Raw genomic sequence first — 92,734 nt, 5'->3', positions numbered from 1 at the left:
TCGGGGTTTTTCAGGCATTCCAATAATATCTGGTAATCGCTGTCGTCAAATCGCTTATAGACCTGGTAGTTGCCTGGAAAGTTTTCTTCATACTCGCGATTCAATATAGGACGAATCCACAGCATCGCCTCCAGCGTCTTGCCCTCAAATTGGTCCACAGACTGGCCATCCCAGCAAATTGGGTAATGGTTCATGGTTTGACCATGACACCCGCATAATAAAAGAAATGAAGCACAGGCTGCAACCATCATGTTTTTCATCATTATTCTCCTTATATACTTTCGCACTTTTTAGGCGCTCGCAATGGAATCCTCTTCTGCCCGTGCCAATCCTATGAAACAAAATAGAGAAACCGCCCAAAATATAACCAAAGAAAATACCCCTCGCCGCATATCCGACCCACCTTTCTAAATAAGACCTCCGCATTACTTATCAGAGTTTCCTTTGCGCTCCGCAAGACCGACCCGCTTAGCATATAAAAAAATAAGGAACACCCTGTATGTGACTCCACTGTATCGACAATATAGCAAATTACCCCTTTTTGTCAACAAGAATTGTCTTATATACAGATGGTCATCTCAAAACACTTTTTCAATCAATTCCTGTTTATCGAATATGCCGCGGAGTTTGGTGAGGGATTTTGTATTGGGATTGAGCAGGATGGTGACCGGCACGTTGCCTGCTTCGCCGAAGACGGCCTTTAAATCCACCGCCGCCGGGTAGTGGGCCTGCGTGGTATCGGCCTTGACAGCGAGGATTTTTTTGTCGGCGACTAGTTTGGCGACCTGTGGATCCATATAGACGGTCTTTTCGAGCACCTTGCAGTTGGTGCACCAATCGGCGGTGAATTTAATCAGGACCGTCTGCCTGTTTTCAATCGCCTTTTGAATTGCCGCCGCATCGTAGGCCTGCCACCGCATCACCGGCTCCTGCGGGACCGGCAGCAGCCAGACGCCGGCCGCAACGGCAATCGCCAGGGCTGCGGCCCGGGTTGCCCACTTGCGGCCTGTGGGCGTGGCGAAGTTCACCCAACTGCCCCACATCCACACGCAGAACGCAAACACCACGCCATACAGCAGCACGTTAATCAAGTGATCTTTGGTCAGTCCCGTCAGGGTAAACTTGACGGCAATCAGCAGCAGCAGGAATCCGCCGGCCTTTTTGAAATGTTCCATCCATGTCCCCGGTTTGGGCACAAACGACAGCAGCCTGGGCACCGAGACCAGCACCGCATAGGGCACGGCCATTCCGACCCCCATCAGAATCAGGGCCGTGACGCTGACCGCCGCCGGCTGGGTTTGTGCCCAGACCAGCACCGCGCCAATGATGGCCCCGCTGCAGGGCGTGCTCAGGATGCCGGCGAAAAAGCCCATCGCTACCGAGCCGGCATATCCGGCGCTGCCACCCTGCTTGCCTGCCAATGAAGACGGCAGCGACAGCGTCAGCACATCCATCAGGGCCAGAGCGAACAGGACAATCAGCAAAAATAACACAATCACCGCGGTCGGATTGCGATACAGGCTGTTTAAGTCCAGCGATGAACCGGTGATGATTTTGATGATGGCAGATAAGGCCGCAAAGGCGGCGAAAAATAAAACGATCCCGCCGCAAAACGACAGTCCAAGCCCAATGCGCCGGGATGGAGTCTCTTTGGTCTGGGAGACCAGACGCATGACAATCAGGGGGATCACCGGCAGGACGCACGGCATGATATTAATGGACAAGCCCGCCAAGAGCGCCAGCAGAAAATACCAGCCCCCCTGGCCGGATGCGGATTGTGTATTGGACGACTCCTGCCAGCCGGCCAGCAGCTGGCCCAGCGACTCGGAAGGCTGAGCACCGACGACTTCGGCTGCCGGGGCGGTGCCGGCGGCAGGTGCGGGTGTTGGGGCAACGCGCTGCCCTGCAAGGTCGCTGGTTACCGCGCGCCAGGTTCCGGCCTGGGCAAAGTCGATTTGGGCAGGTACGGTTTTTTCGAAGGGGGCCAGACAGACCTTGCTGGTACAGGCAATCCCGGCCACGAGGGCCTGGACCTGAACGGTCCCGTCTGCGGGGGGGTTAATCATGGGCAGATAGACCTCAAAGGCCCCAACATAGACTTCGACCTCTTTTTCCTGGCCCGGATCGTAAAAAATACCCGGCTTGGGGAAGATGGTACTGCCGAACGAAAGCCCATCCGCTTTCGCAGAGACCTTCAACTCCAGCCCTTCGGCCGGAGCAGTCTGGGCCGAGGCATAATAATGGAGGTCTTTGGTCCCTTCAAAAACAACCGCCAGGGCCGGGCTGCCGTTAAGCTGGACGGGTTCGACCCGGGCTGAGGACTTCTCCCGGCCTTCCCGGGCGATTTCTGTCAGCTCAGCCGCATAAGTGGGACTTGCAATAGCAACCACCACAACACAAAATAGTTTCAAAATCGATCGCATAGTCGCTCCGCTGTATCTACGAATGAATGCTTCATGTTGAATCAAACCATCTTCTATCATACGTATTGAAGAACAAAAAAACAGGCTTTTTCCATCCGTCTGGCTGTGTTTTATCCAATAAAATAAAATATATCCGTAAAAATACTTATTGACTCTCCGAACATTGTCCGATAAAATCCGTAATACGTTTGACGATTACGCATTTTTATAGAGCACCTTGTAAACAACCTGCCTTGCTCTCAAGGAAGATGAAATAGAGTTATTAATGGAGTATCGGGTGAGAAGGGGGTTATATGACCGATTTGCGTATGAGTTTGAACGGATTCAAAACCCGCAACAGCCTGCTATTTGTCTTTTCCCCCTCGGATCGCCATCATGTCTATCGGATTCAGAAGGAATTATTTGCCGATAGCGATGTCATTCTGCGGGAACAGGGATTGATCATTGCTGAAATCTTTGAGCAGGGTAACAGCCACATTGGGAATATGGAGTTGGGGCAAGATAGTTGCGATTATCTCCGCAGGCTGTTCAATGTGAATCTAGGGGATTTTAAGGTCCTGCTGCTAAGCAAAGAACAGCAAATCAAGCTAATGGCCGACAGTTTTGTATCTGAGCGAGAATTGCTGATGCGACTGGAATGTCCGGCCGATCGGCTTGAGGCCGCTGTCGATTAAAAAGACCTGGTATCTCCCCTCAAATCATCTCAGAAGTGTTCTCACGCGGCACGCTGCCGTGAAATCACCAGTGCCCCCAGGGACAATAAGATCAGCGAGGCAGGTTCAGGAATTACATCATACACCAGGTCATCCATACCATACCAGCCGTATATGCCGTATAGAGAGCCGTTTTCGCTCTGTGAGGCCGGTTTGGCTTCGATGACAATGCGATCCACATTTTTTAGATTGATTGCAAACCAGTCGGGTGTCTGGTCAATATCCATAAACCATTGTGTAACAGCAACTTCGATTCCATTACGAAACCCATGTACACGCACACCCTCGGCCCAGTTGTCGATAAAACCATGGCCGGAGAAATAAGCCCCTATCACTTCCACAGGCTTTAAAAACTGAATCCCCAGTTCGGTACAGCCCCAACTGTTAGTCAGATAATGGGTGCCGGATTTCGGGCAATAGTAATAATCGGTCGAATTTATCGGTTCCGGGCACATCCAGGAACCATTGATATTATAATACCCGGGGTTGCCATATTCCCAATAGAGATCCTTGTAATATGTTCCGCTAATCTCTTTTGTTATGATATCTTCAAAGTCCAAATATGTAGGCGAAAGCGTGGCGCAGGCAGAACCTGCCATGCATAGTAGTCCAATGCCCAGCAGGTGCAAGAGTCTGGTTCTCATCACAATACTCCCCAATTATGTTTTCTCTCCAACAATGGTCTAATTATAGACTTTGGAGCGTTTTCATTCAAGCAAATTCCCCCATTCTTTACAGGCAAAACGATAAAATAGGTAAATCTACTGAAATCTTCACCCCCAATGCAAAAGTTTCTCGATTAGGCATCTCCATTTTATTCCATTCATTCATCACCCAACCAGAACTTCAGCGGGTCAGGTGGTATTTGATTATCCTGCTGATATGTAAGGTTTTACAATTGACACCTTTTCCGGAGACTGATACAATTTTAAAACTCAGTATATGAATTTACAGGACTTATTCTTTTGAGGTTAGTTATGGATACACGGAATCTGAAACACATACTCAACGGGATGATTATCTTGGGTGTTGCGCTGGGCGTTGTTTTGATGAATGGCTGTGCGGCTCCGGCCCGAACCGCTCAAGAGGTGCATCGCAACCATATTAATGTGATTCAGACCAACTGGATTATGATCCAGGATGATATTGATGCGGCCCTGCTGCTGGATCGCCCGACCCGTCTGTCCGAAATGGTGGTTCGCTAACCAGTTCTATCCCGTTTGTTTTTGTTGGTAATCTCAAAATAAAGTCCTTAAAGCATGGAATGCAGCAGGTACTAAACCTTGAATGCAATCTTTGACTATATTGTCAACAGTTCCTCCCAGGGGCGCTGGATCATTCTTGCCGAATTGGTATTAATCGGTCTGTTTGTTTACATTGTTCTGAGTTTTTTGGAAGGCACACGCGGAGAGCGTCTGTTTCGCGGGATTATTTTCGTTCTGCTGGTCGGCTCCCTCGTTTTGAATCTGGTGGTTCGCCAGTTCGGCATGGAACGTATCGCCTATCTATACAGCGGATTTTTGATTGCGGTTTTAATCGTGGCGGTTACGGCGTTTCAGCCGGAGCTGCGTCGAGCCCTGATTCGCATCGGTCAGGCCGATTTTTTGGGGACCAGTTCACCTCAGCAGCTCAGCCGCTGCGTTGAGGAAATCGTCGAAGCCGTCAACCAGATGTCCGCGGAAAAAACCGGTGCCATTATCGTCATTCCGCAGCAGGTCGCACTGGGTGAGTTTGTCGAAACCGGGGTTCGAATCGATGCCAAAGTGACCAGCGAGCTGATCAAAACCATCTTTTATGAAGGTTCGCCGCTGCATGATATGGCCATGATTATTCAGGGCGACCGGATTATTGCCGCACGGGTTCAGCTTCCGCTGGCCGAGGCAGACAATTCGGTGTACGGACGACTTGGCTCACGGCACCGTGCCGCCGTCGGCGTCACCGGTTCCTCCGATGCCATTGTCATTGTGGTCAGCGAAGAAACCGGTATTGTGTCGCTGGCGATGAACGGGCAGTTAATCCGCAATATATCCGAAACGCAGCTTCGCCGGCATCTGAATACCGCCGTGGTCAAAGCCGCCCCCCTGTTGGAACGGCTGGGCCACACACGGCATAAGAATGACACGACACATTCATCCGAGGATAACAGTACCAGACTATAACCATGGGTGACTGGATAAAAAAAATACTGGCGGTGATTTTTCTGACCCTGCTGATCTGGGCATGGGCTTTTTTGTCATTGGAAACCAGTCAGCCCTGGGTGGCGGTGCTGCGGGTGGCGCCCGTGGCCGATACGGATTACCTGATCAGCTTCAACAAAGGCCAGGATCAGGTAGATAAACTGCAATTGACGTTTAAAGGGGCCCCGACCAAAATCTCCGAAATGGTCCGCCGATATCGCAACGAGCGGATGGAGTTCTTTTATGATCCCAAGGAATTCGGCCATGAACGCGGCGGCACCTTTACCCTGGATTTGGCGGATTTCATTCGCCGCAATCCCAAAGTGCGAGAATATGCTCTGACGCTGGAATCCTGCCTGCCGGAAAAAGTGGAGGTGGTGGTGGAACGGCTGGTCAAAAAGCCGCTGGTGATTCAATGCGTGGATGAAACCGGCGCCATTGTCAAGCATGAGACCATAGAGCCTTCACAGGTGGAAGTGCCGGTTCGCCAGGATTATAACGGCCCGGCCATCGTGATGCTGACCAAACCCCAGATGGAGCGGGCACGGAAGCTGCCGGTGGAAGAAAAGCCTTATGTCGAAATTCTGCCCGGCAAGCGTCGTTATGCCGAACAACTGGTGGAAATTACCCTGCCAGCCACCGAACAACTCAACAAGCAGCCCATCAACCCGATGGTCGGCTATATCATCAGCCCATCGATGCTGGGACAGTATAAAGTCGAACTGGTCAACGAATCCGATTTCAAGACCATCAGTGATATTCGCGGCACCGAAAAGGCCTTCGATGCCTATAAAAAACAGCGGTTTCAGATTCTGGTGGAAGTGCGTGAGGGCGATGCCGCTCTGCCTGAAATTCCGATGCGGCCTGTCATTTATAACTTTCCGCCGGAATTTGTCAAATCCGGCCAGATTGAAGCGCCCACACCCCCGCTGATGGCCCGCATTCGCCTGATTCCGCTGACCAGCACAACAACACCCGCAACGTCAACGACCACAACAACCCTGCCGGCCAAGTAATCCGAGCCGGACGCGGTTAGAGGCGATGAAACCGAATGACCGCCCGATACATCCCATTCAGACGAGTGCCATCGACAATTGTGGGAGCATAGGTTTCGTTTCTGGGCTGCAGACGCACCTTGCCATCCGGCTCAAAAAAGACCCGTTTGAAGGTGCTTTCATGGGGTTGTGCAAACCGCACAAAGCAGTCATCTCCATTCTGCACATCCGCCGCCGGCGAAAAGACTACAATATCCCCTTCGGAAAATTTCGGCTCCATGGAATCACCAATAATCCGGACGGCAAATGCATTCGGGTCATGCAAATCCGGGCATCGAACATAGTCTTCGGCGATACCAACCGGATAACCCATATCGTCAAATTCAGCCGGATAGCCTGCAACCACACGATTGATCACCGGCACCAGTTGGCCGGCAACCAGGTCTTTGCGCTCCGCTTCCGACTGCAAGTCGAATTCTTTCAATAAGTTGCCAATTTGGGCGGTATCCAGTTGGTGTTCGGCTATTCGCTTGAGCAATTGCTTGTACTTGCGGTTTTCGGCATCAATGGTTTCAAAATCCCTGCGGATATCGCTGGGCATGCGCTCCATATGCGCCAGGCGAAGCAGCTGCCCATCGGCAAATTTCAGACAGATTTCCAGTTTCCGCAACAGCTCATCACTGGGAGGATTCTTGACACGCCCGGTTTCAACGGTGGATAGATACGGCTTCGAAAAACCGGTGAACGCTGCCACCTCGTCGAGGGTCAGGTTTAGTTCTTCTCTGCGTTCTCGAACTATTTGGCCTATAGACATAATCGCGATTATAGTTTATTAAAAAACAAATTCAAGCAATGTTTTTTAATAATAATACGCGCAACCGGGTTTCCGTGTTCTGCCTGCAGACGGTGCATGCAGTATCGAGAACAGGGCTTAGCCGTTTTGAAATCACCTCTTTCAACACACCCCCACAGCCCGCGTACCCATTATTGCCGGGTTTGTCCGGCCGGCAGATACCGCGCAATCATCTCAGCCAGACGGTCTTTATCCACAGGCTTGGACAAGTAATCATCGCATCCGGCCTGGAGACACAGGTCCCGGTCCCCTTTGAGCGCATTGGCAGTAACCGCAATCACCGGCGTCTTGATCCCCTTTTGCCGCAGCAGACGGGTGGCTTCAAGACCATTCATCACCGGCATCTGAATATCCATCAAAATGATGTCAAATGCGGTTGCTTGAGCCGCCTCAACCGCCTGCTGGCCGTTTTCAGCCAGGGTCACGTCATGCCCCATCCGGCATAAAATCACCTTCATCAGCTGCTGATTGACCGGATTGTCTTCCACCAGAAGAACCGTGGTTTTGGTCGCCAGAGGAGCAGAGGGAGCTTCCGCCTGGGTATGGAGCTTTTCGGCACGTTCATATTTATTCCATTCCGGGGCAGCAGAGGCTTTGCCGAAGGCTTCGATAGTCAGGGTGAAAATAGACCCCACACCCGGCTGACTGAACACCGTCAAATCGCCGCCTAACAGACCGGCCAATTTTCGAGAAATGGCCAGCCCCAGCCCGGTACCGCCGTATTTTCGGGCCGTGGAACCCTCGGCCTGAACAAACGCCTCGAACACAGACTGCTGCTTGTCGGCTGAAATCCCGATACCGGTATCTTCAACGTCAAATTGAATATACGTCTTATTGTGTTTCTGCCGACGGGATACATTCACATAGACATGCCCCTGGTCCGTAAACTTGATGGCATTATTAATCAGGTTAATCAGACACTGACGCAGCCGCGTAGGATCTGTCTGAATCGTCTGCGGCAATTCCTCGCATTGAAGCACGGCCAATTCAAGCCCCTTCTTTGCCGCCATCGGTCGGAACATCGATTCCATCTCTTCCAGCATGACATCCAGACGCGTGTCGAGTATTTCAACGGACAATTTGCCGGCTTCAATCTTGGATAAATCCAGCACGTCGTTAATCAGTGCCAGCAGCGTCTTGCCGCTGTTGTGGATCATATCGACATACTCACGCTGTTGCGGAGGCAGGGTTTCTTCCATCAGCAGCTCACTGAAGCCGAGAATGGCGTTCATCGGAGTCCGGATTTCATGACTCATTGTGGCCAGGAAATCACTTTTGGCCTTGCTGGCATCCATGGCTTCCTGAGCCAGCGTATTGGCCTGTCGGGCAGCAGTCTCAAGACGGGCGTTGAGATGTTCCATTTCCCGGTTGGCCCGTTCAGCCTGTTCCTTGGCCAGTCGAAGCTGCTGTTCGGTATTTTTCCGGTCCGTGATATTGTTGACCACCACCAGAGCCAGTGTCTGCCCTTCCAGCGTGATGGGGACAGCACTGATTTCCAGACACAGGGGGGTCTGATGCTCGTTGATCAGCAGGGTCAGATTGGTTTCCTTTTTTTCAATGGTCTGGCCTTCCGCAAGAACCTGATTAAGGACCATGCGAAGCGGACACTGGGCGCAGGTATTGCCGGCACCGCAGCCGGCGACGCTTTCTACGGCCGAAAGACAGTTGATGGCATCGCCGGGCCGAAGATTGACCATCTTGCAGGCGTCTTTGCCGACCAGATGGGCAAGATTGCGATTGATCTGCCGAATACGCAGCTCCGAATCCAGCAGCAGCATTCCTGTCGGTGCAATATCAATGATCGCCTGCAGACTTTCCCGCTGGGTGCACAGCTCCTGTTCGAATCGCTTCTGGTCGGTGATGTCCTGAATATATTCAAGCACATGGGTCAGCTTGCCGGACTCGTCCCAAATCGGGTACCCGTAGACATGCAGATACCGGATATTGCCCTGCGCATCGGTTCTCTGTTTTTCAACGACCACCGGCAGACCTGTTTGCTGGACCCGATGTACGGCACAGTCGGTCTGATCCGGATCGCATCGCCAGGCGGTATTGTAATGATGTTCATAACAGTGACGACCCAGCGGATCGCCGTCCGTCGAGGCGGCTTTGTTGGCCATAACGATTTCGTAACTCTGGGCATCAATGACATAATACGGCTGGGTTAACGCATCAATGCTGTGCTGCAGAAACCGCTTGGAACTCAGGGTTTTTTTGAGCAGTTCGACAAAGACCATGCTGACGGCAATCACCAGAAAAACCAGTCCCACGGCCATCACAAGACCTTCTTCCACCCAGTTCCAGTACAGAGTCTGGTGAAATGCGTCGGTTTCAATGGTGTCTAACTGTCCGGCCTCAAGCTGGTCCTGCCAGCCGGCAACCTGCCGGGCAAATTCCTGATTTCGATGCCAGCTCCAGTACATTCCCAGAGCACAAAAGAGACAGACAAACAAAACCAGAGCCAGAATGCTGAAGACAACGGTTCTGCGATGCTCAAACCTGGAATCGGACTTTTTCATATTCAACCCTTGTTTGACTCAATTAGCCAGCTGTTCTGTGTCTGGGCCCAGCCACTGGAACTCGAACGTTTTCCTGACAGACATCCAGACAACGTTGTTTCGGCAATTTCAGGGCGATGATTAATCCGGACAGCGCCGTTTGTGCAGCGAAACCCTCATTTTTGCCAATCCCGTGCCGCAGCAACGGGCCAGGCAGGCAGAGGGATTGGATGTATGTCCGATAATCGCTGCGGCTTGACGATAACACAAATCGCAGCAGGATGTGAAGCGAGACTTACCGCCGCTTTTTGGTTTGTTTTTTGAGGAATTTTTCCGGACGGAATCGGCGTCCCCGCGGGTCTTCAATCAGCGGTTCGGCGGGGGCAACAAAAAGCTGACGACCGGCAACATTGACGGTCACAATACGCACGCGGATAGGCTGGCCCAGATGAATGCTTTTGCCGGAATGCCGTCCGATAACAGCCTGAGCCTTTTCGTTATAGCGCCACTCATCAAGGCCCAGATCACCCGGCTCGATCAGTCCTTCGATGCCAAATTTGATGCACTGGACAAAGACGCCAAAATTCGTCAGCCCCGAAACGACACAGTCCATTTCGTCCCCGATTTTCCCACTGAGCATCTGAAGAATCAATACCTTTTTCAGTTCCTGTTCCGCATCGGCTGCCTGGACTTCCGTGTACGAAATGTGCCTGCCGATCTCCAGCAGCTCAGCTTCGCTCAGCACGTCTTCAAGACCAATTTTGGCCAATTGCCCTTGAATATACAGATCCAGCAGGCGATGAATCATTAAATCCGCATAGCGGCGGATGGGGCTGGTGAAATGACAATAATGCCGGTCGGCCAGGGCGTAGTGACCGATGTTCAGCGGCGAATACTCCGCCCGCTGCATACTGCGCAGAACATACATATTCACCGCGTACGACAACGGCGTGTTCTTGACAGAGGCCAGCAGGTCCTGAATCGCACTGCGATCCAGATGCCGCGGAACCCGAATGCCGCACAGCTTGACAAACCGGCTGATGTTTTTGGTACTGACCGCATCGGGGTCCGGATGAATCCGCCGCATGAAGGGGATGCCAAACCGGTCCAGGGCCGAGGCGACTGCGACATTGGCCTCCACCATGAACATTTCGATAATCGTGTGGGGATAGCTGGTATCGGCGGGATGGGCATCGATCACCCGTCCGGCCTTGTCAAAGACCAGCTCCGTTTCCGGCAGATCCAGATGAATCATGCCGTTTTTGTCGCGGCGGGCTTCGATCGCACGGGCGAGGATTTCCATATCCTTCAGCAGGGCGGTCACTTCACCGGGAAAGCCCTCAGCCCGGCCTTTGAGAATACGGTCGGCCTGATCGTAGGTCAACCGGGCCCGCGAACAGATAATGCTGTTGGCAAATTCCGTCCCCAGGATTTTTCCCTGCGGGTCGTAATGGATATACACACTTTTGGCCAGACGTTTCTGCCCGGGCTGCAGGCTGCAAATCCCGTTGCTCAGCACTTCCGGCAGCATGGGGATCACCCGACCCGGCAGATAGACGCTGTTGCCACGCAGGCGGGCTTCCTGGTCCAGCGGAGACTGACGCGGGATAAAGGCGGACACATCCGCAATGTGCACCCCCAGCACCCAGTTGCCTTCGCTGTCTTTGCGAAGACTGATGGCGTCGTCAAAATCCTTCGCATCCGGAGGGTCAATGGTAATCACCACCTCACCGGTAATGTCATCCCGGCCGGAAACCGTGTCGGGATTGTAGTCCTGGGCAGCTCGATGGGCCTGCTGACGGCATTCCTCGGGAAATTCATAAGGCAGGCCGTACTGAGCGATGATGGCATTGATTTCGGTATCATAATGTCCCGCCCGCCCAAGCACCTGCACGATGGCACCCTGGGCATACATATCGTTGCGACGGGGATAACTGACGATTTCGACAATGACCTTGTCGTTTTCGCGGGCCTGGCTGGCCTCAACATCCTGGACGAGAACAGGCGGATAAAACCCCTTGCCTTCGGGAGTCACATACCAGCCGCCGCCGTTGGCTTTGCACAGCAGACCCACAAAACGCGTGTTGCCGCGTTCAATAATTTCGGTGATAATCCCGGCATAACGACTCTGGCCGCGGAAATTGCGCTTGACCACTTTCGCCGCGACAGTATCGCCATTCATCGCCCCGGCCGTTTCATCCGGCGGCACAAATAAATCGCCGTGAGCATTGGGTTCAAGGGGCACGATAAATCCGAATCCCCGCTCATTCGCACGGAAGGTACCAATGATTTTGTTGCTCATCGCCGGCAGGCTGACATTCCGCTGGGCGTCAATAATCAATTGGCCCTGCAGCCGCAGCTCGTTTAAGGCCGTTTGAAACAGCGAATAGTCCGACGGCCCATACCCCATCGCATCGGCCAGCCGGGCCGGGCTGATCGGCTTATAGTCCCGCCGGGACAGAACTCGCAGGATTTGTCGTTTGATTAATTCCAAAAAGACCGCTTCTGGTTGATATTAGGCTGCCACAACCCGGGCCAAACGAGGCAACACCGGTCGGACAGCGTGGGTACTCATCTTCACGGTAACGCCAATATAAAAGGCGTCCGGCCGAAATGGATATCGACCAGGACGCCTTTATCCGTTGCGCAAAAATCCTTCCTATGCGGCAGACGTGGTCCCGCTTGCCCTGGTCTTGAGGCTGTTGAGCCGTTGGGCCATGCGGGATTTGATCCGCGACGCCGTATTCTTATGCATGGTACTGGTGCTGGCAATCTGGTCCAGCTTCTTGGTCAGCAGCTTATATTCCTGCTGAGCCTTATCAAGATTGCCATCATCAATTGCCGTCAGAAAACGCTTGGTAAACGTCTTTATCATGCTCTTGCGAGCACGGTTAATCGCGCGATGTTTGGCGTTCTGACGAACACGTTTTTTGGCTGATAACGAATGAGCCACGTTCTTCTCCTGTTCACTGACCGTTATACAATCTCTTACACTGAGAGGTTGAGCCTTCTCGATAAACTATGTCGATTATAGTCTTCAGAATCAGCTATTATGCGCCGAAGACCGCAATTTGTCAATACGTTGGCTAACATCTTTGTAAGAAAAGTCCGTCTGAGCCAGCTTGCGGTAAAGCTCCAGAGCCATTTCTGTCTTGTTAGCTGCTTCGTAAGCCCTTGCCATATTGTATCTTATGTCTTTACCAATAGGACTGTCAGGAACACTGCATTCTTTTAACGCCTGCGAAAAAATATCGATCGCATCGTCGTGCCAGCCCTTCAACAAAAAGCAAATGCCCATTTTATCCATCGCCGCCACACGCAAACGCGGGTCATTACGCGCCTCCTGCAGCAGGGGAATGGCCTTGTCAAATTGCTGCGCCTTCAGCAGACAGCGACCATATTCATACTTGAACCGCAGGTCTGTCGGGTAATTGTCCACGCACTGCTGGTAATAAACATGTTCTTTGTGTTCCAATTGACGGTTCAACTGGGCAAGCTGATCCTGCGGATTCTCATTGGGCAGCGCAATCGTTCCATCCTGAACCTTGCGGATCAGGGTGCGGAGGGCCTTCATTTCAAGTTCCATTAATTTCTTGCGGAAAATGAAATCTTTGGTCTTTTCGTACGCCTCTTTGAGCAGATGTTCCGCTTCCGCCATCGCCGGCTTGGTTTCCAAATCCACCAGAGCCTCCGCCAATTGCAGGATGTTGGTGGTCGATGTGGGGGCCTGCTGATATTGGCGACGTGCTTCGATGGCTATCCGATGTTTGGCATTTTCACTTTTGACAACCGTTTCCTGGGACTGCAATTGTTCCTGATGTTCTCGGTCGTTAATAGACTCGCGAAACGTGGTTGCCTTGCCGTATTTGCCCTTTTCCATCGTCATGCTGGCCGATAAATCCCGCAATTCATCCTTCAGAGCATCGTCCTCGGGCTTTAACCCAATCGCTGCCTGACAGGCATTGACCGCCTCGGTAAAACGCCCCAGTTTTTTATAACTGTCTTTCAGGAGAATGTAGGTCTTAAATGAGGGCTTCGCACTAGCCCGATTGGCATCAAAAATCAGCTGGGCAATCCATTCGGCAGTCCGGGTAAATCCGCCTTCGACCGCCGCGGTCAGCATCTTTTCCGCATACCCGATGTTATCGGGGTCCTTGGCCAGGAGATATTCGGCATTCAAAAGCTGGTCGGTGGGCGTTTTGCCCCCAACCCGCTTGATTAAATCCATCATCGACGGTTTCTTGCCGCCTTTGCCCTGACGAACCAAAGCCAGTTTCCGGAGCCGGGCGTGCCCATCTTCCAGGGCATCCGGCGACAACTTCAAGCCTTCCATATATAAGTCGATGGCATAATCGAAGTTATCGGTGGACGCCACTTCTTCAGCACGGGCAAAAAATGCTCGGGCCTTTTCCAGACCCGCATCTAATGTGTCATCATAGTGTTCGATGCGTAACCTCTTTCCTATATGAATGTTAACGCTAATATCTTATCGGCTCAAACTCGGTTTTGTCAACAATAAATACTTGTTGATTGGGGCCTGATATGATATAACGCCCTTTTAATCATTATAGAAAGGAAAACCTACATGTTATCGGCAATCGCAAAAACAGACCCCACGGTCTATAAGCTGATTATCGGCGAAAAACAGCGACAGGAAAACTGTATTCGGCTGATTCCGTCAGAAAATTATGTCTCGCAGGCGGTCATGGACGCCACCGGTTCCTGCTTTACCAATAAATATGCCGAAGGCTACCCCGGCAAACGTTATTATGAAGGCCAGCAGTTCACTGACCAGGTGGAAACGCTGGCGATTCAACGGGCCAAACAGCTCTTTGGAGCCGAGGGAGCCAATGTGCAGCCCCATTCAGGCTCCTTTGCCAATATGGCGGCCTATTGTGCCCTGGCCGCCCCCGGCGACACGATTATGGGCCTGTCGTTGCCTCATGGGGGGCACCTGACCCACGGCTGGAAGGTCAGCTATACCGGCAAATTCTTCAATTCCGTCCAGTACGAACTGGACCCTGCCACCGGCCGGCTGGATTATAATAAGATTGCCGACCTGGCCAAACAGCACAAGCCCAAAATCATTATCTCCGGCTCCAGTGCCTATCCGCGAACCATTGACTTCAAGGCCTTTAACGACATCGCCAAATCCGTCGGAGCCTTCCACGTCTCCGACATCGCCCATATCGCAGGGCTGGTGGCCGGCGGGGCTCATCCCAGCCCGATGCCGTTTGCGGACGTGGTTACGACCACCACACATAAATCCCTTCGCGGTCCGCGCGGCGGGATGATTCTCTTTAAGGAACAGCACGCCGCCGCCGTCAACAAGGCCGTTTTCCCCGGTCTCCAGGGCGGCCCGCATATGCATACCATTTCAGCCCTGGCCGTCTGCCTGGGCGAGGCGTTGACTCCGGCGTTCAAGGCCTACGCCGCTCAAATCGTGGCCAACGCCAAAAAACTGGCCGAAAAACTGATGGAATACGGTTTTAACTTAGTCAGCGGAGGAACCGATAACCATCTGATTCTAATCGACTTACGCAATAAAAACCTCGCAGGCAAACCCCTCGCTAAGGCCCTGGACCGGGCACATCTGGAATGCAACTACAATTCCGTACCGGGCGATACAGCTCCGCCCTTTAATCCCAGCGGTCTGCGTCTGGGAACCCCTGCCACCACAACCCGCGGTATGAAAGAGCCTCAAATGGAACTGATCGCCAGCTGGATTAAAACCGTGGCCGAAAATATCGACAACGAAACCGTACTCAACAAAGTCGCCGCCGAAGTCGATGCCCTATGCAAACAGTTTCCGGTCAGGGAATCATTTGTCTAAGCCACAACAACCGGACTCACAAACCAAAAAGGCAACTCCCTGGAGTTGCCTTTTTTGATAATCTCAAGCCAATTCGCTCTCAAAAAAACCGCTAATGCTATCCAGGCCGACCAGTGATGCAGCTGGTCGGCCTTCTTATTTCTATGCTGAAAATCAACCGCTCTCCCACCAAAGCCGTCAAGTAACTATTGTGAAATGTCGAACATCTGGTATAGTGTGGGCGTATTAAATACCTAAATAAATGCTCCATAATCCCCATAATTAAGGCCTTTATAACATGAAAATGATGAATAAGGTCGTGATGACACTGGCTGGGCTGATGTTGATTGGCGCATCCATTCTGAAAATCCAGGAAATGCTCAACCTGCCCATCCCCGGCTGGAAAGAAAAAGGCCTCTGGGAATCCTATGAATTCTTTCTGGTGCAAATCCCTCTGGAACTAAGCCTGGGCATCTGGTTAGTCAGCGGTCTGTTTCGCAAAGCCGCCTGGCTGGTCGGCACCCTGGCCTTTCTGGGATTCATCGGCGTAACAGCTTACAAAATGTATATCGGTGCCGAATCCTGCGGCTGCTTCGGCCAGGTCCATGTCAAACCCTGGATTACGCTAAGCTTCATCGACATTCCGTTCTTCCTTCTGCTGGCCCTCTGGCGGCCGGGCAAAGAGTACAAACTCCTGCCCCCCCCCTGGCCCAATGTGTATCATGCCATCGTCTTTGCTGTCCCGATTTTTGCGACGCTGATTTTCGCCGCCCCGGCCATGGTGGCCTTCAAACCCACCCAGATCACCCCGGATAAAATCGATACGCCAAGACCCCCAATCATTATCAAACAGCCGATCCCCTGCAGCCGGCCGCACGCCGATGACCCTGAATACATCAAGAAACTGACCGAAACCATCCGCAAAGAGGTCGAAAGCCAGTTGGCTCAAACGCAGGTAACTGGGCCCGAAAATGCCCCCCAAACAACACCTGCCAAAACAGAGCCGAATAATCCTGTTGAGGTTGTGATACCTGTCCCCCAACCCGACCCAAATACCACGCCTGTGGAGCCTGTAACGCAGGATGCGAACACCCCGCCGGCCCAGGAAGTCAAGCTGTCGGCCTGGCTGGACTATATCGACATTGCCGACCAGCTCAAGCAGGGCATTGTCGTAGTCCTGATGTATCATCACGACTGCCCGACCTGTGCGACGATGGTCCCCAAATACGACCAGTATTATCGCAAAATGAAAGAACTCGGCGACGAAAGCATGACCCTGGCGTATGTCGCCATCCCTCCATACAGCGACAAAGGCCCCATCCCCGCCGACACCCCCTGTCTCAAAGGCAAGCTCAAAGAAAAAGAGAAAAAGGATGAGATTTGGGCCATCACCAGCCCCTATGTCATCGCTCTGCTGGACGGCCAATTAATCAAGGAATGGAAACAAGGCACCGCCCCGGAGCCGGAAACCCTGATGGATGACATAGATAAAGTCTTTTCCCAGCAATAATCGCCCGTTTTCGTAAGTTCACTTTTTTCAAGGAAGGTTTGACCTGCCGCGAGTGTGAAGATATACTTTATCGGATGCAGCAATGTGAATCGGCGGCTGTATTGCTTTTGTGTCGCCCCGCCGGGGCTTGATCACAAGAGAGGCCTGTTTCCGGGGGTTGCCACCCCCGGCTATTTTATCCGACCCCTCCGGGGTCAACATGACAGGCCGGTTTATACCGCGAGCTATCTACGGAGTAACGTTATTCTACATAGCCGCGATGATGCTGGGAGCTGGCGGCTGGAAGCTGAATCTTTTGGCCGCGATAAAATGAACATGTAAAAGTGGGATTACGATAAAGTAACACAATGAAACTGCCTGCACGGATGCAAAAGAAGGTTTGGTCGGTTCGGCCGGCCAGCCCGAAAGCCAGAGTTCTGGCTGAAAAGCTCAACATCTCGCCGATTCTGGGGCAACTGTTGATCAATCGTCAGATCGAGACCGAATCGGCGGCGCGGGCGTTTCTGTCCCCCAAATTGACCGACCTGATCGACCCGGCCCGCATGCCGGGCATCGAACAGGCCGCCCGCCGCATCCATCAGGCCGTCAGTCAGGGCGAAAAGATCGCCATCTATGGCGACTATGATGTGGATGGCATCACCAGCGTCGCCATCCTGTGGCACCTGCTCAAGATGCTCAATGCCCAGGTGCAATATTATATCCCGCACCGCATCGATGAAGGCTACGGCCTCAACAGCGAAGCGATTACCCAACTGGCCGAGGCGGGTGTGCGCCTGCTGATTACCGTGGATTGCGGCATCACCGCGTTTGCGGAAATCGAGCTGGCCGGGTCGCTGGGGATGGATGTAATTGTAACCGACCACCACAAAATTGCCGACAGCCTGCCGAAGGCCTGCGCGGTGGTTCACCCCAACCTCGACAGCTCCTATGGCAATCAGAATGCCTCAGGCGCACTGGTGGCCTTCAAGCTGGCCTGGGCAATTTCCAACCAGTTCCGAGCCAATGGGCCAATCAGTCAGCCGCTGCGGGATTACCTGCTCAGCGCCACGACCCTGGCGGGCATGGGAACCATCGCCGATGTGGTGGACCTGCGGGGAGAAAACCGGATTATTGCCGGCTTTGGCTTGCGGGCCTTGGGAGAATCCAGGCTGCACGGCATCAAGGCCCTGATCGAATCGGCCTCCCTGGAGGCGGCCGGGGCCAGCAGCTATGATGTGGCCTTCAAGCTGGCCCCAACGCTCAATGCCGCCGGACGCATGGGCCATGCGCGGCTGGCAGTGGAGCTGTTGACCACAGACAACCCTTTGCAGGCTTACCAGATTGCACAATACCTCAAGGACCAGAACCGCCAGCGGCAGAAATGCCAGCGGGATATCTTTCAGCAGGCCAAGCAGCGCATCGTCGCCGACAACCTGCACCACCCCGACCGCAAGACGATTGTGCTGTCCGACGCCGGCTGGCACAGCGGGGTCATCGGCATCGTCGCCTCGCGGATTATCGATGAATTCTACCGGCCCACCGTGATGATCAATATTCAAAACGGCAAGGGCCACGGCTCGGCACGGTCGATTGCGGGATTCAACCTCTACGAAGGACTGTGTGCGTGTTCGGAATATCTGATCAGCTTCGGCGGACACGAGATGGCCGCGGGACTGCGGATCGAAACAGCACGAATTCCGGATTTTGCAATCGCCTTTGAGAATTACGCCCGAAACCGCATGGCCGAGGGGCTGACCGAAAGCATACTGCATATCGAGGCCCAGACGCCGTTACGCGATTTTACCGAACGGGTCATGCGGGAGCTGCAGATGCTCGAACCGTTCGGACAGGGCAATCCCCGCCCGGTCTTTGCCGCCTGCGGGGTCAAACGCATCGCTCCGCCCCGACGGGTGGGGGCCAAAAGCGAACACCTGCAGGTCGCCATCTCCGACGGCACCGCATCCGTCCGCTGCATCGGATTTGATATGGGACATCTGGAAAAGAAAGTCCTCGAGGCCGACACCTTTGACGTGGCCTTCGAGCCGCAATACAACACCTATAACGGCAACACGTCACTGCAGCTGGTCTTGTCGGATATACGGTTTGAGTAGACGCACGTCCCTCTGGCCATGAACAAAATGCGTATAGACCGCTGAAATCAACCCCCGTTAATTCTTCTGCACAACCGCCTCAGCCGTCGCCTTGACCGCCGGGAACTCCTTCACCCCCGTCAGGGCCGCAATCTTCTGCGGAATCTCCGTGTTGTCCTGCACCCCGGCAAACACCCTTGACCCCGGACCAAAAGCATACAGCGGCACATCCGCCCCGCTGTGGTCCTTGGTGTGCCAGGCCGCCTTCAATCGTGTCGACTGCGTACTGCTGGCCCGCAGCCGCAGACCGCCGGTCTCATGGTCGGCGGTAACGATGACCAGCGTATGTTGATCCCGGATCGCAAATTCAATGACCTCTTTGACTGCCATATCAAACAGCAGGGTCTGACGAATACTGTTGTCGGTATCGTTATCGTGTCCGGCCCAGTCAATCTGGCTGCCTTCGACCATCATAAAAAATTTCGGCTTTGGAACAAACCATTCCCTGCCGGGCTGGTTCAACAGCGAAATCGCCTTGGCCGCCATCTCCGACAGCATCGGCTCCGGCTTGAGCGTCTTTAATCCGTCATCGGCAAATAATCCCAGCACCGGCCCCTCGGCCACTTGGTCCATCTGTTCCTTCGAATAAGCCACCTCGTAACCATACGCTCTGGCCCGCTCAACCAGATTCTGCTTGTCTTTACGCACGCCGCCGTTGAGGCCGTCCGGCAGCCAGTATTTCCGCCCGCCGCCAAACATCACCCCGATGCGGTTTTCCAGCAATTGCAACGCAATGTCAGCTTCACTGCCGCGCGAAGCCACATGCGACCCGAAGGATGCCGGCGTCGCATGGCTGATCGTCGAGGTTGCCACCAGCCCCGTCCTCCACCCCTTCAGAGCCAGGGCCTCCAAAATACTGTGGTAAGCAACACCGTCCTTATTCATCCCGATCGTCCCGTTACTGGTCTTGATGCCGCAGGCCAGTGCTGTCCCTGCCGCCGCAGAATCGGTCACAGCGTTATTGCCTGAAAATGTCCGAACAATCCCTGTAATGGGCAGTCGCTCCATCCAGAGTTTCTTTTTCAACCCCACCCCCGCCTGCCGTGCCAGACTTACTTCATTAAAGCCCATCCCGTCCCCGATGCACACAATCACTTTGTCAATCGCACCGGTTTCGATATTGTCCAGCGTCCTGGAATCCGCCGGCCCCTCATAAAACGAAATATCTGTCGGGTCCCCCTGAGCTTTCGGATACACAAACGTTTCCGCCCAGGACCAAACAGGTACGGTAACACAACCTGCCACAAAACAAAATACTGCGAACTTCCTCATTAGAATTCCTCACTGGTCGATAAACACGATTCTCTCATACCGCCAATCCGGCTTTTCCCAGGCTTTCCAAAACAGCCTGCGGCAACCGCACGCACTGGCAAAACAAAAAAGGGGCCTGTGTCACGAAATACCCATCAGGAAGGAGTCTTTCACAACGAACCCGGAGATTTGATGCAAAATCCCGGATACGCTCAGATCACCGTCCGGCAATGCATATGACGTGTCTGGTCCCGGCTTTGGGAATTTATAAACCCAATTCCTCATCCGTAATATTGTATCTGGAACGCTGATTTTCCGGGATTTGCCGCAAGAGCTGCCGTGCCTCTTCGGCGTATTTGGTGCCGGGATATTGTTTTATAATCTCTCTGCAATTTTTGACACAATTCTGATAACTGGTTACACGCCTTTGTGCTGCTCTCATAAACAGATCACGCGTTGTATTCAGTAGTTTTTCTGCTTGAATATCCTCTTCTTCCGACAATTCCCTGTATTGCGCTTGGGTTTGCTGAGCCACTGTCGGCGTGGTCGGGGCGGTGGTTGGTGCGGGCTTCACGGTCGGTTTTGCGTTGGGCAGCGAATTGCTGTCGGTCAGCGTTGATTTGTTCAATACATTGGGGTCCACTGCAATCGCAGGCAGTGCCGGCTGGCCTTCGATCGCGGTAAAAGTGCTGAATCCAGTGGAGGTGACTTTTCCCATCAGCATCGGGGCGATAATCCCGGTTGCCGGTCCGGCATAGCGAATGGTGCCTTCTTTGTCGGTCATAATCAGCACCGGCCTGCGAGCCTGCAAAACGCCCAGTTCAACAGGCATTTTTTGCTGCTGGTCGGATGCCATCGCCACGGCCCAGGGCCAGGGGTGTTTCACGACATCGTCGATCAGTTTGTGTTTATGAGCGGCCGCATCCAGATTGATCGCGGCGAATTTCACCTGCCCTGAAGCCAAACCCATCTGAAACAATCGGGAATACGCCATATTGGCCGCGGTAAAGGGGTCTCCGCCGAATCCGCCGCCAAACATATCCATCCCCCCAAATCCTCCGCCCATGCCAGGCTCCATCATCATCGGTTCCATCATCTGGGGCTGAGGCTGAGGCTGGGGTTGTGCAGATTGTGGACGTCTCCGCCCTGGAGTATTCGGTTCATTGGAAACGGTTCTGCTTTCGCGTTCCTGCCAGACGAGGGCGCACAACGATTCCTGCCCCGGCTCATATTGAAACGTGGTGCCATTCAGACATGTCAGATGCAATCCCTCAATTTTCAGACCAATTGCATCGATCAGCAACGCATTCAGGTCAAAGTTGAGTTTGCCCGGCTGCAAGGTCTGCTGGCCTGGGTCGGGGGTTTCCATTTCCATACCCATCATTGCGTTGGGATTATTGGGGTTGCCGGGACGGGTACGCTGGGGGCGGGGTTGTTTGGGCAACATGGGTTTTTTGTCGGCCAGGATGGACATCGTCACCTGAGTAATCCAGGCATCGCTATTGGCAGCGTCCAACTTGCAGGCCCTGGAGGCATTCATAAATGCCGTGTTGAGATCATTTTGATAGTAGCTGACCCAGGCCTGGAGCATGCAGTACTGGGCTTTGAGCTTGTCGTCCATCTGAGTGAAATACCGCTTGTATTCATCCAGAAATCCCTGGCCGGGCAGTATATCGGCGGCGGCAATCGGTTTAAATTCATTGATTTTGGTCAACAGCGGTTCCAGAATCTGCTGGATTTTGCCGACGGCTTCGGTGACTTTGGGGTCGGGAGAGCGGGTGCCGCCGGGTTCCATCTGTCCCAGGCTCGGCTGAACCAGAACTGCCAGCACAAGAAATACTGCAATCCACTTGAAACCCCTGTGAATAAACATAATACGTCCTCCACGATAATGATCAACGGATCAGGCCACAACTCACATGCGAATATGATATCAGTTCGGATGCTGTCTGAAAAGCAAAAGTTACGGAAACTAATGCTACATCAGCAGTTCGGTAAACGAATTTGAGATGTCTTCTGCATGGTGTTTCAGGGTGTATTCCTCCTTTTTAATGTTTCACTCCTTTACTCCCTCTTACGGGATTTCTCTCCCGCAAGCTCACAAGCTTTATTATATATGTCGGAAATGTACTATTTTTACTAAACATTTTCTATAGTTTTTGAAAATTAACAAGATAAACAAGAATTGCTTTGTATTTATACCTATTTTATGATTGTATTCATAGACCCATGTTAATCCAGATAAAACAGGAGAATGGATGGCTCTTGACAAAGTAAGTCTTTTTTTATAATATAAATAACACATACAAAGTGAAGGATTTTTATTTTGTCAAACGGATTGAAGAAGGTCGTGGTATACCAAGATACATTGCAGCGTGGCTGACGTATGCTCCGGACTCTCTGAATCTGCCGAATCCGTTGGGGCAAAAAAATGTCGTCGAATTAAAAACCCAAACACCATCATTTTGTCGGAAGGAGTCCAATGAAACGGTTTGCATTCTTGACATGGTTGGCTCTGTCGCTGCCGGTAATGGCCGGTTATACCTATGTGGTTACGGATGGTTTTTTGCCGGTAGGCACTCTAAGCAATCATGAATCTCTTCTAATGACAGGGGGGGGAGGGCATGTATTAGATTTAACGGACTGGAGTACGGCAGATATTTACGGTACCACACCCTATAATCCCGATTATTTGGGCGGCATCGGACGAATAGGGGTAGATATTTCTGCCCATCTTAATTTTTATGGTGGCGAAGTTCATGAAATCGGCTTGGGAACAGATGGTACTGCCGTATTAAGCGGAGGCCGTATCGACCGCCTGACCACGTCGCAATCGATCTGGAAATGGGTGGGCCAGCCGGCAGAATTAGTCTGGAATCCGCATGTGACCATAGTATGCAGCACACATACTTATAACACGGCAACCAAACTGCTGACAGGAACGTGGCTTGATGGAACCGCGTTCAGTATTCAGCTTATCGATTCGGCAGGCTATGCCGCAACGATTGATAACATTCGTTTCGTGCCCGAACCGGCCACGATGCTGCTGCTGGGATTGGGCGGGTTATTGCTGAGGCGTAAATCATTGTAATTGAGGGGTAACAGCAAAGGCCGGATGACCGTCGTCCGGCCTTGTATTGAGATATTCGCGTATTTATGCGATGTAGTGTGTCCATATTTACTAATTCTTCTTACGGGGGCATTTCACCGTAAAACCATAGAAATACTAAAGCCTATTTAGGGGACTATACGATATAAGACTGTGTGGTATCTGGCCCGAATGCACGAGCATAAGCATCGATGGGGTGCCGGAACTACGGAATGGGCACAACGACACTGCAAGCATCACATTTATTGCTGCAGTGCTGTGTTGCCTGAAACCGGCAAGCAGGACTATAGAGATTGCCGAGACTGACTGGAGCATTCATTTTGTACCGTACGAAAGGGGTCACGATGTCTGTACAAATGGATCCATTTACCACCGAACAACTCTTCTGCCTGATGTATGTCAGTTCCGAGGCAAAGTCATTTTCTGATGATGAACTTTTCGATCTGCTTTTGGCCACTCGTCCGCGGTACCGCTCAATGGAGATTACAGGAATTCTGCTTTACAACGAGCACACGTTTGTCGGGGTACTGGAAGGACCGCAAGCTCAGGTTCAAGAGGCGTATGACCAGATTTGCGGAGATTGTCGATTTAAAGACACAACTATTCTGCATTTAGAACCGATTTACCTCCGGCAATTTCATGACTGGACCATGGGTTTCCGACCCAACGACTGGATCGCGGCCGAGATGACGCCGGGTTTTAATCCGCTGATGCGGAGTCCCAAATGGTCGCATGAGGACATGGGGGTATGCTCAAAACGGATGTTCCAGTTTTTGCGGAAATTCCGTTCGGCCAGGTCACCCGTACCACCTGAGCATTTTAACACTTATCCCAGGAGCTTCTGAGCATACCGGTTTTACACAAATACCTCGCAGAGCTGGTGCCTTGAATAAAAAAAGCCCACAGACGCTATGCTGCGGGCTTTTGTTTTTGCGTAACGCAAGGAATTAATCGATGGTGATTTGCCAGGTCTTATAGGCGGTATTGCCCAAATCATCGGCGGCACAGACCGCCAGGACATGACTGCCTTTCTTGAGGTCGGACACAACTATAGCGATTTGCTCATCGGTGGTATCATAGACACCATCGTCGGGCAGGGAGGACTTCCATGCGGTGTCGCTGTCGATGGTGTATTGAACCTTGCCGATGACGGACAATTCATCCACGACCGACAGGGTCAGCTTGGCCGTGGTCCCTTCGATACTCAGATTGTCATGTTTGAATGTCGGGGCCGTGTTGTCGATGACAACAGGGTCACAGACGCGTGATGCGGTCAGGGCAGACACTTCATTGTTGCCCAGGCGGTCGGAGACCGTTACGCGGATTTCATAGCGGCCATCTTCCACGGTGCGGGTATCCCATTCATACTTGGGCTGGTCCAGTTTGTCCTTGATCAGAATCCAGTTGCTGCGGCCCAGTTTGCGCATCTCGATGGTATATTCGAGCGGGTCTTTGTTGTCATCTTCGGCACGGGTCTGGATGAGCAGGGCGAACGGTTTTTGTTTATCGGCTTTTTGTGCGGTCACCGCCTGAACGCGCGGGGCGAGATTGGGAATAACCTGAGCGACGGCCACTTCACGAACGACCGGTGTTGCAGCATCATCATTGGACTGGAAGGTCAGACGATACTGGCAGAACCGTCCGATCGGACAGGCCGCATCCACCGGTGCAGTCACGGCGGTCTCCTGTGACCAGGCGGAGAAGGTCGAATCGTTGGGGTCTTTGACATTGCCGGAGCGGACCGACAGCAGGACTTTGCAGCCGTCGGGAATGTCCGCGTCCAGCTGAATCTTACCCCAGCGGGCGGGCTGGCCGGCGTCGATCAGGTCGGAGATGTACGTGCCTTTGCGATTGAGGGCCTCTCTCAAACGGACGACGGAAGCCGGATTGGCCAGGGCCAGAATCACATCCCTGCCATCGACGGCGGCAGCTGTAATCTGCGAACTGGTTTTGTTTTCATAGACCACCAGACGCTGTTCGGACACCGGGTCAATCGAAAACAGCCTGGCTTTGGGACCCACGCCGAGCAGGAGCTTGTCGTTTTTATCCAGCAGGGTGTAAAAGACTGCCGGCTCGGTGAAAATGGCCGTCACAAAGCCTTCCGGTGAAATTTTATAGACAAAGCCCGCCGACTTGGGAGCGGGGGCCTTCGGGGCCGGTTGCGGGGGCTGTGCAGGCTGGTTTTTCTGTTCATCAGTGGCGGGGGTCTTAAGATTCAGGCCGCCGTCGGTGGGAGCAGGACTGCCGGAAGCAGGGACATCAGGCTTGCCGGGGGCTTTTTTGAGCGAGGCTCCAGCCTGAAGCTGCTGGTTGGCGACATTGGCACTGGTGGCGGCAGCATAAATGAAGCCGTCGGCGGCAACACGCAGGGCAGTAATTTCCTCCTGGTCGCTGTCGAACAGGACCGTATATTGACCTGTGGCGGGCTGAATGCGATACACGATACCGCGAGTGTCGGAACCTGCAATAAGAGACCCGTCAGTACCGAAGGCCATCGATAAGATATTTTTGTCTTTCAATTCACAGACCAGCCGGGGATTTTGAGCGAATGGATCGAGCTGCCAGATTTGGCCGTTGGGTCCGGTGGCCAGATAGATGTTGTTGTCCTTATCCAGTACGATGGCAAAGATGTACTGGACTTTTTCATTGTCGAACACGGTTTCGATTTCGCTTGCGATGCGAATGAGTTTGCTTTTTTCGCCGCTGATTCCGGCCAGAACTCGTCCGGCAACGTCCAGCGCCAGGGCATAGACATGCTCATTGGGCTGCGGGCTTTGCTGAACCGCAGCAGGATCGGGGGTTTCGGTCGAGCCATCTGGTTTGGCCGGTTTGGGATACAGCAGGTCGGCCTTGCCATCGCGGAAACGAATGATCTTGCCGGCAGGGCTGGTGCCGAAATACAGCGTGCCGGCTTTGTCGGATAAAACCGTATTGACGCTCCAGATATCCTCGAGCAGGCCGGCAAAGCCCAGCGTTTCGGTTTTGGGAGCCAGCCGGATTTGGCCTTCGGAGTCCACCACCACCGCATCCGTGGTGCCTTTTAGCAGATCCTCGCTGGTCTTGTGGCGGACGATGACGGAAGTGACAGCGAAAGCTGTACTGGAAGCAATGAGGATTGCGACAATGGCTGCGAGACGAATGTTTTTAATCGTGTACATGATGATTCCTTATTTATTTTTATCCACAGTGAGTTCGATGACCGCTGAGCCTGAAGCAATCAGGCCGGTTTGAATACTGGTTTCGACAAAATGGGTATAAGGGCTTATGGGCTGGATGCGTTTGGCATCTGCCAGGACCATCATTTTGGTGGCCGGCAGATTGGGCAATTCCGTGTTGCGTACGGCAAGGCCTGACTGTGAAATCGGCAGGCACACATACAAACGATCCTGCGGGATATTGAGCACGCGGTTGAATCCATCCAGAAGACTCTGTGCGTCCACGGCGGTGAACCGCTGCGGAGCGACTTTATTCAGGAAGGACTGATAGGCATCTGAGCCGAGAATCTGAAGCTGATATTTGCCATCAGGACAATCCTGCGGAACAGGTAATTCAAGGGTAAAGGGAATCGGTTCTGAGCGGAAGCCCTTGAGAGCAACCTGAATCGTCACTGTCTGGCCGGGTTTAACGACATTATCCGACAGCCTGGCATCCCACAGCGACACTACCAGATTCCTGGGGGTAATGTCGATATCGAGGGTGATTTTATCCGGGGGCATCTGCTGGAAAGGATTGTTCATCAGCGCCGCAGCCAATGACATCAGTTCTGTGGCGGGTGCAGCCACTGAATCCCCCGAAGACAGGCCTGTAAATTCAATGGTGCGGCCATTTTCCAGGAGCATATGGCACCGATATGAGACGGCATGTTCCGGGGGCAGGTCTCCCTGAAATAGTGCTGCGCCGGTAACCACCGATCGCAGGATACGAGGTGTCAGACTGCGATCTCTGGCGACCTGGCAGTGGAGGGTCCGCTGCTGGGGGTCATCAAACCGTTTGACTGAAACGGTGATATCGATGAGTTTGGGAATGGTTCCGGCATATCCGACCACACCACATTCCTGATCATACCGCAGCGTTCCAGCGACCTGGCCTGCTGAGCCTAACTTGAAGGAGTTGTCACGTGTGGCAATTACGGTATGGATTTTTCCGGCGGCCATCGGCAGCTCCACCGCACCAATCCCGTTAAACGGGTGCCCAAATCCATAGACTTTATCCCCAACGACCTCGGTTACCGTACCCGTTACAGACATACGAATATCCCCGGAACACAAAGGTAGTATCAGGACACCCCCTGGCTCGAAGACCGGCTTTGTCTGGGAGCTATCGCCGGTCAGAGCCATATCGCCAGCCTGCAAAGGTATCCAGCCGGCAGAGGCAAAGGTCTCTGAAAGCTGACTGCAGGCCTGGGGTGATAAGTTGGTTACCAGGGGCATTTTGGGGGTTTTTGACGCTGTGCGTGCCCAGTCGGCTATGGCTTTTTGGGCAATGGCCTCCAGATTAAGAGGTGCCGACAATTCAACATAACTCGTTGTATTTGACTGTGTTACGGGTTTATCTTTGCCTTCACCGATCGCCAGCATATATTCGATAGGGGTCACTAAGTAGAGGGGGTCAATGGAACCGTCCCAGCCTGCGGCCAAAGCTCCGGCCATACGGCCGTCGATATACACCGGCGAGCCGGAACAGCCGTGGACGGAGCCAACGTGTTTAAACCGCTCGTCGGTACCAACCACCAGAATCATATCTCTGGCCGGATTGGCTTGTTTAACAATGCTGAGAATTTTGAGCGGAAATCTCTCTACTTTATCACCTTCAAAGACAGTCAGACAGTACGCTTCCATCTCCGGCTTGACTTCATCGACCAGGATGTAGCGGGAAGAATCCCAGTTTGCAGGGGGGGTAGCTCCAGAAATCATTGGGATTCCCAACGAACCAACCAGTACCATCGCGGTGACAAAATGTCTCATACAACCTTCCATTCTCGTAAAAACATCATGAAAAATCTGTTTGCAAAACTGTACAGTCGTCAAAGTCCTGTTGCAAGATAAAACTAAAGTTTCTATAATGGTACCTCTTATTATATTGTGAACTATTTGTATCGAGAATAAAGCTGCCGAGACCCGGCCAAAACAAAGGACACGAATATGGACTCAAAAGAACGGCATGAGCTGATGACTAATGAACTTGCGGAGTGGATTAGTAAGCTGCCTGGGCTGATAAAAGAATACCGCAACCAGATTATTGGGGCTTGTCTGATTCTTGTCGGGCTTATCAGTTGGCCTATCCTGAACCGGTGGCGTGCCGAGTCCGATATGAAGATGCAGGCGGAGGTGTCCAGTGTGCTGGAACAACTGGACCTGAGTAAGTTATCGGTTTTACGACAGCAACAGGACGCAACGGCGGTCGATGCAGCCAGTACGCTGCTGGTGGCAGCCAACAATCTCGAAAAAGAGGCGGAGAAGGCACCGAATAATGATCTGGCAGCGATTGCCTGGATTAAACGAGGCCAGGCTCTTCGCGCGGACCTGCTTTACCGTAAAGAGTTTGTTGACGGCGATGTCCTTTCATCACAAATTAAACAGGCTCAGGACTCTTATCAGAAGGCTCTGAGCAAAGCCAAGATGCCTGTCGTCAAGGCCATGGCTTTGTTTGGCCAGGGATTATGTACCGAAGAACTCGGACAGCTTGACCAGGCCAAAGACCTCTATCAAAAGATCGTCAATGACGCCGCTTATGCGAGCACACCGGTTGCGGTACTGGCTCAGGAGCGAATCCAGAAGATGGCGGACAACAATGTCAAATACACGTTCGTAGATAAGCCCAAAGAGCAGCCGGCTATTATTCAGCCGCAGGTTCAGGTTCTCCCGGCTACACCGGAGTCAACCGCCCCCAGTATTCAGGCGGCACCTGACAGCACCGTAAAAGTGGACATTCCCGCGACTGGGGAGAATGCTCCTGCTGAACCGTCTCAAACAGAAACCAAATAATTTCCAGTATGTCGTCTAAAAAGCCGTCTAAAGACCCTATTGGGCCCCCGGAAGACAATCTGCCCATAGAGACACAGGAGGAGATTGCTCTGGACGAAGATGCCCTGCCTCAGGATTCAGAGACAGAGGAACTGGCCGGCCAGCAGTTGTGTTTTCGTGTGGGGCAGAATCTCAAATTCAGACGGTTGGACCAGTATTTGACAGGGCGGTTCAGCAATTTCAGCCGAACCCGGCTGCAGCAGCTTATCAAGGAGCAGGGGGTTAATGTTAACGGTCGTCCGGCCAAACCCAGCTACAAGCTTAATCCAGGTGATCAAATTGATTTGATTTTGCCGCCGCGGGAATTGCGGGAATTGATTCCAGAAGATATCCCGTTGCACATTCTCTATGAAGATGACGACATCATCGTGGTGAACAAACAAGCCGATTTGATTGTCCATCCGGCACGCGGGTATAAATGTGGTACGCTGGTTAATGCTTTGGTATATCATTTTAAGAACCATTTATCAGCAGGATTTGCTGATTATCGTCCGGGGATTGTGCATCGTTTGGATCGATATACGACGGGTGTCATTATTGTCGCCAAAAACGATACCGCTCATTGGAAATTATCACGGCAATTTGCTGAGCGCACAAACAAGAAAACCTATCTGGCAGTCGTCCATGGAGCACCGGAATTGGATGGGGATTGTATTGATGTCCCTCTGGGGGTTCACCCTGTGATCCGGGAGAAATATTCCATTCGTCCAGATATTGGCAAACAAGCCATTACTTTTTACCGTGTTCTGGAACGGTTTCGCGGTTATTCTCTGGTCGAGCTGGACTTAAAAACCGGCCGGACTCATCAGATTCGCGTTCATATGTCGTATATCAAACACCCCATCGTAGCAGATGATATGTATGGCGGCAAAGTGGTTTATCCCTGGCAAATTGAGAATCGGGAACCCGCTATTGAACAACCCCTACTGAACCGGGTCGCACTGCACGCCTGGAAACTGGAAATCAATCATCCCGCCACCGGCAAACGCATGGGATTTGAAGCACCAATACCAGAGGATATTCAACGTCTTTTAGACGCTTTACGAGTTTATCGTAAATTGACATCTAAGTAATTTTAGTTATTTTAGACCGTGAATTCATAATATTATTTTTATTTCTCGTCCGATAATAACCGATTTTTCAATTGTATTACGATTTATATTGCTGTGATATTTTTTGTGGAAAACTTGTGAGTTATCCTGTCAGAATTGTTTAATGTTTTGTGAGAAAAATCGCTTTATCAGTATTGATAACACGGTTTTGTGCAAATCCGACACCGTATCTAACAGGTTTTCCACTATCTTGCCATCAAGGCTTTTTGTTATAACTATCCATTATAGAGGGTTTTAGGGAAGGGCTTCGGGCAAAATCTCACAAACTCACGGGGTATATAACAAATACTGAGAAAAAGATTTTTATACTCTTATATTTGAAACAGATCCTAACCTGTTTCTCACAAAGCCCCAGACCGGTTTGTTGAAAATCTTCCTTAAAACGACTTTGCAAAATCCTTTAAAATCGAGTAGATTATGGGCTTATTAATTCATAGATGAAGTGAATGTGAATAAGGCAGAATAAATTTGCTGCAGATAAAACAACGGAGGTTGCTTTATGAAAGTACGCTTTAATCGGACTGCGTTGCAGGATGCGTTGTCGCTGGTGACTTCGATTATTCCCAGCCGGACCCCCAAGCCGATTTTGCAGTGTATGAGAATTGTGGCCGACAAGGATGTTGTGCGGTTCTCTGCCACCGATATGGAGGCTGGGATTACCTATACCGTAACCCAGGTGGAGGTGGATAAGGCCGGTGAAGCGGTTGTGCCGGCGGATAAGTTTTCATCGATTGTGCGTGAAAGTTTTGATGAGGTGATTGAACTGGAGACCGATGAGAATTCTGCTCACTTGAAGGGGTCCGACAGTTTTTTCACGATTTATACCCAGGACCCGACACAATATCCGACCGTGCCGGGATTTGATGGCAATGCGGATATTGAGGTGGGTCTGGATCGGCTGCAGGATGCGATTAGTCAGACGGTGTTTGCGGCAGCCAAGGAAAGCACACGCTATGCCCTGAATGGGATTTTATGGGAAGTGCATGGTAAAAAGCTGTCCCTGGTGGCCACTGATGGACGTCGGCTGGCAAAATCCACACTGCCTTTGGATAAGGCGTTGCGTGAGCCGGAAGGACGAATTATTGCTCCATGCAAGACGATGCAGCTGCTGGAAAAGATTCCCGCTCGTGATCAAGCCACCGTGTCCCTGCGGTTTGTGGATAATCATATTACGGTTGCCTGCGATCCTGTGGTGATTAGTTCGAATCTGGTGGAGGGGAATTTCCCCAAATACGAGGATATTATCCCCAAGGATTATGACAAGAAGCTGACGCTGCCCAAGGATGCGTTTTTGAGTGCGGTACGTCGAGCGGCCCTGCTGGCCAGCGATGACAGCAAGGGCATCAAGCTGTCACTGAAGAAAAACACCATGGTGATCACCAGCCGTGCTCCGGAAACAGGTGATGCTCAGATTGACATGTCGGTGGAGTATGAAAACGACCCCATTGAAATCGGGTTCAATCCGCAGTATCTGATTGATGTACTGCGGGTGCTTAAAACCAGTGATTTTGAGATGCATCTGGGCCAGTCGGATCGTCCGGGTTTATTTAAAAGCGGCAGCGGATTTTTGTATATTGTCATGCCGGTGAATTTATAACCGGCGGCGGGAGCGATTTGTTTGTGAGCAAACAGAGCGAATCGCAGCAAGAGCAGTATTTGCGGTCGGCGACGGCCTGGCAAAAAAAAACGCCCCCTGGTCCTCAACCGCTGGGTGAGGCCCTCAGTCACTATATGAATGTGTATGTGAAAGGTTTGCGCTGCGGCGGAACCATTGCAGCTGCATTTGAGCAGGTGATAGGGACTGAGCTGGCGCCGTATTATCGTGCGGATCGGTTCACGCGCGGCATTTTATATATTCAGTCACCACCCGGGCCGTATTTGCACCGGCTGAAGATGATGGAAACCGAGATTGTGGAAAAACTCCAGGCACATTGTCCTGGAACCAGGATAAAAGAGATACGAATTCAAGTGAAAGGTGTCGGGCGCAAAACGCGCTGAGACAGGATAATCAATACAATGACAGAACAGGAAAATACTGAAACAACACAGCAGGCTCAACCCGTAGTGTATGATGCCAGCAGTATCAAGATTTTAGAGGGTCTTGAAGCGGTCCGCAAACGGCCGGACATGTATATCGGCAATCGTCAGGAAAGCGGCCTGCATCATATGGTGTATGAAGTCCTGGATAATGCCATTGATGAAGCCCTGGCCGGACGCTGCGACCGGATTACCGTGCATGTCCATGTGGACGGCAGTTGTTCTGTGGAAGATAACGGTGTCGGCATTCCGACGGAAATGCATGCTGAGGCCAAAAAAAGTGCCCTGGAAGTGGTATTGACGACGCTGCATGCCGGCGGCAAGTTCGACAATAAGGCCTATAAAGTCTCCGGCGGTCTTCATGGAGTGGGGGTTAGTGCGGTCAATGCGTTGAGTGAGTGGCTTGAAGTGGAAGTCTGGCGTAATGGCAAACAGTATCATTTTGAATGCCGTCGTGGAGTGCCAACCGGACCGGTCCAGGAAGTCGGACCCACCACCAAGCGCGGGACCCGTGTGACATTTCTGCCGGATGATGAAATTTTTGAAACGACGGAGTTCAAATACGATGTGCTGGAGAAGCGCATTCGTGAACTGGCGTATCTCAATGCCGGCGTGCATATCACATTTATTGATGATCGCTGCCAGCGGAAGGAAGTGTATCATTATGAAAGCGGTATTAAGGCGTTTGTGCAGTATCTCAATGAGGGCAAGACACCGCTGTGCGATGTGATGTATTTCAGCAAGGAAGACAGTGAAAACGGTCTGGCGTGTGAAATTGCCATGCTGTACAACGACGGGTACAACGAAACGGCACTGGCGTTTGCCAATAACATTCGCAATATCGATGGCGGTACCCATTTGTCCGGATTCCGGACGGCGCTGACACGAACCATGAACGCCTATGCCAAGAGTGCCAATATGATTAAGGACATGGCACCCAGCGGCGAGGATTTGCGGGAAGGCTTGACGGCTGTTATCTCCGTGAAGGTTCGTGAGCCGCATTTTGAGGCCCAGACCAAAGTGCGGTTGTCCAACCCGGAGGTCGGGACATTTGTGGAGACGATGTTGAATGAGCAGCTTGCAATTTATCTGGAGGAAAATCCGGCAGTCGCCAAAAAGCTGCTGAGTAAGGCCATCCAGGCAGCGGCAGCCCGTGAGGCGGCTCGCAAGGCACGCGAACTGACACGTCGCAAAGGTGCTTTGAGCGGAGCCAATCTGCCGGGCAAACTCTGGGATTGTGCCAGTAAGGACACCGTGCACACGGAAATATTTATTGTTGAGGGCGACTCTGCCGGGGGGTCTGCCAAGGGGGGCCGTGACCGCAATTTGCAGGCGATTTTGCCGCTCAAAGGCAAGATTCTCAATGTGGAGAAAGCACGCATTGAAAAAATGCTGGGACATGAAGAAATCCGCACCATTATCAGTGCACTGGGGACCGGAATCGGCACCGATGAATTTAATCTGGAAAAATGTCGGTACGGCAAGGTGATTATGATGACGGATGCGGATGTGGATGGGGCGCATATTCGGACACTGCTGCTGACATTTTTCTTCCGTCAGATGCCGCAGTTGATCGAAAATGAGCGTGTGTTTATTGCACAGCCGCCGCTGTATGAGATTCAAATTAAGGGGCATAAACACTCGGAATATGTGCTCAATGAAAACCAGATGCGCAAGCGGATGGAAAATAACGGCCTTGAAGGAACGGTTCTGATTGTTCACCGTCCTAATCAGGCCCCGCAGCAGATTGAACAGGCCAAATTGGCTCTGCTGGTCAAGATATTGAATGATGCCGAACGCAGCATCGGTGTCCTGGAGCGGCGCGGCATTTTGTTCAAAAAGTTTGTGTCTGATTTTTATGATGGCAGCCGCTTGCCAGGCTATTTTGTTCGCATCGAAGGACAACATGAGTTTTTCTACGATCGGGACAGCTTTGACCGGCGTGTTGCGGAACTAAAGACCGCACGAAATGAGGACGTCCAGGAAGATGGATTTGCTGCCGAGGAACTGCATGAAGTGATGCGGCTCAATGAAATCAATACCCGTCTGATGCAGGATTACCAACTGGATATGCGAGATTATCTGGCATTGCCTTCGCAGACGATCATGGATGAAGATGCATTCAGCCGGTTTGAATTGAAAAATGGGACAGACCAGTATCGGCTTCATACTCTGGACCAGATTGGTCCGGGGATTCGGCAAATTGGGGCCCGGGATGTGGAAATTAAACGCTTTAAAGGTCTGGGCGAGATGAACAGTGAACAGCTCTGGAGCACGACGATGGATCCGGCCCGTCGGACACTGTTGAAGGTGACGATGGAGGATGCCGGGCAGGCCGACCGGATGTTCAGTATTTTGATGGGTGAAGATGTCGAAAAACGGCGGAATTTCATCCAGGAACATGCCTTGGAAGTGCAGAATCTGGATATCTAAAGATTTTGGGCCGATTGTGCCGACATAATACAGGGGAAAGTATGTCCATTTAAGGATATGATGTTTTTCCTGAAGTGAAATAGGCCCATAATTGACAAAGGGAGTCGAAAATGGATGCATTATTAAAAGTAACAATGATAGTTCTGGTGTTGATGGTCGTTGGTTGCGGACCTGAGAAAAAGCCGGTCGGGCCGGATACGGAAGAAAGTCTGCGGCTCGAAATCGACCAGAAGTTTGAAAATCCGGATGCGCATTACAAACTGGCCAAAATCTATCATTCGCAGGGACAATGGATTAAGGCGGAATACGAATATAATATTGCGATTGGTTTTGCTCCGGTGAACAAGTGGCCCGAGGCCGGATTGGTCAAGCTTTATGAAGATACAGGTAAACCCGACAAAGCGGCAGAAGCTCGGGATAAAGCTATGCGGACCTGTAACACCGATAAAGAGCTGATTATGCTGGCAAAAGCCCTGCAGCGTGAAAACCTCAACGAGCATGCCAAGTCGGTTTATGAGTATGCTTTGACAGTTGCGAAGAATAAAGGTGGTATTTATAAGGAAATGGGCTATTACTACCTGACAACCGGAGATAAAGTGCGGGCTGAAGATGCCTTCCGCAAGAGTCTGGAGATTCGTCCGTACCAGCCGGATGTGTCGGCGGAGCTGGGACGTATGGGTGTCAAAGTGGTGGCCCCGGAAATTGTCCATCAAAAACCTGCAGGGGCTAATCCCGCTAATTCCCAGTATGAAGAAGAAGTATTACAGAAGAAATAGTAATATTACAAGACCAAAAACATCTTTTTAAAAGCAGGGATCAAAAAAAGAAGACGCCTTTTAGCACGTTCATTGCGCACTGGTGATTCCTTAATCACCTGGAAAAATTGTCTGTTTGTAAAAAAAACCTTGCAAAAATCGGGGGAGTGAGTATTTTATAGTCTTTTATAGCCTATGTCGCACGGGGACATCCGGCGGTATTCGTACTGCCAAGCGGGGCTGACAGATTCGCAGCATGGTCAGCTCAAGCCTCCGACAAGGCCCGGTCAATCTGTTTCTGAAACGGATTCTGCGACCAGCAAAAACGTACAACTACGACGACTTTTAGCAGGCGAAAGTATTGTCTGCGCAAGTTCTATGATGAGACAACGATGCAGTCCTGATGGACTGTTCAATACCCGGTGGTGTAATCGGTAACACTGGAGGTTTTGGTTCTCCCATTCCTGGTTCGAGTCCAGGCCGGGTAGGTTGATTGTGAATGCTTACTGTGTGAAATGAAGGCGGGTGTCGAAAGACATCTGAACTATACCCAACGGGTATGATGATGCCGCGAGCAAAAGAAGCACGTGGTTGAAACTGCGGTACTTAGCCGCGACGAACTGGGAAATTTCAAGTAGGATCAATATATAAAAAAATGAATCATCATCCGACAACGATATTCAGCGGAACTGGAAATCCGCAACTGGCAGAGGCCATCAGCCGCTATCTGGGGCTGGAAATGGGGGTTTCCAAGATTTGGCGGTTTCCAGACGGCGAGAAGTGTATTCGCGTCGAATCCGACGTCCGCGGGCATGATTGTTTTGTGGTGCAGCCGACCTGTGCCCCGGTGGACGAGAATCTGGTGGAATTGCTGATATTTCTGGACTGTCTGGCCCGCGCCAGTGCAGCCCGAGTGACGGCGGTGGTGCCGTATTTTGGCTATGCCCGTCAGGACCGCAAGGATGCCGGGCGGGTGCCGATTACGGCCAAGATGGTGGCGAATCTGATTACCGCCGCGGGTGCGGATCGGGTGCTTGCCATCGATATGCATGCCAAGCAGCTTCAGGGATTTTTTGATATCCCGGTGGATCATCTGACGGCTGAGCCGGTGATGATCAAATATCTGCGGAAAAAGGCCATTCCGAATTTGACGGTTGTGGCGCCGGATGTGGGTAATATGAAGACCGCCAGCCGTTATGCGACGGCATTGGGAGCGGAGCTGGCGATTATCCACAAGCGGCGTATCAGCGGTAACGAGGTGACGTTTGACGAGATTATCGGCAACGTCGAAGGCCGCAATATTGTGATGTGTGACGATATGATTTCCACCGGCGGCACGATTACCGGAGCAGCCCATCTGGTTCGCCAGCGTGGTGCCCAAAAGATTTATGTGGGGGCTACGCATGGGGTATTCTGTGGGCAGGCGATTGAAAAACTCAAACAGGCGCCGATTGATGAGGTGATTGTGACTGACACGATGCAGCAGGAAGAAAACAGCAAAGCCCTGAATAATCTGACGGTTTTGAGTGTGGCCGAGCTGCTGGGAGAGGCGATTCGCCGTATCCATGAGAATGAATCCCTCAGCGAGATGTTCGAAAAGCTGAGCAAGAGTTGACAGAGGATGTTGTCGCAGTGCGGGCTGGTCCTGCGGTGTGATAACGAAGGTATAAAAAAACAGGTGTGATAAGTATAGAACAGGCCGGGACCGCCGGCCGAAACCAGAACAAGTAGAGAGGTTCAGCTATGTCCGAAGTAATGTCATTAAGTGTGGAATTAAGAGAGCAGGTTGGCTCCAAGACGGCCTCCCGTCTGCGGGAGCAGGGTAAGCTGCCGGCGGTAATTTACGGCCACAAGCAGCAGCCGGTATCCGTGGCGCTGGATCAGCACAGTTTTGTGGAAGGTCTGCATCACGGCCATCGTATCTTTTCAGTCACTCTGCCCGAAGGCAAGCAGACACTGCTGCTGAAGGATCTTCAGTATGATTACCTGGGCAAGAAAGTAATCCATGCGGACCTGGTTCGTGTGGACCTGAATGAACGGGTGACCGTGGAAATTCCGGTGGTCCTGCGCGGCACGGCCAAAGGGTCCCAGCACGGCGGCGTGGTGGATCAGCTGATGAGTACGCTGGAGGTCGAATGTCCGGTTCTGGAGATTCCTGAAAGCATTCCGGTGGTCATCAAGGAACTGGAAGTCGGGGATTCGATTACCGTGGCCCAGGTGACTCTGCCGCCCAATTGCGTGATGAAAAGCGACCCGAAGGCTCTGGTTGCGATTTGTCATGAGGTGGCCGAAGTCAAGACGACCGAAGAGCTGCTGGCCGAACAGCCTGCTGCTCCGGAAGTGATTACTGAACGGGCACCCAAAGAAGGCGAGGAAGAGGCCAAATAGGCCTTTTGGGCTGGATCGGATGGTACAGACGGGATGCCGTCGGTGCAGTCGGATGGAATTAGGATGGTGTAATGACCGGGATGAAACTAATCGTCGGGCTGGGAAATCCCGGAAAAGAATATGCCGGGACGCGGCATAATGTGGGTTTTGATGTGCTGGACGGATTTGCTCGCCGGCTGGGCACAAGCGTCGAACAGAAGAAATTTAGTTCGCTGTTTGGCGAGGCTGTGGTGGATGAATGCAAAGTACTGCTGCTGAAACCACAGACGTATATGAATCTGAGCGGCCAGGCGGTGGCTACCGCGGCAGGTTTTTACAAGCTGCCGCCGAGCGATTTGATGGTGGTGACTGATGATATGGCGCTGCGGCCGGGGCTGATTCGGATTCGTCCCGGCGGCTCCAGCGGCGGTCATAACGGCCTGCGGGATATCATCAGCCGGCTGGGGACCGAGCAGTTTGCCCGACTGCGGATCGGCATTGGTGCCAGCGATTATCCGGATACACGGGATTATGTGCTGGGTCGTCCGGGACCCAAAGATGGTGAGCTGATAGCCGCGGCCATGGTCCGGGCGCAAGAGGCGTTGATGTGTTGGATTCGCGAGGGCCTGGCGGCTGCGATGAATCGCTTCAATGAGCGGAATCAGGCATCCTCCGCAACGGAAGAAAAAGCAAGTTAAACCGGGTCGAAACCGCTCCGGTGGGATAATGAAAAAACGAAACAAGAATCGATCATTCTGTTAGTCTTTTGGAGGTATCAAGTTTGGAAACAAAACGAATTTATGAAGCGCTGTTCCTGGTGGATTCGGCGTTGGCCGCATCCCAGTGGGATCATGTGATGGAAGTCATTCAGAAGATCTTGGATCGCGCCGAAGCGCGTGTGATTTCCATCCGCAAATGGGACGAACGCAAGCTGGCGTATGAAATTGCCGGCAAGAGCCGCGGGACCTATATTCTGGCCTATTTTGAATGCAGTTCGTCCAAGATTCGTCCGCTGGAACGCGATGTGCAGCTGTCTGAAGAGATTTTGCGGGTGCTGGTGGTTCGGACCGACCGAATGACGCAGGAGGACATGGAAAAGCCCACGCCGGCGATGCTGGGACATGTGGACCGCGAAGTGTCTGTGCAGCCGGCAGAAGACGCGATGGAAGAGGCTCCTGCCCAGGACATCGCGGAGTAATCTCCAGCTGGCCTTGCCTGTCGGCGGTTTGCCGTTGCGCTCAGACAACAGCAGCGGCGACACCGAGTGAGGAATGCAGGGTGTGCAGCCGATAAAGACCCTTTTTTGGAATGGTGTAAATTATGGCAAGTTTGAATAAAGTGCTGCTGATGGGGAATTTGACACGGGATCCGCAGATGTCATATCTGCCCAGTCAGACTGCAGTAGTGGAATTTGGCCTGGCGATCGGACGCAAGTTTAAAAAGCAGGACGGCTCCTGGGCAGAAGAGACCTGTTTTGTGGATTGTCAGATGTTTGGCAAGCGTGCCGAGACAATTCAGAAGTATTTCAAAAAAGGCGATCCGATTTTTGTGGAAGGCCGCTTGAAGTTTGATTCCTGGCAAGGCCAGGATGGCGTTAAGCGTACCAAGCTGCGGGTTTTTGTGGAGAATTTTGAATTTGTCGGCGGTGGCAAACGTGCCAACGGTTCCGGCGGCGGACAGGAGATGGCCCCAGAGGTTCCGGCGGCGGAGTTTGAGCCTCCGTTTGGTCCCGCCGGCGACGACGAGATACCTTTTTAAGACACAGTGGATGGATAAACAAATCAAAAGCTAAGGTTTTGTGACTATACAGGATTGGATATGAAAAAAACAGTTCCAAACAAGAATTCGAACCGCAAGCGCAAAATGACCATGACCATTCGTGAGCAGACGCAGTGCCGGTTCTGTCGGGAGAAAAAGAAGTATATCGATTATAAGGACGTGGAGACGCTGTCCAAGCTGCTGACCAACCGGGGCAAGATTTTTTCCCGCAAGCGCAGCGGTAATTGTGCCGGCTGTCAGCGGAAAGTGAATCAGGCCATCAAGCGTGCCCGGTTTATGGGGCTGCTGCCGTTTACGGCCTAAAACCCCCGGCCCGAAGGGGTGCGGTCTGACCTGTGTGACAGGCGGATTCTGTGGGTTGCCCGGGACTGCGGGAACAGGGCAAGCCACAGGCAGAGCGATTTGCGATTCAAAATCAATTATTCATTTGAAGAGATGATGAAGCTGGAGAGAATATATGAAGGTATTGTTGTGTGAAGATGTGGAAAGTCTCGGCTGGTACGGCGACATTGTGACCGTCAAGGATGGATATGCCCGGAACTATCTGCTTCCGCAGGGATTGGCGGTGATTCCGTCCGAGTCGAAGATCAAGGCAATGGCCGAGGAAAAGGCCCGTCGCGCCGAACAGCGTCGCCTGGTGCGTGAACAGCTGGAAAAGGCCGCAGCCGCGGTCGATGGTGCTGTGGTCGAAATTGTTGCCAAGACCAACGAATTGGGGCATCTGTTTGGTTCCGTAACCGAGCACGATATCGCCGAGAAACTGCGTGCCCAGGGCTTTGAGGTTAAGGATGCCATGGTTCGCCTCAGCGGCGGACACATCAAGGAACTGGGAACCTATGATGTGACCTTAAAGGTTGCAGCCGATCTGAAGGCCCAGGTTCAGGTTCGTGTAATCTCCGAGCAACAGCAGGAACAGCCCGTTGAGTCCGTCGAGGAAAACAAGCAGGAAGCCTGATTCCGACGCTTCGCAGGCATTGCCGACCACGCTGGATGGCAAGGCCCTGCCGGCTTCGATCGAAGCCGAAGCGGCGGTATTGGGATCGATGATTCTGGATCGGGAATGTATCGGTCAGGTGGTGGAACAGCTTGACGCGGATGCGTTTTCGATGCCGGAGCATCGGCTGCTGTTTGAGTCCATCGTTGCGTTGTATGAAGCCAACAGCAAGATAGATTTGGTGCTGCTGCGGGCGGATCTGGTTAAGCGTGATCGTTTGAAGGCGGCCGGCGGTGTGGACTACCTGGTTCGCGTGGCGGAGTCCGTCCCCACGGCTGCCAATGTGGAGTATTATACGCGCATCGTCAAGGAAAAGGCGATGCTGCGACAGCTGGCCCGGGTCAGCCAGGATATTCTGCGGCAGGCCTGTGATGAGACGGGGGATGTGGGAGAAAAACTGGACCGGGCTGAACAGCAGATTTTTGCGGTTACTGAAAAGAAGATTTCCGGTTCGGCGTATCCCATCAAGCATCTGCTGACGGAAACGTTTGAAAGCATTGAGTCCCGCAAAGGCTCGCACGTAACGGGTTTATCGACCGGGTTTACAGAACTTAATAATTTATTGTGCGGTCTGCATGCGGGGGAAATGATTATTGTGGCCGGCCGGCCGAGTATGGGTAAAACCAGTTTTGCGCTGAATATGGCCGAGCATATCGGGGCTGACGAAAATATCCCGGTGGTGATTTTTTCTCTGGAAATGGGTCGTCAGCAGCTTGTTGAGCGTATTTTGTGCAGCCGGGCCAAAGTGGATTCGCAGGCGGTTCGCAAGGGGATGGTCAGTGCTGAACAGCACGCTGAACTGACGCGGGTCGGAGGCGAGTTGTATGAAAAACCGATTTTTATTGATGATACGCCTGGTTTGACCCCGCTGATGATGCGGGCCAAGTGTCGGCGTCTGAAAAGCCAGCACAATATACAGGCGGTTTTTGTGGATTATCTGCAGTTGATGAGTCTGGGCGGCCAGGTTGAATCTCGTCAACAGGAAATCAGCGGCATTTCCCGTTATCTCAAGGCATTGGCCCGGGAGCTGGAGGTGCCGGTTGTGGTGCTCAGCCAGCTTAACCGATCCCCGGAGGGGCGTGAAGACCATCGTCCCCGGATGAGTGATCTGCGTGAAAGCGGCAGCATCGAGCAGGATGCCGACGTGATTTTGCTGCTGCATCGTGAAGATTATTACAATCGCACCAAGGACGATTTTGAAGAGACCAACACTGCCGAAGTCATTGTCGCCAAGCAGCGTAACGGTCCGACGGATACGGTAAAATTGTATTTCGATGGCCGCTATACGCGGTTTGACAATCTAGCCCATGTAAGCGAACCCTTTTAGGAGCAGACGAAACGATGATTCATAAGGAGATGAACCGCGGGACGGGGTCTGTACGCCTGCTGGCGGCGGCTATGGTGGTGGCGTTGAGCGCTCTGTGTTTTGCCGAGGGTGAGGAATCCAGACTGATTCGTTCGGTTGAAATCACCGGCCAGACGACGGTGACGCGGGCTCAGATTTTTTCGGCGATACGGGCCCGGGCCGGACAATTGTTTTCCAAGCAGACGGCGGTCGAAGATGCGGCTCGCATTGCCAGGCTGGAGGGGGTGGAGTCGTCTTATTATACCACCGTGGAAAGCGAGGGGCAGATTATATTAACCTATGTGGTGGTGGAAAAACAGCTTGTTCGGGAGCTGATTTTTAAGGGCAATGAGAAGATCTCCGATGCCAAGCTGGCCAAGGAATTGTCCTTTAAGCTGGGGGACTACCTGGATGTGCTGGCGGCTCGGGCGGGTCTGGATGCCATCAAAAAGCTCTATCTTCAAAAAGGGTACGCGTGGGTTAACGTGAGCCTGGATGAGGCGGGCTTGATTATTGGCCGCGTGGAATATACGATCGAGGAAGGCAGCAGACCGAAAATCACATCGATTAAATTCAAACATAACCGGGTTTTGAGCGACCGGGAACTGGGCACAGCGATCAAAACCAAAACCAAGAAATTTCTCTTCTGGCCGGTTTATTACAATGAGGAACAGGTCCAGAAAGACGCCCTGAAGGTGCAGGAAGTGTACCAGAAGCGGTCTTATCTGGATGCTAAAGTCGAAACCACAGTCTCCTATAATGAGGACAAATCGGAGGCCTATCTTGAATTTCATGTGACTGAAGGCCCGGCTTATACGGTCGATTCCATTCTGATGTATGGAAACAAATTTTTTGATATGGTTCGTCTTCGTGAAGAGATGAAACTGATCGAAAACGGCCCTTATAGCGATGACCGGGCGGATTTTGATGCCAAAAAAATCCGCAGTAAATACCAGGAGCAAGGATTTGTGGATGCCCGGGTGGATATGCGGCGAACCTTTCTGGACGGGGCGAGGGTCCGGGTAGAGCATCATATTACCGAAGGCAGCCGCTTCCGGATTGGTCAGGTTACCGTGGCCGGCAATACGGTCACGCATGACAATGTGGTTCGCCGGGTTCTGGATGAAGAAAAATTCACGCCGGGCGCCTGGTACAATGCGGATGCGGCCCGAGGCAACGGCGAAGGGGAACTTGAAAAGACGGTCCGGGGCACAATTTATTCCGAATCCGCAACCATTGCTGCGGTGTCCACCGGCGATCCCAATCGCAAGGATGCGCTGGTGACCATTTCCGAAGGGCAAACCGGTTCGATTATTCTGGGAGCCGGGATTGGCAGTGACAGCGGCGTCATCGGCCAGATTGCCTACGACCAGCGGAATTTTGATATTGCAGACTGGCCGGAAAACTGGAATGAACTCATTACCGGCAAATCGTTTCGCGGAGCAGGTCAGCGGTTGCGGATCTCTCTGAATCCAGGAACCCAGCAGAGCAGCTATTTAGTCAGCTTTACGGAGCCGTATGTCTATGATAAGCCGGTTTCGATGGAAGTGGCCGGGACGGGGTTTGAGCGAGAGTGGGAATCCTATACCGAAGAACGCATGGGCGGCAGGCTGGGGTTTGAAAAACGCTATAGCGATGACTGGCGCCGCGGTATATCGTTCCGTCTGGACAACGTGGATGTGACGGATTTGGAATCGGATGCCCCCAGCGAAGTCCGCGACATCAAGGGTAATAATGCGTTGTTTGGAACGCGATTCTACATAGGCAAGGACACGACTGACAGCCGGTTCCGTCCCACAAAAGGGTATAATTTTGATTTGGGTTATGAGCAGGTCACGCTGGACCATAATTTCGGCATTCTGTCCGGGACGCAGCGATGGTATCATACGCTCTATGAAGACCTGTCGGAACTGAAGACGGTGCTGGAAACCAAGATTCGCGGCGGCACCATCGTGGGTGATGCACCGCTGTTCGAAAAATTCTATGCCGGCGGTACCAGTACCATTCGCGGTTTTGATTATCGCGGCGTCAGCCCCCGAGCCGCCAACGGCGACCCCATCGGCAGCGACTGGATTATTAACGGAAGTGCCGAAGTGGCGGTCCCACTGGGTACCGAGGTCTTCTCATGGCTGTTTTTCACCGATGCGGCACTGATTGAAGAAGGCTGCCCCCGGACCTCGATTGGTACCGGTATTCAAATCCAGATTCCTCAATGGTTCGGCCCGGTCCCGATGCGGTTTGAAGTCGCAGCGCCGATAACCAAGGAAAGCGAAGATGAAACCCAGATATTCAGTTTCTCGGTGGGCGCGCTGTTCTAACCCAATCGCATTGTATTCAACAGATTGAATTGCAACCGTATAAAATACAGGATTATCATATAAGAAAGGATTGCTGATATGAAGCTTAATCAAATGTTGCTGGCCGGAGTCATCGTTGTGGCGGTGTGTCTTTCATTTGGATATCGTCAGGGTGTAGCTGCCGGCGAAAAGCAAATTGCTCCAGCCAAGATTGCGGTGGTGGATGTGACCAAAGTGCTGCAAAACAGCAAAAAACATAAGGCCTGGCAGGAAAAAATGACCGCCGAAGAAACGACGATGAAGGCTGAGTTTCAAAAGGATAAAAAGGCCCTCGAAGCCATCCAGGCCAATATGGATCTGTTGAAAACCAACACCAAAGATTATGTCGATGCGATGAAAGAATTTCTTGATAAAAAGAGTCTCCTGGAGGCCAAAGACAAGTTTTATCAGGAAAAAGTCAATATGGAAATGCAGCAGTGGACGGAAAGCCTCTATACCCAGATGCTGGATATCATCAAAGAAGTCGCTCAGAAAAAAGAGCTGGATGTTGTTCTGGCCCAGGAACAGCTGGATTTGCCTGCTGCCAGCTTGCGCGATTTTATGCTGAGTATTCGTACCAAGAAAGTCCTTTATTGCGGCGACCAGGTGGATATTACAGAAGAGGTTTTGTCGGCGCTGGATGCGTCGAAATAGGCGGTCATCATGAGTGATGCCAAATTCAAATTGTTGTTATCGGATCTGGCTGCCCGTCTCGATGCACAGCTGATTGGTGAAGGTTCCGTCTGGATCACCGGAATCAACACGATCCAGGATGCCTCGCCGGAGGAAGTCTGTTTTCTCAGTTCAGCGAAACATCTGGGTAAATTATCCGCATCGCGAGCCGCGGCGGTGATGGTTGAAAAAGCGTTGCCGGATTGTACGATGCCGCAATTGGTGGTCGGCAATGTCTCTAAGTCGCTGATCGCTGTGTTGAAATGGTTTGCTCCCCAATTAACGCCTCAGCAGGGGATTCATCCGCGGGCGGTGATTGAGCCGACAGCAAAAATTGACCCCACGGCCTCGATTGGGCCTGGGGCTTATATCGGCCATTTCGTAACTATCGGACCGGGAACCACCATAGGTCCGAATTGCTCCATCGGCGAACATTCAACCATTGGAGCCCATTCGCGCCTGGACGCCAACGTTACGGTCTATCATCGTTGTAAAATAGGCAATTTTTGTGTGATACAATCCAATACAACGATTGGTTCGGTAGGTTTTGGATATTCATTTATTGATGGGCGACATCAATTAATTCCTCATAATGGCGGGGTCATTATTGAAGATGAAGTGGAAATCGGGGCCAATTCCTGTGTGGACCGTGCAAAATTCGGTAATACGATCATTGGTGCCGGGAGCAAGATTGATAATTTGGTCCAAATCGCGCATAATGTGATTCTTGGCCGGGCGTGTCTGATAACCGGACAGGTCGGCATTGCCGGCAGTGCCCACCTGGGTGACGGCGTGGTGATGGGGGGACGTTCCGGTGTGTCGGACAATGTGACTGTTGGCAGCGGAACGATTGCCGGAGTGCAGTCTGTGATTGTTCACGATACGGAGCCCGGACAAAAACTCTGGGGTACGCCGGCGATCAACTGGCATCAGCAGATGCGGTGTGTGAATGTCTTTCAAGATCTGCCCGAGATGGCCAGGGAACTAAAAAAACTGTCAAAGCGAGTGGAACAGCTTGAGTCAGCAAAAAACAATCAAGTCGGAATGTAAATTGTCCGGCAAAGGACTGTTTGGCGGCAAAGAGGCGAAGGTGGTTTTCAAGCCTGCCGAGGCCGACAAGGGGATTGTCTTTGTCCGTACAGATATGGATGTGCCGGTGGAAATTCCGGTGCTGCCGGAATATATTTCACATCGCGACCGACGCAGTGCCCTGCAAAACGGTGATGTGTATGTGGAAACTCCGGAGCATTGCCTGGCGGCCATCCATGCGCTGGGCATTGATAATATGGTTATTGAGATTGACGGTCCTGAGCTGCCCGGTCTGGACGGCAGTTCGGAGGATTATTTCGAGGCGATTTTCAAATGCGGAATTGTGGAACAGGCGGTTCCCCGTCGGGAGATAGTGATTACCGATTCGATTTGTATTACCGAAGGGGATAAATCGATTTATGCCTTGCCCAATGGCGGGCAGGGGCTGAGTATCACCTATGATCTCGATTATACCCAGTTCACCGGGATCGGGCGGCAGGTCTATTCCTGTGAGCTGTCGGAGATGCATTTCAAGCAGCATTTGGCTTCGGCCCGTACGTTTGTCCTGGAAGCGGAGGCCCGTCAAATGCAGGCGATGGGAATCGGCACACATCTGGGCCCTAAGGATATTCTGGTCATTAGTTCCGATGGTCCCATCAAAAACAGCTATCGATTTGACAATGAATGCGTCCGGCACAAGGTCGTGGATTTGATTGGCGATCTGAAGCTGGCCGGCCGGCCGATTCTGGGCCGTATCGTGGCTTATAAGACAGGCCATCATCTCAACCAGAAGCTGGTGCAGAAGATTGTCGAACAGGCCCGCAAACAGGAAAAAAAAATGGCCCAGGGGGACCGGCCCCTGCTGGACATCCGGCGCATTCAAAAAATTCTGCCTCATCGCTATCCTTTTTTGCTGGTGGACAAGGTCATTGAGATTGAGGGCGACCACCGCATTAAGGGCATCAAGAATGTCACGATTAACGAACAGTTTTTCCAGGGGCATTTTCCGGGAACGCCCGTCATGCCCGGCGTACTGATCGTAGAAGCGCTGGCGCAGGTCTCCGGGCTCCTGTTTTCGCAGAAACTGGAAAACACGGGTAAGCTGGCTGTGCTGCTGACGATTGATCAGGTCAAGATTCGTCGCTCCGTGATTCCGGGTGACCAGCTTGTCCTGATTGCCGAAGCGGATAAAGTACGCAGCCGGGCGGCTAAATGTAACTGTATGGCTATGGTTGGCGATGAAGTCGCTGCCGAGGCCCAATTGAAATTTATGCTCGTGGACGACGAAATGGTTTGACGTCCGCGACGGTATGACTTAAGGGAGGTTTATTGACGCGTATGGCTTCAGAAATACACCCGAGTGCAGTCGTAGATAAAACTGCAAAACTGGGGAATGATGTGGTAATTGGTCCGTTTACCATGGTCGATGCGGGTGCGGAAATTGGCGACGGAACCATATTGGATGCTCATGTGGTTGTTGGCAAAAACGTCAAGCTGGGCAAAAACAACCGGCTGTTTGCCAACTGTGTCATTGGTCGTCCGCCGCAGGTGCTGAATTTCAACCGCCCGATGGGTGGCTTGGAAATCGGCGACAACAACAATATCCGTGAATTTGTTACAATCCATCCGAGCATGTACCCCGACCAGAAAACGGTCGTCGGCAGCAATAATCTGCTGATGATTGGTGTGCACATCGGACATGACTGTGTGCTCGGTGATCATATTGTAATGAGCAACTATACCCAGATCAGCGGTCATTGTCATCTCCAGACCGGAGTATGGTTGTCGGGTATGGTTGCGGTGCATCAGTTCTGTACCATTGGCAAGTGGTGTTATGCTGCCGGCTACACCGGCATTGCCCACGATATTCCGCCGTATATGATTGTCAGCGGGCATTATCCTTCCGAGGTTCGCGGTATTAATAAGCGCGGCATCCGGCGTGCTGGTCTGAGTGAACAGCAGCAGGAACTGATTGAGCAGGCCTATCGGTTCATCTGGCGGTCTAAAAAGCCGGTCCTGGAGCAGGTTAAAATCCTGGCTGCTCAGGACGGCCTGGACGAAAATGTTCGTGCGATTGTGGACCATATGTTAAACATGGGCAAACAGCGTTTCGGGCGGCATCTGGAATTATTCCGAGATTAACGAGCGTGCATGGCCGCCGCAGGCGGCAGGACACAGGGATGGATACAATCCGTACAGCGATTATCGGTGCCGGCAAGATGGGCGGCATTCATGCCAAGGTCTATGGCAAACTGGAAGAGGCCCGGCTTGTGGCGGTAGTGGATGCCGACCCGGTCAAGGCTCAGAATCTGGCCAAACAGCACCACTGCAAGGCCCTGACTGACCCGAAGGAATTGATCGGTCAGGTCGATGCCGTGACGATATCCGCGCCCACCGTGGTTCATAAGAATCTGGCTGAACTGCTGATTTCCAATCGCATTCCGGTCCTGATAGAAAAACCGCTGGCCGCCAGCGTCGAAGAAGGCCGGCGGATTGTCGAGCTGTCCAAACAATATAATACCGTCGTGGCTGTGGGGCATTCTGAACGGTGTAATCCCGTCGTGCAGGCCATGAAGCGGCTGCATATCGAGCCGATGTTTATCGAGGCAACACGTGTTAGCCCTTACCCATTCCGGTCGATGGATATTGGTGTGGTGCTTGACGTGATGATTCACGATATTGATATTATTTTGTCGCTGGCCAACAGCCCCGTCAAAAGTGTCGAAGCCGTCGGCGTCAACGTCATCGCCGACCATGAAGACATTTGCAATGCCCGTATTACGTTTGAAAACGGCTGCATTGCCAACATCACAGCCTCCCGGCTTGCCCTGAAGACCGAACGCAAAGTCCGTATCTTCAGCCGACAGGCCTATCTGAGTCTGAACTATCAATCCAAAGAAGGTATTGTCATCAAGACCGACCCCAATGTGGATGTGGTCAAGTGGATTCGTGAGCATCAGGCTGCACAGGACTTTGATTTTTCCACGGTCAACTGGACGGATATGCTGCATATCGAACAGCTGGATATTACCGATGCCGAGCCGCTTAAGATCGAACAACAGGCATTTTTGAAAGCAGTAGTCGATCCCTCATGCCGGCCCGAAGTGACTGCCGAAGAGGGCCTTGCCGCCCTGGAATGTGCGGAAAAAATCCTGGCCAGCGTGCGCCAGCACCAGTGGAAGTAAATTTATACCCTTTCAGATATCACCAGTTCATCCACAATACTTCTTTGCGTATTTGCCCTGAATTGGCAATATGCGATTTTCCTTCTATAGAATCCATCCTCCACCCTCGTAACTTCATGTCATAGAGGTCTGAATGATAACCACTAATAATGACATGTGATTTACAGTCATTAAGAGTATTCAATAAAGTCTCATGATCTTCATAGCTCATTTCAAAAGCATAGGTATTAGCATTTGCACCATATCTTGTTTCTGGAAGATAAGGGGGGTCACAGTAAATCAAAGCGTCCTGACAATCATATTTTTTGATTAATTTTATCGCATCCATATTTTCAATTGCTACTGTGCGAAAACGTTCAGCAATTTCTTGAATGCCTTCTATTGCAGACAAATATTTTGAAACAGGCTCTGCCATTTCCCTTCTTGTTCTTAGACTCATTGCCCAACTGGATGCCGTTAATTTAGACATCCCAAGGCCACCAATGGCTTGACGGCATGTGACAAAAAAACGCCATGCATTTTCGACAGGGTCATTGGAATCTTCTTGAGCAATAATATCTTCGAATTCTTTCCTGCTATATGGAGTAAGATTTAATAGTCGAATTAATTCGTCGAATTTTTTTTGTCCCGAAGGACTCTGAAGAAATTGACAATTCGATTGTCCAAATCATTAAATATTTCTACATCACTATGATTTTTATTTAATAGGATATTGGCTGCACCTTCAAAAGGTTCAATATAGACGCGGTGGGAACAGAAATGGTCTATGATCCATTTTGCATAGTAAAATTTGCCACCATACCAGGCAAAAGGAGCTCTCGGACCTTTTTTGTATTGGCTAGGCCCTGATGATATGTCATCAAATAACAGGTTTTTGTCCATTATTTCCCTCAGAAAATAAACCAATATATCCGACACTAACATAATGTTACGACCAAATCAACAGTCATTGATTGGTTACACTTTGATTCATATTGTGTTATTTGTCTGTAAAGGAGAGAGTTATGACACGTCCTGGTTCAAGACATCTGGGGTCTATTACTGCGCGACGCGGTTTTAAAAATGAAAATGAGGTAATTGCAGGTTTCAATCATTGGCAAACAGATCCTGTAGCACAACATTGGCTGGTTTTATTAGGACACCAAATTGAAAAGATCGTTGCTGTCCGCGCAAATCAAATTACAGGCTCATATAAAGCTGATATTTCAGTAAAAGTAGACGAGGGAGATGGTCATCTGTTGATTTCATTCAGGTTAAGCTCGTCAGCAATGTGCGGGGATATAATCAAATTGACAAACGATGGGTTGATCGTTATTGCGAATTGTGGAATATTCCATCTGATGTTGAGCGTCTTCTCAAGTTGTATACAGGTTATTTACCTCCATCCAAAAGAGGGCGTGACGCCCGAAGAATGTTTGCGGATGAATTTTCTCTTGATGAGCAGAAAAGGTTGATTCAATTTTTTAATGACAATAAAGCAATCATCTTGAGAACGATTTTTGCTGGAGAAGATCAACAGGCAGCTCAATGGTGGCTTGTTATTCAAAAAACAAAAAATGATCTACAGTGGGCCTTGTGGCCTATTGATAGAGTGATTCGTTTTTTTTCGGAAGGCGACATTGTGGTAACGGAGAGAGGGAATCTCAGGATGGGAAAAATCACCATACAACGAAAAGGGGCAGATGGGGGACGAGACACATCAAAAATGTTACAATTTAAGATAAATCCCGCGGAAATACTATTAGGCAGAAATTTATAAGGAAATTGCTCCGGCGAAGTTGCGGATCAGCTCTTCGGTTTCTTCCCAACTGATACAAGAGTCGGTGAGGGAAACCCCATATTTTAGCTGGCCCACGGAGCCAATGCTTTGCCGGCCTTCCCTGATAAAGCTTTCGAGCATTACACCTGCAATCACCGTGGATCCGCTGCGAATCTGGTCGGCGACGTCATACAGGGCGTCTTTTTGCCGTTTGTGATCCTTGTGCGAGTTGGCATGGCTGCAATCGATGATAATGCCGTTGTCGATATGAGCCTTTTGCAGCAGAACCTCGGCAAATGCGACAAATTCACTGGCAAAATTGGGTCCGCCTGTTCCGCCACGCATGACCAGATGCCCGTATTTATTCCCTTTGGTTTCGGCAATGACGACTCTGCCGTCGCGGTCAATACCCAGAAACGAATGCGGACTGGCGGCGGCTTTAATGGCGTCCATCGCAACGGCAAGATTGCCGTCTGTGGCATTTTTGAAGCCGATCGGCATCGAAAGACCGCTGGCCATCTGCCGATGGATCTGTGATTCACTGGTTCGGGCCCCAATCGCAGCCCAACTGATCAAATCACACAAATATTGTGGAATAATCGGTTCCAGAATTTCGGTGGCCGCCGGTAGTCCGAGCCGGGCAATCTCCGAGAGAATGCTGCGAGACTGCCGCAGGCCGAATTCGATGTCGTACGAGCCGTCCAGATGGGGATCATACAGCATCCCTTTCCAGCCCAGCGTCGTACGGGGTTTTTCGAAATAGGCCCGCATGACCAGCAAAACTTTCCCGGATAGCTCCATCTGCAGCTTCTTCAGCCGTCCAGCATATTCGAGAGTTGCTTCGCGGTCATGCAGGCTGCAAGGTCCGGTAATTACCAGTCGGCGTTTATCTTTGTTGGTCAGGATGTTCTGGATAACCTTTCGCGAGGAAGCAACCAGATGCGCAGCCTCTTGGGTCTGCGGAAATTCCCGCTTCAGTTCCTCCGGCGTAATTAATGGCCGGAAACATTTGATGTTTAGATTATCTGTACGTTCCATAAAAACCGACAGGGTTACTCTGTTATTGTTGATAGAAACATCAATTATACCCGATTCTTATGCCAATTGCAAATCTTTAAACGCGCCGTACCGCAACAGCCAAAAATCTTCTTGCAAAGGGGCGGGCTTTGGACTATATAAAACGCATTACTTGTGAAAGCGGAACAATAAATGGATAAACATTGTGCCGGCTGCGGGCATCAAGATACCTGCAAAGAGGTCTATCGGATCGTAGGCCAGTCTAAAGGCCCGAATATTACCTGGAAAGCGATTGAGGCTTTCGTTCTACCCGTAGCGGCATTTGTCTGTGCCGCGGGGATTGCCCAGCCGTGGTTAAAAAACAAAATCGATAACCCCAAATTGCTTACGGTGGCGTTGTTGAGTATGGGTCTGGTCGCCGCCGCTGTGACAATTTTGGGGATTCGTTTTTTGATTCGACACAAATCCGGACATTCAAGATGTCCTAAATAGGAAAAGCGTGATGGAAACACGAGGTAAATTTACCTTTCCCGGCGGGGTTCATCCGCCGGAAGGCAAGCAGTACAGTCAGGGACGACCGATCGAGGTTATTCCGAATCCAAAACAGGTTGTGGTTTTACTGAGTCAGCATTTGGGGGCTCCGTGCAAACCTGTTGTCAATAAAAAGGATACAGTCAGGGCAGGGCAGCTGATTGGCTCTTCAGATGCCTTTGTCTCGGCGCCCATTCATTCCCCGGTCCATGGGACGGTTAAGGATATTACCCTGGCTCCTCATCCGGTGTTGGGCAGGACAATGGCTGTGGTCATCGAGGTTGATCCTGCGCAAAACGAACCCAAATTGCCAGTGGCCGGGCGGTTTGATGCCAGTTTTGACCCTTCGAAATGGACTTCTGAACAGATTTGCCGAGCGATTAAGGATGCAGGCATTGTCGGTATGGGTGGAGCAGGCTTTCCTGCTCGGGTCAAAATCGAACCCAATCCCGCGATGCCCAAGACGATCCTGATTGTCAATGGCTGCGAATGTGAGCCGTTTTTAACGTGTGATTACCGGGTGATGCTTGAGTGGACGTGGCAAGTTCTTGCTGGTATTAGACTTACAGCAAAGGCCGCCGGAGTCGATCAAATTCGAATCGGAATTGAAGACAACAAGCCCGAAGCCATTACGGCCTTCAATAAGGCGATAGAATCACTCGGAAATGAGGAAGATATCCAAGTTGTTCCCCTGAAAACAAAATATCCACAGGGCGGCGAAAGACAGCTTATACGTGCCGTTTGGAACAAAATTGTACCCACAAACAGTATTCCGCCGGTTATTGGAGCTTGTGTTGTGAATGTTGCCACGGCAGCGGCGATCGCCGAAGCGGTAGTCTGCGGGAATCCGCTGACCCATCGTGTGGTTTCTGTGACAGGCCGGGCGATTTGTAAGCCGGGCAATTATTATTGTCCTATCGGAATTAGTGTTCAGGAATTGATTGATTATTGCGGGGGATTGACCGAAACTGCGGCCAAGGTGGTCATGGGCGGACCGATGATGGGGTTTGCAATTGCGGATTTTTCGACTCCGATTACCAAAACCAATGGCGGACTTACGTTTCTGACCCGAAAAGAAGTGACCGAGGCCAAATTTAACCAGACTCAGACGGCCTGTATCCGCTGCGGGCGGTGTCTTTCGGTTTGCCCGGAGAATCTCAACCCCACCCGGATTGCTCATGCGGTCAAAGCCAACAAATTAGAGATGGCCCAGGAGCAGTACTTCATGTCCGCCTGTATCGAGTGCGGCTGCTGCAGTTATGTATGTCCGGCCAATATCGAATTGACCGGATATATTAAAACCGGAAAGCTGTTGGTCGCCCGAGCAAAGAAAAAAGCATAGCTGACATCTCTAAGCGATTGAAAGGATTTTGTTTCCATGCTCAGTAAGATAACCGTTTCGCCGGCCCCGCATATCAGCCAGCCGCTGTCCACCCAGCGGGTTATGCTGGATGTGCTGATTGGACTAGCGTTTCCGATGGCCGCATCGATCTGGTTTTTTCGCCAATACGCCGTTGTGTTGCTGTTGTGTTCAGTCGGTTCCTGTGTGCTCAGTGAATGGCTGGTCAATATCATTCGCAGGAAACCCAATTCGTTACGTGATCTCAGTGCGGTTGTAACAGGAGTGATTCTTGCGTTTTCTCTGCCGCCGGCGGCTCCCTGGTGGGTTGCGGTGATTGGCGGAGCCTTTGCCATCCTGATTGTCAAGATGCTTTATGGCGGGCTTGGTTATAATGTGTTCAATCCGGCGATGGCTGCCCGTGTGTTTCTGGCGATTTCTTTTGGAACGCTGATGACGTCCTGGACGACGCCGGCGACGATCCAAGATGAAGGCCTCAAGAAGATGACTGCGGCCAATACCCATGCCACCACCCAGGCGACGGCAATGGCCTGGAGCAAGGCGTCGCTCAAAGGTCAGGAAAATGCCGTGGAAGTCAGCAAGTTTTACCGGGATTCCTTTTTCGGTGCAGAGGGCGGCTGTCTGGGTGAAACCAGTGCCCTGGCGATTCTGATGGGTGGGATTTATATGCTGATTCGCAATACCATTACCTGGCGGATCCCGGCCATGGTGTTGCTTTCAGCGGCTGTGGTGGCTTCAATCGGCTGGCTGATTAAGCCGGAGGTGTATGTCAGTCCTGTTTATCACCTTGTCGGCGGCGGCATGATGCTGTGTGCCTTCTTTATTGCGACCGATCCGGTGACGTCGCCGTTGACATCCAAAGGGGAGTTTATTTTCGGTATTGGGGTCGGCGTACTGATTATGCTGATTCGCATTCTGGGTGAATACCCCGAAGGTGTGATGTATGCGATCCTGATTATGAATGCCCTGACTCCGTTGATAGACCGCTTTACCCGGCTGATTCCGGCAGGAGGAAAACCCCATGTCCAATAAGATTGCATTGTTTTTCCGGGAAAGCTGGCTGCTGATGCTTTCGTCGGTATGTTTCGGCGGTTTGCTGGCAGTGACCAATACCGCCTGGGCGCCCAAAATTGCCCAGAACGAAATCAATAAATTCAATAATCTGGCCCGGTCACTCTTGCCGGCGGCGGAACGATTTGAACCGGTCCAGGATGAAATCACACTGGCACTGCAGGGCGGTAAAAGCGTGATGGATTTTGGCGGCGGCAAAAGCATCAAGGCCGATGTCCGCAAGGGCCTGGATGCCTCGGGTCAGTGTGTTGGCTGGGCGTTTGTCTGTGAGGGCAGCGGTTTTGCCGACAAAATCAAGTTGGTTGTTGCTGCCGATGCCCAATTCAAGACCCTGCTGGGCTTTGGCGTATTAAGCAGCAACGAAACCCCGGGCTTTGGCGACAAAATCAATATTAAGGATGGGTTTTACCAGGCTCAGTTCAAAGGCGTCCCTGCTGCGCCGCTGACGCTGGCCAAGTTCGGGGATGACAAAAAAATTGATTCTGAAATTATTGCGATTACCGGCGCAACGGTGACCAGCCAGTCGGTGATCAATATCCTGAATCAGTTTATTGAACCGATTCAAAAACAACTGACAGAAAAAAACCTGATCAATCCTTAAGGTACCGAATATGGCAGATAAACAATTAACCGTTGGCAAGACTATTGCCGCCGGCATCTGGTCGGAAAATCCCGTGCTGCGTCTGTTGCTGGGGATGTGTCCGACGCTGGCAGTAACGACCGGCGCCAAGGCCGCCCTGACCATGGGGCTTAGTGTGATCTTTGTTCTGATTTGTTCCAATCTGGTGGTCAGCCTGATGCGAAACCTGCTCAAGCCGCATCTGCGCATCATGATGTTCACCCTGACCATCGCTACATTCGTAACGATTGCGGATTTGTTTTTGAAGGCGTATCTGCCGGATATGAGTGCCAAATTAGGCCCCTATATTCCGTTGATTATCGTCAATTGCATCATTATCTGCCGGGCGGAAGCCTGTGCCAGCAAAAACGGCCCCTGGATCAGTGTGGTGGATGGTCTGGCGTATGGTATTGGTTTTACCGTGGTGCTGTGTATTTTGGCTTCGATCCGGGAAGTCCTGTCCACCGGCAGGATTTTTGAAACCATACAGGTGATGCCCCGCAGTTTTGTACCCTGGGCGGGAATGGCGATGCCGGTGGGTGCATTTGTTACACTGGGACTGATGCTTGGATTGGTCAACCTGGTGACTAAGAAAAAAGCCTGATTATCCAACGGGTCTGATGCCGCGGCAGATGGTTCTTTCGCCCCGGCCCACTGGAAAAGGTTAAGCAGGGTCAGTATCGATTCAGGTTCTCTGGAGTAAAGGATTATGGAATATTTGGAACATATCGTCCTGGTTTTTATCAGCATCGTTCTGATTAACAACCTGGTTTTTACCAAGTTTCTGGGCTGCTGCCCGTATCTGGGGGTTTCCGGACGGCTGGATATGGCCTTCGGCATGGGGCTGGCCGTGACCTTTGTGACCACCCTGGCCGGGACATTGACCTGGCTGATTGACCATTTGTTTTTGCTGGGAACGGCACTGGAAGTCACTCGCTATGTCTGTTTTATTCTGGTGATTGCCGGAGCCGTCCAGCTGGTGGAAATGTACCTGCGGAAATTTTTCCCGACGCTGTATGAGGCCTTTGGTATCTTTCTGCCACTGATTACGACCAATTGCGTTATTCTGGGCTTGTGCCTGTTTTTGAACCTGTGGCAGGTTAATGATATCCTGATGGCGGTGGTGCTGAGCTTTGGTGCCGGGATTGGATTTACCATGGCCATCTGCATTATGGCCGGCATCCGAGAAAATCTTGCTCTGGCAGATATTCCCGAGTGCCTTCAGGGGGCCCCGATTACTCTGATTACTGCCGGATTGCTGACGCTGGCATTTATGGGGTTTGCGGGAATGATTAAGTAAGCTCGTTATTGGATCGATGAAAGATTAAACCATGGAAAACTATATTCTTTCGGCCTCTGCAATGGATTATTTTCAGGCCTCATGGCCGGCCGCCTTACTGATGCTTAGCCTCGGGGCCGGTTTTGCCGTCGTCCTGCTCATTGCCAGCATTAAACTGCGCGTTCAGCAGGACCCCAAAGTGGAACAAGTCTATGCAGCTCTGCCCAAGATCGACTGCGGGGCCTGCGGATTTGCCGGCTGTGCCTCCTATGCCAAAGCGGTGGCGGCCAATCCGGAATTGCTGGGACGCTGTTCTCCCGGCGGTGCGGATGCGATGAATAAAATCGCTATTGTTCTGAATCTGCAAATCAGCGGTTCGGGCGCTCCGCAGCGGCCTATTGTTCACTGTCGCGGACATAAAACCGACAAGACATTCTATGCCCGGTATCGGGGTATTCCGGCCTGTACCGCAGCCAATGCCCAGCCGCCGGTGCAGGCATGTGTGTTCGGGTGCCTGGGATTTGGCGACTGTGTTCGGTCGTGCAAATTTGATGCTCTTCATATTGTCAATGGTCTGGCAACGGTGGATTACAGCAAATGCACCGGCTGTGGTGCCTGCAGCAGGGCCTGTCCCCGGTTTTTGATCAAGATGGTTCCGTTTACCAACGAACCGATGGTGGCGGTGGCCTGCAGCAGCCGGGAAAACGGCAAAAATACCCGTGCCTTCTGCAAGGTCGGCTGCATTGGCTGCGGTATTTGTGCCAAGCAGACGGATTTATTCACGGTGGCGGATAATCTGTCGCGGATGAATTATGACAAATATGCCCCGTCCGAGGCCGTAACTACGGCGATGACCAAATGCCCGACCAAGGTGATCGTCTATCGCGGCAAAACCGCCCCGGCGGATGTCAATCCCGAGGACAAGCAAGCCGCAGCGGCTTCGTAGTCGAAGTGCCCCATGCGATTCACGCATTTTGGCGTTGACTTTCAGGGGATATGCTTTACAGTAATTCCCTTTGGGGATTGCCCCGCTAACAGAAAAACCCAATACAGAATATAATAATATGGCTCAGGAAGAACAGGTATTAGTAATCCCGCGTAAGGAACTCGAAAAAATCGGGATATTCCACGGATTGATGATGGATACGGACAAGTATCTCAAATCGATATTTGCCCCCGGCGTGCCGCGGTTTATGCCTCGCTCCCTGGCCGAGAAGGACCCTTCGTTCAAGCAGATTATTCCCTATGTGCTGATGACCTGCGACGGGCGGTATCTCAGCTACGTCCGGGGCAAGCGGGCCGGCGAGACGCGCCTGGTCGGCAATCGCTCCATCGGTATCGGCGGACATATCAATCCCACCGATGATATGGCCCTGTTCGGCGACTTTTATGACACCTATCTCAATGCCGTCAAGCGTGAGGTGGAAGAAGAAGTGACGGTCGGCACGAAATTCACCAATCAGATCGTCGCATTGCTCAATGACGATTCCAATGAAGTCGGCAGTGTGCATCTGGGCGTGGTTCACCTGTGGACGCTGGCTGCACCGGAGGTTACTCGCCGCGAGCAGATGATTACCCAGATGACGTTTATGTCGCTGCCGGAATTGCGTGCGGTCGAAAATACGCTGGAAACCTGGTCGGCCCTGTGCCTGGGGTATCTGGATACCCTGGCCAACAAATAAAGCCCCATTCAATTTGTAGTACTCTTTTCGTCAGGCAGAGTCCATAGTCTTTTATGCAATTCAAACATGTTCGGGTCGTGGATATTCAGTTCCGCCCGGACAAAGGGATACATATCATTGGTGCCGAAGAAGGCTTCTGCGGTCTCGGCAAAATATTCCATATCGTTGTTCATCGCATAGGCGCGGACGGTTCGGCCGTTGATATGCAGGACTTTTTCATACGTGCCGCTTTGAAGGGCATCCTGATAGGCTTTTTGAATTTCGGGGTTGCGGTGCAGGAATTTATTGTGATAGACGTGTGCCATTTCGTGAAGCACCATCGAGGGCTGATCTTTGCACCATGATACAAACAGTCGGGGATTGCGAATCTCAATGCAGTTGACTTTCTCGGGCAGGTAGCCGTTGGCCTTCAGCCAGCCGACATCAATGTGAGCCCACATGGCACTGGGGGCGTCGGTATCTTCAATCCAGACAGGACTTTGCCGAAGCCGCTGAACGGCGATCTCAGGCACATCCCGAACAATACGAAACAGCTGGCTGGCCAATTCCCGGCGTGTGTTTTCCCACAGGGCCGCATCCCGCCGGATTAAAGAGTCGCGGACCAGAATCTGAAATCCTTCGATGGAGATTTCGGTATAGCCTTCCGGAATCGTACTGCCGCTGAATCCCGCAGAAGGAATAAGACTTGCTGCCAGAACGATCAAACATAACAAAGCAATCTTTTTCATGGTCAACTCCATTAATCCATTTCAATAAATTGTTTTGCGCCGGGGGTTTCAATTCGCTGATCCGGCTGAGCCGAGGTCATCACAATGGCCTCGACGCCAGGGATTTTTTCAATGAGAGCCAGCCCTTTTTCCTTGCCCAGCACGCTGACGGCAGTGGATAGCGCGTCGGCCTGCATTGCTGTAGGTGCGATAATCGTAACGCTGGCCAGTTCCTTGACCGATTCGGAGGTTTTGGGATTGAGAATATGGCTTTGCGGCTGGCCGTCCACGACAGCATATCGTTCATAGTCGCCGCTGGTGGCAACGGCCATCTCATTAAGCCGCAGCTTAATGAGAGTTTTTTCGGTATGGCGAGGGTCACGCAGGCCGATGTACCAGTTGCCGCCTGCCGGGCCGGGGCCGAAACAGCGGACATTGCCGCCCAAATCCACCATGCCCGCGACTGCCCCTTGTGTCCGCATGGCCTCCATTGCGATATCGACGGCGTACCCCTTGGCAATGGCCCCCACATCCAGCTTCATCCCTTCGACGGCAAATTGAACCGTCTTTTCTGCCGGATTAAGCGTTACTTTTTCATAGCCGACTTTGGCCCGGGCCGTGGTCAGTGCTTCAGGGGAAGGTTTTTGTCCGGTTTTCTGCATCTGCCGCCAGAGCTGGGTTTCCGGCCCGACGGTGATATCAAATGCTCCCTCACTAAGCTTGCTGTATTCAACCGATGCGGCAATGACCTCAAATAATTCCGGGCTGACAACTTTGGGTTCAGGATAGGCCGTCTGGGTCAATTGCGAGATTTCGGAATTTGGATCCCAGTCATTCATAATCCGGTTGACCTTGTCCATCTCGGCAAAGGCGGCAGTGATAAAACTGTGTGCCTGCTCCTCGCTGGCTGCCGCAACAGTAACCTGGGCAAAAGTGCCCATCACAGACCGGTAGCCGCTGTTGTAGTAACCATGGTGTTGGTGCGACTGGTACCACATCAGACCGCCCAGAACACAGAGAAAAACGGCCGGGGCGATATATTTTCCGACATTTTGCAGCTTGTTTGTCATGGTGTTTGCCTGTACAAAAACGACTTTTTGTGTATAATATCGGAATGAATCGAAAAAATCCAGAGATACTAAAGTCCCGGGTGGATGCGGAATTTCTGCCGTTTGTGCGGAAGCCGGGCCGTTATATCGGCGGCGAAATCAATCAGACGCGGAAAAATCTGGCCGACTGTGATGTCCGGGTGGCGCTGGCGTTTCCCGACGTATATGAAATCGGCATGAGCCATACGGGGCTGGCGATTGTGTATGACCTGCTGAACCGTGACCCCGGCGTGGCCTGCGAGCGGGTCTTTGCTCCGTGGCTGGATGCCGAGGAGCTGATGCGAAAGCTCAGCCTGCCGCTGTTTACCCTCGAATCCAAAGCCGCGGTACGGGATTTTGATATTTTAGGATTCAGCCTGACCAATGAGCTGTGCTATACGGCGTTTTTGAATATGATAGACCTGGCCGGCCTGCCGGTGCGGGCTTTGCAGCGGACCGAGGCCCATCCGCTGATTGTCGTCGGCGGTCAGATTGCCAACTGTGCCGAGCCGCTGGCGGATTTTGCGGATCTGTTTTTCCTCGGGCAGGCCGAAGAGGTACTGCCTAAAGTGATAGAATTATATCGACAGTGTAAGCAGCAGGGCCATTCCAAAGCAGACTTTCTGCTGGCCGCAGCTAAACAATTCGATTGCCTGTATGTGCCGTCGCTGTATGAAGTGGACTATGACGGCGAGGAATTGAAGTCGATTCGTCCTAAAGCCGCCGGTGTTCCCGCCCGTCTGGAAAATGCCGCCGTGGAGGATTTTGAAAACGCTCCGGTGCCCGCCAGGCCGGTCGTGCCGTTTGTTGAAGCGGTGCACGACCGCATCAGCATCGAGATTATGCGGGGCTGTCCGGGGCGATGCCGGTTTTGTCAGGCGTCATTTTGCCGGCGGCCGATTCGCTATCGCAGTCCCGACCGGATAGTGGACATTGCCAAACAGCAATACGCCGCGACCGGCTACGATACCATCAGCCTGCTGTCGCTATCGACGGCCGATTATCCGCATCTGGAAGAATTGATCGATAAGCTTACGGCCTATTTTGCTCCCCGGCATGTCGGTCTTTCGGTGCCGAGCCTGCGGGTACAGGAGCAACTGAAGCTATTGCCCAAGATGGTGACGGCGGTTCGCAAAAGCGGGTTGACGATTGCGGTGGAAGCGGCCAGTCCGGCCCTGCGGAAAATGATCAATAAGCCGATTTCGGATGAGGATTTGTTTGCTGCGGTGCGCGCCGCGTATCAGGCCGGATTCCAGAAGGTCAAGCTGTATTTTATGGCGGGTTTTCCCGGCGAGACCGAAGCCGACCTGGCGGCGGTGGTGGATTTGTCGTATCGCATCGCGATGCTCTCGCGAGAGGTTCGCGGTCGTCCGGCCAGTGTCAATGCTGCAGTCAGTTGGCTGGTTCCCAAGCCGCATACGCCGTTTGGCTGGCTGGGTCAGGCCTCAGCAGACTATTTCCATCGTGCCAAACAAATCATGATCGACCGCAAGCGGCAACTCAATGCCCGCTGCGTGTCGCTGAAGTTTCATCACATCGAATGCAGTGTGCTGGAGTCGGCACTGGCCCGCGGCGACCGCAGGCTGGGTGCGGTAATCGAATCCGCCTGGCGGGCGGGGGCGAAGTTCGATTTGTGGGACGAGTGCTTCAATATCACCGTCTGGCAAAAGGCCTTTGCCGATAATGGCATGGACCTGGATGCCTGTGCCCAGCGAGCCTATACGCCCGGCAAGGTGCTGCCCTGGTCCCATCTGGGCGGGCCCAAAGAAGAGTATCTGGCCGAACATTACCATGAGGCGATGACCAATCGATAAGCTGCATTCAAGAGGAGCTATTTTGAACGTATGCAGGGGCAGGCTTGTGCGATTCCATTCGCAGTGTCATCAACGCCGCCTGGGTACTCTGTCTGTGGTTTTATTTCCGGAAAATGACCGTGCACATACGTTATCCTGCATATAGAGTATATCCGATAGTGACTATGTTAAATCCATAATAGCTATTTTTGGCAGTGATTGCCTTTAGGAACCTAAGAAAGGATATACCATCTATTGATCTGGCCACACTCTTGCCCAGGCAAACAAAACCACAATTCCGTCAAATCATAGAAAATAATGAAATATCTGTATCATGTTCACCGTCTAAGTTATATCTATGATTTTTAGGTCAGGACATGAAGCGTCTAAAAACCAGACAGGCATGCTCGGCAATGTGGTCGGGTACCTATCAAATCTATCAGAATGTAAGGAGAGTGTAGCATGAAAAAAACAGCATTACTTACAATCGCAGGGCTGATGGCAGTGTGTTGGATGGTTCCTGCAGCGATTGCGGCCGAGGCCGATATCGTCGGCATCTGGCAGGTCAAGGCGGACTTTAATGGCCGGCCTATGGAGTCCCTTTTGTCGTTTTCCAAAGACAAAGAAGGCAAACTCATCGGCAAGGCAGTCAGCTTTTTTGGTGTCACTGAGCTTAAGGATATCAAGCTGGAAGGGGACAAGCTGACCTATTCCCAGGTTAACCGCATGGGCGGCAACGAATCCACCTCGACGTTTACCGGCACAATCAAAGACGGCAAGCTCAAGGGCTCCACGTCCAGTGATTTTGGCCAATTTGATCTTGAAGGAACCTTGATGAAAGCCAAGCCCGCGGTTGTGGGTGCCTGGGAATTCCAGACCCAGCGTGGCGACCAGACGATGACCTCGACCCTGATTGTCAGTCAGGATAAAGAAGGCAAGTTTTCAGCCATCTGGAAGACCCAGCGTGGCGAAACCCCCGCGACAGACGTGACGTATGCCGATGGCAAGCTGACCTTCAAGCGTACCATGCAGGGCCGTCAGAGAGAAGGCCAGGAACAGCCTGCTCAGACGCGCGAGATGACGTATGAACTGACCGCCAAAGGCGATACCATTTCAGGCATCATGAAAACCCAGCGCGGCGAAAACCCGATCGAAGGCAAACGGATTGGCGGCGCCTTGATCGGAACCTGGGAATTGACTATTGCCTCAGAACGCGGGGATCGGACCCAGTGGCTGATGGTTATGCCGGATATGAGTGCCCTGTATGGTCCGGTGGCCGTGGACAAAGTTGTCATGGAAGACAATAAAGTCAGCTTTACCGTCAAGATGAGTTTTGGCGACAGAAGCATTGAAAACCAGTTCAAAGGTCAGCTCGAAGGCGATAAATTAACCGGCGAAATGACCAGTCCTGCAATGGGACGTCCGGGTGAAGGTACTGACGCTTCGGCTACGGTGACTCAGAAAGTGACCGGCAAAAAGATATAGTCCTATTTCAAGCAGAAATCAAAAAGGCTGTCAGAGTGTTCTCTGGCAGCCTTTTTTAATGGACGTGTGTTTATTGGACGCCGTTCCAGGTGCGTTTAATGCCCGGCGGTTGCTTGAGCCCACCGCGACCGTTGGCCTTGTGGAAGTCGGTAATAATCTTGACTGCTTGCTGCGGGTCATCGCACAGGGTAAAGACGTTCATATCCGCTTCATCAATATAGCCATTTTTTTTGAGCATGGTCTTTTCGACCCACTCAAACAGTCCTTTCCAATAATCGGTACCCATGCAGATGACCGGGAAATAGGCCTGTTTGAGGGTCTGAATCAGGACCAGTGCCTCAAATAATTCATCCATCGTTCCGAATCCGCCAGGCATGGTAATAAAGCCGTGGGCATATTTGAGGAACATCACCTTGCGGCAGAAAAAGTATCGGAAATGCAGCGACATATTCTGGAATTTGTTGGGTATCTGCTCGTGCGGAAGCTCGATGTTGAGTCCGACGCTCTTGACGCCGGCTTCGCGGGCTCCTTTGTTGGCTGCTTCCATGATTCCACCGCCGCCGCCGGTGATAACGGCAAAACCTGCCTGGCCGCAGGCCCGGGCGGTCTCGACGGCCAGCTCATAATACTTCGTGCCCGGTTCGGTCCGAGCGGAACCAAATATAGATACAGCAGGTCCGATTTGAGACAGAAGCTCAAAGCCTTCCACAAATTCGGCCATAATTCGGAACACCCGCCAGGTTTCTTCCGCAGCAATCTTCGAATAATCAGTCATAAGCACCTTTTTTATCGGACAACAGGTCAATTGTTTCACAACTGTTACAGATATATCGACCAAAAGCAGTTGCGTGTTCACCATAAGTCTGGTCGATTTGCTGCAGGGCAATAGTGGGCAATAGGGCAGGTGGGGCATTCCGGCTTGCGGGCTTTGCAGCAGGCCCGACCGTGAAAAACGATACAATGGCTAAACAATGTCCAACCGCCGTATTTCTCTTTGGGGACGATATCCATCAGGTCAAACTCCAGCTTAACCGGGTCGCTGTGATTTGATAATCCCAGCCGCCGGGACAGCCGTATCATGTGGGTATCGCAGACAATACCCTGAACCCCGAAGCAGTTGCCCAGAATCACGTTGGCGGTTTTGCGCCCGACGCCATCGAGGGTCAGCAGTTCTTCCATGGTTTGGGGGACTTTGCCGCCGAAGTTGTCAATCAGGCTCTGGCAGGCCTTCTGGATGCTGGCGGCCTTATTGCGATAGAAGCCGGTTGAACGGATATCCTGTTGGAGTTCTTCACGGGGGACCCTGACCCAGTCTTCGGGTTTGCGATATTTTCTAAACAGGTCTTTGGTGACCAGGTTGACTCGGGCGTCGGTGCATTGAGCCGCCAGGATGGTGGCAATCATCAGTTCCAGGGGGGAGTTGAAATCCAGCGAGACTTTCGCTTCCGGGTACGTCTCCCGAAGGATCGGGAAAAAGGCCAGGACTCGTCGTCGGGCATCATCTTTGTCGATTTTCATTTTTGGGGCAGTCATACTGCCGTCTATTATGCCCAATTTTTCCCGGAAGTCAATTCGGTGCTGGGTTATTCAGGCTCAATGACGCGCTTCTAATTGTTGGCCAGTGCGTTTTCGACGGTATTTTGACGGGCTTTACGGATAGCTTCGATACGCTGTTTACGGACACTGAAGACATCCACCAGCCAGCCATAATAAACAGCCAGCCCACACCAGCAGGCGATACACCCTGTGACCACCCAGTTGCGGAGATCATAGAGGTGTTCCAGATGTGCACCGACCATCCATTTCCATACCGGATTATCCATCCGGAATGGCCAGAGCAATTGCACGTCTTCGTGGTGAATGCAATCCACTGCAATATGAGCCCAGACACCAAGAATGCCGGACAAAATCATTTTGGTCATAATCGCCCGGTATGGCAAACCCGACCAGCTCATACTCCATTCGCACAACCGCCGCAGCGGGCGGATGCCGTACATGGCAGCGCCATAGACTGCCCCGAACAACGCACCAAAGATCAGGGTATGAAAATGCGCAGCCTGATGTACCGGCCAGCCGGGCTGGAAGATCCAGTCCAGAACGACCTCGCAGTCAATCGCGACATTCGCCAGCACAAACACCGGCACATCGATCCATCGTCTGCACGCAAGGGCCGCCAGTCCACTGGGGCCAAAATGATACGGCGTATAAGGCATAGACGTACACTATCCCTCGGTTATGGATTATCGTTAATATTGCCCTGGAAAGAGTTTATACGGATTCTGCTTGAACTTTTCCGGTTCGCAGTAACGTACAAAAGACCCTTCGCACGGCCTGCGTTGTGTCTTCTAAAAGAATCCTATAAACTGGTTGGGAATCTCAGTCTTGGACATCTGAGACTATTGAATAGCCAAATCTTACCAAATTTTGTTCCGAAATGCAAGAGGCTTGCAGCACAAGCCAGCGGCAGGTTTTTTAAATACAGGATATAACGGCTTATAAATATCCATAAATGCGAGATACGGCAGGCACTCTTTCGTTTTTTTATTGTGAAAACGGAACGACTTTTGGCAAAGAATACCCATCCGAGGCAGGGTATAAAACAGGGTACGGCCTGCACGGACTGGATTTTTGAGCGAATATCTCAGTGAGTATCCTTTTTTAGGTTACTGTATGGATTATTATTATAATAATCCATACAGTGCAGTCAGTATCTAAAATTCTCTCTGGGGGGGTATGGAAATGTTTACAAAACTCGTGAAAAAGGTGCAATAAAACCATCCCTGAGAACCTGCTGTATCTGCTGGATAGTATTGCATTGCAGGATGTCTTCCAGTAGCCGCGTTTGTCGTGGGGTGAAGGCGACCGGCTCGCCAGGTTTGAGTGTCGGTACGCCAAGAGTACTGGGGATAGCCTCCAGCAGGGTGTCGATTCCTTGGCCGGTTTTGGCACTGAGATAGACATGGCCGGTCTGCGGCTTTGGCTGGACGAGGTCGCATTTATTCACGACCCGGACGACGGGTATCGATTCAGGCAAGGCGAATTTGAAAACGGCAGGCTGGGTTGCATCCTGCAGCAGGATAATGCAGTCGCACGCTTGCAAAAGCTGCCGGGTCATCTGCTGGGCGCTGGCATCCGGAGCCTGGCGAATAGCCTGTGGGTCAAGACCGGCGGTGTCGATGATGTCGGCACGAAGCGGGCCGATTTTGATTGTGGCACTGACCCAGTCGCGGGTGGTGCCGGCGGTATCGGAGACGATGGCTTTGTCGCTGCCAGCCAGGGCATTGAGCAGGGCGCTCTTGCCGCTGTTGGGCGGACCTGCCAGCACAATCCGCACGCCGTGAATCATCCGCCCGGCAATGACACTGCGGGTCAGAATCTGCCGGCATTGCTGATGAATGGTATCGACCGGGCTTGTGTTATCTGCGGCGAGCCAGCGGTGAACGACGGCACTCAGGCCGGCGTTGATTTGCGATTGAATGATTCGGACGCCGTCCAATGTGACAGCCCGAAGCTGTTCCAGACGGGCTTCTTTTTCAATCCATGCCGCGGCGGGGGCAAGATCATCCAGGATGGCATCCAGGGATCCCAGCTGTGCCCCACAGGCCAGACACAGACGCACCACCGTTTCGAGCAGAATAGGATTACCGTGGCAATGGATGACAAACAGATGATTGTCTTCATGCCCGACGACAACATCATCGATCAGATGACCCGCATCAGCAATCTGACCGTGATACATCCGGCCGAGTTGAAATCCCTCGAATCTGCCCAACGGTCGGAATATGCCGGACAGCACCGCCTTCGCCTGCGGCCCCCACAGTGCGATACTGCCGATGGCCGAATGCCCCTTGCCTGTCAGGACGCAGACCTTTGCCGACACGATTACCGTCCCTTCCGGTCTTCGGCGTCCAGTTCGTCGATATGTTCTTTTTCGTAGATATGCTTCTTATAGGCAATGACGATCCCTCGTACCGCCAGCTCCGGCACCCACGAATCAACAAATTCGCACTCGTCCTTGAGGATGGATGCGGCGTTGCCGGTGACGATGACATGGGGCCACTTGCCAAGCTCTTCGGCGTACTTGCGGGTCATGGTTTCCAATAACCCTGCAGCGGCATAGAAAAGCCCGGCAGTAATCGCCTTGCGGGTATTGGTGCCATAAACGCTGTCGGGCCGGATGACGTCCACCTGCGGCAGCTTGGCCGTTGCGGTGTGCAGGGCGTTGGCTCCCATGGCCATGCCCGGTGCGATGATACCGCCCATGAACACGCCGTTGTCGTCCACCAGGTCGATGGTGATCGCGGTGCCGAAATCGGCGACCACGACGGCATCTTCCACCACGGCAAACGCGGCCGCTGCGGTGACCAGCCGGTCTGTGCCAACTTCCTGCGGATTTTCGACATTGGTTTCTATCGGCAGAGGAATATCCCGCCCAATCAGATAAATCCGTTCCGAGAGGGTTTCTTTGACGGTGTCTTCGACCAGCTGGGTCCAGACCGGTTTGACAGAGCTGACCACGACGACTCCGTCCCGGACCGGAATAGCTGCACTGGGGACCAGGGGAATCTGATTCCAGCTTTCCCTGAGCAGCGATGCAAGCTGCTGTTTGACGTCCTGGTCGTTTCCTGAGATGGCTTTGAGATACTGCTCGGTATCATTCAGGAATAAGGCCACCTTAATGTTGGTATTGCCGATATCAATAGCAATGATATTCATATAATGCCTGTTTCATTTGAGGGAATGGCGGAGTCGTCTAAGACGAGCGTTTTTTCTTTTTTTCCACCATTGCCCAGAGTTTCTCTTTCAATTCATCCAGACCCTGGCCGGATACGGCGGAGATGGTAATGACCTTTTTGGTTTTAAGCCGCTTTTTGATGTCGCTGATCAAAATGGCATCCGGGTCGAGGTCGGCCTTGTTGAGCACAATCAGTTCCGGCTTACGGGTCAGACTGGCACTGTACAGTTTGAGTTCATTACGGATTTTCTTGTAATTATCTACCGGGTCACTGTTGTCGCTGGGCATGATATCCAGCAGATGCACCAGAATCTTGGTGCGTTCAATATGCCGCAGAAACTCATGCCCCAGCCCGGCGCCGTTATGGGCCCCCTCAATCAGGCCGGGCAGGTCGGCCATGACAAATCGCCGCGTCTTATCCAGTTCCACAATCCCCAGAACCGGACTGAGGGTTGTAAACGGGTAATTGGCAATCTTGGGTTTGGCCCGTGAACAGTGTGACAACAGCGTGCTTTTGCCGGCATTGGGCATCCCCACCAGACCGATATCAGCGATCAGCTTAAGCTCCAGACGCAGGTAGCGCTCCTGTCCGGGTTTGCCTTTCTGGGCAAAGCGAGGAGCCTGTCGGGTTGAGGTGGCAAAGTTGGCGTTGCCCAGACCACCCTGTCCGCCGCGGCAGATACAGACCTTCATTCCCGGCTCGTTCATATCCTTGAGCAGGATTCCCCGATGCAGGTCATAAATCATGGTGCCGGGGGGAACGGCAATCACCAGGTCCTCACCGTTTAATCCGAATTTTTTTTTGCCTTCACCGGGCATCCCGTTCTGGGCTTCCCAGTCATGTTTGCCCGAAAAGTCCAGCAGGGTATCCTTGGATGGGTCCACGACGAAATACACACTGCCGCCGTCGCCGCCGTCGCCGCCGTCCGGCCCGCCCTTGGGGATGTATTTTTCGCGTCGAAAACTCACGCAGCCCGGCCCGCCGTTGCCGGCCTTGACCCGTATTATGGCTTCATCAATAAACATAGATTCCGTATCTATAGAGATATATCTTTGTGCTTTTTGTCCACAATCAATAAGAATTATACTCGATTTTGCACCAAAACACAAGAGAACCTGTCAATCCGATCCTGGCTGGGGTGTGGCTATAGAGTGGATCCTGTCTGAATGGGGTGCAAATGTGTCTTTTTTTTGGTTTGCGATTAGCGGAGGTTCTTTTTATACTGACCCTGGATGAAATCGTCCGCCCGAGGCAGGGCTATGGTCTGTTTCAATGCATGATGTGCCTTCCTCGCGGCAAATTGATACTTGTTAAGTATATTTTCGCTGTTCTGAACAAATGGAAACCCCTGTTTAAAAAAAGAGAGGCGTAAAATGAGAAAACAAATCCCCTTGCTGTGTCTTGTGTTATCGTTATTCGCCTGTGGAATCCTGTTTTCCGGCTGTTCCAAAAAGCCCGAAACGATAGCATTAACCTACAGTGTTTTCTTTCCTCCGACCCATATTCAGTGTAAAACCGCTGAAGCCTGGGCCAAAGAAATCGAAACCCGCACTCAGGGCAAGGTTAAAATCACGATATTCTCGGCCGGTTCTCTGACCAAGGCGCCCCAGTGCTATGAAGGTGTGGTCAGCGGTATCTCCGATATCGGAATGAGCTGTTTTGCCTATACCCGCGGACGTTTCCCGCTGCTGGAGGGACTGGATTTGCCGCTGGGTTATCCCAACGGTATGGTCGCCAGTACCATTGCCACCGAGATGGCGATGAAATATCAGCCGCAGGAAATTGCCGATACGCATCTGTTTTATATTCACGCCCATGGCCCGGGGATTCTGGCTTCCAGGAAATCCATTGCTGCACTGGAAGACCTCAAGGGCCTTAAAGTGCGGGCCACAGGACTTGCCACCAAAATCGTCGAATGCCTGGGCGGTAATCCCGTCGGTATGAGCCAGCCGGAAACCTACGAAGCCCTCCAGAAAGGCGTCGTCGAGGCCACCCTTTGCCCGGTCGAAACTCTCAAGGGCTGGAAACAGGGCGAAGTCATCAACTCCGTAACGGATTCGTCGGTCATTGGCTATACCACCGCGATGTTTGTCGTGATGAACAAGCAGAAATGGGAGCAATTGCCCGCCGATATCCAGCAAGTCTTCACCGATGTCAGTAAAGAATGGGTTGCCAAGCACGGTCAGGCCTGGGACCAGGCCGACCAGGAAGGCTGGGAGTATATCAAGGGGCTTAATAAACAGATTCTGTCATTGGACGATGCTGAAAAACAGAAGTGGGTCGATGCCGTCAAGCCCGTGCTGGACAGCTATGTAACCGAAGCCCAGAGCAAGAATCTGCCCGGCAGGGAGTTCCTGGCCGATATTCAGGCCCGGCTCAAATCTGCCCAATAACCCAAGCAGGATGAACATTGTGTTGATTGCCGTGTATGAAAAAACAGTAACCTTCATCGTTCGATTGCTGGCGATTGCGGCGGCTATGGCGGTGATGGCCATGATTGGCATCACGCTGGTCGATGTGATTTTGCGGCTGTTTCGTCACCCGTTTTTAGGTGCTTATGATATGGTTCAGGTTGCCACGATGATAGCTATCGCCGGCGCATTGCCTTACACCACTGCGGTCAAAGGTCATGTTGCCATCGAATTTCTATACCACCGACTGTCTCGCACCGGGCGGGCTGTGCTGAGTACGTTTGTCCGGCTGGTGGGGATCGCCTTGTTTGGGTTTGCCGCGTATCAGTTTGTGTTGTATGGGTTTGCTTTGCGAAAGGCGGGTCAGGTGACATCGACCCTGCAGCTGCCGGTGTTCTGGATACCCTGGATGCTGGCTTTTTCATTCGCCCTGGTGGTGCTGGTCTATCTCTATGAGTTTTTGCGTCCCGGCAAGGAGATGATGAAGTTATGAGTCCCACCATGGTAGGTATCATCGGTTGTGTTGCACTGCTGGTGCTTTTGTTAAGCAATATGCCTGTTGGGTTAGTGATGGCGGTAGTCGGTGTGATTGGCTTTGCGGTGGTCCGAAGCCCGTCGGCTGCACTGAGTGTGCTGACTACGGATATCTATGATACGTTTTCCTCACAGACCCTCAGCGTCATTCCGCTGTTTGTCCTGATGGGCCAGGTTGCTTTCCATTCCGGCATCAGCCGGCGTCTGTTTGCGGCGGCCTATTCCTGGCTGGGACAGTTGCCCGGCGGTCTGGCAATGTCTACCGTGGGGGCATGTACCGCCTTTGGTGCCATCTGCGGCTCAGGCCCGGCAACGTCAGCGACCATGGCGGCAGTCGCCTTGCCCGAGATGAAGCGTTATCAATACAATATGGAACTGGCTGCCGGCACTGTGGCCGCTGGCGGCACGCTGGGCATGATGATTCCGCCGTCGGTGGTGTTTATCGTCTATGCGATTTTAACCGAGCAATCCATCGGCGACTTATTTCTGGCCGGTGTGCTGCCCGGTCTGCTGACCGCAGTGCTGTTTTGCGTGACCATTTTCATTCAATGTATGCTGCGTCCCGGTTTTGGTCCGGTTGCCCCGAAGACCTCTCTGGCCGAAAAAACACAGTCCCTGCTGGGCGTGCTGGAGACACTGATTTTGTTTGCCGTCGTGATGGGCGGCATGTTTGCCGGATTCTTTACTCCTACCGAAGCGGCGGCCATTGGTGCCTTCGGGGCGATTGTCATTGCCGCCTGCCAGAAAAAGCTGACTGCCAAAATGCTGATGCAGTCGCTTTATGAAACCATTCGCACCTCCTGCATGGTGATTATTATTGTCGCCGGCGCCATCATCTTCGGGCATTTTCTGGCCGTTACTCTGCTGCCGCTGAAGATGGCCACCGGGCTGGCGGGGCTGCCGCTGCCGGGCTGGATGATTATGGCAATTATCCTGATGTTTTATCTGGTGGCCGGCTGTTTTGTGGATGCCCTGGCGCTGATTATTTTGACAATTCCGATTTTCTATCCGGTTGTTCAGAATCTCGGTTATCATCCCATCTGGTTTGGCGTGGTGATTGTGCTGGTCACGCAGATGGGGGCAATTACCCCGCCGGTAGGGGTGTGTGTCTATGTCGTCAGCGGGATGGAGCGGGATATTCCGCTGCAGACGATTTTCAGAGGGGCCTTGCCGTTTTTACTGACGCTGGTGATTGCTACGGCCTTAATGATGCTGTTTCCCCAGATTATTATCTGGCTGCCGGAGTGGTTCAACCAGATATCCTCTGTATGAGTGTTCCTGGAGCCATCACGATGAGCGAATTACTGGACCTGAAAACGCCGTTTAAACGCATTCTGTTCTGTACGGATTTTTCCGAAAATTCGGATTTTGCGTTTGAATATGCCCTCTGGCTGACGATGCGGAATCCGGGATGCCAGCTGACGCTGCTGCATGTGGTTCCCGAATCCGATGCCCAGTTCTGGAAGACCTATATCTATGAGGCTGAGAATGTGGACCAGAAGGCCAGACAGGATATCGATGAGCGTGTCAACCAATGGTATCGCAGCCGGATTCCCAGGGATATGGAGTTCAAGGCCGAATATCGGGTCGGCAAGGATTCACTGGAAATTCTCGAGTATGCCCAAAAACACAATATCGATCTGATTGTGCTGGGACGTCACGGGAAAAGCACCTTGCAAAAAACGTTTTTCGGCAATGTGGTCGAGAAGGTCGTCCGCAAGGCGTCCTGTTCGGTGCTGGTGGTGCCGATGGTCCGCAAAAAAGCCAATGATCCTCAGGCTCAAGGGTAAACCGGGCGGGCCATGATGCCTGCGTTGGGAGTCGTGTGGTTATATCCCCAGCGGGTATGATTGTTCCGCGGCGGCCATGGGCCGCTTGTGTGCTGGGCGTACTTACGGGGTAATGTGACCCCGCGCAGCTGCGATGAGAATGCTGTTGCTGAAAGCTGGCGGCTGAACACTTTTGAACAGCGACGACACGGGAAATTTCAAGCAGGATCCATATAAACCATCGAAACGAAAGGAGTGAATGATGGGCTGGGCACGTACCTTATTTTTAGGGGATATCGGCAATCGACTCGATATTCAGGATTGTGAAGAAGACATCAAGGTTCTCAAGACATCCCTGATGGAAATGCAAAGCGATTCCCAATCACAGGATCAAGAGCTTTTGAAACTTCGGCGCGAAAGCGACCAGCTTAAGCTCTATCTGGCGGCCATGATTCGTCTGCTGACGGCCAAAAATGTGCTGACCGTTGAGCAGCTCCGGAAGATGGTCGATATTATTGATTCGGAAGATGGAGCGATGGATGGTAAAATGCATGAAGATATTGTGTAATACAACAGGAATTCTGCGGGAGATGAATACATGGTTCAAAACAGGTTTGCGTTAATCTATATGATAGCGATGAGTTCGTTGGCAGGGTTATCGTGTACCGGATGTGCGGCGATGTCGGATTCCCTATCCAGCCCGGATGGGAAGATTCAGGTGGCGTTCAGTCTGACCGATGATGGAAAGCCGCTTTATGCGGTCCGAATGGATAACAAGGAAGTACTCAAGCCTTCGCCGCTGGGTCTGGTTCGCAATGACCAGTCGTTTGCTGAAACGCTGACGCTTGTAGAGGCCTCAAAAACCCAGGCCGTCAAGGATCAATATGATATGCTTCTGGGCAAAAAGAAACATTGCCTCTATCAGGCCAATCGCAAGGTCTTTACCCTGAAAAATCCCCAGGGCAAAATGATGCAGGTTATCTTTCAGGTCTCCAACGATGGTGTCGCATTCCGCTATGCATTTCCGGATAAATCCGACAAGACCTGTAGTGTAACGCGGGAATTGACGGGCTTTGCCTTCGCCCCCCAAACCGTATCCTGGCTTCACCCGATGCAGCCCGGCCAGTCTGGCTGGTCACGCACCCAGCCATCCTATGAAGAACACTATGTCATGGAGCAGCCGGTCGGAAAACCGTCTCCCTTGGGAGAAGGCTGGTCTTTCCCTGCTCTGTTTAAAACACCGGACAATGTCTGGGTTCTTCTGTGTGATACCGATGTCGATGGGCAATATTGCGCCACGCGGCTGGCCCATGATTCCACCGGCGGGATATATCATATCGCCTTTCCGCATCCGAAAGAACATCGCGGCGAACAGGACCCCGTCAGTCCTGAAATTCAACTGCCGTTTGTCTCTCCCTGGCGGGTCTTGATTATAGGGCAAACGCTGGGTCCGGTTGTTGAGTCCACCCTGATGACCGATGTTGCCTCGCCGTCAAAACTAAACGAAGCCAATTTTGTCAAGCCCGGCAAGGCCGCCTGGCATTGGCTGCGATACAGCGATGACAGTTCCACGCTGCCGGTGGCCGAACAGTTCCTCGATTTTGCCGCCCAAATGAAATGGGAGTATATTCTTATCGATGCAAACTGGGATACCAACATCGGTTATGAAAAGATGACCGAGTTTGTCCAAAAGGCCAAAGCGAAAAATGTGGATGTGATCCTGTGGTATAACTCCAATGGGCAATGGAATGATGCCCCAATGTCGCCCAAAAACAGGATGCACGAAAAGTCGGTCCGTCGGGAGGAATTTGCCCGGCTGCAAAAAATGGGCGTCAAAGGAGTGAAGGTGGATTTCTTTGGCGGTGACAAGCAAGCCACCATGCAGCTTTATTTGGATCTGTTCAAGGATGCCGCCGATTTCGGGATTATGGTCAACTGTCACGGGGCGACGATTCCTCGCGGCTGGCAAAGGACGTATCCCAACCTGGTCTCTATGGAGGCGGTCAAAGGGATGGAGTATTGTACCTTCGACCAGCGGAATGCCGACCTTCAGGCTCAACATTGTACCGTGCTGCCGTTCACCCGAAATGCGATAGGGTCGATGGATTTTACTCCAATCGTCTTCAATCCCCGAATTCGTGGGGTTCGCCTCAAGACTACGCTGGCTTTTGAATTGGCTTTGTCGGTCGTTTTTGAATCCGGAATCCAGCATTTTGGGTTGGTGCCGGAGGAGTACAAGCTGATGCCGGAGTATGTGGTCGAATTTCTGCAAACGGTTCCGGCCGCATGGGATACGACTCGTTTTGTAGATGGCTACCCGGGTCAGTATGTGATCATCGCCCGCAAAAGCGGTGATACCTGGACAATTGCCGGGATTAATGGTACTGATGACAAAAAGAGCGTCTCTGTTGATTTATCATTCATCCCGGACAATGCTAAAGGCACTCTGATAACTGATGGTGCAGAAAGGACTTTCAGTCAGATGTCGCTGGAAAAAGCAGATTTACGCAAAGCAACCATTGAAATGCAGCCGAGGGGTGGGTTTGTGATGGTTGTCAAACCTTGAATCTCTTAAGACACAAACAGGATGGACAATATGTCGAATGTCTGAAAATGAGACAAGGCAGGTAAAACTTACCTATATGAAAAAAAGGAAACCACAAGAACTTTGGTGTGTCTAAATCAATAGATGTGAGTGGCAATATGGCAATATAGAGGATTCCAAAGAGACTATTTGGAGGGAATAATCTTGTCTAAGGAGCTTTTCAGGGTGTTGCGTCGGGTTCAGATGAGGAGGGCAATAAGTTTGCTTGTATATCTTACAGGCTGGTGTCTCTGTATTGGGGCGTTTGGATGTATTGCGGGGATTCTGGTGGAGAAATTGCTGGCGTATCCTGTCCTGATTTCTCCGGTCATCTGGTTTTCAATCGGCTGTGCTGGATTGGGTGTCCTTGTTATATGGATAAGCCGATTTCCCCGGCAGATGGAGACCGCTATTCTGATTGATGAGCGGCTTTGTCTTAAGGAGCGAGTCAGCACGGCTTTGGCACTGGCGGCATCAAAAGATGAATTTGCGCAGGCTGCATGTGCCGAGGCGAGGGATAAAATTTCCCAGATTAACATCCGGGGTCATTTCCCATTGTTGATTGGCAGAGGGTGGTTTTATGCCATCGCAGCATGGTGTATTTTTGGTCTTTTACAGACATTTTTGCCGCAATACGACGTACTGGGGGTTTTAAGGAAAAAAGAGGAACAGCAGGAGCTTGTCAGGCAGCTTCAGACCGCTCAAAAACAGATTGAGCAGACCGTAGGTCAGGTCAGCACGGTCGTCAAACAGTTGGGCAACTCGGAATTGACCTCGGAGCTGGCCAAATTTGAACTGCCGACGGCCGGGACACTGCCGGAGGATGCCAAGCGGGATGCCATCAAAAAACTGGGGGATTTATCCGACCGCATCAAGCAGATGCAAAAAGACCAGGCCCTCGAGTCACTGGCCAGTCTTGACAAGATGCTCAGTCAATTAAAAACCGATTCCGGCGATAATCCGCTGAAGGATTTTGCGAAGGCGTTGTCGCAAAGTGATTTTAAACAGGCGGCATCGCTAATGCAGCAGATGCAGAAACGACTGGATGAGGGGCAAATGTCGGATTTGCAAAAGCAGGCGATGCGGGAGCAGTTTCAAAAGCTGGCCAAACAACTGGAGCAGGCCGCCGCACAGCGAAAAGAACTGGAGCAGGAGCTTCAAAAACTGGGATTGGATAAGAAACTGGCCAGTATGGATCCTGAACAGCTTAAAAAACTGCTTGAGAAACAGGGTCTTAAGCCGGAGACCATCCAGCGGTTGGTGGATAAACTGAAGGCCTCTCAGGCGGCGGGAAAATGCTGTTCTGCTCTGGCGATGGCAGCGGCCAGGATGGATGGCAGCAGTTCCTCCATGGAAGGGATATTGAATGAATTGCAGTCGCTGGCAGATCTGGCGGAACAGGCCCGGCTCAGTGAAGCGGCTGTGGAGGAGATTGAACAGGCGATGGCGGCCCTCGGCGAGGGCATGGGACGCTGGAGACTGTCGGATGGGGAGGATTCCTCGCTGGGAAATGGCAAGGGTATCGGGCGAGGTGCTCGCGGATTGGATGAGCGGGAAAGTCAGGATGTGGAAGACACCGCAGCCAAGTCCACCAAAATCAAAGGCCAGACGATTGAGCAGGGTCCTGTCATCGCAAGCTGGTATTTTAAGGATTCTCAGGAAAAAGGAGCGGCAACCCGCGAGCTTAAGGAGGTTATTCAGGCCGGTCGTGATTCGGCAGCGCAGGCCATCGATGAGAACCAGATTCCCAAAAAATATGAAAACGCGATCAAGAGTTATTTTGGGAATCTGGAACAGGAGGGGGACTGATTTCGCGTCAAAGCAGGACGAGTCTGGACATCTCCAATGGTGTTTTGCAATTCGTTTGTGATTCGATTTGGAATGCTCCCGGGACTGGGTTGTCATGAACAGGAGATTGCAGATGGGTTTAAGGATACAACATAAACGGGCCAGGCAGTGACGGAGATCACAACAACATCTTTTTATTTTGCACAGCCGTGGGGTTTGGCGGCACTGGCGGCGCTGGTGCCGGTTCTGTGGCTAGCCCGGCGGAGCTTAAGCACGCTGGGGCGGGTGCGGCGGTTTTTTGCACTGAGCTGGCGGATTTTACTGATTGTGCTGCTGGCGGCCATGCTGGGGCAGTTGACACGGGTGCAGACCAATAAACAGGTTACGGTGGTGGCGGTTCTGGATCGCAGCCTGTCCATTCCAACCGAACTGGGCGCGGCGATGAAAGACTATCTCGATAAGGCCCTGAAGAAAAGGCCTGAAGGCAGTCAGCTTGCCGTGGTGGATGTGGCGGAAAAAGCCAGCATTTCAAAACTGGCCGGGCCGAGTATGGAACTGCGCGAACGCAATACCGGGTTGCGCGGAGAACAAAGCCGGCTGGCAGACGGGATTGCCGCAGCGATGGCGATTGCGCCGCCCAATACCGCGGTGCGGATTCTGTTTGCCAGCGACGGCAACGAAACCGAAGGGGATGTGCGATCGGCAGCCCGGTTTGCTGCGATGAACGGTATTCCAATTGATGTACTGCCGCTGCGGTATGTGTATGACCGTGAGGTGGTGTTTAAAAATCTTGCGACGCCGGCCACAGCCCGCAGCGGACAAACCATTGCCCTGCGATTTGTTCTGGAAAGTACAGCCGCGGTTGCAGGCCGCTTGTTCCTGTCGATGAATGACCAGCCGGTGGATCTGGATGCGGCATCTGCGGAGACGGCGGTGAGGGTCGAATTGCAGCCCGGCATCAATGTAAAAACCATTTCGATGCCGCTGGGGGCAAGGGGGCTTCATGAATTTGAGGCGGTTTTTGTGCCGGAGGGCCAAAATCAGGATCGCATCAGTCAGAACAATCGCGCCTCAGGGTTGACCTATGTGGCCGGTCCGGGGCAGGTGATTGTGATGGACAGCGATGGTCAGGCCGGCCGGGCACTGGCCGCAGTGCTGCAGAACAGCCAGATTGAGGCCCATTATATGCCGATAACCGATCTGCCCGACAGCCTGACCCGGCTGATGGGTACGGATGCGATTGTCCTGGTGGATACGGATTGCAGCTCGTTGAGCATGGAACAGCAGCGGATGCTGTGTCGATTTGTTACCGATCTGGGGGGTGGTTTAATTATGGTGGGCGGTCCGCAGGCATTCGGGGCCGGCGGCTGGATTGGCTCGCCCGTGGCCGAGATTTTGCCGGTGGAACTGGACCCGCCGCAAAAGAAGCAGATGCCCAAGGGGGCGCTGGTGCTGGTCATAGACCGCAGCGGCTCCATGGCCGGCGATAAACTGCAGATGTCCAAGATCGCAGCGGCCGCAGCGGTGCGTTTGCTGAGTCGTCAGGATCTGGTCGGTGTGGTGGTCTTTGACGGTGCCAGTCACTGGCTGGTGCCGATGACTTCGGCAGACGATAAAGAGGCAATCGTCGGCAGGATCGGCAGCATTGAATCCGGCGGCGGAACCACCATGGGACCTGCGATGGAAGATGCCTTCGAGGCATTGACAGAGGCTACAGCGGCGGTCAAGCACATCATCCTGCTGACGGATGGGCAGACCTCCGATCGCGATTTCTGTATCGAAATAGGGGAAAAAATCGCACAAAGTCAGATCACCATTTCGACGGTTGCCGTCAGTGAAGAAGCGGACGGACCACTGCTGTTTAATATCGCCAAGGGTGCCAAAGGACGATTTTATCAGGTCGTGAATCCCGGGGATATTCCGAAAATTTTTGTCAAAGAGGCCCAGGTGGTTCGTCGTCCGCTGATTATCGAAACCAGTTTTGTCCCGCAGGTGACTTTCGGCCTTAGTGAAATTCTGCGAGGGCTCTCCGAGCCGCTGCCGGGGCTGGACGGGTATATCCTGACCGGGCCGAAGGCAGGCCTGGCACAGACGGTGCTGAGCAGTCCGGAGGGGGATCCGATTCTGGCGACATGTCAGTCCGGTCTGGGCCGCTGTGCGGCACTGACCACCTCGGCGGATGCCCGCTGGGCGACCCAATGGCTGGCGTGGAGCGGATACGAGCGGTTCTGGGAACAGCTTGTGCGATGGACGGCCCGGCCGGCGCAGCCGACGGATTGTGAAGTGATCACCGATGTCAGCGGGCGGCAGATTACGGTGTATGTGGATGCATCGACCGGCAAGGAAGCAGCGGGGCCGGTGACGCATCTGGAGGCCATGGTGATCGGGCCGGATATGCAAAGCAGGCCGCTGATTTTGAATCAGGTGGGGCCGGGGCAGTATCGCGGCAGTTATGAGGCCGGGTCGGCAGGCAGTTACCTGGTGAATCTGCGGTATCAGCGGGCCGGCGGCGAGGACAGTCCGGTTCGTCTGATGCAGACGCCGATTACTGTTCCCTTTGCGCCGGAATTCAAGGATATGAAAGAAAACGCCGCATTGCTCAATGAAATATGCTCCATCACCGGCGGTCGAATGCTGCCGGAAGAACCTGCCCGGGCAGAGTTGTTTTATGCCCAGGGGTTGAAATTCCCGCGGACGGAAACTCCGCTGCTGGACTTGTTGATGCTGATTTGGGTGGGGGTGTTTTTGCTGGATGTAGCGACGCGCCGGGTGTCGGTGGATTTTGCCGCGATGGCACGACGCACACTGGGTTTCTTCAAACGCAGCGGCAGGGCCGAGCAGGCCGATGCCACCTTAGCCAAGCTGAAGGCCAGGCAAAAGGCGGTTCATCAGCAATTGACGGTTCATGCTGCCAAACGATACGAAGCACCCGAACAGACACCCGCTCGGCAAGTACCCGGGACAATGAAGATGCACGAAGAGAAACCGATTGAACAGCCTGCGCCGGCCAAGCCCCAGCCCCCAGCTGAGCAGCCCGCTCCGGCCGGACATATCGATCAGTTGCTCAAGGCCAAGCGGAAGGCCGCGGGCAAAAAGGAACAGCAATGACTAAATTTCTGATATTACAGATAAAACGGGAGGCATAGTATGGCACCGATAGAGGACGTACAGAAACAATGTGAGCACTTTCGCAGCACCTTTGAATCGCTTGCCGCGGAAGTTGGCAAGGTCATTGTGGGACATCAGACGATCGTGGAAGATGTGCTGATCAGTCTGTTCGCCGGCGGACATGTGCTGCTGGAAGGGGTGCCGGGGCTGGGCAAGACACTGCTGGTGCGGACGCTGAGTTCGGCCCTGTCGCTGTCGTTTCGCCGGATTCAGTTTACCCCGGACCTGATGCCGGCGGATATTATCGGCACGCATATCATTCTGGAGGACCCGGCCTCCGGGAAGCGGGCGTTTGAGTTTCAGCCGGGGCCGGTGTTTGGGCAGATTATCCTGGCGGATGAAATCAATCGTGCCACGCCCAAGACCCAGTCGGCGATGCTGGAGGCGATGCAGGAACATTCGGTAACCAGCGGCGGGACGATTCATCGCCTGCCGGAGCCGTTTCTGGTGCTGGCGACACAAAACCCGATTGAGCAGGAAGGTACGTATCCCCTGCCGGAAGCCCAGCTTGACCGCTTTTTCTTTAAGCTGCTGGTGCCTTACAGCAGCCGGGAAGAATTAAAATGCATTCTGGACCGGACGACAACGGGGCATACGCCGCAGGTCAATCCGATTCTCAATGCCCAGCAGATTCTGGAGGCCCAGCAGCTGGTTCGCAAGGTGGCTGCAGCTGATCATGTGCAGGATTATGCCATTCGGCTGACTCTGGCAACTCATCCCAAGGGGCCATACGCGACTGAAAAAGTCAATCAGTATGTGCGTTTCGGTTCTTCACCCCGCGGAGTCCAGGCCCTGATGCTGTCGGCCAAGGTGCGGGCCATGATGGACAAGCGTTATCATGTCAGCTTTGCCGATATTCGCAAATCGGTTCTGCCGGCCTTGCGGCACCGGATTCTTCTGAATTTTGAAGGGCAGGCTGAGGGGATGACGACCGATGATATTCTGGCAGATATGCTCAACCAGGTGCCGACGACCGGCCCGGAAAAATAACAGAGGACAGCCATGGAACCCCTGCCACAGTCCAAACGAAAATTGACAGACTTGCTGGAGCCTGAGTTTATGTCGCGTCTGGATGGACTGGATTTGGCCAGTCGCCGGATGCTGCGGGGTCAGACCCAGGGCCAGCGGCTCAGCAAACTCCGCGGGCAAAGCGTGGAGTTTGCCGACCATCGGCAGTACACCACGGGTGATGATTTGCGGTTTCTGGACTGGAATATCTATGCCCGCCTGGAGCAGTTGTTTTTGAAACTGTTTCTGGAGGAGCAGGATTTGACGCTGCATATTCTGATGGATGTCAGCGAATCGACGACGATGGGGCAGCCCAGCAAGGCCTTGTTTATCCGCAAGATGGCCGCGGCGCTGGGTTATGTCGGCGTGGTGCATCATAACCGTGTTGCCATCAGTGCCTTTGCCGACGGTGTGACTTTGCAGCTGGCCAATCAGCGCGGACGGGGATGTGTATCGCGGCTGGCAGAGTTTCTGCTGACAGTCGAAAACGGCGGCCCGACGGCCTTTGAAAAGGCCTGTAAACAGGTGGTTCAGGATCGGATTGGGTCCGGTGTGATGGTGGTGCTGTCAGATATGCTGTTCAAGGAAGGCTACGAGGCGGGATTGAAGCGGCTGTTCAGCCGGCATTATGATGTGTATGTGATTCAGACGCTCAGTCCGGAAGAACGCCAGCCGACGCTGAGCGGGGATTTGAAACTGGTGGATGTCGAGGATGCTGATACGGCGGAAGTGACGATGAGTGCGGCATTAATGAGCTATTATCGCAAAACGCTGGCGTCCTATTGCGGCCAGCTGCAGCAGTTTTGTGCGCGGCACGGGGCCGGGTATGTGCTGGCCGGCAGTGATGCTTCGGCGGAGCGGCTGACGCTCAATACCCTGCGAAAATCAGGATTATTAAAATAATAGAATAGAATACGATGGAATGGCTTAGTCCAATGATGGGAATCTGGGCGGCGGCAGTGAGTGTGCCGCTGCTGGTGCTGCTGTATTTCCTGAAGCTCAAGCGTCGGGAGCAGTTGATTTCCAGTACGTTGCTGTGGAAAAAGGCGGTTCAGGATCTGCAGGTGAATGCGCCGTTTCAGAAGATACGCCGCAATATCCTGCTGCTGCTTCAGCTGCTGGCACTGGGGGCGGTTCTGCTGGCGCTGGCCGGGCCGGTGCTGCGGAGGATGGGCACCGGACCCAGGCGGTATGTCCTCCTGATTGACCGTTCGGCCAGTATGAATGCGACGGATGTTCTGCCCAGCCGGCTGGCCGAGGCCAAGCGGCAGGCCCGGGTCTTTATCGATTCGCTTCCCCAAGACCGCCTGTTTTCCCTGAATCAGGCTCAGACGCAGGTGATGGCGATCGCATTTGATAAAACGGCCAAAGTGGTCTGTAATTTCACGTCGGACCGCCAGCAGCTTCTTCGGGCGATTGATGCCATTGAGCCGGGAGATGGGGCCTCGCAGATTGGACAGGCTCTGGTTGCGGCGAGGGCGTTTGCTCAGCCGGCGGAGGACGATTCCGCAAACCACACTGGCCAGGCACAGGCCCGCCTGCTGTTGTTTTCGGACGGGCGGATTGAAGACCTCCCGCAGCAGGTCGTGGGTCAGGATGAATTGGAATATTATGCGATTGGACAACATCCGGACAATCTGGGGATTATTGCCATGCAGGCCCGGCGGGATTTTGAAGATACCCAGCGTGTGGATGTTTTTTTGACGCTGGCCAATTATGGGCCGAATCCGGCGGCATCGGATGTGGAGTTTGCCGTAAACGATACGGTGGTTTCGGTTCGTCCGGTGAATGTGGACAAAGAGAGCCTTGCTTCGGATGGTCAGACGATGCTGGCGGGCAAGACATCGATGGAGTTTTCCTTCCGCAGTGATGAGGCGGCGGTGGTCAGCGTGCGGGTGTTAAGGGCCGATGCCCTGATGGCGGATAATACGGCCTATGCGGTGGTGTCGGCACGGAAGCATTTGTCCGTTGCGCTGGTGTCGGCAGGGAATGCGGTGCTGCGGTCGGCATTGAAAGCCTGCGGCCCGGCCCGGCTGGATGAAATGACCGTCGCAGAGTTTCAGGCAAAAGCCACAACGGATTTGGTAGTCCAGCAGCCTTACGATGTGATTGTGCTGGATAATGTCACGATTCAGACGCGGCCGCGCGCCCGGTATTTGGTATTCGGGCAGCCGCCGGCCGGAATCGATGTCGCTGTCGGCGGTGAGCTGGAAAACCAGTATGTGGCTGATTGGCGGGCGCGACACCCGGTTCTGCAGTATGTGAATTTAAATACCCTGTTTGCGGCCCGGGGATTGATGCTCCAGATACCGCGGGATGCGGAAATCCTGGCTGAATTCACCCAGGGGCCGGCCATCAGTGTGCTGCGGCGGCAGGGCAGTGTGTTTATCCTGACGGCGTTTGATGTGCTGGCGACCAACTGGCCGTTTGAGCCGGGTTTTGTGCTGTACTGTTATAATGCGATGCAGTATCTGGCCGCCCAGGCCTCCGCCGAGACCGACGGTTCCCTGCGGCCGGGTGAGCCGATTATCGTCGAGGGATTGCCGGCCCAAACGGAAACGACCGTGTCCGGGCCGGGGATAGAGTCGCTGAAGCTGACTGCAACGGATGCCGGGCTGGTGCGGCTGCCGGCGGCGGAACATGCGGGATTGTATCGCATGGACTTTGCCGGGCGTGAGCCCAAATATTTTGCGGTCAATCTCAATGATGAACAGGAAAGCCGGATTGAGCCGGTCAAGACCCTGACCTTGTCAGGGCGGGAAATTCAGGCTCAGACCAAGCCCCTGTCGCGGGCGAATCTGCCGCTGTGGCCGTATTTGGTGCTGGCGGCGCTGGGGCTATGTCTGCTGGAGTGGTGGGTGTATACGGGTAAAATGAAGCTATAAACAGTATTCAGGAGCGATGACCAAAAACGATGCTGGCGGCAATGGATCCATTCCGGCTGCGATTCAGTGAGCGGCTTTGGCGCATCAGCCCGATGCGGCTGGCGGGGCCGTCTCTGGATAAGGAGCTTCGCACGGCCAGCCGACGCAGGCGAACCTACGGCTATCGTCTGCTGTATGTGGTCGGGCTGTTGCTGATGATCCTGCCGTATTGGACGGATGCGTTTTATATTGGACGAACCCCCATCCCCCTGCAGCAGGCCCGTATGGCCGAGGGGGTTGTTTACATCACCTCGAGGGTGATGTGGTTTCAGTTTTTCGTATTGCCGATGGTCTCGGTGATTCTGCTGTCGGGAGCGTTCAGTGAGGAAATCGCCAGACGGACGCTGGGGGTGCTGATGACCACGCCGATCTCGGGCTTTCAGATGGTGGCGGGCAAGCTGCTGTCGGCCCTGTCGCAACTGGTGATGCTGATGCTGCTCAGTGTGCCGATCCTGATGATGATGGGTATTTACGGCGGGCTGAACTGGCGATTCATGGCCGCGGCAACGGGGCTGACGTTGTGCTGTTCGCTGACGGCGGGCCTGACGACAGTATGGGTCTCGACCTATTTTAGGCGGGCCACCGTGGTGATTATCATTTCTCTATTACTATTCATGGGGGTTTATATCGTAGTCCCGCAGTGTTTGCCCGCAGGCCATTGGCTGGGGTATATCAATCCGCTCAACATTTTCGTGCTGGTGGAAACGTCCCTCTATCAAGGGATGTATTTGGATTATCATGATTTAATTATTAAACTGATTGATAATGCATTATTGCGGCAGAGTTTCTTTCAGCAGGGGATTTCGCCTCCTGCGGCTGTGTCTTATGGGCTGTTTTGCATTTTTCAGGTAATGGTATCATTGGGTTTATTGATCGGGTCTGCAAGGCGTGTACGGAAAAAAGGCTATCAGTTGTTTTCAGGTCAAAGCCGGCTGACCCGCTGGTTTACCGAACCCTCTGAAAAAGCCCAGCGGCCCATCGGCGGAAAACCGATTGAACTCAAACCGCTGCGGATGGTGACGGGCAACGCGATGATCTGGAAGGAGTTGCGGACCCCGATGCTCCGGCGGCGCAAGCTCAAATTGGCTGCGATTGTATCCCCGCTGGTTTTACTCAACGCGATTCTATTTCTCTCTATTATGGGGCTTCAAAGTCAGGCACGATGGCTTGAAGTGGTGATGTCACTGTTATTCATTATGATTGGCCTGTCTCCTTTTGTCCTGACTTTGTTATTTTCGGCCACAGCGATTAGCAGTGAAAAGGAAAGCGGAACCTGGCCGATATTGCTGGTGACGCCCTTGTCGGGATGGACGATACTTCTGGGCAAGATCGTCGGTATTATCAAGAAAACCTGTGTTTATTGGCTTTCAGTGATGGGGCTTCTGTGGATTCTGATTTATGGCAGTGGGTTTCCGCCTGTCACATCCTTGCTTATTTTGCTGATTGCAGGCCAGACGTTTTTGTGGATCTGTGCCTTGGGGCTCTTCTGGGGCAGCCTGGTCCGCAAAACGGCCACATCGGTTGTATTAACACTCCTGTCTCTGGCCGTTTGCTGGGGGCTTGGAACCTATGTGATAAACGTTATCATCGAGTATTGGTGTCTTGGCAAGGGCTTCTTGCGGTACAAGTGGCTTTTTGACAGTATGATGTGCCTGAATCCGTTTGTGCAGCTTGCATCCATTTTGCAAAGGGAATACAGGTGGCCGCTGCACCACCTGAATGAGGCACTTTTTTCTACCGTATTTGTGTTTGGTGCTTTTGTGTTATATGGTATAGTGTCTTTTGTGCTTCTGGCGATAACCCAGCGTCTGATACGACGACGGATATTTTAAAACGCAATACATGAAAAGACATATAAGGGGCAAAGTTATGTATCGATGGTTAAAAGTGATATTGTTAATGTGGTGTATGGCCGGGGTGAGTTTTGCGGCCCAGGAGTCGCCGCTGAATGTGGATGTCTTTTTCGGCTGGGACGGCTGCTACAAACCGATGGAATGGATGCCGGTGGAAATCAATATCTCCGGCACACTCAAAGAGCCTTTTGCCGGGAGGGTTGAACTGTCCGGCCAGCAGGACGGCCTGAACCGGCTCCATGTTGCCCATGAGTTTGTATTGACGCCGCAGATGCCGCTGTATATCCCGCTGTCAACCAAGCTGACGTATGCCGCCGATAGCTGCACGGTGCAGGTTACAGATGATCGCGGTCGGGTTGTGTGGTCCAGCAATTATACGCTGTGGGATTTTTCCCAGAACAGCCGCGGCCTGATGGCCGTCAACCAGCAGGATTTGCTGATTGGCCTGGTGGGACGCGGAAAATTCGGCCTGATGACGCTGCCGGAAAAAACCGCGACGATGTATGGGGGGAAGACCGGCGAGGTGTACCTCAAGGATAAACTGCCCAGAGCCATGCCGTGGGACTGGACTGGCTATGTCTGCCTGGATGCCCTGATTCTGTACGACCTGCAATGGGACAGCATCCGTGCCGAACAGTGGAAGGCCCTGACCGAATGGGTTTCCAACGGCGGCCGGCTGATGGTGATTCTGGGGACCAACCCCATGCCCGCCGACTGTCCCTTGCGGAAGATGCTGCCGCTGAATATTGCCCGGCAGCAGCAGATCAATATCGATACTGCACTGGAGAAGGTCGGCACCGGTGCGATACTCCCCGCCTGGCCCATCTCACTGCGGCCTGATGCAGTGTTGTGGGATCTTGAGACCAACAGCAGCGGCCAGGGCATGTTTGCCTCGGGCTGGACGGACTTCGGCAAGGCGGCGGTGCTGGGATTTGACCCTGATCTGCTGGCTGACGATTTCAAAAAAGAACCGGAAAAACTGTGGGTTCGCTGGCTGGGAAAGATTCTGGAAGAGCCCGTGGAAGAAGCCCTCGATAATGCCAATAACAAGAGTCCTGAAAGTGAGGTATCTTTTTTTATGGGGTCTCCGCCTGGGGCATTGTCGCGAAAGCTGGTCTGCAAATCCGACCTGTTCCGTGAAAAGGATGCCAATTCAGGCAATCAATACCACCAACCCTACAATTATCGCGTCAATCCGGGCCTGTCAGCGGCCAACCGGGTGATGGAGTTTCTCTATGATATCCCGCAGATGCGTCCGCTGAGCGTCTGGTGGGTGGTGCTGCTGCTGATCCTGCTGGCGGTCCTGCTGGGGCCGGTGGATTATCTGGTGCTCAAAAAACTGGATAAACTGCCCTGGACGTGGGTGACCTGTGCGGCCTGGATTGTGATTTTTTCGGCAGGCTCTTACTGGGGTGTCCAGGCCCTGCGTGCCGGCGATATGCAGATTCGTGCGGTATCCGTCAGTGATGGTTTCTCCGGCGGTGCCGGCTGGAACACCGGCTATTGCGGGCTATTCTCGCCGGGCAGCGAATCGTATGTCCCCACCCAATTAAAACCCAGGCAATGGTGGTCGGCGGTGTCACCCTCACAGGACTATATGTATTCCTATTCGCGTCAGAAGGCCCTGCGAACCCTCTATTGCAATCAATACGATGGGGGGAATCTGCCGTATTTGATTCCGGTTCATATCTGGACGATGCAGTGCCTTCTGGTGGAAGAGCCGATCGCCGCACTGCCGATGGAAGCGACGGTGACCCAAAACGGCCAAGCCGTCAGAGTCGTGGTCCACAACCGGAGTGTACAGGCGATTCTTCGGGGTATTGTGCTGCTCAAGGATGGACAGCAGTTTGTGTTTGACCGTGTCGAAGCCGGGGCCAGCCGTGAATTCAGCGGTAGGGTGACAACCGGCGACAGCTGGATGAGCTGGGCGAACTCTTCCAGAGCAATCAATCCGTATTATTACGACAGCTCCGAACCGCAGCAACCCGATTATCTGATGGCGGTATGCTGGTCCCAGGGTGTCCGCCAGCGGAGCGAAGCGATGGCGGCCTATCTCCGGACCGGTACGATGGCGGTGGTTTGTGCCGAATACGACCAGCCGCCGATTCCATTGGGTCTTAAAGACCAGACATTCGACCAGAATCATTTGCAGTATGTCCGACAAATAACCAGAATCATTCAGGATAACGGAAGGTGAATTATGATTGAGACCAAGGGTTTAACCAAGCAGTATGGAGCTTTGACCGCGTTGTCGAATCTGGACCTGACGATTGCGGCAGGAGATATCTTCGGCTTCATCGGCCCCAACGGTGCCGGCAAGACGACCACCATGCGTATTCTGGCAACACTGCTGGAACCGACCTCCGGCAAGGCGTACATCGACGGGATGGACGTGACGACCCACGGCCAGAAGGTTCGTCGGGTGGTCGGCTATATGCCGGATTTCATGGGCGTCTATGACGACCTGAAGGTGTTTGAATACCTCGAATTCTTTGCTGCGGCGTTTGATATTCCCCCGGGAAAACGCAAAGGCATTGTCGAAGGCGTCCTGGAATTGACGGATTTAATGGGCAAAAAGCACGCCACCGTGGACAGCCTGTCGCGCGGTATGCAGCAGCGGCTGGGGCTGGCGCGCGTGCTGATTCATGACCCCAAAGCCCTGATTCTGGATGAGCCGGCCAGCGGCCTGGATCCGCGTGCCCGCATTGAAATCAAGGAACTGCTGCGGGAATTGAAACGCATGGGCAAGACCATCATGATTTCCAGCCATATCCTCAGCGAGCTGGAGGAAATCTGCGACCATGTCGGCATTGTCGAGCAGGGCAAGCTGGTTTTTTCAGGCACCATGGAGCAGATTCGCCAGAAGCTGGGCGTGCACAGCAAAGTGCGCGTCCGCGTCGCGGCCAATACCGAGCAGGCCGCGGCATTGCTGGGGGCGCTGCCGGAAATCGAACAGGTCCAGCAGATTGGGGATGCCTTGACCGTATCCTGCAGGGATGGCAACGCGGCCAACGCCCTGATTGCCCGAACGCTGGTGCAGGCGGGCATGGATTTAATCAGCCTTGAGCCTGAGCAGGTCAAGCTGGATCAGGCCTTCCTGCAACTGACCCAGGGCCTGGTGCATTAAGGAACCGTCGAATGAGTGTGACCTTACTGACATTGAATGCCCGGGCTGAAAAATGGGCGTATCTGGCCGACAGGCTTGGTTTCTATCGCGTCGTGGGGCCGATTCTGGACAAAGAGCTTCGTGTGACCAGCCGTCGCAAGCGGTATTATTTTCTCCGTACCGCTTATATGATGCTATTGACACTGATGCTTGCTCAGCTGTGGTTTTTTACCATGTTTGGTTTGGTCTCAGGCAGCACCCTGTATCAGGCCTCTCGCATGTCGGAAGTAGCACTGACAACAACGGTAACCATAATCTGGTTTGAATTCATTGTTCTTCAGGTGCTGTCAGTGGTGATGCTCAGCAGTGCGATATCGGACGAGATTCGCAAAAATACCCTCGATTCGCTGCTGAGCAGCCCGGTCACCTCCATGCAGATTGTCCTTGGCAAACTCTTTGCCCGACTGTGGCAGTTGATGCTGCTGGCGGGAATATCCATGCCGATTCTGTCCATCCTGCGAAGCATGGGCGGTGTGCCGTGGAATTTTCTGATTGCCGGTACCTGCATCGTCCTTACTGCGGCAATGACTGCGGGTCTGATCAGCCTGTGGTATTCGATTTCCCGCCGACCCGCCTCTCAGGTCATTTTTCTGACCCTGCTGACCTGCTTATTATTATATGTGGCATCCCCCCTGCTTCTGGCCGGTCTTAAAAACATGTCTGTTCAAATTCCCAACTGGGTGGAGGCCATGCTGGTTTTACTCAATCCTTTTGTAGCTTTTATGGCGGTCAGCAAATCCCTGCTGGGTGCCCAAAGCTCGGCGTCTGCGGTCTATCCCTGGCCGGTGCATTGTCTGTCCATGCTGGGCTTTTGCATCGTGCTGATGGGATTATGCATACGCAAAGTTCGCACGGTCACGACCCGGCATCCGGTCGGTTTCGCGCAGCGATGGCTCCAGTGGCTGCGCCGCCGGCAATCCCCAGCCGCTGCGGAAACGGCAGCGCCGCGGATGACATTCCCCGGAGGAATGAATCCGGTGACACGCAAAGATCTGTCCAGATCGGGCCTGTGGGGATTTGGGCATCCATGGACAAACATTGCGATGGCACTGACGATCTGCGGCCTGTATGGCGGGGCTGCCTGCGGTGGCTGGCTTCGCGAGGAAGGATTTCATATTGCGGTTGTCGAGTCGCTGATTGTATGGGTCATGCTGCAGGTCATGTCGCTGTCGGCCCGCTCCATCGTGGTGGAAAAAGAGGCGCGCACCTGGATATCTCTGCTGACGACGCCGCTGAGTGCCCAGCAGATTCTGATGGGCAAGGTTTGGGCGGTGGTACGGCGAACGATGCCGGTGTGGCTATGGATTGGACTGCATCTGAGTGTATTTACCGCCGCCGGTGTGCTCAATCTGCTGTCACTGCTGGCGGTGCCTCTGGAGCTGGCCGGCTGTGTTTATTTTCTGCTGGGCCTGGGGATGTATTTCAGTGCCCGTCTGAATAGTTCAACCGCGGCAGTCACGGCAACATTTGCCTTGCCGATCGGCCTGAGTATGGTCTGTCCGTGTGTTGGTTATTTGAATCCTCTGATTATTGTCCCGGCGATGATGCAGGCGGAATTCGATGAGGATGTTGTGGCGATGGGATTATTCTGGTTTGTTCGTCTGATTGTGATGACCTGGATTGGCATGGCGTTTCTGGCTTCGGCGGAAAAACGAATCCGAAATATAATCGTTGATACGCGCTAAAGGACTTATGCAGTTATCAAACATAAAACACAGATTCAGATTGTTCAGCCCGCGCTGGCTGGCCGGGCCGATCGTGGACAAGGAACTTCGGGTGATGGCCCGGCGAAAACGCAGCTATCTGGTCCGTTTTCTGTATCTGATCGTGATGCTGCTGGTTGTGGCGGTACCGTGGGTGGACATGATGCAGAATAACAGCTCCAATACAGTCTGGCGCATCTCCCAAATGTCTCAGATCGGCATTACACTGACGATGATATTGACCTGGATGCAGTTTCTGTCGGCCCAGTTGCTGGCGGTAGTCTTTTTGAGCAGCGCCATCAGTGATGAAATCTATCATAAAACACTGGGCGTACTGATGACCACGCCGATTACGGGATTTCAGATTGTCTTCGGCAAGCTGGTCAGCCGTCTGCTGTCGCTGATAATATTAATCGGATTGTCCCTGCCGGTGCTGGGGCTGATCAGCCTGCTGGGCGGCGTGTCGTGGGGCTATGTTATCAGCAGTTTCTCCATGACACTGACGGCGGCCCTTTTTGCCGGTACGCTGAGCCTGTTTTTCTCCATCTTCCAGAAACGGGCATACAACGTTATCGTGCAAACTATCCTGGCGATGATTATCTGGTATCTTGGTGTGCCAGTGCTGCTGGGCTGGCTGAGCGACTGGAAATTTTTCATGGACTCCCAGCTGAATCAGAAATTCCTGATTTTTCTGTCTTTTTTTAACTCCTATGTCGGATTTGCCCTGAACCAGTCATCCAGCATGCCGATGGGATTACAGATGCCTCTGTTTTGGCCGTGGCATTGCGGGATTGTCCTGGCTGAATCCATCCTGATTTTGCTGCTGGCCGCCAAAATCGTTCGTCGTGTGGCCCTGTCACAAATCGGCGGACAGGTGGACCGGCCTGTGCTGGCCGGGTGGTGGAAGTTCAGAAAACCGTCGGCTTTTAAACCCGAGTCCAATGAGCCATTGCGGTCCGTCACCGGCCAGCCTGTCTTCTGGAAAGAAACCCGCGAACCCTGGCTTCAGGGCCGCCGGCGAATCAGGAGGATTATGATGATAATCATTGCAGCCGCAATTCTGATGGCTTCCTATGGAATCGGGATCAAGGAGCGTTATCTGGGTGAAGATTATACGCATATGGTCTATGGGATAGTCCTGTTTCTGGTGGGAATGGTGGAA

At 52.7% G+C, this 92,734-nt stretch carries 79 protein-coding genes (1 of these 79 running past the window's edge); 56 read left to right on the top strand and 23 right to left on the bottom strand.

The genetic code is table 11. The features are described from left to right. Both ACQ9LF_RS11650 and ACQ9LF_RS11645 read right to left on the bottom strand, forming a co-directional pair. The coding region (locus tag ACQ9LF_RS11650; RefSeq protein ID WP_462489583.1) for a hypothetical protein at positions 1–263 on the bottom strand (263 nt) is incomplete at its 3' end. A gap of 315 nt (positions 264–578) precedes the next feature. Then, complete coding sequence (locus ACQ9LF_RS11645; RefSeq protein WP_462489582.1) at positions 579–2,423, bottom strand: protein-disulfide reductase DsbD family protein; 1,845 nt, start codon at positions 2,421–2,423, stop codon at positions 579–581. A gap of 293 nt (positions 2,424–2,716) precedes the next feature. Between ACQ9LF_RS11645 and ACQ9LF_RS11640 the strand changes: the two genes are divergently transcribed. Beyond that, the gene (locus ACQ9LF_RS11640; RefSeq protein ID WP_462489581.1) at positions 2,717–3,097 is read left to right on the top strand and encodes a DUF4174 domain-containing protein; all 381 of its coding nucleotides are present in this window, start codon (positions 2,717–2,719) and stop codon (positions 3,095–3,097) included. A 41-nt stretch (positions 3,098–3,138) separates the two neighbouring features. On the opposite strand, the gene ACQ9LF_RS11635 is transcribed toward ACQ9LF_RS11640, so the two are convergent. Beyond that, entirely contained in the window at positions 3,139–3,780 is a 642-nt protein-coding gene (locus ACQ9LF_RS11635) for a PEP-CTERM sorting domain-containing protein (RefSeq protein WP_462489580.1), read from the bottom strand. Positions 3,781–4,113: 333 nt separating this feature from the next. On the opposite strand from ACQ9LF_RS11635, the gene ACQ9LF_RS11630 reads away from it, so the two are divergent. From ACQ9LF_RS11630 to ACQ9LF_RS11620, 3 genes are all read left to right on the top strand, one after another. Next, positions 4,114–4,341, top strand: a complete 228-nt coding sequence (locus ACQ9LF_RS11630) for a hypothetical protein (RefSeq protein WP_462489579.1) — start codon at positions 4,114–4,116, stop codon at positions 4,339–4,341. A 78-nt stretch (positions 4,342–4,419) separates the two neighbouring features. Continuing rightward, the gene (cdaA, locus tag ACQ9LF_RS11625) at positions 4,420–5,295 is read left to right on the top strand and encodes a diadenylate cyclase CdaA (protein ID WP_462489578.1); all 876 of its coding nucleotides are present in this window, start codon (positions 4,420–4,422) and stop codon (positions 5,293–5,295) included. A gap of 2 nt (positions 5,296–5,297) precedes the next feature. After that, the gene (locus ACQ9LF_RS11620) at positions 5,298–6,329 is read left to right on the top strand and encodes a hypothetical protein (protein ID WP_462489577.1); all 1,032 of its coding nucleotides are present in this window, start codon (positions 5,298–5,300) and stop codon (positions 6,327–6,329) included. A gap of 16 nt (positions 6,330–6,345) precedes the next feature. On the opposite strand, the gene ACQ9LF_RS11615 is transcribed toward ACQ9LF_RS11620, so the two are convergent. The 5 genes from ACQ9LF_RS11615 to ACQ9LF_RS11595 form a co-directional block, all read right to left on the bottom strand. After that, the gene (locus ACQ9LF_RS11615; protein ID WP_462489576.1) at positions 6,346–7,122 is read right to left on the bottom strand and encodes an XRE family transcriptional regulator; all 777 of its coding nucleotides are present in this window, start codon (positions 7,120–7,122) and stop codon (positions 6,346–6,348) included. Positions 7,123–7,292: 170 nt separating this feature from the next. Continuing rightward, positions 7,293–9,680 (bottom strand): PAS domain-containing hybrid sensor histidine kinase/response regulator, encoded by a 2,388-nt coding sequence (locus ACQ9LF_RS11610; protein ID WP_462489575.1) that lies wholly within the window; start codon positions 9,678–9,680, stop codon positions 7,293–7,295. Between the two features lie 274 nt (positions 9,681–9,954). Continuing rightward, positions 9,955–12,153, bottom strand: coding sequence for a ribonuclease R (rnr, locus tag ACQ9LF_RS11605; protein WP_462489574.1), 2,199 nt, complete (start codon positions 12,151–12,153; stop codon positions 9,955–9,957). Between the two features lie 165 nt (positions 12,154–12,318). Then, a complete protein-coding gene (gene rpsT, locus ACQ9LF_RS11600) occupies positions 12,319–12,612 on the bottom strand; it encodes a 30S ribosomal protein S20 (protein WP_462489573.1) in 294 nt (97 codons plus the stop codon). A 90-nt stretch (positions 12,613–12,702) separates the two neighbouring features. Beyond that, positions 12,703–14,034, bottom strand: coding sequence for a tetratricopeptide repeat protein (locus ACQ9LF_RS11595; RefSeq protein ID WP_462489572.1), 1,332 nt, complete (start codon positions 14,032–14,034; stop codon positions 12,703–12,705). A gap of 210 nt (positions 14,035–14,244) precedes the next feature. Here ACQ9LF_RS11595 and ACQ9LF_RS11590 point away from each other — a divergent pair, with 210 nt between their 5' ends. The 3 genes from ACQ9LF_RS11590 (at position 14,245) to recJ (ending at position 19,071) form a co-directional block, all read left to right on the top strand. Continuing rightward, on the top strand, positions 14,245–15,492 hold the full coding sequence (locus ACQ9LF_RS11590; RefSeq protein ID WP_462489571.1) for a serine hydroxymethyltransferase: 1,248 nt from the start codon (positions 14,245–14,247) through the stop codon (positions 15,490–15,492). A 277-nt stretch (positions 15,493–15,769) separates the two neighbouring features. Continuing rightward, positions 15,770–16,981 carry a MauE/DoxX family redox-associated membrane protein gene (locus ACQ9LF_RS11585; protein ID WP_462489570.1) on the top strand — a complete coding sequence of 404 codons (1,212 nt, stop codon included), beginning with the start codon at positions 15,770–15,772 and terminating at the stop codon, positions 16,979–16,981. A 347-nt stretch (positions 16,982–17,328) separates the two neighbouring features. Continuing rightward, the gene (gene recJ / locus ACQ9LF_RS11580; RefSeq protein WP_462489569.1) at positions 17,329–19,071 is read left to right on the top strand and encodes a single-stranded-DNA-specific exonuclease RecJ; all 1,743 of its coding nucleotides are present in this window, start codon (positions 17,329–17,331) and stop codon (positions 19,069–19,071) included. Positions 19,072–19,128: 57 nt separating this feature from the next. On the opposite strand, the gene ACQ9LF_RS11575 is transcribed toward recJ, so the two are convergent. Then, a complete protein-coding gene (locus ACQ9LF_RS11575) occupies positions 19,129–20,307 on the bottom strand; it encodes an alkaline phosphatase (RefSeq protein WP_462489568.1) in 1,179 nt (392 codons plus the stop codon). 319 nt (positions 20,308–20,626) lie between these two features. Then, entirely contained in the window at positions 20,627–22,234 is a 1,608-nt protein-coding gene (locus tag ACQ9LF_RS11570; RefSeq protein WP_462489567.1) for a hypothetical protein, read from the bottom strand. 609 nt (positions 22,235–22,843) lie between these two features. Between ACQ9LF_RS11570 and ACQ9LF_RS11565 the strand changes: the two genes are divergently transcribed. Then, positions 22,844–23,452 (top strand): PEP-CTERM sorting domain-containing protein, encoded by a 609-nt coding sequence (locus ACQ9LF_RS11565; RefSeq protein ID WP_462489566.1) that lies wholly within the window; start codon positions 22,844–22,846, stop codon positions 23,450–23,452. A 362-nt stretch (positions 23,453–23,814) separates the two neighbouring features. Further along, entirely contained in the window at positions 23,815–24,315 is a 501-nt protein-coding gene (locus ACQ9LF_RS11560) for a BLUF domain-containing protein (RefSeq protein WP_462489565.1), read from the top strand. Positions 24,316–24,417: 102 nt separating this feature from the next. Here the strand turns inward: ACQ9LF_RS11560 and ACQ9LF_RS11555 are convergent, their stop codons facing one another. Together ACQ9LF_RS11555 and ACQ9LF_RS11550 are read right to left on the bottom strand one after the other, a co-directional pair. After that, on the bottom strand, positions 24,418–26,628 hold the full coding sequence (locus ACQ9LF_RS11555) for a hypothetical protein (protein WP_462489564.1): 2,211 nt from the start codon (positions 26,626–26,628) through the stop codon (positions 24,418–24,420). A gap of 9 nt (positions 26,629–26,637) precedes the next feature. Next, the gene (locus ACQ9LF_RS11550; RefSeq protein ID WP_462489563.1) at positions 26,638–28,434 is read right to left on the bottom strand and encodes a SpoIVB peptidase S55 domain-containing protein; all 1,797 of its coding nucleotides are present in this window, start codon (positions 28,432–28,434) and stop codon (positions 26,638–26,640) included. A 177-nt stretch (positions 28,435–28,611) separates the two neighbouring features. Here ACQ9LF_RS11550 and ACQ9LF_RS11545 point away from each other — a divergent pair, with 177 nt between their 5' ends. The 20 genes from ACQ9LF_RS11545 (at position 28,612) to ACQ9LF_RS11450 (ending at position 49,537) form a co-directional block, all read left to right on the top strand. Further along, a complete protein-coding gene (locus ACQ9LF_RS11545) occupies positions 28,612–29,454 on the top strand; it encodes a tetratricopeptide repeat protein (RefSeq protein ID WP_462489562.1) in 843 nt (280 codons plus the stop codon). A gap of 8 nt (positions 29,455–29,462) precedes the next feature. Further along, on the top strand, positions 29,463–30,566 hold the full coding sequence (locus ACQ9LF_RS11540) for an RluA family pseudouridine synthase (protein WP_462489561.1): 1,104 nt from the start codon (positions 29,463–29,465) through the stop codon (positions 30,564–30,566). Between the two features lie 538 nt (positions 30,567–31,104). Next, positions 31,105–32,202: a DNA polymerase III subunit beta gene (dnaN, locus tag ACQ9LF_RS11535; RefSeq protein ID WP_462489560.1), complete on the top strand. Its 1,098-nt coding sequence runs from the start codon at positions 31,105–31,107 to the stop codon at positions 32,200–32,202. 23 nt (positions 32,203–32,225) lie between these two features. Further along, positions 32,226–32,603 carry a DciA family protein gene (locus tag ACQ9LF_RS11530; RefSeq protein WP_462489559.1) on the top strand — a complete coding sequence of 126 codons (378 nt, stop codon included), beginning with the start codon at positions 32,226–32,228 and terminating at the stop codon, positions 32,601–32,603. Positions 32,604–32,621: 18 nt separating this feature from the next. Beyond that, positions 32,622–35,075 carry a DNA topoisomerase (ATP-hydrolyzing) subunit B gene (gyrB, locus tag ACQ9LF_RS11525; RefSeq protein WP_462489558.1) on the top strand — a complete coding sequence of 818 codons (2,454 nt, stop codon included), beginning with the start codon at positions 32,622–32,624 and terminating at the stop codon, positions 35,073–35,075. Positions 35,076–35,185: 110 nt separating this feature from the next. Further along, a complete protein-coding gene (locus tag ACQ9LF_RS11520) occupies positions 35,186–35,851 on the top strand; it encodes a tetratricopeptide repeat protein (RefSeq protein ID WP_462489557.1) in 666 nt (221 codons plus the stop codon). Between the two features lie 634 nt (positions 35,852–36,485). Continuing rightward, positions 36,486–37,445, top strand: a complete 960-nt coding sequence (locus ACQ9LF_RS11515) for a ribose-phosphate diphosphokinase (RefSeq protein ID WP_462489556.1) — start codon at positions 36,486–36,488, stop codon at positions 37,443–37,445. Positions 37,446–37,573: 128 nt separating this feature from the next. After that, complete coding sequence (locus tag ACQ9LF_RS11510) at positions 37,574–38,218, top strand: 50S ribosomal protein L25 (RefSeq protein WP_462489555.1); 645 nt, start codon at positions 37,574–37,576, stop codon at positions 38,216–38,218. Positions 38,219–38,289: 71 nt separating this feature from the next. After that, positions 38,290–38,895: an aminoacyl-tRNA hydrolase gene (gene pth / locus ACQ9LF_RS11505; RefSeq protein ID WP_462489554.1), complete on the top strand. Its 606-nt coding sequence runs from the start codon at positions 38,290–38,292 to the stop codon at positions 38,893–38,895. Between the two features lie 83 nt (positions 38,896–38,978). After that, positions 38,979–39,395: a 30S ribosomal protein S6 gene (gene rpsF, locus ACQ9LF_RS11500; protein WP_462489553.1), complete on the top strand. Its 417-nt coding sequence runs from the start codon at positions 38,979–38,981 to the stop codon at positions 39,393–39,395. Positions 39,396–39,517: 122 nt separating this feature from the next. Then, a complete protein-coding gene (locus ACQ9LF_RS11495; protein WP_462489552.1) occupies positions 39,518–39,955 on the top strand; it encodes a single-stranded DNA-binding protein in 438 nt (145 codons plus the stop codon). Positions 39,956–40,015: 60 nt separating this feature from the next. After that, the gene (gene rpsR / locus ACQ9LF_RS11490) at positions 40,016–40,279 is read left to right on the top strand and encodes a 30S ribosomal protein S18 (RefSeq protein WP_462489551.1); all 264 of its coding nucleotides are present in this window, start codon (positions 40,016–40,018) and stop codon (positions 40,277–40,279) included. Positions 40,280–40,433: 154 nt separating this feature from the next. Continuing rightward, a complete protein-coding gene (rplI, locus tag ACQ9LF_RS11485) occupies positions 40,434–40,931 on the top strand; it encodes a 50S ribosomal protein L9 (RefSeq protein ID WP_462489550.1) in 498 nt (165 codons plus the stop codon). Next, positions 40,897–42,297, top strand: a complete 1,401-nt coding sequence (gene dnaB, locus ACQ9LF_RS11480; RefSeq protein WP_462489549.1) for a replicative DNA helicase — start codon at positions 40,897–40,899, stop codon at positions 42,295–42,297. Before rplI ends, dnaB begins: the two co-directional genes overlap by 35 nt. A gap of 14 nt (positions 42,298–42,311) precedes the next feature. Further along, positions 42,312–44,633: a BamA/OMP85 family outer membrane protein gene (locus tag ACQ9LF_RS11475; RefSeq protein WP_462489548.1), complete on the top strand. Its 2,322-nt coding sequence runs from the start codon at positions 42,312–42,314 to the stop codon at positions 44,631–44,633. A 78-nt stretch (positions 44,634–44,711) separates the two neighbouring features. Beyond that, positions 44,712–45,305, top strand: coding sequence for an OmpH/Skp family outer membrane protein (locus ACQ9LF_RS11470; protein WP_462489547.1), 594 nt, complete (start codon positions 44,712–44,714; stop codon positions 45,303–45,305). Positions 45,306–45,314: 9 nt separating this feature from the next. Beyond that, positions 45,315–46,373, top strand: a complete 1,059-nt coding sequence (gene lpxD / locus ACQ9LF_RS11465) for a UDP-3-O-(3-hydroxymyristoyl)glucosamine N-acyltransferase (RefSeq protein ID WP_462489546.1) — start codon at positions 45,315–45,317, stop codon at positions 46,371–46,373. Then, positions 46,339–47,649 carry a UDP-3-O-acyl-N-acetylglucosamine deacetylase gene (gene lpxC, locus ACQ9LF_RS11460; RefSeq protein WP_462489545.1) on the top strand — a complete coding sequence of 437 codons (1,311 nt, stop codon included), beginning with the start codon at positions 46,339–46,341 and terminating at the stop codon, positions 47,647–47,649. Before lpxD ends, lpxC begins: the two co-directional genes overlap by 35 nt. A gap of 41 nt (positions 47,650–47,690) precedes the next feature. Next, on the top strand, positions 47,691–48,494 hold the full coding sequence (gene lpxA / locus ACQ9LF_RS11455) for an acyl-ACP--UDP-N-acetylglucosamine O-acyltransferase (RefSeq protein ID WP_462489544.1): 804 nt from the start codon (positions 47,691–47,693) through the stop codon (positions 48,492–48,494). A 38-nt stretch (positions 48,495–48,532) separates the two neighbouring features. Next, positions 48,533–49,537 carry a Gfo/Idh/MocA family oxidoreductase gene (locus ACQ9LF_RS11450; RefSeq protein ID WP_462489543.1) on the top strand — a complete coding sequence of 335 codons (1,005 nt, stop codon included), beginning with the start codon at positions 48,533–48,535 and terminating at the stop codon, positions 49,535–49,537. 19 nt (positions 49,538–49,556) lie between these two features. Here ACQ9LF_RS11450 and ACQ9LF_RS11445 read toward each other — a convergent pair whose 3' ends face one another. Together ACQ9LF_RS11445 and ACQ9LF_RS11440 are read right to left on the bottom strand one after the other, a co-directional pair. Then, positions 49,557–50,006: a DNA adenine methylase gene (locus ACQ9LF_RS11445; protein WP_462489542.1), complete on the bottom strand. Its 450-nt coding sequence runs from the start codon at positions 50,004–50,006 to the stop codon at positions 49,557–49,559. A gap of 134 nt (positions 50,007–50,140) precedes the next feature. After that, positions 50,141–50,419, bottom strand: coding sequence for a DNA adenine methylase (locus tag ACQ9LF_RS11440; protein ID WP_462489541.1), 279 nt, complete (start codon positions 50,417–50,419; stop codon positions 50,141–50,143). A gap of 388 nt (positions 50,420–50,807) precedes the next feature. Here ACQ9LF_RS11440 and ACQ9LF_RS11435 point away from each other — a divergent pair, with 388 nt between their 5' ends. Continuing rightward, a complete protein-coding gene (locus ACQ9LF_RS11435; protein ID WP_462489540.1) occupies positions 50,808–51,296 on the top strand; it encodes a PDDEXK family nuclease in 489 nt (162 codons plus the stop codon). On the opposite strand, the gene ACQ9LF_RS11430 is transcribed toward ACQ9LF_RS11435, so the two are convergent. Next, complete coding sequence (locus ACQ9LF_RS11430; RefSeq protein WP_462489539.1) at positions 51,291–52,334, bottom strand: 3-deoxy-7-phosphoheptulonate synthase; 1,044 nt, start codon at positions 52,332–52,334, stop codon at positions 51,291–51,293. The two genes, ACQ9LF_RS11435 and ACQ9LF_RS11430, sit on opposite strands and share 6 nt — an antisense overlap. A 171-nt stretch (positions 52,335–52,505) precedes the next feature. Between ACQ9LF_RS11430 and ACQ9LF_RS11425 the strand changes: the two genes are divergently transcribed. The 8 genes from ACQ9LF_RS11425 to ACQ9LF_RS11390 all read left to right on the top strand — a co-directional run bounded on the left by ACQ9LF_RS11425 (position 52,506) and on the right by ACQ9LF_RS11390 (position 58,855). Further along, on the top strand, positions 52,506–52,805 hold the full coding sequence (locus ACQ9LF_RS11425; protein ID WP_462489538.1) for a hypothetical protein: 300 nt from the start codon (positions 52,506–52,508) through the stop codon (positions 52,803–52,805). Positions 52,806–52,815: 10 nt separating this feature from the next. Next, a complete protein-coding gene (gene rsxC, locus ACQ9LF_RS11420; RefSeq protein ID WP_462489537.1) occupies positions 52,816–54,186 on the top strand; it encodes an electron transport complex subunit RsxC in 1,371 nt (456 codons plus the stop codon). Positions 54,187–54,222: 36 nt separating this feature from the next. Further along, a complete protein-coding gene (locus ACQ9LF_RS11415) occupies positions 54,223–55,236 on the top strand; it encodes an RnfABCDGE type electron transport complex subunit D (RefSeq protein WP_462489536.1) in 1,014 nt (337 codons plus the stop codon). Beyond that, on the top strand, positions 55,226–55,876 hold the full coding sequence (locus tag ACQ9LF_RS11410; RefSeq protein ID WP_462489535.1) for an FMN-binding protein: 651 nt from the start codon (positions 55,226–55,228) through the stop codon (positions 55,874–55,876). The genes ACQ9LF_RS11415 and ACQ9LF_RS11410 overlap by 11 nt, the downstream gene beginning before the upstream one ends. Positions 55,877–55,886: 10 nt before the next feature. Continuing rightward, positions 55,887–56,498 carry an electron transport complex subunit RsxE gene (gene rsxE, locus ACQ9LF_RS11405; protein WP_462489534.1) on the top strand — a complete coding sequence of 204 codons (612 nt, stop codon included), beginning with the start codon at positions 55,887–55,889 and terminating at the stop codon, positions 56,496–56,498. Positions 56,499–56,603: 105 nt separating this feature from the next. Continuing rightward, on the top strand, positions 56,604–57,194 hold the full coding sequence (locus ACQ9LF_RS11400; protein WP_462489533.1) for an electron transport complex protein RnfA: 591 nt from the start codon (positions 56,604–56,606) through the stop codon (positions 57,192–57,194). Between the two features lie 31 nt (positions 57,195–57,225). Next, positions 57,226–58,119 (top strand): RnfABCDGE type electron transport complex subunit B, encoded by an 894-nt coding sequence (locus ACQ9LF_RS11395; protein ID WP_462489532.1) that lies wholly within the window; start codon positions 57,226–57,228, stop codon positions 58,117–58,119. 118 nt (positions 58,120–58,237) lie between these two features. Continuing rightward, positions 58,238–58,855 (top strand): hypothetical protein, encoded by a 618-nt coding sequence (locus ACQ9LF_RS11390; protein ID WP_462489531.1) that lies wholly within the window; start codon positions 58,238–58,240, stop codon positions 58,853–58,855. Positions 58,856–58,863: 8 nt separating this feature from the next. Here ACQ9LF_RS11390 and ACQ9LF_RS11385 read toward each other — a convergent pair whose 3' ends face one another. Continuing rightward, positions 58,864–59,583 carry a M90 metallopeptidase family protein gene (locus tag ACQ9LF_RS11385; RefSeq protein ID WP_462489530.1) on the bottom strand — a complete coding sequence of 240 codons (720 nt, stop codon included), beginning with the start codon at positions 59,581–59,583 and terminating at the stop codon, positions 58,864–58,866. A gap of 11 nt (positions 59,584–59,594) precedes the next feature. Then, a complete protein-coding gene (locus ACQ9LF_RS11380) occupies positions 59,595–60,632 on the bottom strand; it encodes an FAD:protein FMN transferase (RefSeq protein WP_462489529.1) in 1,038 nt (345 codons plus the stop codon). A 44-nt stretch (positions 60,633–60,676) separates the two neighbouring features. On the opposite strand from ACQ9LF_RS11380, the gene ACQ9LF_RS11375 reads away from it, so the two are divergent. Then, positions 60,677–62,464: a TIGR03960 family B12-binding radical SAM protein gene (locus tag ACQ9LF_RS11375; protein WP_462489528.1), complete on the top strand. Its 1,788-nt coding sequence runs from the start codon at positions 60,677–60,679 to the stop codon at positions 62,462–62,464. Between the two features lie 441 nt (positions 62,465–62,905). Further along, positions 62,906–63,928 carry a hypothetical protein gene (locus ACQ9LF_RS11370; RefSeq protein WP_462489527.1) on the top strand — a complete coding sequence of 341 codons (1,023 nt, stop codon included), beginning with the start codon at positions 62,906–62,908 and terminating at the stop codon, positions 63,926–63,928. A gap of 70 nt (positions 63,929–63,998) precedes the next feature. Here ACQ9LF_RS11370 and ACQ9LF_RS11365 read toward each other — a convergent pair whose 3' ends face one another. The 6 genes from ACQ9LF_RS11365 to obgE form a co-directional block, all read right to left on the bottom strand. Beyond that, positions 63,999–64,703, bottom strand: a complete 705-nt coding sequence (locus ACQ9LF_RS11365) for an LOG family protein (RefSeq protein ID WP_462489526.1) — start codon at positions 64,701–64,703, stop codon at positions 63,999–64,001. 77 nt (positions 64,704–64,780) lie between these two features. Continuing rightward, a complete protein-coding gene (nth, locus tag ACQ9LF_RS11360; protein ID WP_462489525.1) occupies positions 64,781–65,461 on the bottom strand; it encodes an endonuclease III in 681 nt (226 codons plus the stop codon). Between the two features lie 74 nt (positions 65,462–65,535). Next, positions 65,536–66,141: a metal-dependent hydrolase gene (locus ACQ9LF_RS11355; protein ID WP_462489524.1), complete on the bottom strand. Its 606-nt coding sequence runs from the start codon at positions 66,139–66,141 to the stop codon at positions 65,536–65,538. Between the two features lie 530 nt (positions 66,142–66,671). Next, entirely contained in the window at positions 66,672–67,808 is a 1,137-nt protein-coding gene (locus tag ACQ9LF_RS11350; protein WP_462489523.1) for a GTP-binding protein, read from the bottom strand. Between the two features lie 2 nt (positions 67,809–67,810). Further along, positions 67,811–68,644, bottom strand: a complete 834-nt coding sequence (locus ACQ9LF_RS11345; RefSeq protein WP_462489522.1) for a type III pantothenate kinase — start codon at positions 68,642–68,644, stop codon at positions 67,811–67,813. 37 nt (positions 68,645–68,681) lie between these two features. Further along, positions 68,682–69,689 carry a GTPase ObgE gene (gene obgE / locus ACQ9LF_RS11340; protein ID WP_462489521.1) on the bottom strand — a complete coding sequence of 336 codons (1,008 nt, stop codon included), beginning with the start codon at positions 69,687–69,689 and terminating at the stop codon, positions 68,682–68,684. 348 nt (positions 69,690–70,037) lie between these two features. Here obgE and ACQ9LF_RS11335 point away from each other — a divergent pair, with 348 nt between their 5' ends. From ACQ9LF_RS11335 to ACQ9LF_RS11260, 16 genes are all read left to right on the top strand, one after another. Continuing rightward, positions 70,038–71,057, top strand: a complete 1,020-nt coding sequence (locus ACQ9LF_RS11335; protein WP_462489520.1) for a TRAP transporter substrate-binding protein — start codon at positions 70,038–70,040, stop codon at positions 71,055–71,057. A gap of 19 nt (positions 71,058–71,076) precedes the next feature. After that, positions 71,077–71,568, top strand: a complete 492-nt coding sequence (locus tag ACQ9LF_RS11330; protein ID WP_462489519.1) for a TRAP transporter small permease — start codon at positions 71,077–71,079, stop codon at positions 71,566–71,568. After that, on the top strand, positions 71,565–72,881 hold the full coding sequence (locus ACQ9LF_RS11325) for a TRAP transporter large permease (RefSeq protein WP_462489518.1): 1,317 nt from the start codon (positions 71,565–71,567) through the stop codon (positions 72,879–72,881). The genes ACQ9LF_RS11330 and ACQ9LF_RS11325 overlap by 4 nt, the downstream gene beginning before the upstream one ends. 20 nt (positions 72,882–72,901) lie before the next feature. Then, positions 72,902–73,399, top strand: coding sequence for a universal stress protein (locus tag ACQ9LF_RS11320; RefSeq protein WP_462489517.1), 498 nt, complete (start codon positions 72,902–72,904; stop codon positions 73,397–73,399). Between the two features lie 238 nt (positions 73,400–73,637). Continuing rightward, positions 73,638–73,946, top strand: a complete 309-nt coding sequence (locus tag ACQ9LF_RS11315) for a hypothetical protein (protein ID WP_462489516.1) — start codon at positions 73,638–73,640, stop codon at positions 73,944–73,946. Between the two features lie 30 nt (positions 73,947–73,976). After that, positions 73,977–75,944 (top strand): glycoside hydrolase family 97 protein, encoded by a 1,968-nt coding sequence (locus ACQ9LF_RS11310; RefSeq protein ID WP_462489515.1) that lies wholly within the window; start codon positions 73,977–73,979, stop codon positions 75,942–75,944. Between the two features lie 240 nt (positions 75,945–76,184). Continuing rightward, positions 76,185–77,771 carry a hypothetical protein gene (locus tag ACQ9LF_RS11305; protein ID WP_462489514.1) on the top strand — a complete coding sequence of 529 codons (1,587 nt, stop codon included), beginning with the start codon at positions 76,185–76,187 and terminating at the stop codon, positions 77,769–77,771. A gap of 147 nt (positions 77,772–77,918) precedes the next feature. Further along, entirely contained in the window at positions 77,919–80,858 is a 2,940-nt protein-coding gene (locus ACQ9LF_RS11300) for a VWA domain-containing protein (protein ID WP_462489513.1), read from the top strand. A 39-nt stretch (positions 80,859–80,897) separates the two neighbouring features. Then, the gene (locus ACQ9LF_RS11295) at positions 80,898–81,908 is read left to right on the top strand and encodes an AAA family ATPase (RefSeq protein ID WP_462489512.1); all 1,011 of its coding nucleotides are present in this window, start codon (positions 80,898–80,900) and stop codon (positions 81,906–81,908) included. A 12-nt stretch (positions 81,909–81,920) separates the two neighbouring features. Continuing rightward, positions 81,921–82,829 carry a DUF58 domain-containing protein gene (locus ACQ9LF_RS11290; protein ID WP_462489511.1) on the top strand — a complete coding sequence of 303 codons (909 nt, stop codon included), beginning with the start codon at positions 81,921–81,923 and terminating at the stop codon, positions 82,827–82,829. 14 nt (positions 82,830–82,843) lie between these two features. Next, positions 82,844–84,811: a vWA domain-containing protein gene (locus tag ACQ9LF_RS11285; protein ID WP_462489510.1), complete on the top strand. Its 1,968-nt coding sequence runs from the start codon at positions 82,844–82,846 to the stop codon at positions 84,809–84,811. A 29-nt stretch (positions 84,812–84,840) separates the two neighbouring features. Next, positions 84,841–86,682 (top strand): ABC transporter permease, encoded by a 1,842-nt coding sequence (locus ACQ9LF_RS11280; RefSeq protein WP_462489509.1) that lies wholly within the window; start codon positions 84,841–84,843, stop codon positions 86,680–86,682. A 37-nt stretch (positions 86,683–86,719) separates the two neighbouring features. Further along, positions 86,720–88,900: a hypothetical protein gene (locus ACQ9LF_RS11275; RefSeq protein WP_462489508.1), complete on the top strand. Its 2,181-nt coding sequence runs from the start codon at positions 86,720–86,722 to the stop codon at positions 88,898–88,900. Between the two features lie 3 nt (positions 88,901–88,903). Next, positions 88,904–89,830, top strand: coding sequence for an ABC transporter ATP-binding protein (locus tag ACQ9LF_RS11270; protein WP_462489507.1), 927 nt, complete (start codon positions 88,904–88,906; stop codon positions 89,828–89,830). Between the two features lie 11 nt (positions 89,831–89,841). Next, positions 89,842–91,554: an ABC transporter permease subunit gene (locus ACQ9LF_RS11265; RefSeq protein WP_462489506.1), complete on the top strand. Its 1,713-nt coding sequence runs from the start codon at positions 89,842–89,844 to the stop codon at positions 91,552–91,554. Positions 91,555–91,561: 7 nt separating this feature from the next. Further along, positions 91,562–92,734 carry the 5' portion of an ABC transporter permease subunit gene (locus ACQ9LF_RS11260; protein WP_462489505.1) on the top strand. 630 nt of this gene lie beyond the right edge of the window, so only the first 1,173 of its 1,803 coding nucleotides appear in the window; the start codon lies at positions 91,562–91,564; its stop codon lies off the right edge, out of view.

Source organism: Anaeroglomus insulsum (assembly GCF_050689095.1).
Classification (GTDB): domain Bacteria; phylum Planctomycetota; class Phycisphaerae; order Sedimentisphaerales; family Anaerohalosphaeraceae; genus Anaeroglomus; species Anaeroglomus insulsum.
This window is presented reverse-complemented; position numbering and strand designations above follow the sequence as displayed.

Bases quoted from the DNA above. Each gene is read 5' to 3' on its own strand.
- ACQ9LF_RS11620 (WP_462489577.1), top strand. From the start codon at position 5,298: ATGGGTGACTGGATAAAAAAAATACTGGCGGTGATTTTTCTGACCCTG.
- ACQ9LF_RS11570 (WP_462489567.1), bottom strand. From the start codon at position 22,234: ATGTTTATTCACAGGGGTTTCAAGTGGATTGCAGTATTTCTTGTGCTG.
- ACQ9LF_RS11540 (WP_462489561.1), top strand. From the start codon at position 29,463: ATGTCGTCTAAAAAGCCGTCTAAAGACCCTATTGGGCCCCCGGAAGAC.
- ACQ9LF_RS11275 (WP_462489508.1), top strand. From the start codon at position 86,720: ATGTATCGATGGTTAAAAGTGATATTGTTAATGTGGTGTATGGCCGGG.
- nth (WP_462489525.1), bottom strand. From the start codon at position 65,461: ATGACTGCCCCAAAAATGAAAATCGACAAAGATGATGCCCGACGACGA.
- ACQ9LF_RS11390 (WP_462489531.1), top strand. From the start codon at position 58,238: ATGGCTCAGGAAGAACAGGTATTAGTAATCCCGCGTAAGGAACTCGAA.
- ACQ9LF_RS11320 (WP_462489517.1), top strand. From the start codon at position 72,902: ATGAGCGAATTACTGGACCTGAAAACGCCGTTTAAACGCATTCTGTTC.
- ACQ9LF_RS11295 (WP_462489512.1), top strand. From the start codon at position 80,898: ATGGCACCGATAGAGGACGTACAGAAACAATGTGAGCACTTTCGCAGC.
- ACQ9LF_RS11610 (WP_462489575.1), bottom strand. From the start codon at position 9,680: ATGAAAAAGTCCGATTCCAGGTTTGAGCATCGCAGAACCGTTGTCTTC.
- ACQ9LF_RS11585 (WP_462489570.1), top strand. From the start codon at position 15,770: ATGAAAATGATGAATAAGGTCGTGATGACACTGGCTGGGCTGATGTTG.
- ACQ9LF_RS11440 (WP_462489541.1), bottom strand. From the start codon at position 50,419: ATGGACAAAAACCTGTTATTTGATGACATATCATCAGGGCCTAGCCAA.
- ACQ9LF_RS11290 (WP_462489511.1), top strand. From the start codon at position 81,921: ATGGAACCCCTGCCACAGTCCAAACGAAAATTGACAGACTTGCTGGAG.
- lpxA (WP_462489544.1), top strand. From the start codon at position 47,691: ATGGCTTCAGAAATACACCCGAGTGCAGTCGTAGATAAAACTGCAAAA.
- ACQ9LF_RS11370 (WP_462489527.1), top strand. From the start codon at position 62,906: ATGAAAAAAACAGCATTACTTACAATCGCAGGGCTGATGGCAGTGTGT.
- ACQ9LF_RS11520 (WP_462489557.1), top strand. From the start codon at position 35,186: ATGGATGCATTATTAAAAGTAACAATGATAGTTCTGGTGTTGATGGTC.
- ACQ9LF_RS11615 (WP_462489576.1), bottom strand. From the start codon at position 7,122: ATGTCTATAGGCCAAATAGTTCGAGAACGCAGAGAAGAACTAAACCTG.
- ACQ9LF_RS11515 (WP_462489556.1), top strand. From the start codon at position 36,486: ATGAATCATCATCCGACAACGATATTCAGCGGAACTGGAAATCCGCAA.
- ACQ9LF_RS11345 (WP_462489522.1), bottom strand. From the start codon at position 68,644: ATGAATATCATTGCTATTGATATCGGCAATACCAACATTAAGGTGGCC.
- ACQ9LF_RS11425 (WP_462489538.1), top strand. From the start codon at position 52,506: ATGGATAAACATTGTGCCGGCTGCGGGCATCAAGATACCTGCAAAGAG.
- obgE (WP_462489521.1), bottom strand. From the start codon at position 69,689: ATGTTTATTGATGAAGCCATAATACGGGTCAAGGCCGGCAACGGCGGG.
- ACQ9LF_RS11315 (WP_462489516.1), top strand. From the start codon at position 73,638: ATGATGGGCTGGGCACGTACCTTATTTTTAGGGGATATCGGCAATCGA.
- rpsR (WP_462489551.1), top strand. From the start codon at position 40,016: ATGAAAAAAACAGTTCCAAACAAGAATTCGAACCGCAAGCGCAAAATG.
- ACQ9LF_RS11630 (WP_462489579.1), top strand. From the start codon at position 4,114: ATGGATACACGGAATCTGAAACACATACTCAACGGGATGATTATCTTG.
- ACQ9LF_RS11395 (WP_462489532.1), top strand. From the start codon at position 57,226: ATGGAAAACTATATTCTTTCGGCCTCTGCAATGGATTATTTTCAGGCC.
- ACQ9LF_RS11325 (WP_462489518.1), top strand. From the start codon at position 71,565: ATGAGTCCCACCATGGTAGGTATCATCGGTTGTGTTGCACTGCTGGTG.
- rsxE (WP_462489534.1), top strand. From the start codon at position 55,887: ATGGCAGATAAACAATTAACCGTTGGCAAGACTATTGCCGCCGGCATC.
- ACQ9LF_RS11285 (WP_462489510.1), top strand. From the start codon at position 82,844: ATGGAATGGCTTAGTCCAATGATGGGAATCTGGGCGGCGGCAGTGAGT.
- ACQ9LF_RS11430 (WP_462489539.1), bottom strand. From the start codon at position 52,334: ATGGAACGTACAGATAATCTAAACATCAAATGTTTCCGGCCATTAATT.
- ACQ9LF_RS11510 (WP_462489555.1), top strand. From the start codon at position 37,574: ATGTCCGAAGTAATGTCATTAAGTGTGGAATTAAGAGAGCAGGTTGGC.
- ACQ9LF_RS11385 (WP_462489530.1), bottom strand. From the start codon at position 59,583: ATGAAAAAGATTGCTTTGTTATGTTTGATCGTTCTGGCAGCAAGTCTT.
- ACQ9LF_RS11645 (WP_462489582.1), bottom strand. From the start codon at position 2,423: ATGCGATCGATTTTGAAACTATTTTGTGTTGTGGTGGTTGCTATTGCA.
- ACQ9LF_RS11590 (WP_462489571.1), top strand. From the start codon at position 14,245: ATGTTATCGGCAATCGCAAAAACAGACCCCACGGTCTATAAGCTGATT.
- ACQ9LF_RS11380 (WP_462489529.1), bottom strand. From the start codon at position 60,632: ATGACAAACAAGCTGCAAAATGTCGGAAAATATATCGCCCCGGCCGTT.
- ACQ9LF_RS11335 (WP_462489520.1), top strand. From the start codon at position 70,038: ATGAGAAAACAAATCCCCTTGCTGTGTCTTGTGTTATCGTTATTCGCC.
- ACQ9LF_RS11445 (WP_462489542.1), bottom strand. From the start codon at position 50,006: ATGTCTAAATTAACGGCATCCAGTTGGGCAATGAGTCTAAGAACAAGA.
- rsxC (WP_462489537.1), top strand. From the start codon at position 52,816: ATGGAAACACGAGGTAAATTTACCTTTCCCGGCGGGGTTCATCCGCCG.
- ACQ9LF_RS11310 (WP_462489515.1), top strand. From the start codon at position 73,977: ATGGTTCAAAACAGGTTTGCGTTAATCTATATGATAGCGATGAGTTCG.
- ACQ9LF_RS11415 (WP_462489536.1), top strand. From the start codon at position 54,223: ATGCTCAGTAAGATAACCGTTTCGCCGGCCCCGCATATCAGCCAGCCG.
- ACQ9LF_RS11375 (WP_462489528.1), top strand. From the start codon at position 60,677: ATGAATCGAAAAAATCCAGAGATACTAAAGTCCCGGGTGGATGCGGAA.
- ACQ9LF_RS11550 (WP_462489563.1), bottom strand. From the start codon at position 28,434: ATGAGACATTTTGTCACCGCGATGGTACTGGTTGGTTCGTTGGGAATC.
- ACQ9LF_RS11410 (WP_462489535.1), top strand. From the start codon at position 55,226: ATGTCCAATAAGATTGCATTGTTTTTCCGGGAAAGCTGGCTGCTGATG.
- ACQ9LF_RS11565 (WP_462489566.1), top strand. From the start codon at position 22,844: ATGAAACGGTTTGCATTCTTGACATGGTTGGCTCTGTCGCTGCCGGTA.
- ACQ9LF_RS11265 (WP_462489506.1), top strand. From the start codon at position 89,842: ATGAGTGTGACCTTACTGACATTGAATGCCCGGGCTGAAAAATGGGCG.
- ACQ9LF_RS11475 (WP_462489548.1), top strand. From the start codon at position 42,312: ATGATTCATAAGGAGATGAACCGCGGGACGGGGTCTGTACGCCTGCTG.
- ACQ9LF_RS11560 (WP_462489565.1), top strand. From the start codon at position 23,815: ATGTCTGTACAAATGGATCCATTTACCACCGAACAACTCTTCTGCCTG.
- dnaN (WP_462489560.1), top strand. From the start codon at position 31,105: ATGAAAGTACGCTTTAATCGGACTGCGTTGCAGGATGCGTTGTCGCTG.
- pth (WP_462489554.1), top strand. From the start codon at position 38,290: ATGACCGGGATGAAACTAATCGTCGGGCTGGGAAATCCCGGAAAAGAA.
- ACQ9LF_RS11450 (WP_462489543.1), top strand. From the start codon at position 48,533: ATGGATACAATCCGTACAGCGATTATCGGTGCCGGCAAGATGGGCGGC.
- ACQ9LF_RS11545 (WP_462489562.1), top strand. From the start codon at position 28,612: ATGGACTCAAAAGAACGGCATGAGCTGATGACTAATGAACTTGCGGAG.
- ACQ9LF_RS11470 (WP_462489547.1), top strand. From the start codon at position 44,712: ATGAAGCTTAATCAAATGTTGCTGGCCGGAGTCATCGTTGTGGCGGTG.
- ACQ9LF_RS11270 (WP_462489507.1), top strand. From the start codon at position 88,904: ATGATTGAGACCAAGGGTTTAACCAAGCAGTATGGAGCTTTGACCGCG.
- ACQ9LF_RS11640 (WP_462489581.1), top strand. From the start codon at position 2,717: ATGACCGATTTGCGTATGAGTTTGAACGGATTCAAAACCCGCAACAGC.
- ACQ9LF_RS11355 (WP_462489524.1), bottom strand. From the start codon at position 66,141: ATGCCTTATACGCCGTATCATTTTGGCCCCAGTGGACTGGCGGCCCTT.
- gyrB (WP_462489558.1), top strand. From the start codon at position 32,622: ATGACAGAACAGGAAAATACTGAAACAACACAGCAGGCTCAACCCGTA.
- rplI (WP_462489550.1), top strand. From the start codon at position 40,434: ATGAAGGTATTGTTGTGTGAAGATGTGGAAAGTCTCGGCTGGTACGGC.
- recJ (WP_462489569.1), top strand. From the start codon at position 17,329: ATGAAACTGCCTGCACGGATGCAAAAGAAGGTTTGGTCGGTTCGGCCG.
- ACQ9LF_RS11365 (WP_462489526.1), bottom strand. From the start codon at position 64,703: ATGACTGATTATTCGAAGATTGCTGCGGAAGAAACCTGGCGGGTGTTC.
- ACQ9LF_RS11280 (WP_462489509.1), top strand. From the start codon at position 84,841: ATGCTGGCGGCAATGGATCCATTCCGGCTGCGATTCAGTGAGCGGCTT.
- ACQ9LF_RS11555 (WP_462489564.1), bottom strand. From the start codon at position 26,628: ATGTACACGATTAAAAACATTCGTCTCGCAGCCATTGTCGCAATCCTC.
- ACQ9LF_RS11635 (WP_462489580.1), bottom strand. From the start codon at position 3,780: ATGAGAACCAGACTCTTGCACCTGCTGGGCATTGGACTACTATGCATG.
- lpxD (WP_462489546.1), top strand. From the start codon at position 45,315: ATGAGTGATGCCAAATTCAAATTGTTGTTATCGGATCTGGCTGCCCGT.
- ACQ9LF_RS11495 (WP_462489552.1), top strand. From the start codon at position 39,518: ATGGCAAGTTTGAATAAAGTGCTGCTGATGGGGAATTTGACACGGGAT.
- ACQ9LF_RS11400 (WP_462489533.1), top strand. From the start codon at position 56,604: ATGGAATATTTGGAACATATCGTCCTGGTTTTTATCAGCATCGTTCTG.